General features: G+C 43.0%; 116 protein-coding genes and 1 tRNA gene (1 of these 117 running past the window's edge). 74 read left to right on the forward strand and 43 right to left on the reverse strand.

Translation table 11 applies throughout. The features are described from left to right. Positions 1–167 precede the first annotated feature (167 nt). The 7 genes from O9X84_RS09175 to proB all read right to left on the reverse strand — a co-directional run bounded on the left by O9X84_RS09175 (position 168) and on the right by proB (position 11,157). Entirely contained in the window at positions 168–2,924 is a 2,757-nt protein-coding gene (locus O9X84_RS09175) for a M16 family metallopeptidase (protein ID WP_269519422.1), read from the reverse strand. 424 nt (positions 2,925–3,348) lie between these two features. Next, entirely contained in the window at positions 3,349–4,695 is a 1,347-nt protein-coding gene (locus tag O9X84_RS09180) for an MATE family efflux transporter (protein WP_269519423.1), read from the reverse strand. 226 nt (positions 4,696–4,921) lie between these two features. Continuing rightward, positions 4,922–5,215: a DUF1244 domain-containing protein gene (locus O9X84_RS09185; RefSeq protein ID WP_269519424.1), complete on the reverse strand. Its 294-nt coding sequence runs from the start codon at positions 5,213–5,215 to the stop codon at positions 4,922–4,924. Positions 5,216–5,332: 117 nt separating this feature from the next. After that, positions 5,333–7,444, reverse strand: coding sequence for a polyribonucleotide nucleotidyltransferase (gene pnp / locus O9X84_RS09190; RefSeq protein WP_269519425.1), 2,112 nt, complete (start codon positions 7,442–7,444; stop codon positions 5,333–5,335). A 239-nt stretch (positions 7,445–7,683) separates the two neighbouring features. Continuing rightward, the gene (locus O9X84_RS09195; RefSeq protein ID WP_269519426.1) at positions 7,684–8,628 is read right to left on the reverse strand and encodes a mechanosensitive ion channel family protein; all 945 of its coding nucleotides are present in this window, start codon (positions 8,626–8,628) and stop codon (positions 7,684–7,686) included. A gap of 175 nt (positions 8,629–8,803) precedes the next feature. After that, positions 8,804–10,051: a glutamate-5-semialdehyde dehydrogenase gene (locus O9X84_RS09200; protein WP_269519427.1), complete on the reverse strand. Its 1,248-nt coding sequence runs from the start codon at positions 10,049–10,051 to the stop codon at positions 8,804–8,806. Beyond that, the gene (proB, locus tag O9X84_RS09205; RefSeq protein WP_269519428.1) at positions 10,048–11,157 is read right to left on the reverse strand and encodes a glutamate 5-kinase; all 1,110 of its coding nucleotides are present in this window, start codon (positions 11,155–11,157) and stop codon (positions 10,048–10,050) included. Before proB ends, O9X84_RS09200 begins: the two co-directional genes overlap by 4 nt. 288 nt (positions 11,158–11,445) lie before the next feature. Between proB and O9X84_RS09210 the strand changes: the two genes are divergently transcribed. The 3 genes from O9X84_RS09210 to O9X84_RS09220 all read left to right on the forward strand — a co-directional run bounded on the left by O9X84_RS09210 (position 11,446) and on the right by O9X84_RS09220 (position 14,316). Next, complete coding sequence (locus O9X84_RS09210) at positions 11,446–11,757, forward strand: hypothetical protein (protein WP_269519429.1); 312 nt, start codon at positions 11,446–11,448, stop codon at positions 11,755–11,757. 1,046 nt (positions 11,758–12,803) lie between these two features. Beyond that, a complete protein-coding gene (locus O9X84_RS09215) occupies positions 12,804–13,385 on the forward strand; it encodes a hypothetical protein (RefSeq protein WP_269519430.1) in 582 nt (193 codons plus the stop codon). A gap of 100 nt (positions 13,386–13,485) precedes the next feature. Continuing rightward, entirely contained in the window at positions 13,486–14,316 is an 831-nt protein-coding gene (locus O9X84_RS09220; RefSeq protein ID WP_269519431.1) for an HAD family hydrolase, read from the forward strand. Between the two features lie 127 nt (positions 14,317–14,443). Here O9X84_RS09220 and O9X84_RS09225 read toward each other — a convergent pair whose 3' ends face one another. Further along, positions 14,444–15,148, reverse strand: coding sequence for an SDR family NAD(P)-dependent oxidoreductase (locus tag O9X84_RS09225; protein WP_269519432.1), 705 nt, complete (start codon positions 15,146–15,148; stop codon positions 14,444–14,446). Between the two features lie 51 nt (positions 15,149–15,199). Next, positions 15,200–15,730, reverse strand: a complete 531-nt coding sequence (locus O9X84_RS09230; RefSeq protein ID WP_269519433.1) for a DUF2878 domain-containing protein — start codon at positions 15,728–15,730, stop codon at positions 15,200–15,202. A gap of 188 nt (positions 15,731–15,918) precedes the next feature. On the opposite strand from O9X84_RS09230, the gene O9X84_RS09235 reads away from it, so the two are divergent. The 3 genes from O9X84_RS09235 to O9X84_RS09245 all read left to right on the forward strand — a co-directional run bounded on the left by O9X84_RS09235 (position 15,919) and on the right by O9X84_RS09245 (position 19,548). Further along, the gene (locus O9X84_RS09235; protein WP_269519434.1) at positions 15,919–17,547 is read left to right on the forward strand and encodes a diacylglycerol kinase family protein; all 1,629 of its coding nucleotides are present in this window, start codon (positions 15,919–15,921) and stop codon (positions 17,545–17,547) included. Between the two features lie 8 nt (positions 17,548–17,555). After that, the gene (gdhA, locus tag O9X84_RS09240; RefSeq protein ID WP_269519435.1) at positions 17,556–18,908 is read left to right on the forward strand and encodes an NADP-specific glutamate dehydrogenase; all 1,353 of its coding nucleotides are present in this window, start codon (positions 17,556–17,558) and stop codon (positions 18,906–18,908) included. A 196-nt stretch (positions 18,909–19,104) separates the two neighbouring features. Further along, positions 19,105–19,548, forward strand: coding sequence for a hemerythrin domain-containing protein (locus tag O9X84_RS09245; RefSeq protein WP_269519436.1), 444 nt, complete (start codon positions 19,105–19,107; stop codon positions 19,546–19,548). A gap of 137 nt (positions 19,549–19,685) precedes the next feature. On the opposite strand, the gene O9X84_RS09250 is transcribed toward O9X84_RS09245, so the two are convergent. Together O9X84_RS09250 and O9X84_RS09255 are read right to left on the reverse strand one after the other, a co-directional pair. Continuing rightward, positions 19,686–19,844: a YqaE/Pmp3 family membrane protein gene (locus tag O9X84_RS09250; RefSeq protein WP_032096492.1), complete on the reverse strand. Its 159-nt coding sequence runs from the start codon at positions 19,842–19,844 to the stop codon at positions 19,686–19,688. Between the two features lie 255 nt (positions 19,845–20,099). Then, on the reverse strand, positions 20,100–22,394 hold the full coding sequence (locus O9X84_RS09255) for a putative bifunctional diguanylate cyclase/phosphodiesterase (RefSeq protein WP_269519437.1): 2,295 nt from the start codon (positions 22,392–22,394) through the stop codon (positions 20,100–20,102). 978 nt (positions 22,395–23,372) lie between these two features. Here O9X84_RS09255 and O9X84_RS09260 point away from each other — a divergent pair. The 7 genes from O9X84_RS09260 to O9X84_RS09290 are packed head-to-tail and all read left to right on the forward strand — an operon-like array spanning position 23,373 to position 29,513. After that, a complete protein-coding gene (locus tag O9X84_RS09260; protein WP_269519438.1) occupies positions 23,373–23,741 on the forward strand; it encodes a hypothetical protein in 369 nt (122 codons plus the stop codon). Between the two features lie 58 nt (positions 23,742–23,799). After that, positions 23,800–24,786 carry a hypothetical protein gene (locus tag O9X84_RS09265; protein ID WP_269519439.1) on the forward strand — a complete coding sequence of 329 codons (987 nt, stop codon included), beginning with the start codon at positions 23,800–23,802 and terminating at the stop codon, positions 24,784–24,786. A 5-nt stretch (positions 24,787–24,791) separates the two neighbouring features. Beyond that, positions 24,792–26,960 carry a hypothetical protein gene (locus O9X84_RS09270; RefSeq protein WP_269519440.1) on the forward strand — a complete coding sequence of 723 codons (2,169 nt, stop codon included), beginning with the start codon at positions 24,792–24,794 and terminating at the stop codon, positions 26,958–26,960. A 60-nt stretch (positions 26,961–27,020) separates the two neighbouring features. Continuing rightward, entirely contained in the window at positions 27,021–27,746 is a 726-nt protein-coding gene (locus tag O9X84_RS09275) for an AAA family ATPase (protein ID WP_269519441.1), read from the forward strand. A gap of 17 nt (positions 27,747–27,763) precedes the next feature. Then, complete coding sequence (locus O9X84_RS09280; RefSeq protein WP_269519442.1) at positions 27,764–28,513, forward strand: hypothetical protein; 750 nt, start codon at positions 27,764–27,766, stop codon at positions 28,511–28,513. Between the two features lie 41 nt (positions 28,514–28,554). Beyond that, a complete protein-coding gene (locus tag O9X84_RS09285; protein WP_269519443.1) occupies positions 28,555–29,073 on the forward strand; it encodes a hypothetical protein in 519 nt (172 codons plus the stop codon). Further along, on the forward strand, positions 29,073–29,513 hold the full coding sequence (locus tag O9X84_RS09290) for a hypothetical protein (RefSeq protein ID WP_269519444.1): 441 nt from the start codon (positions 29,073–29,075) through the stop codon (positions 29,511–29,513). The genes O9X84_RS09285 and O9X84_RS09290 overlap by 1 nt, the downstream gene beginning before the upstream one ends. A gap of 236 nt (positions 29,514–29,749) precedes the next feature. On the opposite strand, the gene O9X84_RS09295 is transcribed toward O9X84_RS09290, so the two are convergent. The 15 genes from O9X84_RS09295 to O9X84_RS09365 form a co-directional block, all read right to left on the reverse strand. Further along, positions 29,750–40,513 (reverse strand): hypothetical protein, encoded by a 10,764-nt coding sequence (locus O9X84_RS09295; RefSeq protein ID WP_269519445.1) that lies wholly within the window; start codon positions 40,511–40,513, stop codon positions 29,750–29,752. A 78-nt stretch (positions 40,514–40,591) separates the two neighbouring features. Next, entirely contained in the window at positions 40,592–41,947 is a 1,356-nt protein-coding gene (locus O9X84_RS09300; RefSeq protein WP_269519446.1) for a hypothetical protein, read from the reverse strand. Then, positions 41,947–42,465: a hypothetical protein gene (locus O9X84_RS09305; protein WP_269519447.1), complete on the reverse strand. Its 519-nt coding sequence runs from the start codon at positions 42,463–42,465 to the stop codon at positions 41,947–41,949. The genes O9X84_RS09300 and O9X84_RS09305 overlap by 1 nt, the downstream gene beginning before the upstream one ends. Before the next feature lie 8 nt (positions 42,466–42,473). Beyond that, a complete protein-coding gene (locus tag O9X84_RS09310; protein ID WP_269519449.1) occupies positions 42,474–44,792 on the reverse strand; it encodes a hypothetical protein in 2,319 nt (772 codons plus the stop codon). A gap of 106 nt (positions 44,793–44,898) precedes the next feature. Next, a complete protein-coding gene (locus O9X84_RS09315; protein WP_269519450.1) occupies positions 44,899–46,062 on the reverse strand; it encodes a hypothetical protein in 1,164 nt (387 codons plus the stop codon). 4 nt (positions 46,063–46,066) lie between these two features. Further along, positions 46,067–46,582, reverse strand: a complete 516-nt coding sequence (locus tag O9X84_RS09320; RefSeq protein WP_269519451.1) for a hypothetical protein — start codon at positions 46,580–46,582, stop codon at positions 46,067–46,069. A gap of 60 nt (positions 46,583–46,642) precedes the next feature. Continuing rightward, positions 46,643–47,818 carry a N4-gp56 family major capsid protein gene (locus O9X84_RS09325; RefSeq protein WP_269519452.1) on the reverse strand — a complete coding sequence of 392 codons (1,176 nt, stop codon included), beginning with the start codon at positions 47,816–47,818 and terminating at the stop codon, positions 46,643–46,645. 13 nt (positions 47,819–47,831) lie between these two features. Then, positions 47,832–48,923, reverse strand: a complete 1,092-nt coding sequence (locus O9X84_RS09330) for a hypothetical protein (RefSeq protein ID WP_269519453.1) — start codon at positions 48,921–48,923, stop codon at positions 47,832–47,834. Positions 48,924–48,926: 3 nt separating this feature from the next. Beyond that, positions 48,927–49,274, reverse strand: coding sequence for a hypothetical protein (locus tag O9X84_RS09335; RefSeq protein WP_269519454.1), 348 nt, complete (start codon positions 49,272–49,274; stop codon positions 48,927–48,929). Positions 49,275–49,357: 83 nt separating this feature from the next. After that, complete coding sequence (locus O9X84_RS09340; RefSeq protein WP_269519455.1) at positions 49,358–51,466, reverse strand: portal protein; 2,109 nt, start codon at positions 51,464–51,466, stop codon at positions 49,358–49,360. 226 nt (positions 51,467–51,692) lie between these two features. Then, positions 51,693–51,890: a hypothetical protein gene (locus tag O9X84_RS09345; protein ID WP_269519456.1), complete on the reverse strand. Its 198-nt coding sequence runs from the start codon at positions 51,888–51,890 to the stop codon at positions 51,693–51,695. A 1-nt stretch (position 51,891) separates the two neighbouring features. Further along, complete coding sequence (locus tag O9X84_RS09350) at positions 51,892–52,299, reverse strand: hypothetical protein (protein ID WP_269519457.1); 408 nt, start codon at positions 52,297–52,299, stop codon at positions 51,892–51,894. A 118-nt stretch (positions 52,300–52,417) separates the two neighbouring features. Then, a complete protein-coding gene (locus tag O9X84_RS09355) occupies positions 52,418–53,629 on the reverse strand; it encodes a hypothetical protein (RefSeq protein WP_269519458.1) in 1,212 nt (403 codons plus the stop codon). Then, positions 53,616–59,945 carry a tail fiber domain-containing protein gene (locus O9X84_RS09360; RefSeq protein WP_269519459.1) on the reverse strand — a complete coding sequence of 2,110 codons (6,330 nt, stop codon included), beginning with the start codon at positions 59,943–59,945 and terminating at the stop codon, positions 53,616–53,618. The genes O9X84_RS09355 and O9X84_RS09360 overlap by 14 nt, the downstream gene beginning before the upstream one ends. Further along, on the reverse strand, positions 59,945–60,292 hold the full coding sequence (locus O9X84_RS09365) for a hypothetical protein (protein ID WP_269519461.1): 348 nt from the start codon (positions 60,290–60,292) through the stop codon (positions 59,945–59,947). The genes O9X84_RS09360 and O9X84_RS09365 overlap by 1 nt, the downstream gene beginning before the upstream one ends. Positions 60,293–60,439: 147 nt before the next feature. On the opposite strand from O9X84_RS09365, the gene O9X84_RS09370 reads away from it, so the two are divergent. The 4 genes from O9X84_RS09370 to O9X84_RS09385 all read left to right on the forward strand — a co-directional run bounded on the left by O9X84_RS09370 (position 60,440) and on the right by O9X84_RS09385 (position 61,873). Further along, on the forward strand, positions 60,440–60,679 hold the full coding sequence (locus O9X84_RS09370; RefSeq protein ID WP_269519463.1) for a glutaredoxin family protein: 240 nt from the start codon (positions 60,440–60,442) through the stop codon (positions 60,677–60,679). After that, positions 60,676–61,032, forward strand: a complete 357-nt coding sequence (locus O9X84_RS09375; protein ID WP_269519465.1) for a D-Ala-D-Ala carboxypeptidase family metallohydrolase — start codon at positions 60,676–60,678, stop codon at positions 61,030–61,032. The genes O9X84_RS09370 and O9X84_RS09375 overlap by 4 nt, the downstream gene beginning before the upstream one ends. Beyond that, entirely contained in the window at positions 61,032–61,535 is a 504-nt protein-coding gene (locus O9X84_RS09380; RefSeq protein ID WP_269519466.1) for a hypothetical protein, read from the forward strand. The genes O9X84_RS09375 and O9X84_RS09380 overlap by 1 nt, the downstream gene beginning before the upstream one ends. Positions 61,536–61,651: 116 nt before the next feature. After that, a complete protein-coding gene (locus tag O9X84_RS09385) occupies positions 61,652–61,873 on the forward strand; it encodes a hypothetical protein (protein ID WP_269519467.1) in 222 nt (73 codons plus the stop codon). On the opposite strand, the gene O9X84_RS09390 is transcribed toward O9X84_RS09385, so the two are convergent. The 7 genes from O9X84_RS09390 to O9X84_RS09420 form a co-directional block, all read right to left on the reverse strand. Further along, the gene (locus O9X84_RS09390; RefSeq protein WP_269519469.1) at positions 61,860–62,168 is read right to left on the reverse strand and encodes a phage holin, lambda family; all 309 of its coding nucleotides are present in this window, start codon (positions 62,166–62,168) and stop codon (positions 61,860–61,862) included. The genes O9X84_RS09385 and O9X84_RS09390 overlap by 14 nt on opposite strands. 189 nt (positions 62,169–62,357) lie before the next feature. Continuing rightward, the gene (locus tag O9X84_RS09395) at positions 62,358–62,582 is read right to left on the reverse strand and encodes a hypothetical protein (protein ID WP_269519470.1); all 225 of its coding nucleotides are present in this window, start codon (positions 62,580–62,582) and stop codon (positions 62,358–62,360) included. A gap of 87 nt (positions 62,583–62,669) precedes the next feature. Then, complete coding sequence (locus tag O9X84_RS09400) at positions 62,670–62,969, reverse strand: hypothetical protein (protein WP_269519471.1); 300 nt, start codon at positions 62,967–62,969, stop codon at positions 62,670–62,672. Next, entirely contained in the window at positions 62,962–64,683 is a 1,722-nt protein-coding gene (locus O9X84_RS09405) for a hypothetical protein (RefSeq protein ID WP_269519473.1), read from the reverse strand. The genes O9X84_RS09400 and O9X84_RS09405 overlap by 8 nt, the downstream gene beginning before the upstream one ends. Further along, the gene (locus O9X84_RS09410) at positions 64,683–65,390 is read right to left on the reverse strand and encodes a hypothetical protein (protein ID WP_269519474.1); all 708 of its coding nucleotides are present in this window, start codon (positions 65,388–65,390) and stop codon (positions 64,683–64,685) included. The genes O9X84_RS09405 and O9X84_RS09410 overlap by 1 nt, the downstream gene beginning before the upstream one ends. A gap of 14 nt (positions 65,391–65,404) precedes the next feature. Continuing rightward, positions 65,405–67,024, reverse strand: coding sequence for a phage terminase large subunit family protein (locus O9X84_RS09415; RefSeq protein WP_269519475.1), 1,620 nt, complete (start codon positions 67,022–67,024; stop codon positions 65,405–65,407). Further along, a complete protein-coding gene (locus O9X84_RS09420; protein ID WP_269519476.1) occupies positions 67,017–67,709 on the reverse strand; it encodes a hypothetical protein in 693 nt (230 codons plus the stop codon). Before O9X84_RS09420 ends, O9X84_RS09415 begins: the two co-directional genes overlap by 8 nt. Before the next feature lie 280 nt (positions 67,710–67,989). On the opposite strand from O9X84_RS09420, the gene O9X84_RS09425 reads away from it, so the two are divergent. From O9X84_RS09425 to O9X84_RS09640, 45 genes are all read left to right on the forward strand, one after another. Further along, on the forward strand, positions 67,990–68,208 hold the full coding sequence (locus tag O9X84_RS09425) for a hypothetical protein (protein ID WP_269519477.1): 219 nt from the start codon (positions 67,990–67,992) through the stop codon (positions 68,206–68,208). Positions 68,209–68,527: 319 nt separating this feature from the next. Continuing rightward, the gene (locus O9X84_RS09430; protein WP_269519478.1) at positions 68,528–68,866 is read left to right on the forward strand and encodes a hypothetical protein; all 339 of its coding nucleotides are present in this window, start codon (positions 68,528–68,530) and stop codon (positions 68,864–68,866) included. 99 nt (positions 68,867–68,965) lie between these two features. Continuing rightward, positions 68,966–69,220 carry a hypothetical protein gene (locus O9X84_RS09435; protein WP_269519479.1) on the forward strand — a complete coding sequence of 85 codons (255 nt, stop codon included), beginning with the start codon at positions 68,966–68,968 and terminating at the stop codon, positions 69,218–69,220. A gap of 66 nt (positions 69,221–69,286) precedes the next feature. Beyond that, positions 69,287–69,508 (forward strand): hypothetical protein, encoded by a 222-nt coding sequence (locus tag O9X84_RS09440; protein WP_269519480.1) that lies wholly within the window; start codon positions 69,287–69,289, stop codon positions 69,506–69,508. Between the two features lie 15 nt (positions 69,509–69,523). Beyond that, a complete protein-coding gene (locus O9X84_RS09445) occupies positions 69,524–69,682 on the forward strand; it encodes a hypothetical protein (RefSeq protein WP_269519482.1) in 159 nt (52 codons plus the stop codon). Between the two features lie 532 nt (positions 69,683–70,214). Then, on the forward strand, positions 70,215–70,610 hold the full coding sequence (locus tag O9X84_RS09450) for a hypothetical protein (protein WP_269519483.1): 396 nt from the start codon (positions 70,215–70,217) through the stop codon (positions 70,608–70,610). 245 nt (positions 70,611–70,855) lie between these two features. Continuing rightward, positions 70,856–71,002: a hypothetical protein gene (locus tag O9X84_RS09455; RefSeq protein ID WP_269519484.1), complete on the forward strand. Its 147-nt coding sequence runs from the start codon at positions 70,856–70,858 to the stop codon at positions 71,000–71,002. Between the two features lie 99 nt (positions 71,003–71,101). Next, on the forward strand, positions 71,102–72,007 hold the full coding sequence (locus O9X84_RS09460; RefSeq protein ID WP_269519485.1) for a hypothetical protein: 906 nt from the start codon (positions 71,102–71,104) through the stop codon (positions 72,005–72,007). After that, the gene (locus O9X84_RS09465) at positions 72,004–72,252 is read left to right on the forward strand and encodes a hypothetical protein (RefSeq protein WP_269519486.1); all 249 of its coding nucleotides are present in this window, start codon (positions 72,004–72,006) and stop codon (positions 72,250–72,252) included. Before O9X84_RS09460 ends, O9X84_RS09465 begins: the two co-directional genes overlap by 4 nt. Next, entirely contained in the window at positions 72,245–72,529 is a 285-nt protein-coding gene (locus O9X84_RS09470) for a hypothetical protein (RefSeq protein ID WP_269519488.1), read from the forward strand. Before O9X84_RS09465 ends, O9X84_RS09470 begins: the two co-directional genes overlap by 8 nt. 9 nt (positions 72,530–72,538) lie before the next feature. Further along, positions 72,539–72,925, forward strand: coding sequence for a hypothetical protein (locus tag O9X84_RS09475; protein WP_269519489.1), 387 nt, complete (start codon positions 72,539–72,541; stop codon positions 72,923–72,925). Positions 72,926–72,981: 56 nt separating this feature from the next. Next, complete coding sequence (locus tag O9X84_RS09480) at positions 72,982–74,172, forward strand: DNA-directed RNA polymerase (RefSeq protein WP_269519490.1); 1,191 nt, start codon at positions 72,982–72,984, stop codon at positions 74,170–74,172. A 134-nt stretch (positions 74,173–74,306) separates the two neighbouring features. Then, positions 74,307–74,516, forward strand: coding sequence for a hypothetical protein (locus O9X84_RS09485; protein WP_269519491.1), 210 nt, complete (start codon positions 74,307–74,309; stop codon positions 74,514–74,516). Between the two features lies 1 nt (position 74,517). Continuing rightward, positions 74,518–75,324 carry an AAA family ATPase gene (locus O9X84_RS09490; RefSeq protein WP_269519492.1) on the forward strand — a complete coding sequence of 269 codons (807 nt, stop codon included), beginning with the start codon at positions 74,518–74,520 and terminating at the stop codon, positions 75,322–75,324. Continuing rightward, positions 75,302–75,673 carry a hypothetical protein gene (locus O9X84_RS09495; RefSeq protein WP_269519493.1) on the forward strand — a complete coding sequence of 124 codons (372 nt, stop codon included), beginning with the start codon at positions 75,302–75,304 and terminating at the stop codon, positions 75,671–75,673. The genes O9X84_RS09490 and O9X84_RS09495 overlap by 23 nt, the downstream gene beginning before the upstream one ends. Further along, on the forward strand, positions 75,648–75,917 hold the full coding sequence (locus O9X84_RS09500) for a hypothetical protein (RefSeq protein WP_269519494.1): 270 nt from the start codon (positions 75,648–75,650) through the stop codon (positions 75,915–75,917). Before O9X84_RS09495 ends, O9X84_RS09500 begins: the two co-directional genes overlap by 26 nt. A gap of 6 nt (positions 75,918–75,923) precedes the next feature. Beyond that, a complete protein-coding gene (dut, locus tag O9X84_RS09505; RefSeq protein WP_269519495.1) occupies positions 75,924–76,457 on the forward strand; it encodes a dUTP diphosphatase in 534 nt (177 codons plus the stop codon). Between the two features lie 914 nt (positions 76,458–77,371). Then, positions 77,372–77,632 (forward strand): hypothetical protein, encoded by a 261-nt coding sequence (locus O9X84_RS09510; RefSeq protein ID WP_269519496.1) that lies wholly within the window; start codon positions 77,372–77,374, stop codon positions 77,630–77,632. 10 nt (positions 77,633–77,642) lie between these two features. Beyond that, a complete protein-coding gene (locus O9X84_RS09515; RefSeq protein WP_269519497.1) occupies positions 77,643–77,927 on the forward strand; it encodes a hypothetical protein in 285 nt (94 codons plus the stop codon). Next, positions 77,920–78,210, forward strand: coding sequence for a hypothetical protein (locus O9X84_RS09520; RefSeq protein WP_269519498.1), 291 nt, complete (start codon positions 77,920–77,922; stop codon positions 78,208–78,210). Before O9X84_RS09515 ends, O9X84_RS09520 begins: the two co-directional genes overlap by 8 nt. After that, entirely contained in the window at positions 78,207–78,401 is a 195-nt protein-coding gene (locus O9X84_RS09525) for a hypothetical protein (protein WP_269519499.1), read from the forward strand. The genes O9X84_RS09520 and O9X84_RS09525 overlap by 4 nt, the downstream gene beginning before the upstream one ends. A 442-nt stretch (positions 78,402–78,843) precedes the next feature. Further along, positions 78,844–79,266 carry a hypothetical protein gene (locus O9X84_RS09530; RefSeq protein ID WP_269519500.1) on the forward strand — a complete coding sequence of 141 codons (423 nt, stop codon included), beginning with the start codon at positions 78,844–78,846 and terminating at the stop codon, positions 79,264–79,266. Continuing rightward, positions 79,263–79,439: a hypothetical protein gene (locus tag O9X84_RS09535; RefSeq protein WP_269519501.1), complete on the forward strand. Its 177-nt coding sequence runs from the start codon at positions 79,263–79,265 to the stop codon at positions 79,437–79,439. Before O9X84_RS09530 ends, O9X84_RS09535 begins: the two co-directional genes overlap by 4 nt. After that, complete coding sequence (locus O9X84_RS09540; protein WP_269519502.1) at positions 79,436–79,567, forward strand: hypothetical protein; 132 nt, start codon at positions 79,436–79,438, stop codon at positions 79,565–79,567. The genes O9X84_RS09535 and O9X84_RS09540 overlap by 4 nt, the downstream gene beginning before the upstream one ends. 8 nt (positions 79,568–79,575) lie before the next feature. Beyond that, positions 79,576–80,160, forward strand: a complete 585-nt coding sequence (locus tag O9X84_RS09545) for a Gp49 family protein (protein ID WP_269519503.1) — start codon at positions 79,576–79,578, stop codon at positions 80,158–80,160. Beyond that, positions 80,153–80,482, forward strand: a complete 330-nt coding sequence (locus O9X84_RS19640) for a DUF2110 family protein (protein WP_442864524.1) — start codon at positions 80,153–80,155, stop codon at positions 80,480–80,482. The genes O9X84_RS09545 and O9X84_RS19640 overlap by 8 nt, the downstream gene beginning before the upstream one ends. Before the next feature lie 27 nt (positions 80,483–80,509). After that, on the forward strand, positions 80,510–81,004 hold the full coding sequence (locus O9X84_RS09550; protein ID WP_269519505.1) for a hypothetical protein: 495 nt from the start codon (positions 80,510–80,512) through the stop codon (positions 81,002–81,004). 9 nt (positions 81,005–81,013) lie between these two features. Further along, entirely contained in the window at positions 81,014–81,277 is a 264-nt protein-coding gene (locus O9X84_RS09555; RefSeq protein WP_269519506.1) for a hypothetical protein, read from the forward strand. Continuing rightward, on the forward strand, positions 81,274–81,894 hold the full coding sequence (locus O9X84_RS09560; protein WP_269519507.1) for a deoxynucleotide monophosphate kinase family protein: 621 nt from the start codon (positions 81,274–81,276) through the stop codon (positions 81,892–81,894). The genes O9X84_RS09555 and O9X84_RS09560 overlap by 4 nt, the downstream gene beginning before the upstream one ends. Further along, on the forward strand, positions 81,863–82,042 hold the full coding sequence (locus tag O9X84_RS09565) for a hypothetical protein (protein WP_269519509.1): 180 nt from the start codon (positions 81,863–81,865) through the stop codon (positions 82,040–82,042). The genes O9X84_RS09560 and O9X84_RS09565 overlap by 32 nt, the downstream gene beginning before the upstream one ends. 50 nt (positions 82,043–82,092) lie before the next feature. Beyond that, on the forward strand, positions 82,093–83,109 hold the full coding sequence (locus O9X84_RS09570; RefSeq protein ID WP_269519510.1) for an ATP-binding protein: 1,017 nt from the start codon (positions 82,093–82,095) through the stop codon (positions 83,107–83,109). A gap of 9 nt (positions 83,110–83,118) precedes the next feature. Continuing rightward, positions 83,119–84,324, forward strand: coding sequence for a vWA domain-containing protein (locus tag O9X84_RS09575; RefSeq protein WP_269519512.1), 1,206 nt, complete (start codon positions 83,119–83,121; stop codon positions 84,322–84,324). Next, positions 84,314–84,496, forward strand: coding sequence for a hypothetical protein (locus tag O9X84_RS09580; RefSeq protein WP_269519514.1), 183 nt, complete (start codon positions 84,314–84,316; stop codon positions 84,494–84,496). The genes O9X84_RS09575 and O9X84_RS09580 overlap by 11 nt, the downstream gene beginning before the upstream one ends. Positions 84,497–84,576: 80 nt before the next feature. Next, positions 84,577–85,905, forward strand: a complete 1,329-nt coding sequence (locus tag O9X84_RS09585) for an ATP-dependent DNA helicase (protein ID WP_269519515.1) — start codon at positions 84,577–84,579, stop codon at positions 85,903–85,905. Beyond that, positions 85,850–86,374 (forward strand): hypothetical protein, encoded by a 525-nt coding sequence (locus O9X84_RS09590; RefSeq protein ID WP_269519517.1) that lies wholly within the window; start codon positions 85,850–85,852, stop codon positions 86,372–86,374. Before O9X84_RS09585 ends, O9X84_RS09590 begins: the two co-directional genes overlap by 56 nt. A gap of 1 nt (position 86,375) precedes the next feature. Then, entirely contained in the window at positions 86,376–88,952 is a 2,577-nt protein-coding gene (locus tag O9X84_RS09595; RefSeq protein ID WP_269519518.1) for a DNA polymerase, read from the forward strand. Between the two features lie 62 nt (positions 88,953–89,014). Further along, on the forward strand, positions 89,015–89,494 hold the full coding sequence (locus tag O9X84_RS09600; protein ID WP_269519519.1) for a hypothetical protein: 480 nt from the start codon (positions 89,015–89,017) through the stop codon (positions 89,492–89,494). Between the two features lie 5 nt (positions 89,495–89,499). Continuing rightward, entirely contained in the window at positions 89,500–89,715 is a 216-nt protein-coding gene (locus tag O9X84_RS09605) for a hypothetical protein (protein ID WP_269519520.1), read from the forward strand. A gap of 66 nt (positions 89,716–89,781) precedes the next feature. After that, complete coding sequence (locus tag O9X84_RS09610) at positions 89,782–90,282, forward strand: helix-turn-helix domain-containing protein (RefSeq protein WP_269519521.1); 501 nt, start codon at positions 89,782–89,784, stop codon at positions 90,280–90,282. Beyond that, entirely contained in the window at positions 90,260–90,553 is a 294-nt protein-coding gene (locus O9X84_RS09615) for a hypothetical protein (protein WP_269519522.1), read from the forward strand. The genes O9X84_RS09610 and O9X84_RS09615 overlap by 23 nt, the downstream gene beginning before the upstream one ends. Next, positions 90,550–91,503, forward strand: a complete 954-nt coding sequence (locus O9X84_RS09620; protein WP_269519523.1) for an FAD-dependent thymidylate synthase — start codon at positions 90,550–90,552, stop codon at positions 91,501–91,503. Before O9X84_RS09615 ends, O9X84_RS09620 begins: the two co-directional genes overlap by 4 nt. Before the next feature lie 133 nt (positions 91,504–91,636). Beyond that, positions 91,637–91,855: a hypothetical protein gene (locus tag O9X84_RS09625; protein WP_269519525.1), complete on the forward strand. Its 219-nt coding sequence runs from the start codon at positions 91,637–91,639 to the stop codon at positions 91,853–91,855. Positions 91,856–91,918: 63 nt separating this feature from the next. Then, positions 91,919–92,266: a hypothetical protein gene (locus O9X84_RS09630; RefSeq protein ID WP_269519526.1), complete on the forward strand. Its 348-nt coding sequence runs from the start codon at positions 91,919–91,921 to the stop codon at positions 92,264–92,266. After that, positions 92,266–93,396: an ATP-dependent DNA ligase gene (locus tag O9X84_RS09635; protein WP_269519527.1), complete on the forward strand. Its 1,131-nt coding sequence runs from the start codon at positions 92,266–92,268 to the stop codon at positions 93,394–93,396. Before O9X84_RS09630 ends, O9X84_RS09635 begins: the two co-directional genes overlap by 1 nt. Further along, positions 93,393–93,602 carry a hypothetical protein gene (locus O9X84_RS09640; protein ID WP_269519528.1) on the forward strand — a complete coding sequence of 70 codons (210 nt, stop codon included), beginning with the start codon at positions 93,393–93,395 and terminating at the stop codon, positions 93,600–93,602. Before O9X84_RS09635 ends, O9X84_RS09640 begins: the two co-directional genes overlap by 4 nt. Positions 93,603–93,633: 31 nt before the next feature. Here O9X84_RS09640 and O9X84_RS09645 read toward each other — a convergent pair whose 3' ends face one another. Then, positions 93,634–93,879, reverse strand: coding sequence for a hypothetical protein (locus tag O9X84_RS09645; RefSeq protein ID WP_269519529.1), 246 nt, complete (start codon positions 93,877–93,879; stop codon positions 93,634–93,636). Positions 93,880–93,913: 34 nt separating this feature from the next. Here O9X84_RS09645 and xisR point away from each other — a divergent pair, with 34 nt between their 5' ends. Then, positions 93,914–94,120 (forward strand): excisionase family protein, encoded by a 207-nt coding sequence (gene xisR / locus O9X84_RS09650; protein ID WP_269519530.1) that lies wholly within the window; start codon positions 93,914–93,916, stop codon positions 94,118–94,120. After that, positions 94,104–95,357, forward strand: coding sequence for a tyrosine-type recombinase/integrase (locus O9X84_RS09655; RefSeq protein ID WP_269519531.1), 1,254 nt, complete (start codon positions 94,104–94,106; stop codon positions 95,355–95,357). The genes xisR and O9X84_RS09655 overlap by 17 nt, the downstream gene beginning before the upstream one ends. A gap of 24 nt (positions 95,358–95,381) precedes the next feature. On the opposite strand, the gene O9X84_RS09660 is transcribed toward O9X84_RS09655, so the two are convergent. The 7 genes from O9X84_RS09660 to rlmE form a co-directional block, all read right to left on the reverse strand. After that, a tRNA-Leu gene (locus O9X84_RS09660) sits at positions 95,382–95,467 on the reverse strand. Between the two features lie 10 nt (positions 95,468–95,477). Next, positions 95,478–95,882: a preprotein translocase subunit SecG gene (secG, locus tag O9X84_RS09665; RefSeq protein WP_269519532.1), complete on the reverse strand. Its 405-nt coding sequence runs from the start codon at positions 95,880–95,882 to the stop codon at positions 95,478–95,480. Positions 95,883–95,892: 10 nt separating this feature from the next. After that, on the reverse strand, positions 95,893–96,636 hold the full coding sequence (gene tpiA / locus O9X84_RS09670; protein ID WP_269519533.1) for a triose-phosphate isomerase: 744 nt from the start codon (positions 96,634–96,636) through the stop codon (positions 95,893–95,895). Between the two features lie 95 nt (positions 96,637–96,731). Beyond that, positions 96,732–98,075 (reverse strand): phosphoglucosamine mutase, encoded by a 1,344-nt coding sequence (gene glmM / locus O9X84_RS09675; protein ID WP_269519534.1) that lies wholly within the window; start codon positions 98,073–98,075, stop codon positions 96,732–96,734. A 12-nt stretch (positions 98,076–98,087) separates the two neighbouring features. Further along, positions 98,088–98,909, reverse strand: a complete 822-nt coding sequence (folP, locus tag O9X84_RS09680; RefSeq protein WP_269519535.1) for a dihydropteroate synthase — start codon at positions 98,907–98,909, stop codon at positions 98,088–98,090. A gap of 98 nt (positions 98,910–99,007) precedes the next feature. Further along, a complete protein-coding gene (gene ftsH / locus O9X84_RS09685) occupies positions 99,008–100,954 on the reverse strand; it encodes an ATP-dependent zinc metalloprotease FtsH (RefSeq protein ID WP_269519536.1) in 1,947 nt (648 codons plus the stop codon). Positions 100,955–101,055: 101 nt separating this feature from the next. Then, positions 101,056–101,685: a 23S rRNA (uridine(2552)-2'-O)-methyltransferase RlmE gene (gene rlmE / locus O9X84_RS09690; RefSeq protein ID WP_032096499.1), complete on the reverse strand. Its 630-nt coding sequence runs from the start codon at positions 101,683–101,685 to the stop codon at positions 101,056–101,058. Between the two features lie 95 nt (positions 101,686–101,780). On the opposite strand from rlmE, the gene yhbY reads away from it, so the two are divergent. Together yhbY and O9X84_RS09700 are read left to right on the forward strand one after the other, a co-directional pair. Further along, positions 101,781–102,074, forward strand: a complete 294-nt coding sequence (gene yhbY, locus O9X84_RS09695; RefSeq protein ID WP_269519537.1) for a ribosome assembly RNA-binding protein YhbY — start codon at positions 101,781–101,783, stop codon at positions 102,072–102,074. Between the two features lie 95 nt (positions 102,075–102,169). Continuing rightward, positions 102,170–102,946: an SDR family NAD(P)-dependent oxidoreductase gene (locus O9X84_RS09700; protein ID WP_269519538.1), complete on the forward strand. Its 777-nt coding sequence runs from the start codon at positions 102,170–102,172 to the stop codon at positions 102,944–102,946. A 105-nt stretch (positions 102,947–103,051) separates the two neighbouring features. Here O9X84_RS09700 and O9X84_RS09705 read toward each other — a convergent pair whose 3' ends face one another. Both O9X84_RS09705 and O9X84_RS09710 read right to left on the reverse strand, forming a co-directional pair. Further along, complete coding sequence (locus O9X84_RS09705; RefSeq protein WP_269519539.1) at positions 103,052–104,353, reverse strand: ABC transporter substrate-binding protein; 1,302 nt, start codon at positions 104,351–104,353, stop codon at positions 103,052–103,054. Positions 104,354–104,461: 108 nt separating this feature from the next. After that, positions 104,462–106,858 (reverse strand): Lon protease family protein, encoded by a 2,397-nt coding sequence (locus O9X84_RS09710; RefSeq protein WP_269519540.1) that lies wholly within the window; start codon positions 106,856–106,858, stop codon positions 104,462–104,464. A 357-nt stretch (positions 106,859–107,215) separates the two neighbouring features. Here O9X84_RS09710 and leuS point away from each other — a divergent pair, with 357 nt between their 5' ends. The 8 genes from leuS to rodA all read left to right on the forward strand — a co-directional run. Beyond that, entirely contained in the window at positions 107,216–109,819 is a 2,604-nt protein-coding gene (gene leuS / locus O9X84_RS09715) for a leucine--tRNA ligase (RefSeq protein WP_269519541.1), read from the forward strand. Between the two features lie 13 nt (positions 109,820–109,832). Next, the gene (locus O9X84_RS09720) at positions 109,833–110,357 is read left to right on the forward strand and encodes an LPS-assembly lipoprotein LptE (RefSeq protein WP_269519543.1); all 525 of its coding nucleotides are present in this window, start codon (positions 109,833–109,835) and stop codon (positions 110,355–110,357) included. A 16-nt stretch (positions 110,358–110,373) separates the two neighbouring features. Continuing rightward, complete coding sequence (gene holA / locus O9X84_RS09725) at positions 110,374–111,402, forward strand: DNA polymerase III subunit delta (protein WP_269519544.1); 1,029 nt, start codon at positions 110,374–110,376, stop codon at positions 111,400–111,402. Positions 111,403–111,404: 2 nt separating this feature from the next. Continuing rightward, a complete protein-coding gene (gene nadD / locus O9X84_RS09730) occupies positions 111,405–112,070 on the forward strand; it encodes a nicotinate (nicotinamide) nucleotide adenylyltransferase (RefSeq protein ID WP_269519546.1) in 666 nt (221 codons plus the stop codon). 11 nt (positions 112,071–112,081) lie between these two features. Further along, complete coding sequence (rsfS, locus tag O9X84_RS09735; RefSeq protein WP_032096508.1) at positions 112,082–112,399, forward strand: ribosome silencing factor; 318 nt, start codon at positions 112,082–112,084, stop codon at positions 112,397–112,399. Between the two features lie 93 nt (positions 112,400–112,492). Then, positions 112,493–112,963: a 23S rRNA (pseudouridine(1915)-N(3))-methyltransferase RlmH gene (gene rlmH / locus O9X84_RS09740; RefSeq protein ID WP_269519547.1), complete on the forward strand. Its 471-nt coding sequence runs from the start codon at positions 112,493–112,495 to the stop codon at positions 112,961–112,963. A gap of 27 nt (positions 112,964–112,990) precedes the next feature. Beyond that, on the forward strand, positions 112,991–114,886 hold the full coding sequence (gene mrdA, locus O9X84_RS09745; RefSeq protein WP_269519548.1) for a penicillin-binding protein 2: 1,896 nt from the start codon (positions 112,991–112,993) through the stop codon (positions 114,884–114,886). Continuing rightward, positions 114,886–115,343, forward strand: partial view of a rod shape-determining protein RodA gene (rodA, locus tag O9X84_RS09750; protein WP_269519549.1) — the 5' end (the start) only. The gene runs 658 nt beyond the window's last position; 458 of the gene's 1,116 nt are visible here — the first part of the coding sequence; the start codon lies at positions 114,886–114,888; the stop codon falls past the right edge of the window. Before mrdA ends, rodA begins: the two co-directional genes overlap by 1 nt.

Consider the following 115,343-nt stretch of genomic DNA (forward strand, 5'->3'; position numbering starts at 1 on the left):
TTCCTTCGGACCCTGTCGTTGGCCAACAACGCCCTTGCCATTCAGATTATCTTCCCCTCAGTCAGGGTGATTCAGGTTTCTTCCAACCTGACGGGTTTGCCAGCTTCGCTGGGCAAACAAAAAAAGCCGAAGCAATATTTGCTTCGGCTTCTATTATGAGAGTTTATTTAAAGGCTGCTCATATCCTGAACCGTGACAGGCCCAATATCAGCGGCTTCTACTTCCGCCTTAATTTTTTCAGCATCACCAATAATTAACCACGTAAGCTTATCGGGTTGTACAACTTGTTTAGCGGCGCTATTTAAGTCATCAAGTGTTAAGCCATTGTATTTTTCTACCAAGCTTTCTGGATAGTTAAATTCGCGATTAAACCGACTGCTTGACAATAGGCTACCTAGTACAGCACCTGCTGTTTCGTATTGTCCGGGTAACGAACGTACCTGATCGAGTCGGGCTCTGTTCAACTCCATTTCAGTCGGCGGGTTGTCACCAAGATAACCGTTAAGCTCTTTCTTTAGCTCTTCTAGCGACGCGCCAGTCTTATCGGTTTGTACTGGTGCATAAACCATATAAGGCCGTTGTCCACGAGCTTCCTGCAAGAATGTGTAAGCACCGTATGCCCACCCTTTATCTTCGCGAAGATTCATGTTTACTCGTGCAGTGAATGCGCCGCCTAGCGTTTCGTTCATTGCGTTAATCGCGATGTTATTTTCAACACCCGTTGGCGGTGCAAGGTGAGCGGCAAGAATGAGTGACTGCTGTGAGCCAGGGCGATCAATAATAATGGCTCGACCTTTTTGAGGCAGCTGTGCTTCTGCAATCTGCTTAGTCCCTTTTTCACCCGACACTTTCCATTTACCAAACTCTTTTTCTAACGTGGGTTTAATATCGTCAAGAGTGGTATCGCCAACAACAAAAATGGTCGCGTTGTCTGGGCGTAACCACTTGTTTTTAAAGTCGATTAAATCGCTGCGCGTAATTGAAGCCACATCAGGCGCCGTACCTAAACCTGTGAAAGGTATGCCATAGGCATGCTCATCACCGTAAATGAGTGGTGGCAGCAGCGTAAGCGCAATGCTTATCGGGCGTGTCATCTGTTGTGCAATATTGCTTAATATCAATGTGCGCTGACGCTCAATTTCTTCTTTATCAAACGTTGGGTCTTTTAGAATATCGCCGAACAAAGCGAGCGACTCTTCCATATTCTCTTTAAGCATAGACATACGCACTGTTGTCGTATCTAAATTTGAGCCGCTATTTAGGCTGGTGCCTAGTTGCTCAAGCTCAGCAGCTAATTCAAGGGCGTCGTAGCGACCTGCGCCTTCATCGAGCATACCCGTTGCAAAGCTAGCTAAACCCAGCTTGCCGCCCGCATCAGCGGCATAACCTGCGTCAAACTGAACAGCAACGTTAACTAGCGGTACGGTAGAACGCTTAGCGAATACCACATTTATGCCATTTGATAATGTGGTCTTGGTCACTTCTGGAAAGGTAAGCTGTGTTTCAGCAGCAATATCAGGAAGCCCTAAAGTGCGGTCAACGCCATCGCCACTAGCAGCATGCTCTTCAAATGGCACAAAGGTAATCTGGTGCCAGCCATCACCTAACCATTCATTAGCCGCCGTTTTAACCTTCTTAGGTGTTGCGTTAGCCAGTTCTTTTAGCTCTGTTTTGAAATAGGTAGGATCACCTGCAATAAACTCACCCGTTGCTAACCTATCCGCTTTACCACCAAAGCCGCCAACTTCTTCGAGTCCACGAATGATTGAGGCGCGACGCTTTGTAGATACCAGTTTAACTTCATCTTTTGTTGGTCCTTTGCGCAAGAATTCCTGGATAATTTTATCCATTTCGCGCTCTACCTTTTCTACATCTTCACCTGCAGCCACATCAACACTTAAACCAAAAATGGATGCAATTTGCAGTTCGTAGTTAAATACTGACGCGTTAGTCGCAATCTGTTGATCGTAAACCAACTCTTTGTACATACGAGAGTTTTTACCATCGCCCAACACACTTGCTGCAATTAACAAGTCTGTGGCTTTTGCACTTTTGTTTTCAGGAGACACCCATAGACGATAAATGCGGGTTTGCGGTACTTTATCTTGGACAATTTCACGAGTATTAGCATTTCGACGAGGAACCCAAGACTGCCACTTTGACAAAGATGGGCCCGGTTCGATATCTCCAAAATACTTATTAACCAAAGACTTTGCTTCACTAGCGTTTATGTCACCGCTCAGCACTACAATAGCATTGTTAGGTCCATAGTATTGGTTAAACCATAATTTAACATCATCTAAGGATGCGGAATTCAAATCATCCATAGAGCCAATAACTGTATGGGAATAAGGATGTTCATTGGGGAATAATGCTTTTGTAGCATGTTCTAACAGCCCCCCATAAGGCTGATCTTCACTTTGACGCTTTTCGTTTTGCACCACACCGCGTTGCTCATCAAGCTTCTCTTGAGTAACTGCACCTAAAAGGTGACCCATGCGATCCGATTCCATCCATAAAATACGGTCTAACGCTGGCGTTGGAACGGTTTGAAAATAGTTAGTACGGTCAAAATTTGTTGTACCATTTAGCCCGGTAGCGCCAGCTTCTTGAAGAGGTCCAAACCACTCGTCATCGTAGTTTTCAGTACCGTTGAACATAAGGTGCTCAAAAAGATGAGCAAAGCCAGATTTACCCTCGGGCTCGTCCTTCGAGCCCACTTTATACCAAACCGCCACTGCCACCACGGGGGCTTTGCGATCTTCGTGAACAATAACGGTAAGACCGTTATCAATCGTGAATTTTTCATAGCTTATATCAATATCGTCGTTTGCTACCGCGGGTGATATTCCTACTAGGGTAATAGCAACAATACTCAGACATTTTTTAGAAAACTGCCTGGTAATATGTTTAAACACACTCATAAAATATTATCCTTATTTTTATGTTTGCAAAACGTTTATGACTTTATTCGTAATTTATTCGTAGGTTAGTTCGTAGGTCAACACGCCAGGTTCTGACGTTAGTTTTTGTCGTAAATTCGTGTTATGAATTTGAAGTGTTAAACCTTTCTTGGGCGGCAAAAATACAGTAAAAATACAGATAGCGCCCACCATTTGAAATAAGGTAGCCTTTCAACAGCGGTAACGCAAAGGACTAATAAAGAATAATCGTTACAAAACGTTAAAGCATTATGCAACGTCAAGCAGTAGCCGCTCGCGCGGCTCGAAACCAATTGGTACACCCCTTCCCTTTATTATTCTCAACTTAGTAGGTTTGAGGCGTGATGTTCTTTGCTGTAGGCGCTCTTTTTAGACGCTTTTTCTAGGAGCTCTTTTAGGAGCCTTTCTAGGCGTTGTTGCCCTTAACTCGATTAATCTCTCTGGTGGTATAGAAAAAAGCAATAATGGCGCTTAAGATAACCACAGTCACTATGGTGTAGAACATGGATACCATGGGATAGTCCCACATCACAATGAGCACATAATTTATGGAGGCAGGCACAACAAGCTGTCGAGCAATCCCAAGATACATTGGAAACATTGGCTTTTGCATAGCCTGTAAAATAGCCACACTCTGAAACAGAACAACATACGCATAAAACGCTAATGTATCGATTCGAAGGTAAGTTACGCCTGTGTTTTTAATGGCACTGTCGTCACTAAAAAGACCCATTGCCATTGGTGATAAAAAATACATCACCGGAATAGACACAACGGCCATAAAAAAGCCGATTAATAGTCCTTTGCGGTAAGTCTGGCCAACTCGGTCGTAATAACCCACGCCCATGTTCTGTCCCGCAATGGCCATTACTGCGCTGTTTAACCCTAATGCTGGCAGTAAAAGTACTTGCTCAAGACGAAGCCCAACGGTGTAACCTGCCACGTGTTCGCTGCCGAATTGACCAATAAGCGCGACGGTAATAAACCCACCTAAAATAATAGTCAGCATATTAAAGCTGGCAGGTAAAATTTGTTTCAGAAGATCGAGCCAACGTTTTTTATCAAAGGTGGGCATGACCGATATATTTAAGCGCTTCATAAGTACACGAAGCAGGTAAAAGGCAGTAGCAAATTTTATCACTACGGTAGCCAGTGCTATGCCGCTTACCCCTAAATCAAGACCGAAGGTAAATAGCGGATTAAGGCCAAAATTAGCAACAAAACCAATCATGAGGGCGTTGCGATTGGATTTTGTATCTCCCAGTGCCATCAACGCACCAGCAGCGCCGAACGACAAGGTGAAGCCTATGGTGCCTGCTAGCGTTACCCATAGATACTCCATCGCCAGTGGCTCAATATGAGGCTCAGCACCAAGCAACACCACCAAGGGTCGCGCCGCAAAGTAACCTAAAATACATGAAAGTGCACTGAAGGCGATGGCAATGCCGCTTACATTGTCTAGCCATCCTTTAACTTCGTGAGTCTCTCCTCGTCCTGCCCCGGGCGCAATCATTGCAGACGCACCGGTTTGGATACCAATACCGATAGATAAGAGTAAAAAGAAAACACTAGAGGCAATTGATAGGCCGGCAAGCGCATTATCTGACAAATAGCCGGCAAACCAGGTATCCGTGAGGTTATACAAGGTGTTGAAAATCATGCCCGTTGAGGCAGGGACCGCCAAGCGTACCATGTGAGAGAATATGGAGCCTTCCGTCAGCGATGGCTCAGATTTCTTTAAGGCTTCTTGCATTAAGCTTCTCCAGCTATGTCGATAAGACGCAGTGACATACGATTTTTAAGCTCATTGGAAGCATCGTCTCTTAGAAGCACTGTCCCATATCAACGACAAAAATCTGTACAGCAAATTTGGTTATACCAGAGTTACGTAATCCAGAGGTTTAAGTTTAGTTTAATAGGCAACGGGCTGTTCGCACTGCTGCCTTAATAGAAGAAAGGTGATTGAGTAAGAGTAATGCTTATTTGTTTTGTCTTGCCGCTAACTTTTCTAGTTGTTCATCAGAGGCTGGCAACTGGTGATTTTCTTTCCACTGTGAATAAGGCATTTTGTAGACCACCTCTCGGGCAGCGTCATAATCGACATCAATGCCATTTTCAGCGGCAGCAGCTGAATACCATTTGGCTAAGCAATTGCGGCAAAAGTCAGCCAGAATCATTAGATCGATATTTTGCACATCTTTGTTGGCATCAAGATGCTCTACTAAACGACGAAAGACTGCGGCCTCTATTTCAGTTTGCGTTTGTTTATCCATTTTTAATCCTTAGCGGTAACACTCAATTTCAAAAAACAAAAAAGGGAGCCAGGCTCCCTTTTTCAATACTTTTCAACTTCAATATTTAAATACGGCAGTTACCGCATTTAAACATACTTACTCTGCGTCGTCAGACTTTGGAGCAGGTCTTTCTAGAAGTTCTTTAATGCTTAAACGTACACGGTTTTGGCGATCAATTTCCATAACCTTTACGTCAACCATTTCACCTTCTTTAAGGTAATCAGTTACTTTGTTCACTCGCTCATGAGCGATTTGTGAAATGTGAACAAGACCTTCTTTACCTGGAAGTACTTCTACGAAAGCACCGAAGTCAACGATGCGGGTAATTTTACCGTTATAGGTTTTACCCACTTCAATTTCAGCAGTCACTTGCTCAATCTTAGCAATAGCGATTTCTGCTTTCGCACGCTCTGTTGCAAAGATTTTGATGGTGCCGTCATCTTCAATTTCGATGTTGGTATCAGATTCTTCAGTAATTTGACGAATCATTGCTCCGCCTTTACCAATTACGTCACGAATCTTGTCTTGGTCAACTTTCATGGTGTAAATGCGCGGTGCAAATTCACTAAGCTCTTCACGGTGACCGCCAATCGCTTCGTCCATCACTTTAAGAATATGCAAACGAGCTTCTTTAGCTTGCTTAAGCGCAATCTGCATGATTTCTTTAGTAATACCTTCAATCTTTATGTCCATTTGAAGTGCAGTAATACCGTCGGTAGTACCCGCAACTTTAAAGTCCATGTCGCCTAGGTGATCTTCGTCGCCAAGGATGTCTGAAAGTACAACAAAGTTTTCGTCGCTCTTCACTAGACCCATTGCAATACCTGCAACTGATGCCTTAATAGGAACACCAGCATCCATAAGCGCAAGTGACGTACCGCACACTGATGCCATAGATGATGAACCGTTAGACTCAGTGATTTCAGATACCACACGTACTACGTACGGGAATTCTTCTTCACTTGGCATAACCGCTTGGATACCACGTTTCGCTAGACGGCCGTGGCCAATCTCACGACGCTTAGGAGACCCAACAAAACCAGTCTCGCCTACACAGTATGGAGGGAAGTTGTAGTGAAGCATGAAACGACTGTCGCGCTTGCCTTGAAGTTCGTCAATCATCTGTGCGTCACGTTCTGTACCTAGTGTTGCAGCTACAATTGCCTGCGTCTCACCACGTGTGAACAACGAAGAACCGTGAGTACGTGGAAGAATACCAGTTGCTACGTCAATAGCACGAATCATCTTAGGATCACGACCGTCAATACGAGGTGCACCTGAAAGAATGCGAGAGCGCACTACGTCAGATTCAAGGTCGTGAAGAAGCTCAAGCACTTCTTTCTGATCTTGTTCTTCGTCTTCGGCAACAATTGCCGCTAGCGCTTTCTCTGTTGCAGCAACTACAGCGTTTTTGCGCTCTAGCTTGTCAGAAATTTGGTAAGCCGCTGTCATTTCAGCTTCAGCAAGTGCTTTCACTTTATCTTTAAGCGACGTATTTTCTTCTTCCGGCTTCCAGTCCCACTTTTCAGTGCCAACTTCAGCCGCGAATTCGTTTACCGCATTCACAACTGTTTGCATTTGCTCGTGACCGTACATAACAGCGCCAAGCATAGTGTCTTCAGAAAGCACATTAGCTTCAGATTCAACCATTAATACTGCCGCTTCAGTACCAGCAACAACTAAATCAAGCTCGCTTGATTCTTGTTCTTCTGCGCGGGTGTTAAGAATGTACTCACCGTTACTGTAACCTACACGTGCTGCACCAACTGGACCGTTGAAAGGCATACCAGAAATCGCTAATGCTGCTGATGTACCAATAAGAGAGATGATATCAGTTGGAATATCTGGGTTAGCAGACATTACCGTAATGATGATTTGAACTTCGTTTTTGAAGCCTTCAGGGAAAAGTGGACGAATTGGACGGTCAATAAGACGTGCAATTAACGTTTCACCTTCAGATGGACGGCCTTCACGTTTGAAGAATCCACCAGGAATTTTACCCGCAGCATACGCTTTTTCTTGGTAATTAACTGTTAGAGGAAAGAAGTCTTGATTCGCATTTGCTTCTTTCTTACCAACTACCGATACCAATACAGACGTATCGTCCATACTCGCAAGAACCGCTGCTGTTGCCTGACGAGCGATTACGCCCGTTTCTAGAGTTACAGTATGCTGACCATACTGAAATGATTTAGTAATAGGAGTCACTATTTGTCCTTTAATTTCAATCTTTATTTATCGCTTTTAATTGCGGCGCTTAGTATAGCCATGAACGCTTAGTTTTGCCATCGTCAAATGCTGGCTAACACTGAATTTATTATCAATTTTCCAGCCCTATTCTCCGCTTTAACGGTATGGCTGTATTAAACGTGAGAACATGGCTGCTTTTTCATCACAATACAATGAACCGATGTCATCGAATCGAGTATGCGAACAACACAACGCAGTTAGAAACCACCTCCGGCAGATGACTGTGTTGTGGCACCGAGGTGTTGAGGCGCAGTAATACCTGCTTGTTCTGGCGCACTGCTTAGTAGGCTGTCCTCTTTCATTGCTCGAAACCACAGGCTTAACCAGTCTGAGCACATTTTATGCTCCAATTCGTTTGCCTCTGCTGTTGGGCAAAATAGACTCACCTTAACCACTACCTTGGCAAGTTCATTTGTTTTTATCTCAACTTCAGGGTCTATACGAATGAATTCTTGTTCTAAGTGTCGCTCGATTAACCCTTTGTACCTCTCTGCCACATCGCGAAAGTATTCGCAGTGAGCTTGTGCTCTTGCATGAAATGCAGGCAATAGGCTGTAGGCGTTAACGGTGGGTTCGTTTACAATTTCAAAAGAGTGTAGTCTGTAGCGGCGCATAAAATTAAGATTGCGCACTGTCTGAGTCACTAATTGGCTATTGGGCACATAAACGTGCTTGCCGGTAAAGTTGAAGGTTTCAGGATCAACTTCTAACAATGCCGTTTTCGCCCAGTCCATTTCTACCACTTCACCAATTACATTGTTCATTTGGATCCAATCACCTACACGAAACGGCCTAGCGCCAAGGTAATAGATAAACCCCATAAAACACTGAATAAACTCTCTGGTAGCCAGTACAATGGCAACCATAAATGCCGCTATGGAAATGGCCAAGGTTTGTATTTCTGATGACCACACTACCATCAGCAGAATTATGATGAGCGCATTGCCTAGCTGCTCAAGAATGTTGATTTGGTTTCGTCGGTCCTCCCCGTGGCGGGAGCTTCTGTGTTTAATAAGGAGTAATAACCCCTTTTTCACATAGTGAAGCAATACGAGTAATAAAATAGAAGCCACTAATTTGTATTCGTTCGCATAAGCAATAAGTTGCTGCCATAGCTGTTCTGGCTCTATCATTATCTGCACGCATCTACTCCAAGACGTAATCTGAAAATTTAGTAAAAAAAAGCGCCGACGAGTGTCAGCGCTTTGCATTATGAAGCACGTAAGTAGCCGGTACAATGCCGACCAGTCCGAATACCATAGGAATATCAAAAGAACGTCATAAAAAACACCTTATGAATGTCTATGAGTATGGAATTTACGCGCGAATTTGACCTTCACCATTAACCAGATACTTTTCCGACGTTAACGATTCAAGACCCATTGGTCCATAAGCGTGCAGTTTCGTTGTTGCAATACCAATTTCGGCACCTAAGCCTAGCTGACTTCCGTCCGAAAAACGCGATGATGCATTTACCATGACCACACTGGCATCAACGGCACGTTGGAACAGCTTAGCTTTTGCTTTGTCTTTCGTGCAGATTACTTCAGTATGATTACTACCAAATTGTGCAATATGGTCGATTGCACCGTCAAAATCATCAACCACGCGAATGGCTATTTCAAGGCCCAGATACTCTTCACCGTAGCCACTTTCGTCGATAACATCTGCACCTTCAAAGTAAGACGCACCTTTACTGTCCACGTGCACTTTTACGTTGTGCTCTTTAAATGCTTGAGCAACACGAGGTAAAAAGTCACCCGCTATTGCTTGATGAACAATTAAACCTTCCAATGCATTACACACGCCCGTTCGCTGGGTTTTACCATTAAGTAAGATTTCAAGCGCATTGTCTAGGTCGGCATCACTGTCTACGTAAAGGTGGCATACACCTTTAAAATGCTGGATAACCGGCACTTTTGAGTTCTCAGTTACATAGTTAATAAGCCCTTCACCACCGCGAGGGATTATCACATCAATGTAGTCTCTCTGTTCCATAAGCTCTTGCATCAGCGCGCGGTCCGGATTTGGTACCACAGTAACAAGCGCTTTTGGCAAGTTGTGCTCTTCAAGAGTCTCTTGCATTAGCTCTGCAATGGCAAGGCTGGTATCTAGCGCTTCTTTACCACCACGCAGTATTACTGCGTTTCCTGATTTAAAGCAAAGTGCACCAGCGTCTGCTGTTACATTTGGACGAGCTTCGTAAATCATGCACACTACACCAAGAGGTATGCGCATCTTCTTAATTTCAATGCCATTTGGGCGTGTGCCGAACACACGTTCTTTGCCCACTGGATCGTCTAGTTCAACAATAACTTCGATACCTTCAGCCATTGATTCAATGCGCTCGTCGTCAAGGATCAAGCGATCAATCATTGCAGCATCTAAATTATTCTCTCTAGCTCGTGCAACTTCTTTCTCATTCACAGCAATAATTTTGTCTTTATTTGCTCGAATCGCTGCAGCCATGTCAGTTAACACCGCGTTTTTCTGGCTCTCATCTAAAATTGCCAGTGTACGTGCAGCTTGTTTTGCTTGTTGTGCTAACTCAGTAATAATACTCATTCTTTCTCCAGGTTTGCTACGTGCTGATCAGAAATAATTGGCCCTGTCTTCTCTTCGAATTCATGAGCAAACTCATCACTTTCCTGATTAGCAATAAAATTCAATAAACAGCTACTATAATTCGATTTGGCTTTAACAAGTTTTGTTCCGTCTTCTTTGCGGACCAATATGGTATCGCCCACTGAAAACTCGCCTTTTACACCGATAATTTCGCTGCTTGTAAGTTGGTCGCTGTCCGTTATCAAGGTGCCATCGAAGTTGCCTTCAATAATAACTTCACCTTGAGCGTTTGATGTGTGGCGCATCCAATGTTCATTTTCTTTCATTGGTTTTTTGAACGGTATAAAGTGCGTGCCAGGGTTTTCACCGGCCAACAGCATATTAAACGACAATTCTGTAAAACCATTAATTATGTAGGTGTCTATACCATGTGACACTGCTTTCTCCGCGGCCTCTATTTTGGTACGCATACCGCCGGTACCAACGCCGCCTTTCACCGCGCCGCCAGCCATGGCATAAATACTTTCATCAATAGTATCGACTGATTTTAGCATTTTAGCATCATCGTGTTCATGCGGATTCTTGTCATATAAGCCGTCAATATCTGAACATATAATAAGTGCGTCAGCGTCAGCTGCTGCTGCGACCATCGCAGACAGGTTGTCGTTGTCTCCAACCTTAAGCTTGTCTGTTGTTACCGTATCGTTTTCATTGACAATCGGTAGTATGTTGTTATCGAGAAGGCTAAAAATGGTTTCTCGGATGCTTACATAACGCTCTCGATCGCGCAGGTCGGCGTGTGTTAGCAACATTTGAGCAGACGGAAAATCGAACAATCTATCCCACGTCGCAATCATTTCCGTTTGGCCTGCGGCCGCCATGGCTTTTTTGATTGCAATGTTAGATTTGTCTTGATCCGCAAACATGTGTGAACCTGCCGCCACTGACCCCGACGACACTAGAACAACTTGGGTACCGTTAGCTCTGCAGCGCACAATGAATTGCGCAATGCTAAGTAAATAGTGACTACTACACCCCTGTTGATTAGGTGCAATAAGTGCGCTTCCTACTTTAATAACTACGCGATTCCAATTTGGATGACTCATAATAAATATCTAACCTTTAGATTGTTGATTCGCAAATTCACGGCCGGCGCTTTAACTATTAACGTTCTTAAGAAACGCTTAATTGCGCTACTCCTACAAACACCAATTATCAAATAGTAAACGCGATTGACGTTTTCCAGCCTTGAAGCAACTGCAAAATTGCATGCTCCATAATAATTTTTAACTTAATTTTATTAATTTTAGACCATTTTTTTAATCGCTTTCAGCCACGCCGTTCCAGTAAACGAAGCGCAGCGGACGTTGTTGATAAAAATAATGAGTTGGTCTTTGAGAAAATCTTTCACAGCATCAGGGGCGAAGGTTGCTCCCTTTAGCGCAATGTTTTTATGCACCGACGATAGACCTGATGCCATTCGCGAACGCATACCTCGTGAGAATGTTTCTCGTGAAAGCGAAGTTGGTGAGCAAGTCGTGCATATTGTAGTGCTTGAGGGCAAAAAATGTGGCAGAGAAGAATTATCTGCTCCGCTTAAAAGCCGTCCGTTTACTGAAGCATTCGCTACGTTACTTTTTATCGGGCGATGTGCAAACACGCCTTTACCTAGCAATGTTGTAAAAAACGCTGCCAGCGATATGTAACTTTCAGATGTCATATAGTAAACAAAGTCCTCTTCAGCTTCGGGAGTCTAATCATTATGTTTAAGCTCGAGCCACGTGCATATTTTCCTGCTAGGTGCTATTTGCATCGAGCAATAATCATTAGAGTTCAAACAATATATAGATTTCTGAGAATATTTCAAGCGCAAATTATGCTCAACTTGCAATCAACACTAGTAGCACGATGTTTTACCCTTAACGTGTTTCACGAACAAAAAAGATTAAAAATATATATTTTTTTGTTGTTTTTCATCTAGTTAAAAAACAACCATTTACTATGAAACAATATTATCAGCTAGAATAATAAACAAAATACAACCAGTTACATAGATGACAAAACATTTGCGTCACAAATGAAACAAACCACCCACCAAGAACAAATAACATTCTAAAGAAGCTATCCTTTGGCTTTTAAAATCATTCTAAAATAGTTTTATGACATAAAATAAATCGCCGATTTTTTACTAAAAAATAGAACTCACTCACACTGATCACGGTTTTTTACCTTCGAGTGAAGTAAAAATACTCGGGTCTGGAGACCAAATCATCTAATCGCTAATTTATCGTGTGATTTTTGCAAATGCTGTGAAAAACCGACACACCTTCATTTTATATTAAGCCTGTAATTAAATTGAATATGATGCGTCTGTTAACTTTGAGTGCTGCTCTTTTAAAGATGAACACAGTTTAATTCTTATATTTATTTATTTAATTTCAACAAGATACAGTGCTAAACCTGCATATTTATTATCGCTGAGGCTGAATGTGAGCAAATCATCACTACTTTGATGCGATGAAGTTTATGAACGGAATACATCTTGTATACGTTCATTCATAAGTTAATTTTTATGAATGAATCGATATTGCACTTTCAACTGCATAGCATTCATACCGAACGTGCTATTGAGTTAACCATTTTTTGGCCGACATTGTTACCGACCAAAGACAAAAACAGAATGGTAAATTTTGTCAAACAATGTTCGGGTTTGCATTAATGCAGCTATATATTTTTAAATGTGGGAGTTCCAATGAAAAGCGACAACCAAAACATAACTACATCACAAGAGAGTAGTAACACCAATATACGAGCAGCGCTTGTTTCAAGTGACAAGCTTCAAATTGCTGCCATATTTGATACCCTCTCAGAGGCAAAAGCTGCATTGAGACGCGTTGAAGATGAGACAAGCGTTGCCTCGAATCAAAGCAAGTTAATAGAGCCATCCGACCCGAAGTTGAGCGAAAAACTAGAACAAAAATCTTCATCCATAGCAAACTCCCTTTGGACGTCGCATCTAGCGCTTTCTGGCATTGGCTTTGTCATAGGTATGATTGCAGCGTTTCTATTAACGCAATACGGACCAGCGCTTACGCAACAAAATCCTTTGTTTACCTACATCGCACTAATAAGCCCTGGAATATTTATCGGCATGTTCGTGGCGGGCTTAATTGCACTGCGACCAGATCGCAACGAGATCGTTTTAAATGTGAGTGATGCCGCTCGTAACGGCAAGTCAGCACTAGTTATTAATTTACGAAAATCACAAAGCGCAAAAACGATTTCAGGTTTGTTACAGCAACAAAGCAACAATGTAGTGCAATCGATTAAATAAATTACATAGACCTTCCGTTCTATTAAACTATTACGTAAAGATCCCGTATCATGGGGTCTTTATTACACAGCCTCCCCCCAACATTGACCGGACAGTATCTATGGATTTAATTTTTTTCGATTTAGACGGAACGTTACTGAATAAGTCATCCGAAATATCGGATTACACCAGAGAGACACTTGCGCTTCTCAGTGAACGCGATATTGCATACACCGTGGCAACTGGGAGGACAATGCACTCTGCACAGCATGTGATTGGGCAGCAGCCATTTGTACTGCCACACATATACAATAATGGCGTGGCCATTTGGGACCCTACTGGCAATGCCCTAACGCTAGAAAACCTGCTTAACGACAACGAAGCCACCACGATTATTGAATGTGCTACTCGTAATGGAATTACGCCTTTTATCAATACTGTGGATGTAAACACGCAACATCACGACCACATCATATTTCATCACGTACCGCAGCATGAGATTGAGAGAAATCTCATCAATAAATATTTTTCAAAAACAAAAGCAGCCTTATTACCCGTTGACCACATGCCAGCGCAGGCACATATTACCAACATTAGCATGATAGGTGATGGTGAAGTTATTCGGAGAATGTGGAACGAACTTAATGCCAATGACGGCCTAATTGCTTACTCAGGCCTTGCAATCGAAGGCGATGAATATCGATGGATGGATGTTCACCATAAACTCGCCAGCAAGGGTAGCGCCGTTGAAATACTAAAGCAGCAATTAGGGGCGACAAATGTAATCTGTTTCGGCGACAGCGATAACGATATGAGTATGTTTGCCATAGCAGATGAAGCTTATGCGCCTAGTAATGCTAAAGCGCCCATAAAAGAGGCTGCCTCCTCTATTATTGGCCATCACCATGAAGATGGCGTTGCTCGCTTCTTAAGAGAGCGATTTTCGTTGTAATCGCTACTTGCGCCATAATGCCGTTAAGGCAAAGCTTTGCCAGATTATAGCGTTAGCTGATTGTTGCGATTCGCAGAAGGCAGCCCTAAGCACCGGCCGCCTTCCTGATTACATTGACGACTTACACTTACCAAGCAATTTCTTTTCGATCTTTAAAGAACTTCCCGTTAGGTTCACCATCTTCCAACATGGCTAGCCAAATGGCAGTATCTGCGCCTTCTTCGGGTGTTTTAGGTGCGTCCTTCCCCCCCATTCTCGTGTGCACCCAACCCGGTGTCATACTGTTCACTGCAACGTTAATATCTTTATTCTTCTTCGCATCGTCTATTACCGCAGCCATCTTCACAGTGATTGCGTTGACGGCAGCCTTTGAAATGGCATAAGAAAATGGACCTGCTAGGGATTCATGAAAACTACCGTAGCTAGAACTGACGTTGATAACACGGCCAAACCCACGCTCTATCATTTTCGGGAGGGTCTGCTGAATTAATGTTAAGGGTGCAAAAACATTGACTTGCATAGACGATGCGAATGACTCGGAGGTCACGTCTGTCCACTGAGTATCGTCTAACACGCCAGCATTATTAATCAAAATATCAATAGGCCCATATACCGCCTCTGCTCTCGTAAACGCATCTATTATGGAAGATTCATTGTCTAAAGGCATTTCGATAACGTGGAGATCTCCGCCAACGATATCTTTCTTCGCTTCTAGTCCGGCATCTTCGTCTCTACAGCCCATTAACACTTTATAGCCTTCAGCAATCATGCCTTTGACAATCTCTAGGCCAATGCCCCTGTTGCCTCCGGTAACCAAAACATTTTTTGTCATAATCAATACACTCCTTGAGTTGATGGAAGTAAAGCCGCGCTTTACCGACGACTATGTCTGGGTGTCTGACGATACAAACACGGTTGATAGATAAAAGCAAAATGGAAACGCAATGCTCCATACTATCCCGATAATTACAAACGTTGTTGGGATAGAGAAACCCAGCTCAACAGCGTCAAAATTTGCCCCTGCAATGTAACTAAGGGGTGCAAATATAGCCCCTCCTACAGCGGCTAGTAGCGGCCGTCCCTTAAACATTGTGAGGCTGTGATAAACCGTGCCCGCAAAGCCTGCCCACAACAAACTCAGCCATATCGGAATAGGCAGTAGCGGAATGTTGGTTTGTTCCTCTGTGAAAGTGAACACTCCAGATACAGTGAGTGCGGTATCAATAAAAGTACCGATAATAAACATAGACACCATTAGCTTAAGGTCATCTTGGCGCTTACTTGAAAACCATAGCCATATGATCAGCAATCCGACTACTGCCAGTAATGCTTGGTTTTGAAATAAAATAACAAGCCACCAGATGGATTGAAACCACACAAAATTAGCAACTTTAACAACAACATCGTCTTTCATTCTGCTTACTCATTTATCTTATAACGTCAATTACGACGCTGACACTTACAAAGTTCATTATCTAGGGCATGTCGACCTAAACAGAATGCTCATTTAAATAAACATCCTAAATACATTGTCAAAGTAAACGAAATTTAATCTAGCGCTGTATAGATAACTAATTGCAATAACAAAGGATATGTTTCGTCGTGAAGATGGTTAAATATTATATCGCCGGTGCACTGATAGCATTTGCTCTTCTACTAATGACTCCTTCTTTTATCTTACAAATTTTACTCGGATGGACATCTTTTTCCTTAGCCGCAGTGAGTAGCGCTTATATATTCAACTATCCCTCACTGTTTAGAAAACGAGATGATGGTTCAATTCCTTTTTACATACGATGGATTTTCGTTCCTTTTCTATTTGGCTCGTGGCTTTACAATGAATACGCACGAAGAACCGATAAAGTCCCTCCGTTGCAAAAAGTCAAAGACAACCTTTACCTAGCCTGCCGAATGTCTAGTCAGCATGTTGATTTATTAAATAAAAATGATATTTCCGCCATACTTGATGTCACTGCCGAATTCGATGGTCTTGATTACACTGCGTTGCGCGAAGATTACCAATATCTCAATATTCCTGTACTCGACCACACTAGCCCCACTTCAGAACAGCTTATTCATGCTATCAACTGGATTGATCAACAAATAGCAGCCGACAGAAATGTTGTGGTGCATTGTGCACTAGGCAGAGGACGCTCTGTGCTTGTGGTTGCAGCATATCTACTGGCGAAGGACTCCTCGTTAACCGTTGAACAAGCCATGCAAAGTATTAATACAATACGGGAGACTGCGCGACTAAATAAGAAGCAAATGTCTGCTTTGGAGAAAGTGAAAAAAGGTGGGCTACTATCACTACAAAAAAATCTAGTGCTTATCGCAAACCCCGTAGCGGGCGGGGGCAAATGGTCGCAAAATAAAAGCCAAATTCTGGCGCGATTGAACGAAAAATTCAATGTAACCGTGGAAGAAACTACCCCTGAAAAAGATGGAAAAGTATTAGCGAAAAAAGCTAAAGATGAAGGAGCCGATATTGTCGTGGCCTGCGGTGGAGACGGCACTCTGGCAGAGGTAGCCTCCGTTCTTGTTGATACACCACTGACGATGGGGTTTATTCCCCTTGGAACGGCAAATGCGCTGAGCCAAGTACTTCATGGCTACATGAGCAAAGTGATGCCTATTGATATCGCCTGCGACATTATCATTGAAGGAAGAACCCTATCTATCGACACCGCGCGCTGCAACGACAACATCATGCTGTTAGTTGCTGCGGTTGGTTTTGAGGAGCAAATGATTTCTTCAGCGGATAGAGATGAAAAAAATGAAGGCGGTCAATTTGCCTATATCAAAGGCCTTTGGAGCGCCATTAGTAACAATGAAAATATGAGTTTTCGAATACAAACTGACGATAATGATGAAGAGACCCTCACAACGCCTAGTTTCGTGGTGGCAAATGCTGCTCCCATGTCAACGGCGCTCGCGCAGGGTGACGAGCCGCCCGACATTACTGATGGCAAGCTCGATCTGACATGGCTACTCCCCCAAACCACGGCTGACAAGCAGCTATTATCTTTAGCCGAATTGATATTGAGTCCGAGCGATCACAAACGTCACTCTGAAAACATTCGTCATGCACAAGCAAAAACGGTCACACTTACTTTTGATAGCACAATGTCATATGCAGTCGATGGTGAAATTTATCAGGCTGATTCTTTGTCGATAACCACCGTCCCGAAAAGTCTAACTGTGTTAACCAATATCGAAAAAGAGGAATAAACACCTTTATGCCAAACCTCAGTAACTTTGATGAAATATACGGATTTTTAAATACTAAATTTGAAAATGAAAAAGAATATCTTCAAGCAGTCCACGAAGTGCTTGAAGATATCGTTCCCATTTACAATGCGAGTAACGCTTATAAACAGGCTGATGTTGTACGTAGACTCTGCTTACCTGAGCGTGTCATATACTTCACGATATCTTGGGTAAACTCTGAAGGGGGAGTTGAAGTTAATCAGGGCTGGCGTGTTCAGCATAATGGCGCTATGGGTCCTTACAAGGGGGGCTTGAGGTTTCATCCCACCGTGAACCTTTCAGTTTTGAAGTTTTTAGCATTCGAGCAGAGTTTTAAAAATGCATTAACAGGCCTGCCAATGGGAGGGGGTAAAGGAGGCTCAGACTTTAACCCTAAAGGAAGAAGCGACCGCGATATTATGCTTTTTTGTCAGGCTTTTATGCGTGAACTTCAACGTCATATTGGCGCCAATACTGACATTCCCGCAGGCGACATTAATGTTGGTGCGAGAGAGATTGGCTATATGTACGGTGAGTACCGTCGTTTAAATAATAAATTTGAGGGAGTGCTCACAGGGAAAGGCCTTGAGTTTGGTGGTAGCTACGTCAGAACCGAGGCAACGGGTTATGGCCTCATTTATTTTACAGAGTCGGTTTGCAAGGCCAATGACACAGAACTCAACGGCAAGCGCGTTATTGTTTCTGGTGCCGGAAATGTTGCGCTCCATGCTGCGCAAAAAGCCATCCAAAAAGGCGCCGCTGCGGTGACACTATCGAATAGTCGCGGCTTATTATGGTGTGAAGAAGGCTTTAGCGAAGCCGATATCACTTGGGCGATTAAACACCATACAGCCTCAGATAACATTTTAGTAGAGCTCGAAAAAAGAGGCGCTGGCGTTTGGTACAGTGAAAAAACGCCTTGGCATATCAAATGTGACATCGCCCTTCCCTGTGCAACGCAAAATGAGCTTCACGAATCCAACGCTAGAGAACTACTGAAAAATGGATGCGCTATGGTATTAGAAGGCGCAAATATGCCCTGCAGCATGGAAGCTCAAGAAGTGTTTATCAGCAAAAAAATTACCTACGTTCCAGGTAAAGCATCAAATGCTGGGGGCGTGGCCTTGTCTGGCTTAGAAATGTCTCAAAATGCGATGTTTAGTCAACGCAGTGCTCACGTACTTGATGAAGAGCTTCAATCTATAATGCAAGGTATTCACCAGCGCTGTATTGAAGAAGCTAAACTACTATCGAGTAAAGACGGTTATATTAACTACATGAAAGGGGCAAATATCGCCGCATTTAGAAGGCTCGCTGATGCCATGATTGCACAGGGTGTGTGAACCAATTCTCAACAGCACACGTGAAAAAATAGGCGTACAAAGTGTAAAAACTGCTCGGCTTTGTACGCTCACATCAAACGCCCGACCCAAAACCAAATAAAAAACTTTAAAATTCAATATGATATAGCATAAAACATTATGGAACGGTTATCGCATTATATAAGAAGTTGAATATTTAATTACTAAGGAACGATCAGTGAAAATCTTTGAAGCATTACGTCAAGACCACGAGAAGCAACGCTTGCTACTTAAAATTCTTGCAGAGACGAGCGGTAACACACCCGCCCGTCAAGAATATTTCGAAGAACTAAAGCAGCAGCTCGAAAGCCATGCTGTGGCGGAGGAACGTCACTTTTATGCACACCTGATAGAAAAAGACGCGACAGTAGATTTAACTCGGCACGGAATTGCTGAACATCATGAAATTGATGAATTGATTGCCAAACTTGACGATACCGATATGAGCTCACCAGCTTGGTTACATCACTTGAAAGTACTACAAGAAAAAGTAGAGCATCATTTAGCTGATGAAGAACAAGAGTTTTTCAATGTTGCAGGAAGAGTGCTCAATGAGCGTCAAAAAACTGAACTGGCCTCTGACTACAACAAAGAAATGAAAAAAGAGTTAACCACCTCGTAAGTAATCTCAAAAAGAGGCCCGCAAGTTATACCTGCGGGCCTTTTTTTGTATTACCGCTAAGATGAATTAACACTAAAAAAGCCACAAACTGATGAAGTCAGTTAGTGGCTTTTTTACATTTAGGCCATAAGCCCTTACTATTTCTTAGCAATGATATATACGGCGTGGATCACACCAGGGAAGTAACCAAGAATAGTTAGTAAAATATTAATCCAGAAGTGAGCGCCGATCCCAACTTGCAGAAACACACCCAACGGAGGGAGTAAAATTGATAATAGTACGCGTATGATGTCCATAATAAATTCCTTGTCTTATCTTTAATTTTAGTTGCTGTCAGATAATAAGCATTGAAACCAAGTCATGCTCACATTGCTTCCAATTACCAGTATTCACATACTGGATCGTAAAAGCATAATCAGTATTAATTAAAGCACAATGCGTTCCAGCTTTACCACAAACTTATAATTTGATTAGAAGGAGTGGATTAAGTGGTTGCACGCAGTTTTGTAGTAGAGGTTGTTTACACGTTACAAAGCAAATTTCTTCGCAAACTACTTACCAAATGGTGAACTACGCAGCCACTTTTCTAAATCATCTCGAGTCAGAGGCCTACTGATAAAGTACCCTTGGGCTTCATCACACCCCCATTCCTTTAATATACGCAAGGACTCTGCATCTTCTACTCCTTCAGCAACCACTTTTAAATCGAATATACTGGCTAAACTCAAAATAGTGTGGACAATTTGCTGATCGTTATCTTGTGTTGCGAGAGATAAAATGAAACTTTTATCAATTTTGATAGTTTCAACCGGTAAATTTTTCAAATAGGCCAATGAAGAGTAACCAGTACCGAAATCATCGATAGCAAAACGAAATCCTAATGCTCTCAGGGATGAAAGGTTTTCCACTGCAAGCGTGGCATCAGCGACTAAATCGCTTTCTGTTATTTCAAGTTGAAGCGAGGCAGGTGAAAGCCCCTTCTCTGTTAGTAAGGCAACCAGTTCATTAAGCAAAACTTTGTTTTGTATGTCTTGTGTTGACAGATTCATCGCAACGGTGAAGTCGTAATACTTACGTCTGAAATAAGCTAGGTCGGAGATCGTCTGTCGCATTACCCACTTAGTCACTTGTTCAATAAGGCCTGCCTGCTCCGCGATAGCAATAAACTCGTCCGGTGCGACATGGCCTAACTTACTGCTATTCCAACGAATCAATGCCTCCATACTGCAGATCTTCATAGCTCGCAAGTCTATTTTAGGTTGGTACACCATAGACAACTCATCTTGTTGAGTAGCGAGAGCACGTTTTAATTCTGTTGTGATTGAAAGACGTCTATTGTAACTTTCCTCTAGCTCGTCACTGTAGCGAGCCGACCATGCCCCCGTTCGAATAGCTTTATCTGAAACAATGTTTAGCTTTCTGAACAACTCTTCAGTAGTTTGTGCATCCTCAGGGCACGATAATACTGCCATAGCTACTTTCACAGGAATCGTTATGAGGTTGCTTTCAACGGGTTGTTCAAGAATATGTTTTAACGTTACAAGTTGATTATCATTTAACGGCTCATCAGTGACGTATATTACTTCACCGCCAGCTAAACGAGCCGATATACCCGGCCATCTCAATAATCTTTTTGCTAGTGTTTTTAGTGTATTGTCCCCATTAGAGTATCCATACAAATCGTTGATAGTTCTAAAACCAATAACAGTAATACCAATAACCTGGATCCATTTTGGCTCCCGCATTTGCTCTATAAAATACTGCTCAAGATAATTGCGGTTGAACAAGCCTGTTAAATTATCGTGCTGAGCTTGATATCTGATGCTGTCCTCACGCTTCGATATGCTCTGTTGCATTCCTTCTACCGCATCTTCCAACGCTATCACTTCTTGAAAATTACCTGTCTTCTCGAACGTATTTTCATAACGCCCAAACGCTATATTATTTATTGCCTTAATCACAGAATTTATCGGTTTTGTGACCCTTCGAATCCAAAGCAAGGCAAATAAAGTGATTGAGAAAAGGCCTAAAATATAGAGAGAAAACAAAGTCAGTTGTACTGAACGAAAGCTTTCGACCTGTGCCGCAATATCTACAAAAAAGTTGATCTTCACGGGCGCAATAGATAAAGATTCTAATGAGAAAGCGTGCTCTACGTACTTAGCTGTATCTAAAAATGTCATATCGTGCCATCTGAGTTCAGAGGCTATTGATTGGTGGGTACCTTTTGTATGTTGAGGTAGCGTAGACGCCAGAACTGTACCAGTGTTACTGTCAATAATGTTGACATACGCGTTTGAATATAGTCCTACGCTTTGAATAATCTCGTCTTGAATATGACTAGCGATGAGTAAATAGAAGCGGATGCCGTTTGCTTGTATTGTTTTAAATCTAAGGTAAGTCAGTTCCCCGTTAACTACGGCGACCGTGTGCGTTAGCCCCATGGCTGCCATTGCAACACTCTGCTTAGCTTGTTTTCCTGCTAAAAACATTGGAGAACTAGAAGCGATAACAATGTGATCTAGATTTATAATCGCTAGATGCACAATATTCGACGAGTCTTTTTCGCGGTTAAAAGAGTGAATGAACGAAGAAGCCTTTGAGAGTGTTGTAACTGCGCTGAGTTCTTCAGTATTTATCAGGGTATCAAGCGTGGAGCTGAGTAAACCGTAGTGTTCAGCAAATACTTTTTCTAACGCGCTTTCAGCATTAGTGACTTCTTTGTCCAAGTGACTTTGTATCAAGGTACTAAACGACGACCAAAGCGCGATGAACACAAACAGTGTCGCTGTGGTGGCACCTATTGCGATAAGCCTGGTCAATGATTGGCGAAGTCCTCTGTACACTAATACGCCTCAAGTGAATGATAATGTCGAACACTGGTACGGTTTATATTGGCGACAATTAACGTAATGACTAAATGTGAACCAGTAAACTTAAACCGAAAACCCTGAACCTTAAAAAGCTAAGAAAATAATAGCTGACTTATGTCAGTCAAGACAGGGTAATCACGCTGTTATTCCACATAATTTTTTAGCGTAGTAGATTATTCAGGTACAAACCGTATTAAAAGAAGGGTGTCGTGTAGAAACTATTGATAAAAACCTGTTCCCATAAACGACAAAGGGCCAGCAAATATGCTGACCCTTTAAATTGGTGCGGAAAGCGGGACTTGAACCCTTTAAGTTATTGATTTACATAAACAAAGACCAATGTAGGCCATATTCTATCGTTTAGTGTACGGCCTAGATTTGTCTCGATCCGCCTACGTTGTGACACAAATTTGTCACAGGATTTTCCTACTGCCTTGTTAGATTAAATCGTCTATAAGGTTATTGACATATTCCAAATTAAGTCGGTTTGATTACAGATTGAACGGCCATTCAAGAAAACCACTGAAAGTGGTAGTTTTTTGAGATCGGTTTGTTATCATCCGACCACTTCTACGAAAGTAGTAGATTCTTAGGTAATGGGTCACTTAAGAATCATGAGTACACACAAAAACAATAATAGTACTCAGTTGAATGAACTCACGCGATACTGCCAGTCAGTGAATTACGCATGGATCACATTCAGATGGAATTGTAGGTATTTTAATTAGTAGTATTCTGTACGTCCGTACAGTCTTTTGATTAAATAAAATCACATAGTTTATCTATATTTATATATAGGGATAACTAAGTGTTTATTATCAAGTAGTTATACGAACACTTTTCTACCTTTGTGAGTGGATTTTTAATTTACTTTAAAAAGCCTCATGGAGAGATAAATTGTCTTTTGAAGACCACAATCAGAGAGTTAGCAACACCCCAGTACCATTCGCAATGGTGAGTCCTCTATCCACAGATAAGAATACCTGTGCACCAGACATATTGGACGTACTGGTAGGTTTACCGCCAAGTGCTCAAGTTCTGTTTATCCAAATAAAGATGAAGCATAACTACATTAACAATGTGTGTTCTTATGAATTGTCTGAATCAGTGCAAGATAAAACCTCAACGGCCTATAAGCTATATAGTCGATATTCAAGTAAATTAGTGAAAGCTGGTTTATTAGTGAGACTTAAAGCCGATCATAGAAGACAACTAGGTTTACCTAAAAAGGACAATATCACTTATTTCCTAATCAACCCTTACTTGGTTAGATGTAAAGAGTATGCTCTAGCAGACTCGATATGGAAGCAATATAGTTAAGTAGTTTGTGCGGCTCCCCGCACTCTGGTGATTAATCATCAGATAAAGGCGAGCCAATATGACACAAGTTACAAACAACTCTAACCTGCCGCTATCAATAGCAGTATGGTTAGCACACGACGATTACGACCACGATAGCCGAGAAAATCACATCTCGGCTACTTCTCTTTTAAAACCCCTTAAGCAATTAATTCTCAGTAATAGAGTACCCGACACAGCGCGTGACGATATTGTTGGACTCATCCCATCTGCGATGGGGTCGTCCATACATAATGGTATTGAATCCGCATGGGTAGGTAACTATGAAAAGAACCTTGCGAAGCTTGGTTACCCTAAAAGAGTTATCGAACGTATTCGTATCAACCCAACATCTAAAGACCTCGAAGACGACCCTGACATTATCCCTATTTACTTAGAAGTTCGTTCTGAACGTGAAGTCGATGGGATGATCATAAGCGGTAAATTCGATTTCATCGGTGACGGTAGAATAGAAGATTTCAAAACCACTTCTGTTTACTCGTTCACTAAGGGCAACAAAGACGAAGACTACATTCAACAAGGTAGTATCTATCGTTGGCTTAACCCTGAGAAAGTAACCCGTGACGATATGGCCATACAGTTTATATTTACTGATTGGCAATCAGCTCGTACACGAGAGCCCAACTACCCCAACATGCGAACCCAAGAGAAGAAGTTTCTTCTCAACTCAATCGAATCCACTGATGCGTTTATTCGTGAACGTGTCGCAACTATCAAAAAGTACTGGGATAAGCCTGAGTCTGAATTGCCTGAGTGCACAGATGAAGACCTATGGCGTAAACCAACTGTCTACAAAGTTTACAAAGACGCTGATGCCAAACGAGCAATGAGCGGTGGCGTATTCGAACAAGACAAACGCGGTGCTGAATTATTTGCACGTGAAAAAGGCGCCATAGTTAAAACCTTCCCAGGTGAAATTGTAGCGTGTCGTTACTGCAAAGCTTTCGATATTTGCGAACAGAAACAGAAGTATCTCAACAGTGGAGAACTTACCTTAAGAGGATAAAAACAATGCCACAGTTTCAAGTCTTCGACCCCGAAGAGATCAAGTACCACCCCGTAGCTGAAAAGCTCACCAATCACATCACAACGTATTGTGAGAATGATACACCGGCCTTCTTCAGAATTATCGTATCTTACTTTATTGGTAAGACTGCTTCTCAAATGCGAGCCAAGATTAAGCTCTATAACCAGAAGCCGCTGCCAATTAACATCTATGCGATTAACCTTGCGCCTAGTGGCGCAGGTAAAACGAAGTCAATGAACTTCCTTGAAGAAGAAGTGTTTGGTCTGTTCAACGAACGCTTTGAATCTGAGTTATTGCCTTACACCACTGAAAAGAACTTAGCAGCTATTGCTAATACTCGTTCAGCAAACAACAACACTGACCCTGACGAAGAGTTCCAAGAGCTCATTGCTGAGTTCAAGGACATCGGTGCATGGGTTAAGTCGTTTGACTCTGCAACGCCAGCAGCACTGAAGCAATTCAGACATAAACTGTTACTGGCGAATGCAGGGGCGCTCAACTTTGAGATTGATGAAATCGGTGACAACCTCACTGGTAACCAAGATGCCTTTAGTAAGTTCCTTGAGCTTTACGACAAAGGCAAAATCAAAGAGTCCCTAACCAAGAACACAAAGGAAAATAAACGCCTTAGTGCTATTGATGGTCAAACGCCTTGTAACCTTCTTATGTTCGGTACACAGAGTTCCCTACTGGATGGCGGTAAAAAAGAAGAAGAGTTTATCGCTATGCAAGAGAAGGGCTACGCTAGACGTTGCTTATTCGGCTGCGAGAAATCGGTTAACCGTAGACTCGACTTAACTGCTGAAGAGATCTTCGAGCGTAACTCTAACGATGAATCCAATGAGTTTATTGAGGAACTAGCTGAACACTTAATTGAGTTGGCTAACCCAGTAAACTTTAACAAGCTTCTATTGTTAGATAAGCAAGAAGAAATTCTGCGTATTGAATACGATATGTGGAACAAGCAACGCTCACTTAAGCTTAGTGAACACGACAAAATCCAACGAATTGAGTTGGAAAACCGAGCGTTTAAAGCACTTAAGTTAGCTGGCGCATACGCCTTCTTCGAAGGCTCTGCGAAGATTACATCAGAACATCTGTACTATGCGATTGCTATTGTTGAAGACTCTGGCACTGCACTGGCGGAAGTACTGCGCCGTGACCGTCCATACGTCAAACTAGCTAAGTATCTTGGCTCAGTGAAGCGTCAGGTCACACAAGTCGAGCTTGTTGAAGACTTACCGTTCTATAAGGGTAACAATTCACAGAAGCAAGATATGCTGAACATGGCGATAGCTTGGGGCCACCAACATAACATTGTGGTTAAGAAGCACTTTGTTGATGGTATCGAGTTCCTCAGTGGCGAGTCATTAGAAGAGACTTCGCTTGATAAACTGATTGCCAGTTATTCTGACCATGTAGCTTATCGTTACTATAACGATGAACTAAATTGGGATAACATAGGCAAGCTAACCCAGATGAAAGACATTCACTGGATTACCCACCATGTATCTGATGGTCACCGATGCGAAGACAATACAAGAGCAGGTTTCAACCTACTTGTTATTGATGTAGATGGTGAATCACCGTTAGATGTTTCAAGAGAGCTTCTTTCTCAATACAAATCTATCTTCTACACAACCAAACGTCACCAGACGGAAGGCGAAGACAGATACCGTATTATTCTACCAATGAAGTACACGCTTAAGATGGATGCCAAGGACTTTAGAGAGTTCATGGAAGCCGTGTATGCATGGCTACCGTTCCAAGTGGACGAACAGACATCACAGCGTAGCCGTAAGTGGCAAAGCCACGAAGGCAATCTCATTGAGAACGACGGAGAGTTATTCGACCCGGTTCCGTTCATACCTAAAACCAAGAAGAATGAAGAACGTAAGCAGCGACTTATTGACCAGCAATCGTTAACCAACATCGAGAGATGGTTTGTTAATAACACTGGCTCAGGCAATCGCTCTAACCAATTGGTTAAGTTCGCACTCATGCTTGTTGACTCAGGTAAGACTATCAACCAAGTCGAATCAGCCGTGCTTGATCTCAACGACAAGCTGGCCGACAAACTCCCCGAAGAAGAAGTCATGACAACCATCATGGTGTCAGCGCGTAAAGCCTACGCAAAACAAGCAGCCGCTTAAATAAGTAGTCGGGGCATCTCCATGCCCTGCTGCGCTTTTCCTTTCAATAAGAGAATCACTATGCCAGAAATAAATGACAATCTTGTCCTTATATGCGGTAAATCAGCATCAGGCAAGTCAGCATCATTGATGCAGCTTAAAAACCCTCAAGGCGTTATCTACCTTAACTGTGAAGCAGGTAAGAAGTTACCGTTCCGCAGCAAGTTCAAAGAGCTTGTAGTCACAGACCCATTCCAAGTCGAAGATGCATTTATGCAAGTCGAGGAAATGGATGACGTACACACTATCGTGATTGACTCGCTTAATTACTTGATGGATATGTACGAAACGCAGCATGTACTAACATCAGCCAACACCATGCAAGCATGGGGCGAGTACACGCAGTTCTTTAAGCGACTCATGCAGAAGTATGTGGCGTCATCAACCAAGAACGTCATTTTCCTAGCCCACGTTGTAGACCAACTCAACGAAGGCGAAATGATCACTGAAACGAAAGTGCCAGCCAAAGGCGCTATCAAGAACCAAGGTGTCGAGTCTTACTTCTCTACCATCCTGTATGCGAAGAAGCGCAAAATTAAAGACCTCAAGGACTTTAATAATGACTTGCTAACCATCTCACCTGAAGACGAAGCACTCGGCTTCAAGTACGTCTATCAGACTAAGTTAACCAAAGACACAGTTAACGAGCGAATCCGCAACCCAATGGGTATGTGGGACACCAAAGAAACTTTCATAGACAACAATGCGCAAAGCGTTATTGACCGTCTAATCGAATACTACGGCTAATGTAAGGAGAAAATACAATGGGCCTAATGAACAACCTTAAAACCAAGAAAGATGTAGCAACTGATGAAGACCGCATTGGTGGCGGATTTCAGCTTTTAGACACCAACCTTTACGCAGGTACAATCAAGTACGCATACGTTAGCGTATCAGACAGCGGTGCTATGGCACTTAACCTGCAAGTTGATGTTGATGGTCAGACGCATTCACAAACAGAGTACATGACCTCTGGTGAAGCCAAAGGCTGTAGCAACACTTACAAAGACCAGCAAGGTAACGAGAAGTACTTGCCTGGATTCATCTTTGCAAACTCACTGTGCTTACTAGCAGTAGGCGAAGAGATTGCTGACCTTGAACCGGAAGAAAAGGTTATCAACCTTTACAACCGTCAGGAAAGTAAAGAGATGCCAACCAAAGTACAGATGCTTATGGAATTGGTAGGCGTTGACATCAAATTCTTACTGGAAAGACAAGAAGTGGATAAGCAAGTGAAAAACGATGCGGGTAGCTACGTGAACTCTGGTGAGACACGTGAAATCAACAAAATCGTTAAGTTCGTGCGCCCACGTGACAACATGACTGTCACTGAAATCCAAGCCGAAGCTGAAGAAGCGATCCACGTTGAAAAGTGGGTTGAGAAATTCGCAGGTGAAGTGATTAACCGTGCTAAGGGCGCAAGCTCAGGTAGTGGTGCTAAGTCAGGCTCTCCAGCCAAAGGCGGGAAGACAGAGCAGACAACAACGCAATCAGTTAAGTCATTATTTAAGTAATGGTCTTAGCTGGCATCGACCCAAGCTTACGGAACTTTGGGATGGTCAAGGGAGCCTGCGATTTATCGTCAGGTGACTTTGACCTTACTCACATTAGCCTTATTGAAACAGCATCAGATAATAACAATAAAAAAACTGTTCGTAAGAACAGCGATGACTTAAGGCGCTCAAGGCAAATCTTTGATGGTATGTCTGAGTTTCTTAAAGATGCTGACATGGCTTTCGTTGAGATACCCGTAGGCTCGCAAACAGCACGTGCAATGACCTCTTATGGGATATGCATTGGCTTATTAGCAAGCCTACAAGTTCCACTCATTCAAGTCACCCCCAACGAAGTAAAGCTTGCTGGCGCAGGAACCAAAACTGCATCCAAGAAACAGATGGTTGACTGGGCCACAGGAGAGTACCCCAACGCTCCGTGGTTCTCTCATAGGCGTGGAGGGCAACAAGTCTTCACGGGTAAAAACGAACACGTTGCAGACGCACTAGCGGCCATTTACGCAGGGGTCAAGACTGACACATTTAAACAGCTAATCGCATTTCAAAGGAAATTAGCGTAATGAAAATTGTATTCGAAGAAAAAGACATTAACGAGATCCTAACGGCTCACGTTAAAGGCAATAACCTACTTGGTTTAGCCGACAAAGACTTCAGCGTTGAGTTAGAAATCAACGGTGACCAAGTATCAGCAAACCTTGATACTGACGTTGATTCACTGGTAGGCGGCACAACCGCATCTGAACCAAAGCCTGTTAAGCGTAGACGTAAAGCTGCGAAGAAAGCAGAGCCTGAACCAGAGAAATCTGAATCGGCCGACGAACCAGCAGCAGAAGAAAAGACGGTCACACCGCTTTCTAAAAAAGTAACTGCTGAAGAGCCGGCAGACGAAGAACCTGCTGAAGAAGCTCCAGAAGAGAAAGACGATAAGCCGCCTTTCAAAACTGAAGAAGAAGAAGAATCGAAAGTAGATACTAAACCGCGTAAATCGCTGTTTCAGTAATGTTTCGTAAACTCTTTTTTGCGATCAAGGTCATAGCGATTTCAGTAGGTCTGGCATTGCTTGCTGGTATCGTTATTGGCCTATCGTACTTTCTGAGCATCTTGTTTAGCGTTGCTTGCGTAATTGCCGTACTGGTATTTATAGTCGCAGCAATATGCTCAAAACCTAAAAAAGAGAAACAAGAATAATAATAAATTCTCCTTACAAAAAAGCCCTCTTAATGAGGGCTTTCTTTTTTACAGTACAGAACGTATCGCTTGTAGCGGTATCGGTTCATCCCATGCATCTAGTCCACTAGATATTGGGTTAGTTATTTTATCAAATACTGAAGTACCCAGTATTGTCTCTACTGGTGATGTTAACGAGTTACCCGTCGTCATCATTAGAGACAGTATTGTGCTTGCTGGTTTATCCATGAATGTGGATAGCACCGGACGCAAAATACGTAGATAGTATTTACTGAACATCAATAAGCCATGATCATTCAACCACTGCAATGCAGGGCTAGTTGGTATGTCATAGTTGACGAAATGTTCACTAACCGTTTCCAGTGCAGAGTTGGCATCCATTTTTTCAGGAGCTATTTCTGTCAAATACTCATACATTGCAAAACGTGCAGCAAAGTCAGATAACTGAATCGGTTGGTTCATCATCTTATAAAGCTGTGTGTCTTGCGTCACATACAAGTAACGGCCTAACTTATTCAATGGGCCAATGCGCCTTTCACTAGTCCACTCATCAATTTTCTTACTGGTTTTGTTCTTAAAGCTAAACGGGTCAACACTGTTATCAATGTCTTCCACGATAGTTTGGAACAAGCCAGCATCCATGAGTTTGTGTACAGGACTGCTCGACATCATTGTTTGTAGTTTATTGGCTTCATTCAATAGTTTGTCGTGTTTATCAGTGCCTGGGTTTAGTAAGGCCATTTCCTTTTCTACTTCAAAACTACGTTCACGCAGCTTGTTGTACTTGGCCGCTTCACGGTAACCGCGAATCGAGCCACCAAACGCTTGCCTAGAAGGTATGTCATTACCCAATAAGTGTACGAAGTTACTCACGATATTAAATACCGTAGTCCAACCAATTTTAACAACCACGTTGTCTTTGATAATTGAAGTAGCAGCTTGGAAGAAATCTTCACCTCGCTTGAGTCCACGTATTAGCTTAGAGATCTGCTCAGTATTCAGTGTGCTTTCAAGTCCCTTTCTAACAAGGCTGGTAACGTAACCCTGAGTTTCTGGGTTATCGCGTAGTACGTCGGTAATGCTCTTCTTACGGAAGCCCATTGTAACGTGCAACAGCTCACGCTTAATCGGTAACTTTCTACCACCACTCTTCTCAGCAATGTACTCTTGCGTGTCGTAAGGCAACAGATTCCAATACTCTTTCAATTTATCAGAAGCAGCATCAGCTTTAATAAACACGTAATCGCTTTCAGCTTTGTTCACATCGTTCTCGTATTGCTCAAGTAACGTGTCAACTACATCGCGGTTACGGTCTTTTGTGTTGCGCTTATCAACAACATTACCTTCCATAGTGCCGAGGGCTTCAAAGGCGTGATAACGCTTCTCTAAGCTTTTCTCTCTCAAGGCTTCCGACATTTCATAACGGAACGTTTTGATTGAACCATCATTGTGGAATGTGGGAATCATCATGGCGCCTGCGTCACTTGCTACTTTGGCAGGGTCAAAGTCAGGATTAGACAAACGAGCCAATGCATTTTTACGTGCAGTTTGCTCCATGTTCCTTAGCATCTTCACTCTGTCCTTGTATTTGATAGGTTGTTCTGCATTTTCCATGGAGTCCATGAAATCAGTACCAGACATAACACCCGTAGCAAAGTTCATGCTGCCGGTTACCCTTCTGGCCATACCGCCATCTTCAATACTGAACAGTACAAGACCAGGAGAAGAGTCCAAACGTCTATCACGACCTACTGAAGCAACTTGGCGATAGCCCTGCTTAAGTAAGCGTTCTGCTTTCTCACTGTTAGGTAATGCATACTCATGACTGATGTGAGGGTTAACCGTTTCGGGCGTGTACCCTTTCGTCATTTGAATCACGTCCCCATCAAAGTTAGCGTCTAAAGCTAATTGCTTAACTTCATTGGCTTGGCGAAGCATAAACTCAATACCGTTTTCATCTTTCTGGTTCTCAGTACGGATCAGCTCAGATGATCTGTCTTTATCATGCTTAGAGCTGCGCTGTATTGCGTATAGAGAAGTTAGGGTATCAATCAAAGCTTCTGCTTCATCTTTACGATCGTCACTGACTTTCATGTTTAAGCCAAATAGATTAACTATTTGTTTTGCGTTCTTGCCTAGAATGTCAGAGGTCGCATTACCCGTAACCATGTAATAAGCCAATGCCTTAGCTTGGTTCTTATATAATGTGGAGTGGCTGAACCCTGATAGGCGAGATTCAATGTCCCTGACTTCGCTTGCTAACGCAGACTCGTCAGACAGAAAGGTGTCAATGTCGTTGATGTTGTAGCCACTTTCTAACAGGTAAGCTGCATCAGTGTTAAGTAACGCTTTGTGTAGCTTTTTGCCGTCTTCGTCTTTAAGACGTTCTTTGTCTCCACCAAATTTACTGTTAAGTAGGGCAATCATGCCTTGCTTACCAAACTGTCGTTGCTGCTCAACATCACGGTTAGCCTTACGTGTTAGGCCGATGATGCTGTCCATTGCCTTATGTCCACGACCCATTACCTCAGTAACTAAATCATTAATGGCGCTTGGCGTGTCGTCCTTCTTTTTCTTGAAGATGCGACGAGTTAACTCAGCAAGTTGGTTTGCACTGTTGGTTCCAGCCAGTACAGCAATATTGGCAGAAGCTGCAATAAACACATTGTCCGACTCAGTTCGGGCCTTAGCGAACTCACCGCTTAACGCGCTCTTTATGCTGGCACTAAGAACACTGTTAGTTTTGGTTTTCAAATCCAAACTCATTTGCTCAAGCCTATTAAGCTTGCGTCTATTCTTGTGATTAGTTTGAGCCATACGAGACAACACTTTGTCTTGCTTCTCTTTGATGTTCAAACCAAGTCTAAGGTTACCGTTAACCAGCTCTTCCATTTTACCCAGTAGTGACAACACAGCTGCGTTTAAGCGAGATAAAAAGCTACCGTCATTCTCAGGCGCCACTTCATCTATGTTGTTCAGTACTTCACGAACTTCACTAGACACGGCTGACGCAGCAGCGAAGCGCATGAGGAAGTCGGATGCCCGGTTATCAACTTCTTTACCTGCGAACTCGTCGAAGTACTTGCTACCTTTATTCAGGTTACTGGTGTTAAACAAGTAGTCGTACTTAGCTTTGGCCTTAGCAACTTCAGCTTCACTGTCCTTAGCCAGTTGGCTTGGTAAGAAGCTTTCCCACGTTAATGACTTACGTGCAGATTCCCATAGCTTAATCATGCGGTTCTTTGCGAAACCAGCATTAAGAATGTTGCTATCCAAGACCGCTTCCAGTTGCTCCGCAACGTAAGCTTCTTGAGGTGTAAGAGAGAATACGCCTTGTATTTTGCTCACGAATGGACGAGTACCGTTAGACAAGTGCGTTAAGTACTGGTCAATTTCGTCTCCCTGCCCTTCTTCCTCAAGTTTCAGATCTGCACCCATTGGGCCAGCAAACGTATTAACGATGCTTTCCTGTACCGTAGACAAATGTTCTTTGTGTTCAGCACTCACTTCACCGTGATTAGCCAGACCATCAAGAAGTTCTTTAGGACTCATTTCCTGTATGCGTTGGGCATTAAGGTCTACTTCAGGCGTATGGCTTCTAGGTTGTAACTTAGCGTCTTCTTCAAAAACTGCGGCAGACAATTCAATAAGCTGCTTCATAGCGTTGTCGTTACGTAGCTCAGTACCGCCACCAAAGAAACCTTTAAGCGCACTAGAGAAAGAGGTGAATGCGTCAACCAACTTACCGTTGATTCTGCCTTTCACACTTGTTTTCTTAAGCTTGGCTATAAACTCTTTATTAGTTAAGCCCCAAGCCAGTAGCTCTTTACTATTTTCCAGTGCAGGTAAGAAACGTTCGTCAGTTATCTTAGAGCGCAGTTCCTGTAATAAGCTCTCAAGCTTCTCTACTGCCTTACGTCCGTTCTCACTTACGTTCTCGTCGTTGTTGTTCACAGCGTCAATAGTGTTAGCTGATACAGCGTGCAGTAACTCATGAGCCACAGTCTCAAGGTTCATACTGTTGTGCTTAAAATCATTACCTTTAAGTAGTAAACGGCCAGTACCAACAACGTGTGCACCACGCATACCGTTCATATCGCGCACGATCTTCGGGTCGCTATCAGAGTTGATGACTTGCACTTCAAAGTCATCAGGCAAATAACCAATTAGTTTATTAACTAACGATATATGGTAGCCCTTCATTCCTTTAGTGGCTTTAGCAAATGCTGTTTTAAATGAATCTCCAGACAATAGAGATTTCTCAAGAAGTGAGCCAAATGTATCTGGTTCTGGTTTAGCTTGAGTTGTTGGGCTTTCCCCTTCAACTAGGTTCTTCTGCTCCATCTCCTTTGCGCGTTGCGCAGTCGATGTCGTCTTAACCGTATTAGTTTTAGATAGTTGGGTTGGCTTGCTGGCCTTGGTTTTTGCCGTGCCTTCATCTACCTGTTTACCCAAATCAGTAACGAAACCAGTCCCGGGCAAATAGTATTGACCAACGTATTGAACAGTGTCACGAAGTTCAGTTAAACGGTCAGAAGTTTCTCTCGACTTTTTAACCAAGTATTCGTAGTCATTACCGCCATCGCGTTTAGGGTTGTCACCCATGAAAGTCACATTCTTAGTAAGCGTTGTGATCATTCTTTGACCAACATCTCGAGTAATTTCACCGCGTTCGACACGTTCATTAACTTCATCAACAGTACGGTCAATCAAGTCTTTCGCGTAGCTGAAAGGGTTTGAGTTGAATACGTTGTTAAAGAACGCTTCGTTAGCAGTAATACCCGTAGAAGCAAAGTCACGTAGGCCAACTGGAATACCATCGTGCACGTTAAATACATCATGCTCTTTAACCACTGACTGAATAACTCCAGCATCGTGGCCATGAATGTTTTGAACACCTACACCTGGGCCTAAGTAACTAGAGAACGATGTGACAGTTGCAGGACTAGAAAGACCTTTCATCTGTCCTTGGCGATAACTACCATCATTGTTCTTCACTCTTACATTTAACGGCTTACCTAAAGTGATGTTAGCTTTGAAGTCATTACCCTTAGCTGTCTTAGCTGCGGTTTGCTCAAGCTTAATAGCTTGTAGGTCAGTCTCATAAGTCCCATCACCATTTGGGTTCTCAACCGAAGGCATGATGTGATGCAGCTCGTCGGTAATCGCTTTACGGTAAGTTTCAGGTAGTTCGTCATCTGTAGCGATAACACCCTCTTCAACTAGCTCCGCATGTTTCTTCTTAACACTTGCAGTATAAAGCTGAACGAATACATCAGACTGGTTCTGCATGTTGTCTATGTAGACTGAGCGGTTGAACTTAAACGCTTGGAAGTGTTTTTCGATAGCATCAAGCATAGGTTCAGCAAAGTCATTTTTAACATTTTTCTGAAGAACACTAAGACCTTTCAAGCTGTAGTCAGCTTCACGTATCTGTTCAATAGTCTTGAACTGATCAACGTCTTTAAACAGCTGGAACTGTTTGCCTTTGAAAGTAAGCAGCGGCTCAATGTCTTTAAGCATCTTGTTGACTCGTGCAACTTTCTGCTTATCAGATGGATTTGGGGCCCCTTCTTTCTTTGGGGTGTAATTAATAGACTTGTCTATCCAAGTATCGAAGTTGTCGATAATTGCGTCAGCTAAGTCATTAGAAAGTGACTTCTTACCAGCACCGTATACGTTCTGCATAAGTGGGCTCTTGGCCATCTTACGGCTGATCTCCACCGCACTGCCTGAGAACACATCTAAGCCAGTAAAGAATAGGATGGAAGCTTGTAGCCTTTTAGAAGAAATACTGTTTGGCTTCTTCTTAGCAGCAACAACCTCGTTGAATAAGTACTCTTCCCATATCTTTGCCTGACGCTCATAGAAGTCTTTGTTAACTCTCTTCTGCTTGGTTTTACCATCTGCAGGGTCAACATAGCTTTCCTTGGTATTAATGTGCTCACCGTAGTCACGCTTCTCGTTGAAGAATATGCCGCCGGCTTCTAATTCTTCTTTAAGGTTATCAGCACTGCCGTTACCAAATATGATTGAACCGATAACAACACCGTTGGTGATACCATCAATCTCTAACCAAATATCAGCTTCAAAGTACTCTTGGCCTTTGGATTCTGCATCTAAGTATCGAGCCAAATTGGTTAATGCATGTAACGAGTGCGTGTTGTGCTTACCTTCTTTAACAGCATCAATAAGATTCTCACGTGCAGCCGCACCTTCAGGTGTAGTTGACCAAGCATCATCATTAGCCAACAGGTCATTGATTGCCTGTGCGCCTTTAAAGAACACATTGGTTTCGTCACTTACCATTGGAGCCATAGCTTCAAGTGACTCTTCTTTAGTCTGCTTATCAATATCGATATTAAGACCTTGAGCCACACCCATTAGGAATGCGTTCATCTTAGGGCCGTCATTAACACTGACAGCCTCGTTCCAACTCTTCATTTTAAGAAGTGCACGTTGAACCTTAGAAGTCTGAGGGTTAATTGCACCTTGGTAATTGAAGCGACCAAAACGAATCACTTTCATGCCTAAGTAGAAAGGTGTTTTTAGTCCTCTCTCCATTAAGCTAAGTTTATCTCTCCAGTCAGTGAACTTGTTCCACTCATTGATTAGACCGTTACCTTTAGCTCTTGCGCTGTCGCGCATACGCTTAGGCATAGAGTTAAGGCGATTCTCAGATTCAATACCAAGTACCTGTTCAATTTCAGAACCATTGTCTTTGTCTTCAGAGCTGTCTAGTAAGCTCATTAGTCGGTTTGTATCTTCCGCTATGACTAATTCTTTTTTCTCTTGCTCGGCAGTCATATCACGAGTACCGCTTGGAACAGTCTTGATAGAACGCTGCATTAAGGCGCCCTCTTCAATTCCATCTCCAGGTTTAAGCATTGGCTCTCTAACTTGTGATTGCGTACCGAATAACTCTTCAACAATGTAGCCTGTATCTTCGTTAGCACTGATTAAGTCTTGAAGCTCAGGCGTAAGACCTTCGTTATCGAAAGGGCCCATCTCAGCGTCATGAGGAACCACAACAGTGGTATAAGCTAACTTAGATACCTTTGCTTCAATCTCGTCTGGAGACATATTATCAAGTGCTTGCTCAGTGAGTCCGGCTTGACGGTATACGTTGTCACGTACTTCTGTATTACCGGCTGCAATAACGCCAGACATAGAACGCTGACGGACTTCAACCATGCCCATATCACTTAGCGCGGCTAAGGCCAGTTCACCAAGTTGCAGTTCAAGAACGCTTTGTTCACGGGTAGAAGCAGTGTCTTCGTTAAGCTGAATGCCTAGTGCTGATGCAATGTTGCCACCAATGTTACGGTAGAACATGTTGATAGGTAGGCCGTCTTGAGATAGCTCCCCGACTAAACTACCGGGAACTTTATCGCTGTCTTTAATACCAAAACGTTTTGATAATACTTGTGCATCTGAGTATCGACTACCTTTTGCATCAGTGGCCAACCATGTATATGCGCCAACAGAGATTGCATTTTTAAGTGCTTCTAATGAGTTGCCTTGAGTCAGTGCATGGTACATCTGAAACTTAGGGTTAGCTTCAGGCATGATAGCGTCGATGTGATCGTGAAACTTCTCTGCGAAATCAGTGAAGTGCTGAACAGCTTTCTTCTGTTTAGGCTCAAGCTTTGCAATACCCTTTGTATAAGCCAGTACTGTAGATGGTGCACGTTTCAGTTGCTTAAGTAAGTTCGGGATTGCACGAATCAACGACTTATTGCCGTTAGGTATGAAGTTCTTTGCGAACGTTTCATCTTCAAACGCTTCAGCCGTACCATCATAGTCTTTAACTCGACCTTCAAGGGCTTTCACTTCTTCTTTAGCAATTCGACGGTCTTCACGAGTGTTTTCTAACTGAGTTAGTATCTCACCTTGACGTTCACGAATGCCTTGATTGACTTGAGCTCGTTCTTCGATGCTCATATCTTTCTTATCAGCTAAACCAAGTGAAGCAACAACTTCGTTAGTTATGGCTTCTTTGTTTGCTAACTCGGCTTGAAGATCTTTAACTTCGCGCTCTTTAACCGTTACTTCATTACGAGCCAGTGTTAATACTTCATCAAGGTTAGTATCAGTTTCTACTTCCTCGTCTGTTGTCGCTTCGCTGACAGACTCGTTATCAGTTGGGGTTTCGGTTACCGTCTCCGTCTGCGTGTCTGCTTCTGTTTGCGTCTCTGGCTGCGTTGTCTCTGTAGCTGGCTCAATGGTGTCATCGGTTTCTTCCGTATCTGTTACAACGCCCTCTGGAGGTCTAGTGGTGTTTTCTACATCTCGTGTTGTATCAGTCGGAGGTGGCGTAGGCGTTGCGTCAGCATTAGCCGTAGCGGTTTCGCTTTCAGTTGGTGTACTTGTTGGAGTTTCAGTAGAAGTCTCGGCTGTGTCTTGTACAGGCGCTGTGTCACGCTTCGCTTGTATCAAACCATCAACTTCAACTAGAACGCTTTCTAGTGCTTCTGCTTCACGTTCTATGCTTGGGGCCAATCTCTTAGCACCACCACGCATTTCGAACTTGTGTTCTTCGGCAAGGTAATCAACTGCGCTTTGTTCAGCTTCGTTGTACTGCAGTTTGAAGTTTCCGTCTTTACCTACACGGTCAAAAGCATTCAGGGCTAACTTAATAGCGTCAGCTTTCTTTCTATGTTTACTGGCAAATGCTGCAAGGTAATCACGTGACTTCTGAGCGGCTTCCATATTACCTGAGTGAAGAGCTTGGCCTACTCGTTGACGGTAAGACTTAACACCAAACGCACCTTTATCGTTTTTACCGTAAGTGCCTTTATCACGGCCACTGAAGATGTCTTTACTGGTCAGTTCCGCATTAGGAGAAGACTTATGTACATCATCACTGTTTGTAATGACTTCCATTGCTTTCTTTGAAGCAAAGCTGTTCTCTAGGCGAGTACGCTCTTCTGGCGTCCATTTATCTGACTTAAGAAGTGATTCCATCTGATCTACCGTAATGCTATCTGGTGATACAGAATCAGTCTCAAAGATACGTTGAGCATTTAGCTCAAAGTCTTCAGAACGCTCAGTTGCGTTAGTGACATTCTTAACCGCTTCTTGGGTGTTGTTCTCTTTAGCTACAGTAGCCGACATTTTATCTCTGTGGCTTTTAATAACATCGAGCGCATCACCTAGCTTAGAGGACTCTTCCTGTAAGGCCGGCTTGTCTTTGGCACTAGCTTTATCTTCTTGCTCCATAACAGTTTCAAGTCGTGAAATGGTTTCATTCCAAAGACCGTCTATCTGTTCCATAGGGCTAGTAGATTCTTCGCTATCTGTAGACTCGTCTTTCGACTGTTCTGCAAATTGGCGCGAGATAGTACTAGCCACTTTTTCGATGTCTAATTGCTCTGATTTATCTACCGCTGCGGTAGAACTTCTAACAATATCAGAGTAATCATTAGTCTCTGCGGCAACCTTAACGGCTTGCTCAGTTGACTTGATTTCTTTAGTTGCAGCTTCAGCGTTCTCTTGGTTACGTGTCTTAGCAGCTTTACCTGCTTCAATTACAGCTTCATTAGTACTTTTGGTAACATCAACTGCAGTTTTAGCCGCTTGACCTGAACCTGTGATAGCAGCAGATGCACCAAAACCAGCAACAGCTGATTCAAATACATTCTTACCATCTTCTTTTAAGTCAAAGTCTTCACCGAAAGCGTCTTCTTCAATAGAGGACTGAACACCTTCAGTACCTGCTTCGATAGTTGAACCACCTAATACTTTAGCTGGGCGCTTAACTGACTCAGTGACTGCGGTACGTGATTTAGATTTCTTCTTAGGGGTGTCAGTGGCTTTTTTACCTTTGATGCCTTTAATCAAACCAGCGGCACGAGCAGTAACTACATCACCGGCTACGTCCATAGCGCCAGCAATAGCACCTTCTTGGTTAGCTTCTTCAATGTCAGCTTTAGTTAGAGTAACTTCCTCGTCGCGCAGCTTGTCATCAATAGTGTTGCTTCTGACGTCGTTTGCGTAGTTAACACTGTTTATAGCGGCCATGCCTGGGACTATAGTGGACGCAGCACCTGCAGCACTCTCAGCCGCGTATTCACCTGCAGCAGCAGGGTTACTAAGTAATGAGCCGGCCCCACCAAATGCTAAACTAAATCCAGCTTTAGCTTTCTCAGTGAATGTTTCAGCTTCTTCAATACCAGACTCATCCCAGACTTTATCAATGTCTTTTGATAACTCTTCTCGGTTAAGTGGGTTAAAGCCTTTTGCAACTGCAGTGTCTTGAGTCAGAGCTTTATCGATACTTTTAGCTTGGTCTAAGTTTCTAATGGCTTCGTTAAATATGTTTCTGTAAGAGTCAGAAGATTCTTGAGCATGAATACTTGTACCAAACTTAGGTAAGTGAAATTGAGAGGTGTCAACAGTAGTATCAAGGTACTGGTTATCTTCAGGTGATAACTGTTTACCTGCAATTTGCTTTTGCATTAATGCTAAGGCTCTATCGTCAAGCTTACCTAGTAACCTATTTGCTTCGTTATTGTTAGCTGATGCCACAAGTTCAGATAGTTGTTGTAAACCACCTTGAGCCAATCTGTTAGCTAACTGCTTACCTTGTCCAGAAACGCTACCTAAGTCTGCATTTCGAGTCCACGAGTTACGACTTATTGCTGCTTTACGTAATTCTTCTTCTGCTCTGGCTTGCTGCCTTAGCCTTCCGGCTTCGGCATCAGTGTCTACTTTTTGGGAGAAAGCTTCAAAACCAGTGATCTGGTCTACACGCTGTTGAATGCGTGACATTTTGAGCTGAGTTTTATCAGCACCTAATTTATTAGACATAGAACTGTCTCTTTATTGATGGCAGGAATGGTGAAATAAAAGGGGTAACTGATGTACCCCTTGAATGGTGTTACGGTATTAGTTTCTTCGTTCTTGCTTGAAACGTTCGATCATTCTATTAACACTTGCGTCAGCGCCAGATTGAATTGTCTTTTGTTTCTTAATGAGGTCTTTTAACTTTTTGGTGTGAGCGTTGATAGTATCATTGCGAGTACTAAATAAGGTAATACCTTTTTCAATTTCCTTTTGAAATGCTTCTGGAGTCCAACCACCCCCTTCACTATTAGAAACAGCGTCCATTGCATACTTAACTGCTGCACCTTTGATACGTTCAGCATCAGGCCCAGTTAAGAGAGAAGCCATACCATCATCTGCTTCAAGGTTTTCCACGGCTGTTTGTAAGGCTTTGTCGGCCATTTCTACAGCATTTCCGCCCCAACGTGAGTCATTGTATTGTGTCGCTATATCCCACAACTCATAACCACCAACTTCCTTATCTGATTGTTCGCCAACATACTTCATAGCATTAGCTACTGTATTATTGGTATCAAGGAAGTGCCCTAATTCATCTGAGTAAGTAGGCGTATCTGAACTCATGATGTCAATGTCACGGGCTGCGTTATCTATTGCAGAAGAATAGTTCTTTTGTAAGCGACTTACTTCGTACTGTTGGTCTTTAGTTAGTCCGTTTCTGGCTTCGTAGTCAGCCTGCAAACCGTTAACCGTATTTGCAATTATGCCTGAATCGGTGACACCAGCTTCACGCAAACGTCCCTGAACAAAGTCTTCAATTTTCGTAGGATCATCGAGACTTTCCAGTGCTTCGTTTCTAATACCCAAAGCAGTGTCTTTTTGACCTCTTAAGTCAAGGGTACGATTACGTTCATCTATTTTAAATTTCTCTTCTCTATCAGCATCTGAAGAAGTCTCAATAGAACTAAGTAATGTACCTTTATCTTTAATGGTTTGACTCGAATCGATAAGAGCACGGGCGCCTTCATAATCTTTGGCAGCTATAAGAGCGTTAACTTTATTGATTTCTGGTTCCGCAGCTAACCGTTGTTGGCGTGCGTCAAACTCTTGAGTCTGTGTTAAATCAGTACGTAACTCATTGTCTCTGCCTTGAAGAGCACTCTGAACTTGAGACACATCAACCTGCCCAGCACCTAGTTGGCCTAGCTCTGTACTTATACGCTGGTTAAACTTGTCATAACTACCTAAGTCATTAAAGCCCTGTACTTGATTTAAGAACTGGTTCGTATTGAAGTCCTTAGTTTGGTTTTCCACTGACAAACGATTATCGGTAACTTGTTTTGCAGCGTTAGATAGCTGAGTTATACCTTGGTTAATCTGGTTGCCAGCCTGTACGCCTAACTGATTAGCTGAAGAGAAATCGGGCGCACCGATATTTCTCCATGTAATTGGGCTCGCCATTATCCTCTACCTTCTAAACTGTTCTTAGCCACATAGCTCTCTTTCTCCGCATCAGACAAGTAACCTCGGCTATTAGCTCTGTCTTGAATGCTTGTGTTGTACTGAGAAACTTGTTGATTGTACTGGTCGTTAAAGGCGCCTTTTTGGAAATTGAATTGGTCCTTCTGTAAGCCAAAGTTCCTAAAACCGTTAAAGGCTGACATTAAACCCCCAGCAGCAGACAGTGCAGGCATTAAATTGCCCGGGGTGTTGATCCCAGTTTGCTGGTTTGTATTGCCAAATGCCCAGTCCATAAAGCCACCCCCATTTTGATTAGGGCCAGCTGCATTAACATTGGCGGGCATACCACCAAACTGATTGAAGTCATTGGTATTAAAACCTCCGCCTGTCAAAGCACTGAAGTCTGTGTTCATGTACTCAGGGGTTGTTGGTGTAATGTTACCGGTTAACTGTTTGGCAAAGTCCAGTCCCCAGTCATTTTGTGGTTGGGCGCCAAAGTTTAAATTGAAGTTGCTCATAGATGTTCCTAGTTGAACGTAGGTTTGGGGAGGGTCAAATTAATGTCTACAAAATTCTCAATGGATGCGTAACTGAGATCTGCGACGTTAGTTTGCATGTTGCGGAAGTAGTAGCTAGAGGGTGTTTCGTTGAAGTCATTGTAAGGGGTGTTATCGACAAAGTGGAAAGGGTCTATGATTTTACTTGAAGAAAGTAATTCTTTCTTAGATTCCAGTTCGTCCATTAAGTCTTCAGCTTCTTCTTGAAAGGCTGTGACTTTAGATTGAAATTCTAGCATGTCCTTTTGAATGTTAGTAGATATGGCATTGGTAACTGCACTACTTAACTGCATTAGCTGAACTGCGTTCATATTGGCTAAGTTAACGTTATTAAGACCACCGTAACCACTTGCAACAAAAGCAGCAATAGCCACAATAAATGCCACTTCTACACCAACAAGCTCAACTGCGTATTCTAAACCAAGTGCTATCAAATACTTGGACAGTACAATCTTGGCCACAGCAATAAGACCTGCTGTAGCTGTTGTAGCGGCAGCGAAAACAGAGTAAATCTCAACACCCGTGGATATAAGTACTGCAATAGAAACCACGATCATAAAGAATTTAAAACCACTTGTTTCGTACCACTCAAGCTTACGCTTTTCGTATGCATGACAAACAAGCATAGTAGTTTCATAGTAAAGCTCTTGTAAGTCAAAGCTACCCATTTTTAATGTAGCACTACGCTTTAGTGGGATGATGAAGTTCTTATTCTCTTCATCTTCTACAACGTCTTTGAGCGATGTGGTCACAACACCATCTGAGTAAATGTAGTTCTTATGTTTAGGGTTAACTACATAAATCTCCACGTACTCATTTTTGTTTATTTGTTCTCGTAAATGCCATTTGTCATTTTTACCATCGATGGTTATAACGTTTTCTGTTGTACCAACTTTACCAATTCTTCCGGTTATCGTTTTACGGCTAATGCCTTCAAACTCAACCTTAATGTCGATGTTACCTTCTTCAATGTGAATGAAGTGTTTACCGATTTCATCAGGCGTTGTTGAGAAGCCAGATGTTTCTTCCGTGACGATAAGATCTAATACTTCTTCAAAGTAGCGGATTAGGTATTTGATGCCAGCCTGTTTTTGCGTTGTAGCAGCTACCGCGGTAAGTAACATAGCTTCGTCAATATCATCTATGTCCTCATTAGTCTCGATAGCTTCAACTAAATGGTCTGCATCCAAATCCAACTTGGTTAGTATTTCCCTTGTGCTCTCAGCTTGGAAAGTGTCCGAGTAAATACCTGTTAAAACGTTTCTGTTACGTTTACGTAACGGGACAATAGGATAGTAGTCAGATTCAGGACTGGTTTTAACTATTTCCTGTATTGGGGCGCCTTGTTCAATACCCGGGTCAAATGCAAAGTCATCCAGGGTAAATAAGTACTTAGGTATCTTAGGGCCGTTGTTTGGCTGTATGTAGTATTCGATGATGTAGTAAAGCACGTCTGGCTTTTCATCAGGTATGAATTTCTCGCTCTGCTCAAATGTGCGAGTGTTTTCAGTCGGGCCCGTATCGTGCGTTAACTCAACCCTTGGGAATAACTCAGTAGTTTTAGGGCTTTCTGAACCATCACCATAACGAGTGAACCTTATTACTTTTTCTTGGTAGTTTACTTTACCTATTCCCCTGTACTTTGAACGGGAGGTAGTCAGGTAATTAAGGGTGTACTCGACCGGTGCACCAACAGGACTATCACGAACATGATCTTCAAAGGTATGCTTCGTTTTCTCGCTGAAAGTGTCTGAGTAGTTAATCGTGTGTGCAACCGTGAATGTCTCGCACAGCGTTGCTGGCTCGCCATCGACTGATACTGCGGTTTCTCTGTATCTGTCTACTGGAACACCGTTTAAGAGTGCTTCCGTGTTAGTGACAAGTTCAGCTTTACTCTCATTAACGAACGTATCATGTGCACTGTTGATTTCACTGGCAAAGTCGTCAGGAGGTACAACGGTGAGTAAATACCGATGATAGTTACGTATGTTATAGAGGTACTTGGTAACGTAGTACGCGTCCGAAGGAGGAACGCTTTTAATACTCTCTATAGTGTAGTTACCACTACCTTCTAAACGATCAAGAGAAATCTCTACGAACTCAGAATATAATATCTGGCTTGTTGTCTTGTCCGTAGGTAAACCATAAACATAATGGTCACGGCCATAGTAATAGAAGCTAGACATTCTCCAGTTAATGCCGTTAATCGACTTGTCGATAAGCCCTTGCTTAATACTCTTACCATCCAATGCAGCACTTATTATTGCTTCTTGTTTTGGGTCAGGCACATGGTCGTATAGCTTAGTAGTACTGGAAGACGCACTTATTTGGTATGCCATAAATAAAAAAAGAGGGCATACGCCCCCTTACTCCTTAATATGCTCCGGCTAGGTGCTACGCACCAATGCCGGCCTTTGCTTTTTCAACGATAGATGTGAAGTTGGTAGTACTGAAACCGTAAGGGTCTGGCTCATAGCCATTATCCGTAGTTCTCAATACACTCCATACATCAGAGAAACTCTTAAGAAGTTTCTGTTCTGCATCACGTTTATAACCTTCAATCTGCTGGCCATATAATTCACGCTGCTTACCAAGAATGCCGCTCACTGGTGTCCCATCAACTGAGTCCAAGATCTGCGCTTGCTCAGTGAGCTTACGTTGCTGAAGTACTTCAACTTCTTTATTGGCTTTAAGAATACCAGCTTCATTAACAGTAACATCGCTATCAATCTTAAGCTTCTGTGCGTTAGTAACTGCAATTTGCGCATCTGCCGTGTCCCTACCCTTCTGTGCAGTGAGAACTTGTTCATCAAGTACACTTGCTTGCTTATCAAGGATAACTCCTTGCTTGGGTATGTTGAGGGCTTCTGCTGCTAGGTTAGTTACTCTACGTTCAGTAAACGTAATCTCTGAATCCAAAGCTGTTGATTGCTTGGTGACGAGAGAGATGTCACTGGTTAGCTTATCTACCTGCTTACCAAGGATAGTATTTTGCGTACCCAAGTTAGCATTTTCAGACTGTAGATTGATAAGTTGCTGATCAGAAATACTAGCGTTCTTTTGCTGTAGTACTGTCTGCGCTTCAGTATTGTTTTTCTGTGCAGTGATTAACGTACCCTGCAATGGGATATTCAAACCATCAGCAGCTAGGTTATCTGTTTGCTGTTCTATTTGGTTTGTCTGCGCTTTGATTCGCAGCAGCTCTTCGTCTGACGCTAATACTTGCTTATCAAGAAGCGTACCTTGCTTCGTGATGTTCTGGCCTTCTTTAACTACATTACTGCGTTGAGTTTCAATCAACTGGGTCTGTACTTCTGTCTGGCTTTTCTGAGCGTTAACAAGTTCTACTTGAGCCTTACTAGCTGGCTCAGAGAGAAGGTATTGCAGTGATTGCTGAAGTACAGTTGTGGTTAGCTGTGTGTATACTTTGGCGTACTCTTCACCGCTTAATCTATTCTTACTGTATTCAACTTCAAGGTGTGCACGAACTGACTGCATCAGTTTGTCAAAAACACCTGAGCCTTCAACACTGCATGTAGTTAGTTCGTTTACACTCATCTACTTAACCTCGTGCAGCTTGTGACTTTTTAAGTTCGTCTAGTTCTTCTTGCGTCAACGGGTCAAGAACATCAATTACAAACTCGTTAGTTAAACGTGCTGCACGCTGTGTAATGCCGTTGTTCGTTTTCTTGTTGTAGAAAACGTTGAACTTACGCGCCTTAAGTTGCTTATAGATGATGTTCGGAATGTGATAACCGTCTTCGCTACTAAAGTGGACAAACTTACGGAACGTACCAACAACCGAATTACCTGCGGTGATGATCTCACCATCCCAGTCTTTCTTAACTGGATTCATGCACTGAATGTTTACGCGAATAAGCTTGGACGCTTCAGCAAGGAGTTCTTTACGTGATGGTTTAGCTTTAGTCGCTTCGGGCTCTGCGTCTAGTTTAGTGCCTGCAGCTTGTGCTTTAAGAAACTCGTCGATTTTCTTCTCTAGGCCAGCTTCGCCAATCTGTGCACCGTACTTGATACCGTATGAGTCGGCTTGTTGCTTAAGTTGTTCTAAATTGGACATATTGATACTCAAATGTGTGAGGGAAAGGTTAAGCCCCTTATTGACAAGGGGCTTGGGAAATTACGCTTTACCAGCAGTCATGAAACGTGCGATACGCTCAGGACGTAGTGGAAGGAAGCCGTAGAACCATTTGATGGCCATGAAGCCAGTTTCCCCATACGGGTCGTGACGGTCTGCGCGTTCTTCACCAGGCGGCTTATGGATGATCTTGAACTTCACAGTTTTACCATCAGTTTGGAAACCGATAGTTGCGAAAGATTCATCACCAACAACAAGCATTGGGAATACGTCAACGTTACCGTTAGTCTCGTAAGAAGTGTTATCACCTACTGCGCCTTCGCCTTCGTAGCGCTGCATTTCAAGTGGAGTGATAATACGGAAACCAGCGATTGAACCAACTTCACCACGAAGGGTTTGGCCAGATGATGCGTAGTGCTTAACTTCTACAAACGCTTTCTCGCCGTGGTAATCCTTCATCGCCATAAGCGTAGGGATTAGTTCAGACGGTACGTACATAGGGCGACCACCGCTAACAACTTTAGTGTCGATGATACGAGTACCAGTGATCACTTTAGATTGCTTAGGTGTACGGTTGTTATCTAAGTCGATACCTAGTTTGATTAGGTCGTCGTAAGTTACCAAGTCGTCTGGGCCAACTTCACTGTTCATTGACGCAGCGCCAGCGTACTTCACAGTACCAGCAGAGTTTAGAATGTCAGACTGAAGAACAGCTTCTGTAAGTTGGTCTGCACCGACAACCATTTCGCGGTTTACGTGCATACGTAGTTCAGAGTCAGTATCAAAATCCAGTGAGTCTTGAGTGTACTCGTCGAAGAAGCCCATCTTTTCAATAGAGCCTTCAATTGGAATACGCTTGAAGCCAACACGGTTAACACGACCACCGGTTTCAGAAAGTAGTGGGATCTTAGAAGTGATGGTTCCAACATCTTTACTCGAACCGTACAGGTTACCGTCTGTGATAACTGCACCAGACGCATCGATACCCTGGTCGTTAATGTTGCGGTCATCAAGTAATGGCAAGTAATGATAAAGCTTCATGGTTTTACCCATGTGCTTAGGCATGTTTTTAGAGCTTGCTAACTGGCCAAAGTATTCTTCTTTGACGGCTTCGACTAACGCTTTCTTGTGGTAATAGTCCGTGCGGTGTTGCACACCAGCACTAGAGGGAGTACCGCCAACTGGGTCGTTATATTGCTTCGCATTTTCAAATGGCATAGGAGATTACCTATTAGATGTAGCTGTCCGAGAATTGCTTTTCAAATTCTTCATCAGACATAGCTAGAGGATTAAAGGAGGGAGTCTTTGAAGCAGCGGCTGAACGTGGACTAGCTGCAGCGCGTTTGCGCTTTGCTGTTTGTTTAGCGCGGGGGCTTGTTTTGGGCGTAGGATCGGGGCTTTCTTTAGTTGGCGGGTTTTCTTGATTGAAATTGCCCTGTTCGAATAGTCGATTCCCTACTTGTCGGTATGCTTCGACGTCAGATAGACCTGACAACCGACCAAGCATTCTTTCTTTCTCAATCTCAGCAGTAACTTTGTCATAGACGCCATTACCAATCTGTTCATTGAGAACTGCTAGTGCTTCGGGGTTACTAGCAATAGTGCGTTTACTCGCTTCATCCCATACTTCGTTTACGACATTGAGAGTTTTCGCGTAGGTTGGTGTGGATTTGATTTCTTCAAGTACATCGTCCAACGCTAACTCTGTATCATCAACTGCATAAGAGTTTGGCTTGTAATTTACTTCTTCGTTGTCATCGAGTTCATAAGCGTCAACACCTGACTCTTTGACAAACTTTTTAACTGCATCTGGATTTTTCTTCTCCAGATCTATTAAGTACGATAACTTAGCTTCATCAAGTAAACCATTGTTATCCAACATCTTCATTAGTTTCAGGTTGGGTTTTAATGAAGACATCTTCTTATTGTAGTTTGCACCCATCTGCATAAGCCGTACAGCGTCGTCTACGCTCTCAACTTTCATATCCCGACCATTGGCCTTGAATGGTGCAGTAAGCTTCTCATGGAACGCTTTGTAGTCTACTTCTGAATCGTCAGTTTCTGGTTCTGCTTCATCGCTTTCATCTGAGCCAGTATCATCTTCTTCATCAGAGTCCTCAGCTTCTTCCTGATACTCTGGTTCTTCTTCTGGCTCGGCTTCATGTTCAGTCTCTTCAAACTGTTCTTCTGGTTCTGGTTGGTCACCTGCATCGCTGTCGCTTGCAGGCTCCAAGTTTTCTGGTTCTGGTTCTGTAATGTCAGACGGTTCGCCCATTTCCATGAACGCTTCATCTGACATATTTAACAAGTCTTGATCATCCATTGATTACGCCTCGTCTTCTTCAGCGCGGATTTCTTCAAGGGCTTTGTCCATATCATCAAGCGCACCTTCAGCTTGGCTACCAACAAAAGTAACTGTTTTAATAAAGTCACGGAAATGGGCAATAGCACGTAGGCGAGAATGGATGTCAGCTTGAGACGCTTCATCTTGAAACTCAGGGTCAGTTAACAACATGGTTAATCGAGCCGGTTCCGTCTTAAAGTAGTTCTCGTGAACAATACGATTGAAATGGCGATTCTTTTTAAGCGACTCGGCAGACTTTGCTTCGTCTACTAGTCTTTGTGCTTCTTTTTGGCCTAGTTCGATTTGTTTGATTTCTTGTTCAGCGTTCATTTTAGATCCTTATTGTCCTGTCTCTTTGAGAGCAGATTTAGGTGGGGGTAAATAAGGTGTCCGAGAATCGGACACCGAGGGGTTTAATTAGATGGTTTACCTTTGTTGAAAGCGGCTTTGACTTTTTCTAACTGGGCGTTAGCTCTAGCCTGTTCACCTTGCTTTTGAAGTTCACGTTCTTGTTTAACGCCGCCTTCTTGTTCAACAAAGTCGAGAGCCATTTGATCAGCTTTAGCTTCTTCTGTACCAGCCTTAGCGTAATCAAGTGTGGCTGATGCTTGGTTCTTACCAACCTTGCTTTGTAGCTCAGATAATTCAATTTTAAGCTTCTCTATTTCAAGACGTTGTATCTCTTGTTGTAGAGGGTCAGGTTGTGGCTGATATTCTTCAATACGTTTAGCCAAGTCAGGCATCTTACGTAATCGAGCTATCTCAGCGCGTATCATTCTTACTTCGCCTGGGTCACTGTTAGGGCCAGTTGTTTGAAGCATAAATGCAAGCTCTTGTGCTTTAGCGTTATCTTCTTCTGCTGTAGAGATAGACAACTTAAGGTCAATCTTGCCAGCTAGTTCATCACGCTTAATAGCTACAAATTTTTCATTAGTAACTCGTATGATTTCTTCATCAGAAAGAAACTCTGCGTTCATTGCTACGAACTTACGAGCGACTTTTACAATACCGTCAGCCAGACGACGAAGAATACCAAGCTCTCGTTTAGACGCTGCATCAAGAGCATTTCTCACACCGGTTGCTGTATCACCAAGGGCGTTACCTGATATACCGCCTTGGAAGGCTTTAACGCCTGTGAGTGACTCTGCTTCATTGCCCTGTTGTTGAACCATGAATTGAGCAGATGCCGGAATCTCAGCAAAGGTTTCTGTGTGAAATATGTTTCTAGCGTCTTGGTTACCATTGAACTCAAAGTACTGACCAGCTTCGTACTTACGCCTGTTCACTACGTCCAATGCACCTTTACGAGTACCGCGTTGACCGTTGGCATTAGAAGCCAGTATGTCAATCATAGCGCGGGTTGTTGCACCAATGATGTCTTGGTTGTCCTTGATAAGCTCACCGTCTGGCTCACCGTAGAAAGAGTTTTTGCGGGGTAAATAAGGGATGATAACAAATGGAAGTTCACCATCAGGGAATGGACTTTCTTCTAGCCTGATAAGTGTGTTACCTACCCATGTTGCTACTATTGCTTCAACTTTGCCGTCACCGTCTATATCCCAGTAACCCCAATACTCATGTGCGATGAATTGCTTACGTGGTTCATCTTTGAAATTGAAATTACCGTTGTCTGGTGAATAGTCATCAGGGTCGGCAAGTGGCGTGCTGTTTGTATGTTGAATCCTATCTAGGTTTTCATATAAACCAGCGGATTCTAATTCAGATAACGAGGTAGTAAACTTGGTTACTACAAACTTCGCTTTCTTCATGTTCCCTTTAGCGGAGGGATCTACGACTACATCATTATAGTCGCAGACTTCTGCGGTGGGATGATTACGCTTAACGACAGTTTCTGTAACAATCTGCGTACCTGTTTGGAAAACCTGAATAGGTTGTTGAGTTTCCATTGAACGTAAAGCAGAACGCTTTAGTTCTTCAGGTAGCTGCTCAAACTCTTGCTCATTAGTTTGGCGCATTTGACTCAGCTGTTGCAGCTGGGCCAAGAACTGAGGGTCATTGGAGATACGTTCTGAGAAAGTAGGCTTTTCAACTTCTACTTCTTCTTCTTCGTATTCCCATCCAGTACGAACGATGATAGTGCCTTCATCAACGCCAGTTCTCACGTATGTGTCAATGAAATTTACTTTGTCTACTGCGTGGTTGAACTGGTAGTTAAGAAGTAACTCGTTTTGTTGTGCTGCTTCTCTGTCCTCAAATGTTACAGGTTCTGCCTTAAACAAATCACTTGTAGAAAGGAAGGGTTCTGACAGGGATGAATAGCGCCACTCTGCTTGCTTACGAATAAGCTTAGGCTGAACAGTGGAACGGTTCTTCTTCTTTGGAAGCTTTGCACTTCCGGTGATGTGTAAATTATCAAGCCATTGGTCTATCTTAATGACTTGGTTATCAGTTTCGATTTTACCATCTGAGAAGTCGAGTTTGAGTTGGGACAATGTAGGCTCATTGTCCCAATCAGTCAGCTTGGTAGGTGTGTCTAGCGGAGGTAATTCTGCGGTATTCATCTGGTGGGGGCAACTTATTCGTTAGTTAAGTTGATTCCTGAGTTATGTGAATCAGGAACGAGGCAGATTTAACTATATGCGGGATCTACTGGCAAGCGTATTTGTGAAATTAATTTAAAAATCAACTGCTTATGGTGGAAAAACGTAGAATTAGTTAAATCGTGGAAGTGTTGTTTTTGTACTTAGATAATGCGTCCTATGCTACGCACGGACGCAATTTTGTAGTTTATTCAGCAGAAACTGACAATTTTGTGTTAACTAGTTCAGGTAGGTCTTCGAGTTTAGTGCCTTCTTGGGCGCCAACTAGACCACCAATTTTTTGAATTACTTCCATCATTTTAGCGTTGCTTTCAGCAGCACTGTTAAGTTGTGATTGAAGGTTCATTGCGATGTCGTAAGAAAGGGCTTTTGCTTGTTCGTTCATTTTATTCACCTGGGGTCAGTGTAGGAAGGATTACGTCTGTGAAGTAAAGTTCGCACTTTGCTTCAAGGTCGAGAGAGGAATATTTGTCTTTACCAAGTTCTTGCTTATTCAAGTAAAGCTCTGACTGATAAATACCATCTACTTTGAAAGTGAGGTTGTACGGTTGATTGCCGGCTAGGTAAGCTGCTTCGCTGGGCCAATAGACAAAACTTGCGTTAAGGTCAATGTTTTCGTTATTGAATGTGTCGCTGGTTTTAGTAGGCTCTTCAGACAATTTGTTTAAGTCGAAGTTAACTGTGTCAGTGTGACGATCATTAACTTGTCTATTCAAATTGGCTTTGTGCACTCTTACAACTGCGTCAGTAAAAGTTTGGCCTTGTGCATCTGTGAAAGATAGGTTTTCAAGCATGGAGGGTACTCTTGTTTGTCAGGAAGACTGTGTAAGTAACAGGACGTTACTCAGAAAGGAACCAAGATTATGAAGTGAAGAAGGGCTTGAGTAAAGCCCTGCGTATTTATTAATAATTTTAAGACCCGTAGAAGTACATCATCCAGTCAACAGTTTTACTAATCACTAAGGAAGTATCAATTGCGTTGCGACAATACATTGTAATTGTGCCGTGATAGAAACGTTCTGAGTTTTGAGGTGCAGAGACATATAACCTAACTGATCCGTTATTCTGTGCCCATGTCCCAGGTGAATTTGTAGGGCTGCCTATTGAAACGTCACTAGCGGAACCGCCAGAGAACAGTTGATCAGACTCGGAAGTAAACGTGTAACGGTACTCTAAATAACGAGCCAGTTCACCATAGCCTACGTTGTAATCTCTAACAATGTTCCATGAAAGCTCTAATGATTTACCTCCATTTAATGTATTGGCTCCAATATCTTTATTTGGAGGTTTGTATATAAAATATAATGCACTTGATGTGTCGTATAAATCACTAATCTCTATAGGCGGGGTCTTAGGTACGTGGGCATTTTGCTCTATTGATGGTACTAAGCCACCTCCCCTTAAATAGTCAGTCAAATAAACATCAAAACCACCACCGAAAAAATTAGCTATGTGCTTCTTCAAATAGAGGTCACTTGGTGGACTAATGTTTAAATTAATTACCTGTTCGGGAAGCGGCCACTGCCTAGTGACCACGTTAAAGGTTTCTGTCCGAGTACCTACTGTCATTGTGACTGTGCGAGATAGTTGCTCATAGTCATGACGGGCTTCAACAACAATAGTGATGTTATCTCCGCTATTTACAACATAGTTATTATATCTACGTATTGGGCTGTTATTTACTAAGAAGTAACAGTCTCCGGTACTGGTTGCTGATACCGAAGCAGGTACACCTTTGTTAATACCTAGCACTCTAAAACCCTGTCCTACTCTTGCTTTAGGGTCTATGTTGGTCATGTTATTTAAACCAAAAGCATTAGGTGTGCTGTCTACTACTCCTGTCTTGCACACCATATTGTCAGAGCCACTGCCAGAACTAGCAGTGATGCTATCAGTCGTACCGCTAGATAGCCCAGACCTAACTATCTTGTAACCGTTTCCTGAGATGTTTGATGAGTTAGTCCAGAATGAGGAACTGAAGCCACTGAAAGTGGCTGTTCCTCCTGCACTGTTAAAGTTAACTCTGTCACCAGCTTGAAGAAAATCCAAGTTATCTGGGTCTAAAGTTACTTGGGTAAAGTTGAACTCAGCAACTACATTGGCAGTAACGTTATAGGTTGCCATGCTTAAGCTCCTTAACTTCTTGGCTTAGTTCTTTCACTGCGTTGACTAGCAAACCAATAACAGACATAGGACTAACACTAAGCATACCTTCAGAATCCTCTCCTACGCCCTCTGGGAGAACTTCTCGAAGATCCTGAGCAATGATTGAAGCCATGCGTTTATTGAGGTTGATTTCGTCGTATGTGTAGCCGCTTAGAGCGTTTACACGCTCCAGCGCGTTATCGATAGGCTTAAGGTTACGCTTAACACGAATATCAGAACGTGCCCTAGTATCAGCACTTGATACTTCACCACTAACGTACACATCAGAATTGAAGACTTTTTTATTACCGTTGTAGTCTGAAAGTACATTAACACCTGAAACTTCTGACTCATGCAATACTTTCATTGAGTTAGTTCCGCGATACTTATTGTACCCTTGGAACCACGCTTCTGAGATACTATACCTAGCTCCATCAATTCTAAGAGCCGCCCAAGTAGTACCTTGGTACACGCAGTAAACAATCTGAAAATCCATGTTGTACTGCTGACTTGAGGTGTAATCTAGGTAATAGTTTGGTGCCATACCACCTGAAGAGTTTGCTGAAAAACCAAAGTTTACTACGTTTAAGTGTCGGTTTGCGGAAGTTCTTTGCGTTATCAACTGACCTATAACATTGTTGTCACCGCCTGACGCATAGGGACACAATAGTATTACTGCTTTACCTTGTGGAGAAGACGCACTATCAACTTTATCTGCAATACCGTTAATAGGTATCATGTAATCTTCGTGAGTATGGTAATGCTGCTTCAACGCAAACCTGTTAGTACGTTCAACCCAATCAACAAAACCTGTCTGATTAACAAAACGCATATAGTTGTCATTACCGTTGTCGTTCCTAAAACAAACATCAGCACCGTCAGGAAGAGAGCCTTGATTGTTGTAAGAACTTCTGAACAAACGTGCGTAAACATCATTTGAACCGTTACGCACTACTACTGTGTCTCTTGCTTCACTTACGGAGGGCAAATAACCATGTATTCTATCAGCGTCCAGTCCAGACCCTGAACCATCATTTGCGCTGTGCCATATAGAGTTGCCATTAACTGTAGGGGTCTTAGTGAAAACAACCTCACTGTTGTTGTAGCGGTAACTAAATACGGCAGTTCTAGTGCCATTATCTAAACGATAGAACGTAACAGTATCTGCAATTTCCCCATTGGCCCATACTGGCGTTCCATCCCCATTGTAAGACATGCCACCACCGTAAGTGGTGCTTTGCCCTACTTCTACTGCCCCTGTACCTTGTGAGTCACCGTATGCTCTTATCAATGAACGTCCAGAATCATTCGACTTAACATTCAGAGTCGTGTCCGTGCCAGCATCAATAGTGAGGTTACCAGTCATCGTATCTGACGTATCTGAACGTAAGAACGATGTTGAGTTAAGACCATCTAGTTTTGTTGCGTTGACCTCTGATAGTCCAGCACCGTTACCATAAAAACCTACTGTGGTGATGTAGTTACTAGAACCATAAACCCTTATTTGCCCATCAACCTGCACACTACTGTCAAAGTAATATTGCTCCCTGTCCGTGTAGAAGTGCATGTAACCTTCATTGTTAGCACCAATACGGACATAACCTGAGTCATTCTGTATTTGTAAAATATCGTTAGAAGATACATTAAGTCTTACTCTCCCTTTTAGTCTTATATCTGTAGCAGGGTTTAAGTTAAGAAAACCAGAAAATGTACCTATGATTCCATTCGCTGTGTTGTACATCTCGTTATTATCTATTGCCCATCCGGAACTACTGCTACCGATATTGAGCCAAGCACCGCTCCAACTAGAACCTCCTATAGTCCCTCCACCAGTTATTGTTATTTTTGACGAGTCAAGAGTACCCTTAAAATTAGCATGAAGTTCCCTAAGAGTAAGGCTGTTACCGCTTGTAACATGCAACCCATCTTTGTTTGCACGTAATTGATAGTAAAAACGACTACCTTGATGAAATAATATTGAAACTTCCCCAGACGCAGAACCCTCTGGCGCATATAACTCTAAGTGATTTTTATACTCACCAAATGTGTGGGCATTTTTTATAAACTTTTTAGGGTCTTGTTGAAAAGGTAAATAAGCATCACCAATTGTACCTAATTCATTATAAGTGGGCTTGTGTCCTTCGTGGTAAATCTTCTTGGCTGACCCAGCAACATCAAAATACATAACACCGCTTTGATTGCGTAAAACAATGCTAGTGCCCGTTGTGTCGTTCATAGTGAGGGTAGGCTGCGCATTGGATATTGTCAGGTTACCTGTCGTTGACTCATCGGTGTTCTTACGCATGTACCCTGATAAGTCCATAGCGTTACGTAGGTCGTCAGGAGTGTAAACATAACTTTCTGTGCTACTACCTTGTGATCCCCAAATGTGCGAAATAGTGCCAGTACCCCACTGCCAATTTAGTCCAACGTTGTTAACATTACTTAAACCAACCTCAGACTTAGTAGGCCAGCGGGTTGCTGTTTCCGGCTTACCAGTAACACTGCCCCAACTAAAACTTGCACCTCCGTCACCATCTTCCGATACACTGAATGACGCTTCACTTCCAGATGGGAAGTTTGATGACATGCTTGAAAAGTTAACCCAGTAAGTGACTTCAGAGTCATCAGGCGCACCTGTGTCGTCGAAAGCAATATTGAAGTTAAGTGTACGAACGTACTGGTTAAATCCCTGTTCTGAGAAGTCTTCTACTGTACCTTGAAAGTCATACTCTTTGATTACAGTACCGTCACGAACAATCTTAGCTATTACACGCGGAGCCGCTGGATAGTTTGGGCCAGATACTGTGTCATTTGCTGAACCAGATAAGCTAACTCTTACTGGCTTAGTGCCATGAGGGATAGAGCCAAGGACGTAGTTAGTTTGTGTTATTGGGTTAATCTCGTAGGAGCGTATACCTCCAGTCGCAGCTGCTAAGTTACCCACTTGACCAATAATGAAATCAATAACTTCTTGGCTCAAACTATTTTTGAATATAGACGCTGGAGTTAACCATCGACCATTAACTACACCATCACCAGTAGAAGTAACGTTAAAAAGCGTTTTACCACCAACCGTTGCATTAAGTAAGTTTTCAGTGCCACTCATTACAACTTGGTTATTGCCACTTATGGCTTTAACGCTGCCTGTAACTGTGATGTTTTCAGCAAATAAATCTTCTACATCAATTTTATCAGCAGACACTGCTTTAGCTGCCAAAGAGTCAGTAGTTACTGTGCCTTTGGTAAGTATGTCTCCATTAACTACTAGTGATGGTTCTGTCCAACCACTACCGTTAAAACGCTTAACAGTGCTGTTAGTGTTACCGTTATTTTTGTAAGTTAAATGATCATTTTCTTTTGGTGCAAAACCAAAGGTGTTAGTGAAGTTAGTTGTTGCAGTTGAGTCCGTTGGGAAGTTTCCTGAACTGTTTACAATAGTGTAAAAGCCTGGGCCTATAGAACCATCTCTGCCATCATTACCATCTGAACCATCAGCCCCATCTGTGCCTTTATCACCTTCAAACTTTTTCCACTCATATTTACTAGGGTCTGAGCTATCGGTCTGATTAAAGTCAACGTAAGTACCAATGTACTTACCAGAGTTTTGATTGAAATTGCTAGTACCAGTGGCGTTGTCAGCGTAAGCAATGTGCAGGTAACTTGTTTTTCCATCTACGCCATCAACTCCAGGAATACCATCTGTACCGTCTTGGCCTTGAGCACCTTCCCAAAGTTTCCACGTATATTTTGCAGGGTCGCTACTATCAGAAGGGTTACCGTCTACATAAGTGCCGACATATTTACCAGAACTTTGATTGAATCCAGACGTACCTGTTGAGTTATTGGCGTAAGCGATATGGAAATAATTAGACTCCCCATCTGCACCGGCAGGGCCAGGAGTACCGTCATTACCTCTTGGGCCTTGTGGCCCAGTTGCCCCCTTTTCACCTTTTATCTTTGATGCGGAACTCCATGAACCTCCAGTCCCGTTTGTGACTGTGCGCTCTCTACGGTAAACATCACCGTCAACCATCGGGGTATGCCAAGCACTTGAGCCATTAACGCTGTACTGGTATTCAACGTAAACGGTATCTCCATCTGATCCGTCATTGCCATCGTAGGCACGAATATCAGATTCACTGCTGATGTTAGTACCATCATCGAGTATCAACTGACCTCGAATAACTCCACGCTTATTAACGGTGTCAAAACTAATAAACGGCTCGTTAGTTTCATCGTTAAGAATGTTTACCTTGCTGCCAAGTAAGTCTAAGTTACTTTGCGATTGATCGCCTGAAGCGTCTGTAGCAACAATACCAGTAATGCGCCCATCTAAGTCAGTACCTAAGAATGCACGGGTAGCTATATTCCCAACATCATCAGTCAATGCTTGAAAGAATGTACCTGCGTTACCTGATACCACTGTACCGTCAGGTTTAGTAATTGAAACACTGACTTTATCCATTGCTTCAGATAAAGGTAATTGAGCCCATGTTCCGCCATTGGCTTCACATGTTTCTTTGGTCGTATCTTCACTTATTGCATCGTCAATTGTGCAGTAACCTACTACAGACAAAGTGTAATTTTTGGCACTGGCTAATGAAGTACCGATGTCAGAAACCATCTCAACTTTTAGTTCTTCCACCAACTGAGCAGACGCTTGATCTCCTTCAACACGTGCTGTGGATTCGCTGGTAATTTTAGAACTTAAAGACGAATCTTCAGTATCTACTTTAGCTTCAAGGGTGTTTATCTTTTGGGATAGGGCTTCATCTTCAGAAGCACGAGTAGTCACTTCTTCATCGAAAACAGCTTGTGCTATACCGCCAGACCCGCCTTCTAGGTTCTCAAAAGACGACTCTAGATTTGTCGTTCTTGTTGCAATGGCTTCTAACGCATTTGCCCGGGTAGTAGACTCTTCGTTTATCAGTGCGTTTGTTGCACTCAGTGTTTCACCTAAACCATTAAAACTAGATTCAAGTGTTAGCGTTCTACCGGCCACTGATTCCAGTTCAGTTGTAAACGAAGTCAGTTCTTCTTGTACTGTTGACTCTACCGCTGCAATGTCAGAAGTAACTTTAGTGTCTAACGCTGTGACCTCACTTGCTAAGGCTTCCGTAGCAGAGGTTTGGCTTATCATTTCATTAGTGATACGAGAATTAAGTGTACTCTCCGCTGTATCAAAGCCAGTCCTAATATCGGTAATTTGTGATGCAGTTGCAGACTCGTTAGTAGCGCGGCTTGTGCGTTCCACATCAATAGCTGCGTTTATCTCAGCCACATCATTCACAATCTTGGCATTCAAGCTATCAACAGAGGAAGCCAATACTTCTTGAGCATTAACCCTAGCAGTACGTTCGTTAAGAATGTTGGCTTCTCTTAAGCTTTTCTCATTTGCAATGCTGGCCGTTAACTCGTCTTTTGTCTGCGCAAGTGCTGCGTCAGCAGAAACTTGTGCTAACTCAATTCGACTGATCTCAGCTAATCGAGTTTCTTTCTCCGTACTGACTTCAGCCGTTAACGTGTTAACTCTTTCAATTAACGCATTACTGCCATCAACCATCAGAGTCAGTTGCTCGTTTAACAAAGCAATTGCGTTTTCACTTTGAAGACCGAGACGACTCTCTATTTGCACCATGTTACTTGTGACTGTAGCTACCGACTCGTTGATTAACGTGAGAGCTTCTGAGAGGTTCTCTGCTGCGAGTTTTTCTAAGTTAAGGTAAGCGCCAAGGTATGAGTTATTAAGTCGGCTCTCAAGGGTACTGAGGCTGTCAATTAGACCATTAAGGCCCAGTATGTTGAGAAGGTTGCTTCCTTCTTCTGTTGGAAGTACCTCTACTACTTCTGATTCTGGAGTGATCTCACCTGCGTAAGTCTCACCGACAAGCCAATAGAAATAAGTAACACCTGGGTAAGCATTATCAGTGAATGTTTGCGCTTGGCTATCGCCCACGCAAACGGCAGTTTGGAAGTCATTAGAGTCAGACCGATAAACTTTTGTCACCTTATGGTGATTCGGTACGTTTGTTTCGATCCATGATAAGAAGATACGCACAAAAGAACGCTCACTAACAAACCCACCAAAGCGAGTTGTGTTAGCTGATTTGTCACTCATGTAACCGTCACCGCTGCCGCCAAGATTAAAGAACGACAGTAGACCACTTTGTGTAACTTCAATTACATGTTCGTTTTCACCAACAATGTTTTCATTGCCAGCAGTGATAGTCAGTGAGTCTTTAGGTTCCAGCGTACTGACAACAGAAACGTCTTCTACATCTATCTCACTCATTAATCATCTCCCGCAGGTACGATATTCTCAACAACTTCAACACTCGTTTGAAGGAGGGTTAGTACATGACCATCTGTGTTGGTGAGCGTAGCGCCAATAAGGAACTTAGATGAGAAGTCTTCTCCGAGAATACCTACGGTGTCAGTAGGCTCAATGACAAAAGAGATTTTGCCGTTAGGCCCGTCAATCGTCGCTGTCTTGGTTACAACTGAATTTGAACTTAGTGACGGACGCAGTACTAACTTTGATGTGTAGCCTGTAATGTCTATTGGATTACCGTCTTTGTCTTTGTAAATCAAAGTAAGAGGGTAATGACTATTTGTGTATAGCTTTGAGAGGGGTTGCATGTTGTACCTCGTTGCGAGATTGGGGGTAAGAAGGTGTTTACTTTGGGGGAGTGTTTAAGGTAAGTTTCAGGTGCTGGAGCAATTCCAGTCCTCTCCATCATGCATTGCGCATGATAATTCCCCCATACCCTCCACATAGGTTCTACTATGCTTCGTATCTACGGATATAAGGGGTGTCACTACTGCGACATGGCTCAAGAGCTATTGAAAGCTAAAGGCATACCTTACAATTATTATGACATCAAATCTCCCGAACAAAAAGACAAACTCTCCGAGCTAAAAGAGCAAGGTCTAACTACCGTACCGCAAGTCTACAAAGATGATAAGCACGTTGGTGGTTACAACGAGCTTTACTCAGCAGTCATGTTGGGGGCAATTAGCAAATGAACAGCATAGCAAAACATTTCTTACGCAGTGAATTTGCGTGCAAATGCGGTTGTGGTTTTGACACCGTTGACGTTGAACTACTGGACATACTGAAGTGGTTAAGAGATTACTTTGGTGAGCCAATCACAATTACATCAGGTTGTCGTTGTGTTGCACATAACGCAGCAGAAGGTGGTGCTGATCAGTCATTCCATTTATTTGGTAAAGCTGCAGACATCAAAGTTCGTAACGTAAGTGCTCGTGAAGTATACGAAGCTCTAGTCGAAAACTACACCTACCAATTTGGCTTCATCGAGTACTCTTCTTGGGTACACGTGGATTCTCGCGCATTTGCTTACCATGAGGAACTATAATGGACTTTAACTGGAAAGATATTAAGTCAATGGTAGGCAAGTACGCTCCGCTACTTGCCACTGTAATTGGTGGGCCTAAAGCCTTTGCAGCACAAGCCTTAATAGGTAAAGCACTCGGTGTTGATTCAACTCCACAGGCAGTAGGTAAAGCCCTCTCTGACCCATACAGTGATAATCACGCTAAGATACTTAAGCTTGAGCAAGAAAACGAACGTGAACTTGCAAAGCTGGCCTTAGAGTCAGAACGTGTTGAGTTAGAAGACAGAGATAAAGCACGACAAGCCAATGAAGAAAGTGATATGCCCGCGATTATCGTCATGGCGCTTACTTTCATGGCCGGTGCTTATGGCTACTCACTTATGTTCTTTGATATTAGCGAACAGAACCGCGCACTGGTTACCGTGTTTGCGACACAGCTCATGACTTTATGGGGAGGTGCAGTAGCGTATTGGGTAGGAACTTCTAAGAAAAAAATGAAAGAAGTAAAATCGCCTGAAAAGTGACTTATCTACCTAAAATTTAGCAATTACAGACAAAAAACCCACAATTAAGTGGGTTTTTTACTTTACTTCGGGTTCTAGCTCATTATATTGTGCGCACATATCCAGGGGGAAATGTAATGTTAAATTTAAGCGGCCTAAAAAAGCTTCGTGTCGAGAACTTTCCAAGACGTTACGCATTAATTGAGGTGCGTGGTCAACGTAAACTAGCCTGTTACTTAAATGAAGAGTGGGTAATTGACTCAACGTGTAAAGGCATTAACGATATGCTTGCTGAAGGCGTAGTTGGTGAAGAAGCGGTTCAAGGTTGGATAGACCTGCAACCTGCTACTTCCCATTAGCTTTGCGGCTTATAAAGATATTGGCATAGGAGCGTATGCTTTGTGAACCAACAAAGCCTATGACTCCGCCAATGAATACCGTCCAGTTCTGATCAAGCCCCATTGCTTCAACGCCACTAGCTGCTGCTACAGCTAGAGCACCACATAAGATTGCTTCCAAACCTATACGAATAGCTGAAGTTTCTTCTTTGTCGTAAATCACGCGCAACAACGCAATGACTACGGCTAGTAGCACACTGAGCAAAGCTGGAGGGATTTCTTTGAATTGTTCAAGCATTTTGGTAGGTCTTTTCATGGAGGGATAGTACTTCAGTAGGTAATATACAGTGAATTTATAACGCTTTCGTTAGTTTTTTAATCCTAACAAAACATCACGTTAACTACCTCGCATACTACCTAACATCGTTGGATTACCGTTATAGACTTTCGTAGTTATTTAGTGGACTAATAAAAAACAAAGGGGCTAACGCCCCTTTTTTATGTTTTAAGTAGATACGGCTACTTTCGCATCCCCTGTTATCTCTGCTTTCCATTGTCCGTTGGGAAGTTCTACAGCGACCATCTCGTCTTTTTCAAAGTCTTTTAAAAGGGTATACACGTCCATGCCTTGAATTTTGGCGAAAAGCTTAACTGTGCCTGAGCCAAGTACGGTCTGGAAAAGGTATGTTCTCTCGCTAGAAGAGTGTACTTTGTTATGTTCTACTTTCATTTTTTAATTCTCTGGATGATTGAATAAGCAAGGAATGCTTATTGCGGGGTGACTCGGCAAAACCGAGCCAGTAATTTACCATGTTAACTAAACAGTTTCAGTTTCAGGTTGGTAGTAGTTATCTATAAGATAGTTACCTTGCTCTTGGCTCAAGTAGACCCATCTTCCCTGGTGGTGTTTTTCATTTAATAATTTTTGATACTCTGAATCAAACTCTTGAATATCTTCAATAGTCTGCATATCAATAACAGGCTGAACCGGTTTAGTGTGCGGTTGGGCAAATAGGTAAAAGTCACCATACTCTGCAGGAGTTGGGTAGACCAATAGCATGTCTTTCAAGTCTTGGGTTTCAACCAGTTTAGTGTGTACAGCGTAAGTTTTATTCACTTATATTCTCCAAGTCATCATTTGAGTCGTTTACCCACATATTGCCAACAAGATCGTATTTGAAAGAGTCATCAGGAGTGACATTCTCAATAGTTGCATTAGCCCCTGTCCCTTTATTTAGAATAGTGTTACGAAAAGAGGTATAACGTTCGTTTATATCTATGTCTGTTATTAATTCGCCGTTGACGATTATTTTTGCGCTCGCCATTACACCCCTGAAATTAGGAACCCCAGTAGTGCCAGCAAACTTAATACCCAGCGAGTTTATTACAGGGTCTTCATTGCCTTTACTTGTGTAGTGTATAAGTTCACCGTCAATGGACACAGCTACGTTATTATCAGTATTAAAAATTCGGACTTTTCTTAGTTTGTTTTTGTCATGGTAACTTTTTGCGTCTCCCCCTATAAAATCAGAAACACTTGTTGGCAAGAAAACCCTACCATCTTGGATATCAAGTATACCTGCCCTATCTTTACCCTCTGTAGAGTGTTTGTTGGCCATGAAGTAAGCACCCTGGGTAGGTATTACACAGATTATCTCAACTTCCCATGAACCATACCGAGGTAAAGTAATTAATTGATTGAGGTCAACATGCATACCGGTCGCTATGTCAAAGTGAGTAAAGTACCTAGAAACATTTGATACGTATTGAGGAACCATTAACTCTTTAATCGAAATGTCGTTAATTATGAATTTGTGACCTACTATTCCCCCTTTCATAATAATATCTAGCCTTTCTGTATTGCTGATAGTAACCTTATTTTTGCCTACACTTAGTCCACTAGCACTAACAGCCCCATAATCATTTATGTCTACTGAGCGGTCGAGCCTCTCAACGTCCAAGCTAACTAAGTAAGTACGGTCACGTTCAAACCCTCTTATAGTTGTACCGACCCAGTTACTTTCAGTTAACCTCTCCAAAGTTATAGAGTTATCATTTACAATTAAATTTGAAGATTCCTGTGGCCCTACCTTAAATGATTCATTTCCTGACCACTCTTCTTTCTCGCTTACAAGATCACCACCAACAAAATTGAAGCCAGTAGAAGAGTTGTCATCTATGTTAATAAACGTGCCATTATTGTTGCTGATTAATTCTCTGACTGTATTTTTTGATGGGGAGTAATATTCATCAATTGGCATATCAAAAACTGTTATATCGTCTGACATGATTTTTATGTTCGACAATAAACCTCTGAAATACCCATAAGAGTTACCATTTGCAGTTGTATCAAATCGAGCACCAACGGTAACACGGTAAGAATCTGCAATAGCTGAAACCTTGTCATGTATTCCCCCGTATTCATACACACCATCTACAAAAACAGAAAACTCACCTGAAACCCTGTTAAGAAGTAATTTAATTACGTGAAGCTTGCCATCTCTTAAACTTGAAGCTCCCGAAGATAAAGTATAACCCGCAGAAAAAAACTTAGGGTTATTACCACTATCCAGGCGCAATCCAAAAAGATCGTCTTCATACTCAGTTGACAAACTAACTAGGTAATTATCAGATGACCCCTCGCTCTTAAAAACAGCTTCAATAGTTATTAGCTTGCCTGTCAGAGTAATGTCCTCATGGGTAGTAATATAGGTATTACTAATAGGATCAAATTTTGTAAAAAACCTACCTGAAAAGATGCTAACTAAACCAAGAATGGATTTAATTACGGGCTTTTTTACTCCCCTTATTACAGATTTAACAATATTCATTACACCCACCCACTATCTCTATGGCGCTGCGCAGTAGGCGTAGGCTCAGGAACCATGCCGCTCTCTTCAATTTGAGCTACCAGCTTTTCAAATATCTGCATCTTTACTTGCCCTTCTTGGATTGATTCAATATTGCCACCGGAACCAAGCACCTTACCTGCACAGAACTGCAGCAGTATTTCTACAAGGTACTCAGGTATATCTAAGTCAATGGTTTCAGGGTCTATGCGTTTTGACATAGGTATTCTTGGGTGATTGGCTTGGTAAGTAATTGAGTAAATGCCCGGCACGGGGTCATCAAATTTAATGCGTGACGCATCAACGAGTACCGTGTCTTCTGCAAACTCGTTATTAAATACAATGGGTGTACCGTCTTCATCATTGATACCAATGACAGCAAGAACGTTGTCTTCAAACACTACGCCCTCGTCTAATAGATAGAAGTCTTTTACATCGTCTGTCGGAAGCATACTGGTGCGTGCCACTGAGCTTGATAGTAAATACTCTTTCCTGTCACTGGTGACTTCTAAGTTAAGCCGCTTAACAACAAGAGGAAGTCTTACATGCAGTCGCGTTAAGCCAAGATTAATAATCGACACCATGCGTGGATAGTCTTTAACTGCTATCTTGCCCGAGTCGTCAGTACCAATGCTGTACTGTGCTAATTCACCAAAAGATAGGTGATCAAAAAATTCTGATAGTTTCATGGAAGTCCGTGGGGTTATACGATGTAGGAATCTATGGTGTTTTCTTCGTAGTCATCGTCATCGTCTAAATCCCAAATGTCAGTTTGTTCATTAGCACGCATGTTCGAATCTTCAGAAGGGCGCCAAGTGTTAAGCAGCGAAAGCATTGAAATGGTATCGATGAAGTCGTCGTTCTTAGACTTAAAGCCACCTTTTGAAGCAAGACTCAGTTCGTCTACTGCTTCTCTCAACTCTTTGCCAGTTTTGCGTTCGTGTGGGAAGTACATCTTACCCATCTTGAACAGAGGTAGGACGGTATTGAAACGAACCAACTTTTGAGTGTTGGGCCTAATACCTGGGTTTCCGTTGTTGTTCTCTGAAGCCAGTGTGAAGTAAATACTTCGAATCAACATTTGCTCTTGTACCCATTGTACAAAACCACCCTGCTGACCACTTACTTCTATACCTACTTCTTGTGGTCGGTATATCTGAGCCAATCTGAACAAGTCGTCTATGTTCTTGTCCATGAGCTGCCGCTCTACAATACCATCAACCCAGAACCAATCGCCATTACTGTTTAAGGCCCAAACGCTTATTACCGAGTAGTCAGCACTGGTTCTTTCAGATGTGGCGAAGTCGGTTGTAATGTAGAAGTTAAACTTGTTTCGGTTTGTCATAACGTTCTGCAGACTGTACCAACGAATATCGTTATCACTTACAAGTCTGTCTTCGTCTGACATGATGCGAAGCATGAGCTCTTGGTTGAATGTATCAACCTTGCCGAGCTTCATAGCCGTGTTGTATTGCTCTAAAACGTAATCATAGGTGAATCGGTCAGGCCATGATCCTTTGAACTCGTGACGCTCACATGGGAACTTCTCACACACAGGAAACACGTTAACTTGCCAAGCACCTGACTCAACGGCCTTGTACAAAGGATCCTTCGCGTTAAATGGCGTACCCGACCAGATAATCATGTTTCTGCTTGGATGCAGTGCGTAGGTAACCGCTTTGTATATCGTGGCTTCTACGTTCTCTATGATAGTCGGTGACTTAGCATCTTCATCTGAAAACAAATCATCCAGTACAGCTAGCTGTGGGCGTTTACCCATCTCTTTAGCACCACGAACACCTGTCTTGGCACCGTAGCCCTTAATTACTAGCTTCTTACCATCAGCGTTTACAAACTCCCACCGTGTGTCTGTGAACCTTACATTGGGAACAACCTCTTTTAAGAACTCAGAGTTGTCATACCTAAACTCCAGGTTCTTACGCATATTCTTAACACCGTTATCGATGCTATCAGAAACATACAAAGCCAAGTCCACTGAACCAAACCCAGTAAGCTCACCATACACAGCAAGGTACAAGAACAGGTATTCACCCATTACGGTGGTCTTTGCGATACCACGGTGACATAGGTTAACAATTCGAGTACCACCTTCTGTAATGGTATCGAGCATGTAATAGTGAACCAGTGGAGTTAAGTTCTCTTCCCCATCAGCCCCGTTAACCATCTTAATAAAGTTAACAAAGTTAAGGGCGAAGTCCGAAGGAACGTAGCCCTTGGGTGTTGAGTAGTTAGCAGTATTTAGGTGATCTTCTACCGATAAAATAACTTCTTCTACACCTTGGTTTATTCGGCTCTTAATCATCAGACACCTCGTAATCGGCATCTATAATTTTACTGTGTGCTACCTCTTGTGCATTGGCCCCGCCCGATTCAATAAGCGTTCGCTGCTGCGCAGCCAACTCTGCAGACTGGCGTTTCAACTGACCAATAATACTGTCTTCTTTAACAGAAACTTCTAATTCAACTTGTTGCTTCTCAGGCATTTTAAGCTGAGTAAGAATACTATTAGCCGCATCACTACGAACCTTCTCACTCTTGGCGTACATCATCAGTTCAGCCTGAGTATTAAGCGCCTTCTGATATAAGTCCTGGTTCAGTATGTAAGACGGTATTAACGTCTGTTCGAGGATTAAGTTAACTAACTTAGATTTGTTATAAGCAGTGACATAACTGGCTATGTCTTTGGCAGGAACACCTTGTGAATTAAACCTATCAATCTTGTCAGGGAACGTTAGTGAATAAGACTTGATATTGGTACAACCCATCAACTTGTAACTAACGTAACGAACAGCATCAAGATAACTACTTACCTTAAACTTACCGTTCTTAAGAACATGCGTATAACTCATTAAGTTATCGCGGTAGTTCTCATACATTTCAGGGTCAACAATTGTGGCATTAATACCATCAATCAATTCTTGGTTTATGCTCTTTTTAAACTGGTCTGGGAGCGCAGACTTTATTTCATCTACGGTAAGTTCATTCATGTGAGGTCTTATAGGAGGGAGGGAAGGAATGTAACTGGACTGTGCTGAAGACAGTCTCGAAGGAGTTGTCACTTTACCACTGAAACACATACTCGCAAAGTCTCGAGAGTATTGTTCAAATTTTATACGTCAACTTTTTCAAAATTATAATAATTAGGTACGAGTTCATTACTACCGTATTTCGTTCAGGAACGAAAGACTACCCCCCCCCCCCACCTAAAGCACACAACGCTATCGCGTAGTTATGGCAATCAAGCCTTCAACATCAAGGAACTTCATCATGTTATCAGCAGTAGCTCAATTCTTTCACGTAATCACTCTTCTATTCACATCAGCAGAAGACGCAGCAATATCCCTCAACAAAGCAACAGGTGTTATGCGTAGCAACGTAGAACATTGGGAACAAACAGAGAAGCTCAAGCTTCAAGATAAACTAGCTCAAGCTAAGGCTGAATCAGCAGCTAACGTTAAACTTATCAACAAGGAGAAAGAAGCTTAGGCTTCTTTCTTTTTCCTAAGAGCACACAACTAAAGCACACAACACACTAAGACAGTTCTTATTCACCTTCTTATTAACTACATTAGATAGTTCTACTCAGACGCGCTGTATCACATCATGTGAAGAGCATAGTTAACCTAGTGTACTTGCTTACCTTATCTATAGTTATGAGCGTAGTGTGTGACTGAGTGGCTATAAACAGTATTAACCTTTCATCCGATACTCTATCTACTCATTACATCATACCGATACAAAGACTATGTGCTAACGCACAGTGATGGCAATGTTGCCTTGGTCATCAACTTATGAGGATTTGATTATGACTACTTCTATTAAACTACAGTTAGGTTCTACTGTTATCTACAAGAACGAGACTTGGTTAGCTGTTGCTTATGATGGTGTTAGTAAACTCACTATCATGCAACCTAACAAGGGTAATGTTAAACGTACCATTAACCCTAAGTCTTTAACTGCTGTTACCAATGTTATTGGTGCTCAACTCTATGAAGTTGAGAACTTAACTAATACTCAATTGGGCTTGCGTTACTTAGTAACTAGTAAAGGTTACATCATCAGTAAGAAGACTCTTAAGCTAATTAACTGCGTTAAGCTTAAGTGCCAAATCATGAGTAGTGTTGGTACAACGCTAGTCTCTTAATCTATTTGCAGACGAAGGCTTCGCCTTCGCTGCACTTAATTCTTTTGCAGCAGAGCTGCAGTAATGGAATTTTTAGTTCAACTATGAGGATTATTGAACATGACAAATGAAACTGTTGCTTACATCGAGTTAGTTGGCCACAAGTATGTCCACGTATTGACATTAGTTGACGGTAATCACCGTTACTCTGATGAACAACGTAAAGTAGGGCAACTCAGCTTGTTATTAGATGGTGAGTGGGTTGTACCTGCTAAATGGAACTTCGTTCCTGACCACTTGGAAGATGGTGCTTACCTTCCTGATAAGTTCATTCTACATGCTAACGAAATGCATGAAGAAATAGACTTCGATTAACCTATTTGCCGTCATGCTGCTAACGCAGTGTGATGGCTGTTTAAATTTAACTATGAGGAAATATTTATGTCTTTAATCGCTAAACATGTACCGGCTACTGTATTGAACAAACTAAGCAGAGTTTATCAACGTGAAATTACTGCTGATAAACATGAGCAGAACTTCAAACAGTGGATGGATGAATTTGGTATCACTGACCATCTTTACCACGATAGTGGTGACATCGATGAAGAACTACTTCTTGATATGTTTTACGACTATGTTGCTTCTGATGTTAGTTACATTTAACTGTAGAGGTTAGTCATGCAAACTGAACAAGATATTAAACGTCAATTGATATTGTATGCATCTCAACTAGCTGACTCTGTATTGCTTAGTGAGAATACCAGTGGAGGTCAGAAAGACCTCGCTGAACATATCAATAAGAAGCTCAAGCAGCTTCGTGAAATCAAAAACAAATAGGACTTATATGACTAAGCAATATGGTCAAACTCTAGTTGACGTAGACTTCCGTGAACTAGAGATTAAAACAGCTAATAGGTTAGCTGGTCGTAATAGCACTGATAAAGTAATTGCTATGTATCTGCTTTACGGTGCATCAATTAAGCGAGTAACTCGCCAATACGGTTGGCGTAGGACTCGTGTTGTTATGAAGCGATTAGGCATCTCATTTAGAGTGAATAAGAGATTCAGTAAGATAACTATAAGTAATACTCTTTAATACTAACTATATATAAATATAAAGGGTACATAGGGCGAAGCCCAATGTACCCATTTAATATAATAGATATATATACTTAATTAATAAAAAGCACACAAACACAACACAACACAAACACTACACTGGGCTGCGACAAGCGCAGCGTATTTTCTTCGACTTTTACTGTCAAGCAAGTCTTTCTTTTATCTACTTATTTAGGTTGATTTTGTGCTATCGCACAGTAGTGGAGTTAACTGTAACTTCACTAATTCAATCTATGAGGATAGACAGACAATGGCTAAAATTACTAATCGTGCAGCAAGCAACGCAATCCCTTCAATCGCTAATAACAACCGTGGTTCACGCAATCAAAAAGCTGATGCGTTTGCCAACTTAGTGTTTGAATTACCTAATGGTGAAGTTGTTCCAGCATCTCGTGTTGGTCTTTCTTTGACATTCGTTGATGAGCCTTCTTCTCAAATGCAAGCTGTTCACAATTACATGATTGAGAACCCTGAAGAAGCTGCTAAGAATCTTAAGTTGTCTATACGTGATATTCACGTTGTTCAGCAACCTAAAGAAGAAGAGCTCGACATCGCTTCTATGTTCAAACCTAAAGCAACTAAAGAAGAATCATCGACTGATGAAACTACTCAAAAGTTGAAGTCTTTAATGACTAAAACAGCTTAATTCAAGCTCTCTAAATGAGGACACTTCGGTGTCCTTTTTTATTGCCTAAAGGAAAGTGAAATGCCTACTGATTACGTTATGCGTAACCCTTCTCAGCCCAGTAAATTAAAGAACTGGCACTTGACTGTTGCCTTTGCTGTCGGTTCAGCATTGGCGCTCTTATTTATCTTTTCGGCCTAACGGCCAGTTATGGGTGTGTGCTGTTACACACTCGCTCTTCGACTTCCACTATGAGGATTATGGAAATGAATTTATTTGATACTGAATTAAACGAAACAATCGAACGTCTTGAGAATGAACTTGAGATGGAAGCAATGTTTAAGCAAGAGCTAGCAAGCCTTGAAGATGAATTAGCAAGTGACTCACTGCTACCAGAATTAGATTTTCATTAATCAAATTATGGGGCCTTCGGCCCCTTAAATTTTTAGTTGATAGCTGCGCTCCGCGCAGTCTTTCGGCTGAAGCCGAACTTAGATGAAAGAGCAGATGATATGAGCCAATTGAACAAAATAGACTACCAACGTTACGTTGAGATAACCCATTCAAAGAAGCAAGTGAACAAAGTCATATTGAATGACCTCACTGCTGAACAGGAAATGATTGATCTGATTGCGTCCACCGCTGACGCTCTGACGCAATGGCTAGAGGGAGACTACTATCACTCTAAGAATGAAAGGCTAATCCAGTTAGAAGACAGAGATATGCAGCAAATCGTGCTTGATATTCTTTGTGAAACAGCCGTGCTAACTGACCCAGTTGAGTTCACAAGTATTGTAGGTCAGTGTGCTGGCGTACTACGTATGTCCGATAAATATGAGGGCATTGTGACTACAGCTGAAATTATGTCAGTCATTGCAGAGTATGACCTATTCGACATATTCAAAATGGAGACTGACGAGGGTGCAACATTGCACCTAATGAATAACATCGAGCTTAGTGAACAAGTGCATAAGCATCTTCGTGCTACTAAGTATCTACCACCAATGATAGTGCAGCCTAACGAGGTTACACGTAACTATGATAGTGACCTCTTAACCGAGAGTAGTTCTATGATCTTAGGCAAGGGTACTCACCATGATGAGGACATCTGCTTAGACTCAATTAATACATTCAACAGAATCCCACTCTGTTTGAATGAAAGAATACTCACTCAGTTAAGCGAGGTGCCGAAGAAAGCTGATATGCCTGCCGATACTAAGCGCCAATGGTTAACGTTCGTTACAGAGTCATACAGAACGTATCGTGACCTAATCCAAACTGGTAATAAGTTCTATGAACGCCATAAGGTTGATAAACGTGGACGTACCTATGCTCAGGGCTATCACGTGTCCACTCAAGGCAATCAGTTCCGTAAAGCTATCGTAGAGTTCGCAGACAAAGAGGTAATCGAGGGATGAGTAAATACGTTGAAGTACAAAACCGTTTAAGTTCAGTTAAAGGCTACTTGAGAAGAATCAAGGGCAAACCGAGTACGTGGCTAATTGATGCTGCGTACTCAACGTCAGACCGTGATATGGAATACCACGAAAAACTACGTTTGGAACATGAACTTTATATCGAAGCTGTTACTGAAATTCTTGAAGACCAACGTAAAGCAGACCAAGCCAAGATTGATGCTATCGAGGAACTTTTAAGTGATTGAAGTCTATGGAGATATGGACTTCTCAATCGATGATGCTAACGGAGATGACGACATCGTTTACTGGTTCGAAGACATAGCTTGCCTATGTACTCGTAACAGTGACGGTTCGTTCTTCGTGCTCAACGGTTGTTGGGAGTTCAAAATTATAGATGGCAACTGCGTTATTAACGAACCAATGCTAATAGGTAAAGGTGACCACATATTGCGTAAAATCAATAAGCCTAAAGCTATGAAACGTAAGCAGTTTGACAAAATGATGCCTAACTTTGGGTATTAAGGAGAAACAATGAATAAACAACTTAACCAAGCTGAAGCTCTAAGAGCTTTGGCTAATGGACAAGAAATTCAGTACCTAGATACCAATGGTATTTACAGAGATATGGACAAAGAGAACTTTAACCCTATCCGTAGACCATCACTCACATGGCGAATCAAGTTAGAACCTGCCCAAGAAGCATTCTACAACTGGTGTGATAATAACGGCCCAGACGTAGGCGAAGAAGAGGGTTTCCATGCTGGATGGAAAGCCGCTATGGAGTACGCTGAATCAAAAAAAGCCCTAACGGGCAGTGATGATGTTACTCCCGAACGTTACAGGGCTGATTTAAGCCCTCACAACAAAGATGACCCTCTTAACTGGAATATAAGAGCTCCAGTAAGAAATAATAAATAAACCACGCAGCCTGTGCTACGCACGGCTGCTGCATCCAACTATATGAGGATTTAGTTATGGAATTATTTACTGGTAAGCAATACGTTAAAATCGCACTGGCCAACGCATTTGGTCTTGATAAAGAATTGTTCCAAACTCGCCTTGATTGGGTTGAAACCAAGTCAATGGACGAGCTCCATGCGTTAGTACATGACGCTGATGAACCGGCTATCTACTTAGGTGCATTGCTTGCACTCGAAGACGCTGAAGCAGGTAGACCATCAGGCTTCATGGTTGGCCTAGACGCTTGTTCGTCTGGTGTTCAAATCATGGGTGCAATGATGAATTGTGAAGTCACTTGTAAGTCTACCGGGCTTATTGATACAGGCCGTAGAGCTGACATCTACAGTGATGTAACTAACGTGATGAACCAATCACCTAACATCTCAGTGAATATACCTCGTAAGGAAGTTAAGCCAGCCTTAATGACTCACTTCTATGGTTCAACTGAGCAACCTAAGATCATATTTGGTGAAGATACTCCTGAGCTAGAAGCCTTCTATGCGTCACTGAACTCTGTTGCACATGGCGCCACAATCGCTATGGAACATCTACTAGGTGCATGGCAGCCATACGCAGACGAACATAGATGGTCATTACCTGATGGATTCGTTGCTGTATGTCCTGTCACTGAAAAGGTTGATAAGCGTATTGAAGTAGATGAGTTAGACCACTCTACCTTCACTCACCGCTTTGAAATAGTTAACGGCCAAGAGAAAGGCTTGTCTATCGCTGCTAACGTAGTGCATAGCATCGACGGCATGTTAGTCCGTGAGATGAATAGACGTTGTAACTATGACCCAAACATGCTTAAAGCTACCAAGTATGACATAGAGAACTACTGGGCTAAGAACGGTAAGCACCCTAAGCCTAGTAACGAGTTTGTATCATTACGCCTAGCTGAGAAGTTCATGTTCATGGAACTGCTTATGTCTGACTTCGAAGAAGAGCTTGAAGAACTACATAGGCTGATTGTGCAGTCGTTGGCTCACAAATCATTCCCTGTTAAGTGTGTGCACGACGAGTTCAAGTGTCACCCTAACAACATGAACCACTTGCGTAAGCACTATGTTGAGATGTTCCAGCAGTTAGCTAAGTCTGACCTGCTATCGGATATTCTCACTGAAATACACGGCTCACCCTACTCTATTGCTAAGGTTGGTAATGTCGTCAATGACATTGGTAACGCCAACTACGCACTATCCTAAACAAAAGCCCTTCGGGGCTTTTTCTTTTTTAAAATACACTAGTTGAAAGAGCTGTGTGCTCCGCACACTGGTGTGACTATCAACCGATATACTAAGTTCTCTGAAACGAGGTATTCTGACTATGTAACCACTATATGACAAACCTAACCCAAAACCCCCAAACCGCTGTCTTAGACAGTCTCAAATTAAACGTCACTGCCCAAGCTGATAGCTTAGAAGAAGCAAAACAACTCGCATTCAGTTCGGTACTAGAGAATCCAACCAGACATTCAGTATCACAGGCATTAGACATCTACCACAACACGCTAATTGAAGCCGTAAAAGTAAACATTAAGGGCATATAACATGCTAAAGCACCGCGAAGAGTTAGACCGTATTTTCAGTATTTTCGTATCGAGCAAAGCAGAGATACGTCCTCATTTTATCTTTACTGGCCCATCTGGTTCAGGCAAGACATTCACCATTGCACAGTTAGCCGAGAAGCACGGTGTTAACTTCCTTGAGATTAACGCTGCACAGCTAACCAAAGAAGGTACAAGCGGAAACAGTTTGTCCAAGGCACTCGTGCCATTGGCCAACATGCAGCTAGGCCAGACAGTCATCTTTGTAGATGAGTTCGATAAGCTGTTTATCAGTGGTAATTCAAATTCAGAACTTGCGCATGAAACCACTAACGGTGTTCAAAACGAGTTCCTTAAAATCTTAGAATCAGACACGACTTCAGTGTTTGGTGACTATGGTAAGTACATCAACATTCCATGTAAGAACGTTCTGTTCATCTTTGCCGGTGCATTCAACGGTGAAGAAAACATCGACTTAGACAGACTGCGTGAAATTGGCCTTAAGACAGAGTTCTTAGGTCGAGTCGGTCTGGCCTACAACACAGACAAGATAGCATTGGAAGACCTCATTCAAGCCATGAAGGACTCTGAGCTGCTTGCCATGTACTTGGAACTCTTCCCTAAGATTAAGCGAAAGGACGTTGAGAGATCAGTCACTGACTCCTTAACGGAAGGCTATGAGAACAATACACTTGGCTATCGAGCCATTACTACACTGCTTCACCAGTATTTCATCAACGGTGGCCCGACTACTAAGCAGAAACAAAAAGCCATGTTCAGCAAAACACTTGAGTTCAGAAGTGCGAGCTGAGTTTAAAAAAGGCGACAAGGTGACTTATAAACCTTATGAAGTTCACCGAACCATGTACGTGGTAGCCATTGAAGATAATCCAAGACACTTAGATGGCTCACCTGACGACAGAATCCATTATCGCTTGGCTAATAAAATAGGACTACCTCCGGTAGTTCGTTCGACTGGCTTATGCATAATGGAATCTCAACTATTTGAGTCGAGTGCTTGGAAGGTAGTAATACCAGATCAAGAACAAGACCCAAACTACCAAAGTTTGACCTACCAAGATGCAGCCCAAATTCAAAACCTCTACGCAGAGAAAGGCCAGATGGTCATACTCCATGAGATGCATACTGCGCTCAATTAAAAACGTTGTACCCATCCTTGTGCTGTTCTTTGCGTGGTCTTACACCATAGAGGTAGACAGTATGCACTATCCCGAAAACATGGGTAACACATCAAGCAACCCAAGTAGTCCTGACTACGCACCCGAATACGGGTTGTGCTTTGCGTGTGACCATGAACTTATCCCTGATGGTGACAGATACGAGCCTGACTTAATCTGTCCCAATTCAGATTGTGACCAATCTCCTTACTATGTAGAGGAATAAAAACAAATGACTGATGACGTTAAATCAGATGACCTAAATCTAACTGGTGAGAACCTAGTAGTAAATACTGCTGACTTGAAAACAGTATTTTACCAGCCCCAACAAGACCACATCAAAGTGGTTAAGCATCATCCTGACGCTGCCTTGCCTTCAATGGCACACCCAGACGATGCCGGGTTAGACTTACAAACAATGGAGTCTGTAACACTACCTCCAGGTAAATCATGTGTACTGCCATCAGGTATTGCTATGGAACTACCTAAAGGCTATTACGGACGCATCTCCAACCGCTCAAAGATAGCCAGTAAGCTTAATGTTGCGGTAATGGCGCGTATCATTGATAAACCGTTTACAGGTGAACTCAAAATCAACCTAATCAACTTAGGCCAAGATACTGTTGAGTTCCGTAAAGGGGACAAAGTAGCTCAAATCGTTATTGAGCGTACCTACAGCGATATGCCTATCGAAGAAGTAGACAGTCTTCAAGAAACATCACGTGGAGCATCAGGCATCGACGATGCCGAGATGCGTATACGTTAGGTGATGGACGAAAAAGAGTTTCGCCAACTCGACCATCTATTCCAAAGACAAAAAGACTATGTGAATAGTCTCATATCAACTAGAAGGTTTTTTAAAAACCATGCGAGAGAACTCCTTCGTAATAATAGAGATCTAAAAAATCACATTAAAGAATTAGAGAACGCACTATACGGTCAATCCTCAACTGAATAATCATGCTCGGAAGGCTGGTTTGAAAGTGACCTAAGTGGTGTGTTCTCTTACCTTGTTACATACCATTGGTGGCTCAACTGAGTACTCTTACTCGACACGAGTGGTATGTAAAAGGCGTATACAGGTGCATGGTGCACTATCGGGTTCGATACCCGACTTACAACACATGATTTGTTTGCGGGCCTGCGGGCACTTCATGTGGTGTAAGCCTGATGGCAGGGATAAGAGTTAAAATTGTTGGTTCGAGTCCAACCGCCTGTATGCGCAACCCAATTCAATAATTCGTATAGTCGCAATTACTGCCGCGACTGTACTGAATAGTGTCGTAAAGCCAAATCTGTGAGTTTTTCTGCACTCATGACACAACAGACCATTCACCCTGACCTAACGTTAGCGCAGGTATGGGGTGCTTTGGAGATGTATCTGCATTCTAACTAACCAATAGTTATTATACTGTCTGTCCACAACCGCAGATACATCTACCAAAACATCCCTTTTCAACGCCAAGTAAACTCACTCAAATCAGCCTAGCTATGGTGGCTAAAAGCTCCGCCCTGCATAGTTTATGAGGTGGAACATTGAGTGTGTCTAAGAGTATCTCTGGACACTTGGCACCATTTTCAACGGTCACCTAGACAACGTTCCCATTAACGCGGGGCTAGACGTAGGAGTGTCATAGGGTTCAATTCCCAAGGTGACCCCAAATTCAAGAGAGACAATCCATGAAAATATTCGGCTACGAATTTAGAAAGTTTGAAGAGCAAACCACAACAATTGAAACCGTGGAAACATGGGTAGTTGAGTGGGAAGTAATGGTTCCTAAGTATCGTGATTGGTATGAGCCTACTCCAAAGTTCAAAACTTTTGTTTCAAAAGACCAAGCAGAAATGTTCAAAAAAGAACTTCAAAGCTGCATAGACCTTTTAGGCGATCAACGCATTAAGCCAAAGGTTTACAAGCAAGAACACTCAACCAACGCTTAAAGGTTTCAACGTGACTACATCTCAACAAATACTGTCTGCACCTAAAGGCGCCATCTATGTATGGCCGAGACAAAACACAGCATTTTACTTGCGTGATTTGCTTAGGCATTTAGGAAGAACCGACTTAAAAATTAAGTACCTCAGTATTTTCTTTAGTTCACAAAATAACTGGCAAGGTTCAACAACACCCGTGGTCATAGACCACTACTGTTGGGACATCGCAACAAGGCAAGAAATGGACTCCATTTACGAATACAAACAATGGATTGACTCAAAAGGTTTGAACCATGATTAACAACATTGAAGGTCAGAACAAAGCTGAGTTAATTAAGATCATCGAAGAGCAGCAAGCACATGATGTGGAGCGTGAAGCACGTGTTAAGCAACTAGAGTGGTCTTTGAAAACCCTTGATGATTACCTCTCTAACAAAAAACAATTCGCCATAGAGCAGCAGATTAAAGGCGTTACTCGTTTTGTAGAGAATTTCAATAACGAATATGGCGGAGGTTTTGGGGATGCATTAGATGAGTATTCTGATGTTTTTTGCGAACAACTACGCAAAGGCGGTGATGTATGAAAGTTGATTTAAGCTTCTGGCGCTTTGTAATATTTTTCAACATAGCTAAGACAGGGTTATGGCGAAAAGGTAGTGATGTTTTTATTTTACACTTAGGCTCGTTTTCTAATGAGTCAAACACTGCAATTCGAATTGTAGTTTTTCCCTTTAGCTTAATTATTGGGTTTATCACAAAGGGCAGTGATGTATGAGTTTTAAAGAACTGTACTTCCCAAAAAAACCCGCCTTTCAATTTGTTAAGAGTACCTACCCATGTAATGCGTAGTGAGCCTGGAGCCATTATTGATTACATAAAGCGTTCGAGGTTCTATACATGAATGATGTAAATATTATACTTACTGCCCTTCTCGCTTGCTCATTAGTTTTCCTATGCCTTATGGCCTTAGCTACCATAGAGTTTTGGATGCCAAAGCTATTTAAAAAATTCCTGATGTTACTTCCCTTACAACCCGCCAAGAACACTGTTACAGGCGATACGCCTGAACAGCGTGCAAGAGAATGGATATGCCGATTCGAAGGCTGCATAACGGTTGCCCGTTACTATGCAGGTATGCCACAAGCTACATGTAGACGATGTGGACACAGGAACAGGTGTGCACAATCAGGAGTCAAAGAATGGAGAGAACCTGACTTATGAAAACCATAAGCACAAAAGTAGAGCTTATTGAGTGGCTCAAAGAGCAACACATCTACAGTGACATTTGGTGCGACGAAGACATTCCTGATGTTAAACCAGCTCGCAACAGCAAGTGGAAGGATTCTGAGTTTGACCCTGAGTGGTTATCAGATGGTGCAGTAGTTAAGGTTCCTCGTGGTCACATGAAAGATGAAATTGGCGGTTACGTTAAAGTCATCATAGACCTGACTGAACAGAACGACACCGTTCGCGTTAAGTTTGTCCGTGGCTTCGTAGGCAAGAACTTTTACACCGCAATCACTAGGTTCGGTACGATCGACTTTCCTAAAGCTGAAGTCTACAAGTGCCAGTCACACGAAGAACTTATTGATTTAATCAATCCCAAGTTTAGATACAAGCTCTTATTGGAGAAAGAGTGAATAAGCGAACCAGTAAATACAAAGTATTCGGTTTGAAGGACTACACGCCAGAAGATATTGAATCCCTAAAAAAGAAACACCCACTAGGGTATCACGCAACACATCGAGAAGATGGTACTCCGTTACCGTTTAATGGTGTGTTTTATTCCATCAAACCCAAGAGATTCAAATGAGTCAACGACCTAATATGCCGGGCTTCCCTACTACCGTAGGTGGCCCTAAACTCAAACCCCTACAAACACATGAAGTGTTTCGCTTCAATCGTGTGTTTGTGGGTATTTCCCTAGCCCTTTACTATTAAGGAATTTAATGAAGTTTAAAGAGTACCAAGGCAAAGCGATTATTCGCAAAGCTTTTGAGATTACCTCACGGGAACAGTTCATAGTTGAACACCAAATCATAGACGACACTTATCGTTTCGGTCTTAAACTCGACGGTAAAGTTATTGAGTTCGTAGCACACGAGCCAGTAAACGTAGGTGACTTTGTTGTCTATCTAAATGAAAGTGACATCTATCACTGTAGTCGTAAAGTGTTCTTAGAACGCAATGACTACCCTGCCATTGAAGATAAGAAACACAAAGTAGAAGCACCAAAACGTTCTGTAGTCATACAAGATATGATGAAGAAACTAGGTTGCGATGGCGCCTTTATTTCATCTCAAAGCATTATTGACCGTATTGAAGACGTAGACTTCCAAACAATCGAACTTGCTGGTCAGAAGATGATGTACTGCGGTATTCGCATGAAAGGTGGCTTTGTTGTAACAGGCAAACCATCAGTGTGTATCAGCCCTGAAAACTGGCGTGATGAGATTGGTCAGAAGATCTCATTCGAAAACGCTTTCCAAGAAATCTACAAGCTTGAAGCATACCGCTTCATGACAAGTGAGTAGTCTCGCAATACCCCTTCCTGACAATCTTTACGTTGGCTTAAAACTTGTACCCCTACACCCAGGTCATATAGGCAACGCTGTAATCACTGAAATAACTGAAGACAGATTCATTATCGTTACTGACTTTGGCAAGGAAGTACGCTTTACAAATGAGGAACTCCGTTCCTTGTTTTCGGCTACAACAATGCAAGTTGAAAATGAGTACTTCATGGACTTGATACATGAGCCAGTAGATTACGACAAAGAACTCAGGAAGCGCTTTGAAACACAACGAGAGTTGATACAACAACAACTCGATAAACTTAAACAGCCCACTTCATAGTGGGCTTTTTTATTTGGGACAGCAAATATGAACACGCAAGAAATTAAAACTACACCAATCTCAGCATTGGTAGGCAAGACAGTACAAATTCAAGAACTAGCGAATGAAACCATTTCGTTAGTATTAGCCGTCGATACTAAGACCGGCCACGCAGACATAATCAGCGTGCAGCAGCCTGAGAACAAACCAGAACCAGAACCAGAACAACTAAAAGAACAAAAGGAACTGTTTGTACTTCAGCGCAAAGGCAAAAGCGAGTTACAGGACTCAACAGTAGAACGATACGACCGCGTTGAAAGCGACATCATTAACTACCCTGCTCTACTTAAAAGCGTTATCAAATTACGCAACGAAAAAGTAAGCACCCGTGAAATTGCAAAACGCAAAAGCATTGCGTACTCAACTCTTGGTTTGATGATCACCGTAGCCCGCAAACGCGGTTACGTGAATATCGAAGGCGATAGCTATGTATTCACCGAGAAGTTTAGAGATCTCGCTATCATCAACGCAAAAACAGCATAAGGAAAAACCATGCTAGAAATTAATGCAGATTGCCTAACTGTAGGTGAACTAAAAGAAAAACTAGATTTCTTTGAAGACCACATGCTAGTTGTTTCAAACGTCAGCTTTGGTGACCGACTACAAACACAACAAGCTATTTATGTTGATGAAGTGGACATTGCTGCCTTAACACCAAGCTCCTATTCAGAAAGCGGTTGTAAGGTCATCGACACAATGAACGCAGACCCAGAAGACATAAAGGTTGTATCACTAAATTGGGGAGCAATTGAATGACCAACCCTATTGTAATTGGTTTAGCTGGACGCAAAGGAGCTGGCAAAGACTACGGTGCAACGGTAATCACCAAAGCAGCTAGAGATGCTGGCTTTACATGTTCTCAGTTAGCTTTTGCTGACCCGATCAAGAACATGCTTAAGATTGGTCTTGGCTTAACTGACACCCACTTTATAAGCCAAGAAGCTAAGGAAACTATTATCCCACACTTAGGCGTAACACCACGCTACTTAATGCAGACGTTAGGTACAGCATGGGGCCGTGGCATGGTTAATGACAATGTTTGGATTAATCGATGCAAGCAGTTAATTGACCAAAAAGAAACTGACATTGTGATAGTGACAGACGTTAGATTCGACAACGAAGCACACATGGTACGTCAGTATCAAAATGGTCACATTGCTGAAATCATTCCTACAGTAGCTATTGATAACCCTGACAATCACGTGTCAGAGCAGCCTATCAACACGCTACCCAATGACTTCATTGTACCCAACCCAAGAACACCAGTATTTGATAGAAACCTAATGTCAGTGCTCTGGCAAGTTCTCAACAAAGAATCCCAAAACCCGCAAAGGCAAACCAATGACAGAGTACCTCTGCAAAGCGGTATTTGAAGAACACTCCTTCCAGTTCGAAACAATGGGCGCAGTCACAATACTGCAAGCCTATGAGCAATTCAGCGAATACCTATTTGAACAAACCGAAGATAGCCGTGTACTAGCTGTCGCTAGACACGTTGAATTTGAACGCATCGAAATGTAACGGGGGTGCGTTCCACGCACTCTTGCGATTAACAACAAGGAAATATCCACATGAACGCAGTAAAACCAAGTGTAGCTGTAGAAAGTATCGCTACTGTCATTCGTGCAGGTCTAGTTCCCATGATTCATGGTTCGCCAGGAACAGGGAAGTCAGACATTGTGCGCAAAGTAGCGAAAGAATTTAACCTAGAAGTCATTGATGAACGTCTAGCTAACTGTGACCCAACAGACTTAAAGGGCTTCCCTAAAGTCAATGGTGACGTAGCGACATTCATTCCATTTGACACGTTCCCAACTACAGATTCTCTGATCCCTGAAGGTAAAGACGGTTGGCTTCTATTCTTAGACGAGCTACCTCACGCACCTGAATCAGTGCAGAAAGCAGCATACAAGATTCTACTAGACCGTATGGTCGGTGGTCGTAAGCTGCACCCACAAGTCGCTATCGTAGCAGCCGGCAACCTAGAGTCAGATGGTGCATTCACCTCTCGCTCAAGCACTGCTATGCAGTCACGACTCGTTCATATCGAGTTGATGGTAAACACTGCAGATTGGATTGCACACGCACAAGAACAAGACTACGACCCTCGTGTTGTATCTTACATTCAGTATCGTCCAAGCAACTTACAGATGTTTGATCCAGACCACACTGATTACACCTTTGCGTGCCCACGTACTTGGGAATTTGCCAGTAAGTTACTTGGCAAGATGAAAGACGTTGGCCCATCAGCACTACCGCTATTAGCCGGTACGCTTGGTGAAGGCGCAGCACGTGAGTTCATTCAGTTCTTAAACGTGTTCGAACAACTGCCGTCAATCCAGTCCATCGAGTCAGGCCCAGAGACAGTCAACATGCCCTACAACGATGGCGGAACGCTATTCGCACTGTCAGGGATGCTTGCAGACAACGTGACTAAGAGCAACGTTAACTCGCTTATGCGTTACGTGAATCGTATGCCGCGTGAGTTCCAAGTGATCACAATTCGTGACATGAGCAGACGTTATCCACTGCTTACACAAAACGAGCTTTTCATGAATAAAGCTATGGAATTGTCTGCGCTAATCTAAGGAAGCATTATGCAAACTGAAGAACTAACGAACGCTTTAGATGCAGCGAAGATACAACTTATCTCTCGACCCAATAGTGTATTTCTAACCACGATACTATTCAGTTTGCGCTTCAACTGGAGCGAGAGAACGCATACGTCACAAACGAACGGGGTTTACCTACTGGTGAACCCGAATTACTTTATGACTTTACGCCCTACTCAGCGTATTGCGTTCTTAGCCAAAGCTGCTTATAGGGTTGCTTTACAGCACCCTATTCGCGGTAAAGGTAAAGACTACTACACGTGGAAGTCAGCGACTGAATACATCGTCACAGACCTTCTGATTAAGCAAGGCTTTGATGTTCCTGACACATGGAACTATCACGAAGACTTTGAGAATAAGACCTCAGAAGAGGCTTATGACATCGTTGTAGAGAAAGCAAAGCAAGCAGCTAAAGAGTCTTGGGAAGATGACGATGACTGGTTTGATGAAGAGACAGGCGAAATACTCGACTTCTCTTACATAAACAGCACTGTTGACGAAGCCGAAGACGACTTCGACACACCACAAGACGATGACGGTATTGAATGGGCAGAGATTGAATCTGAAACCATAGACACGATACAACGTGCATCGATACTTGCTGAACAAGCAGATGGTTGGGGTGATGTTCCAGGGGAAGTTAAGATCTTCTTGGACAACTTACTGTCACCTAAAATGCCGTGGCACAAAATACTGTCTAAGCACATGACGGACTTGGCCAAAGTAGATTACTCCTTTGAACGCCCTAATCGTCGTTACTTACCTGACACGTATTTGCCTACTCAGAACTCAGAATCACTGACTGAAATTACCGTTGCAGTTGATGTATCTGGTTCAGTCGGCCCCGGCCAAATAGACCAATTCATCTCTGAAATACACGCAATCCATACGCAATTGAAACCGACTAAGACAACTGTACTTGGTTTCAACACTGATATTACGACCACCACAACCATCGAAGAAGCTGCAGATGTATTGAACATCGAGCTTAAAGGTGATGGCGGAACCAATATCACACCTGTCATGGAGTACGCAGTTGAAAACAAACCAAAAGCATTAGTGGTATTCACTGATGGTCACTTTGGCTTTGATGAAAACGAAGTACCAAGAGATGTTCCAGTTTATTGGATTATCGAAGGCAACTCAGACTTCTCGACTAAACGAGGTAAGGTAATTCACTTTGAAGTATGAGCAATTTAAGGCTGCGGCCATACAGTCATCTAAAGGGTTCACTAGACCACAACTAGAAGAGAACTTTGCTGCTGCCATGACCAGCCGAACTTACTACAAGCGCCAAGTCAATATTTGGCAAATAATCTGCGCCATTAACTTTGCTGCTTGGATGATTACCCTACTCAATTAACCCTTTTGCCGCACTAGAGTTGTCTCGACCCAGACACTTCATACCGCTCTAGTGTGGCCTTTTTATAATAAGGATCGCCAATGGCATTCACTCTCAACGATTGCCAGTCAAAGGCAGTCATCGAAATAACCAAATTCTTACTAGACCCTGAAGCTGATGAAATGGTTTTAGAGGGCTACGCTGGAACAGGTAAGACAACACTCATTGCGCACTACTTAGAGAACTTCGACAAGTACAAGCAAGCCCATGAAGTGTTAGGCGCCCAGTTCCGTGATTTCGACGAAATCGCTATTACAGCAACAACCAGAAAAGCAGCTCGCGTATTGTCAGAGACAATGGAAATCGAGCCCATGACGATTCACGCTTACTTAAAGCTGATCATGAAAAACAACTGGAGTAACGGTACAACTAGCTTAATCAAAAGCAAGGCTGCCGAAGTACTGGAAAACAAATTAATAATTATTGATGAAGCCAGCTTCATTGATAGTTCACTGAAAGGTTTCATTAACCTGTTAACCATGAACTGCAAGATCATCTACATGGGTGACCCTGCACAGCTTATTAGCGTTAACGAAAGCAAATCACCTATCTTTGATGCCGGTATTAAAACAGTACGCCTTAACACCATCATGCGTAACAAAGGCACTATCTCAAAGATAGCCAAAGCATACCGAGAGACAGTACACACAGGACAGTTCAAACCATTAATACATGATGGTTTATCCGTGAAACACGTGGAACCAGATGAATTTGAAGAACAGATTCGTCATGTATTTACGCACCCTGGCTTTCAGCCAGAGCGCACCGCTAAGGTGTTGGCGTGGACTAACAATAGAGTATCAGCTTATAACTCGTTTATTCGCTACTGTCGTAATGTCCCAGACCATATCAACGAAGGTGAAACCCTTATCACCAACAAACCCATCATGGAGAGCACTTCTGACTACATCTCTTACAGCACTGACGTTCCCGTCACTGTTAAGAACGTAGAACAAGTGAACATTGATGGCATTGAGGGCTTCCTAGTAGACCTTGAGAAGCGCAAAGAGTTATTCGTACCAACTGAGCGTTGGAAAGTGAAAGCACTGCTTAGAAAGTTTGCTGATGCAAAGCAATGGAAACAGTACTTCCACGTGAAAGACCAATGGGGCGATTTACGTCCTGTCTACTCATCTACCGTTCACAAGTCACAAGGTTCTACCTACGACAAAGTGTTCATTGACTTGAGTGACATTGGTTCCTGTAAAAATCCAGACGATGTAGCTCGCTTACTTTACGTTGCCGTGTCACGTGCATCGACTGAAGTGATCATGTGTGGACAACTTCCCCCTGAATACTTAGGAGAAACAAACAATGACAGCGCAGCAGCAAAACTCAAAGGACTCAAAGAGACGCTACTGGAAAGCTGAAGTTCAATCGTCTATCAGAGATTTCATCTTAGACACATTCGAAGAATCCAAACAGAAAGTTATCGACGACTTTTCAATAAGACAACGAGACAAACTCAATTCTGTTGCTGGATTTCGATTCAGAGGTGAACCCTTCGTTCACCGGCTAAACAATCTGCAGCCTTATCAACTTAGAAGACTACACAAATATTTCGTTGAAGACTTCCAAGCTCACGCAGATGAGTGGGAACGTCACGCATTAAGACAGCATGAGGTGAATGGTTTCATAAACCAAGCACTGAACAAGGCCAAGAATAACTCTGACCTTTACCTGCTGTTGCCTAGCTGCGTACACACTGCACTTCCTGAGCGCGGTGAAGAAGAATATCCCTCACTCATGACTGAGCAAGTTATGCAGTTCCAAAGCGATAATGAAGAAGGTGTGAAGTTGTTAAAGATGCAGTTAATTCTTAACACACTAAAGGCATAACATGCAGCACATCATTTTTAGAGAGAACACTGAGTACAAAGTAGCGATACTCATTAAGAGTAACTCGCTGCGAAAGACTCAAATGGAGACCTCCTACATTCAGCCGTTACGTCAACTTGGTGTTAAGCCAAAAGACATAATTGCGTTTGATTTGGTGTACGGCCCGAAGAATAAGAAACCACCTGTGAAAATCATGCGTGCTTATTTGCAAGACCTTATGCCGATACTTAAGGAACAAGGCGTTGAGTACCTTTATGTACCTGACGCCGAGTACTTTAAGGTGTTAACAGGTGAGAAGAAAGCAGACCCACACCACGGCTACGCCCTGCCGTGTATTGTGGACGGTTATTCGCACATGAAGGTTGTGTTGGGAATAAACCATTCTGCCCTATTCTACAATCCAGACCTGCAAACAAAACTGGATATGGGGTTACAAACGCTAGCTGATACGGTGAAAGGTAACTACAAAGAAATTGGTACTGACATCGTTAAATCAGCTAAGTACATACGTCACCCTAATCAGGTTTACTCTGTCCTGCAGGATCTTAAGGAATACGATGCGTTAACGGTTGATACCGAAACGTTGAGCTTAAGCTTCTGGAAAACAGGTGTTGTGACTATTGGTTTTGCATGGGATCAACACAACGGGGTTGTTATCTGGTGTGATGATTACCACAAGCCAAACAGTAAAGTGAGACAGCTCCTTAAAGAGTTCTTCTTTACTTATCGCGGCAAGTGCATTTATCACAACGCGAATTACGATATGAAGATATTAATAAACACACTGTTTATGAACGGTCTTCTGGACGAGAAAGGTAAACAAGAAGGTATCGAGGTAATGACTCGTAACTTCGACGACACCAAACTGCTTACCTACTTGGCTACTAATTCGTGTGCCGGTAATAACCTATCTCTTAAAGAGCAGTCGCACGAGTTCACCGGGAACTTTGCAGAAGATGTGCAAGATATTACGAAGCTCACTAAAGAAGATCTTGAGGTGTACCAACTGAAAGATTGTCTAGCTACGTGGTATGTACATAACAAGCATTACCCTACTGTGGTGAAAGATCAGCAGCTTGATGTTTACGAGAACATCATGAAGCCATCAGTAAAAGTTGTGCTGCAAATGGAATTGACAGGTATGCCTGTCGATATGAAGCAAGTCAAACATGCCCGTAAAGTGCTTGAACATGAAATTGAAGAATGTCACCGAATACTGAACAGTTTCGAAGGCATCAAAGATTTCATATACATGGAACGTGAAAACGCCATGCATAAGCGCAATGCAGAATTGAAAACAAAGGTTAAGCCAATTGAAGACTTTGACTACATTGTCTTTAACCCTAACTCTAACCCAATGATGCAACGGTTCCTGTACGACTTCCTTGATTTCCCTATCGTAGACAAAACACCCACTGGCGCTGGCGCTGTGGGTGGTGAAACGCTGATGAAGCTGTATGCAATGACTGATAACGACAAGATTAAAGAAGTACTGAAGAAGTGCGTCGATTTCTTTGACGCAGATAAAATTCTAGGTACGTTTATCAAAGCATTTGAAAAGGCAGTTCTTAAGTCTGACGGCCATTACTATGTGCATGGTAACTTTAACATTGGCGGTACAGTATCAGGGCGCCTAAGTTCATCTGGCCCTAACATGCAGAATATACCGTCTACTGGTGCTACCTATGCGAAGCTAGTTAAGTCTTGCTTTGTTGCGCCACCTGGATGGGTATTCATGGGAGCAGATTTCGCGTCCTTAGAAGACCGTATATCAGCACTGACTACACGTGATCCAGAGAAGCTAAAGGTTTACACCGATGGCTACGATGGTCACTGTCTACGTGCGTACAGCTACTTTAAGCACCAGATGCCTGACATTGACCCTAACTCTGTTAAGTCAATTAATAGCATCAAAAAGAAATACCCTGAACTCAGACAAAAATCAAAGTCGCCAACGTTCCTACTAACCTATGGTGGTACGTATCACGGCTTGATGGGATTGGGGCTAACCAAAGAAGAAGCTATCGGTATTGAAACCAACTATCACAACCTCTATCAGTGGTCAGATGATTGGGTTCAAGACAAGATTAGCCGAGCAGCAATCGACGGTTACGTAACAGTAGCTTTCGGTCTAAGAGTAAGAACGCCTGTGATTAAGCAATCGTTAATGGGGAACTCACGAACTCCTTACGAAGCTAAAGCAGAGGGACGTACCGCAGGTAACGCACTTGGCCAGTCTTACGGTCTTCTTAACAACAGAGCAGGTATTGACCTGCAAGAGCGCACCTTCGACTCAGACTTCCGTTATGACATTCTACCTGTGGCTCATATACATGATGCCCAGTACTTCATGGTACGCGACGACCTAGAAGCCGTGGAGTGGTTAAACCATAACTTAGTAGAGTGTATGGAATGGCAAGAACTACCTGAGATTCAACATGACAGTGTTGGCTTAGGTGGTGAGCTATCTCTGTTCTACCCTACATGGAAGGATGAAGTTGAGTTGCCAAATGGGGCTACACAAGATCAGATAAAAGAAGTCATTCAAGATTTCTTAACTGAAGCTGAAGCCGCATAAAACGAACGCCCTACATTTGTAGGGCTGTTCTCCTTGATTTTATAAATTAAACAGGTACTGTTATGTCCAAGCGGAAGAAGTACAACCCGCTTAAACACGCTGAAGCTCGTTCCAGAGCACAGCTAAAAAACACAGCTATCGGTTGTGTTCCAGCACAAGGCCCGTGTCAGTTCCTATCATTAACTAATTCCCAGTTAATACCCATGACACAGGACACATTCCAACTCATTTCGAATATTCGTCACAAATGGACTGTATTTATTGCTGTCGTTGGTATTGACGATTTTGGTTCCTACTACATGAAATCTGACGAGATTGAGGTTAACGACCCTCAGTTTCAGAAGGACATGGTGGAAACCTTAAACAAACACCACAAAGCCTTAATTGATACATTCAATCAAAAACATCTACTCAGCGTAGGCTGGCTTGCTACCCCATACAAATACTCGTGGGACGTAGACCAAGCTTACAAATTACTTGTTGAGTTAGGTGTCACTGACTTTGTAAAAGACGAAGAAAACGAAGTTTACAAAACTGCATGAGGTACATGATGTTTGCAGATCCAGTAGATAAAGCTTCAGCTATTGAAGAAGAAGCCCGTCAACGCGCTATTGCTAAAGCACGCGCTAATAGTAAACCCACAATTCTTCCTAAAGGCAGTTGTTATAACTGCGAAGAACCACTCAACAATAAAAAGCTATTCTGTGACGCTGACTGCGCTACAGATCATGATAAGGCCGAACGTGCCGAACGCATGAGATAAACCCATTTCCTACTTAGGTGGAATGGGAGAAGTACCTGTTCCGCTCCCCGCAAGAGTTACCTACCAATGAACAGTACATTCCCTCCCATTCTACGTAAGCCCCCTTTCGATTCAGACAGACCCCAAATTGAGAACCTTATTAACGACGGTTACTCAGACAGCGTAATCGCTGAAAGATTTAATGTAACCAAAGACACTATATGGAGCAGACGGAAACGCTGGAAACTACCAAGCGGTTCTGAGATGCGAGATAAGCAACTGGTAGACAGTATGCGTGTCCTTTGGAAAGAGTGTTACAGCGTCCCTGAGATGGCTGAAACCCTGAATATCAGTGAGCAGATGGTTTATATGAAACTGTCTCAGCACAAAATAAGAGAAACACCACGCTTGGGTATCACTACCCCTGTAATCCCGTTTGCCACACTTAAGCAAGGCATCACGCCAGAAGATGAAGACGAGACTCTTATCATCACGCACAAGCGTAAACCCAAGTGGGCTCTAGTTCCAATTGACCAATACCAGGACTTAGTAAATGGGGTGTTCAATGAGCTTAGAGAAGACGCATAAATTTGAGGTTCAAGACGTACATCAGATATGGCGAACCAAAGAATGTACGTTCAACGTTAGCTTCCCTACTAAGCAACTGGTTTGCGTATTCGCAATGCGTGGACAGTTCACACGACTGGATTACAAAGCACTAAATAACCTTTTCCTTGATGCCGGTTATAAGCAAGTCATATTCGAACGCGAAGTTGATGGACAGCTTGAGCAGAAAGTAAAAACAATTCATAAGCGCCACGAAGACATAGTGGCCACGACTTTTAAGAGACTAAAATGAAGGCTGAATTAGTTAATCACAACAATGACGACTTGCTCTGCGTAAACGCAGCTCGCGTCTCAATGGACAAAGAATCAAGTGTATTCACGTTCCGTAAAGATAAACCAAAAGGTTCAGATGAAGGCTTAGTACATTACCTTGCCGGTCACCGGCACTGGACTCCGTTCAGTCATGCGCGTTTCACATTGGTAGCTAATGACGTATTCGTTAAACTAGCTAACGTAAATCCTGAAGACATTGCTTCAGCAGTATGGCGTACAAACAAGAGCACCTTTAAGTTCCGTACATCATTGTTTGGTTGGGTTAACTTACTTAAGCAAGACATGATTGAACCGACTTACAAAGATGCCATTATTAACTTCTTGTTTGAGAAAGTACCTAATTGTGCCAAGGCACTACTGTCAGATGTCACTTCTTACAGTCAAACAATGAATGACGTATGGGAACCAGAAGTTGAAACTGACCCTGCATTCATTGACGTAACGATGCGTGAAACTATTCCTATCTTCATTGCACGCCAACGCTTTAAGCACATGGTAGGTACTACATACAATGAAGTGTCTCGTCGATACGTTGACGACACACCTGAGTTTTACCACATTGATGAATGGCGTAGTCGTCCCGACGGTTCGATTAAGCAAGGTAGTGGTGATATTCACCCAGACAGTGCAGCGATGTCCTTGTTTGCTAGAGGCCGTGTCACACTGATGGCCCAAGATTACGAAGAAAACATTGAAGAAGGTTATGCACCGGAACAAGCAAGAAGTCTCTTGCCACAAAACATGATAACCAGTTATTATGTCACTGCTTCCTTAAACGCATGGAATCGCGCATACGAGCAACGTATTGACCTCCATGCACAGAAAGAAATCCAAATGTTAGCTGAACAGTGGAACACCCACTTGAGCAACAGCCCTCACGGTGACATTTGGAAAGCCATATCCTCATAGTTGGTATGCCCTCGTAGGCTGACAGCTAGGCGATGACACTAGCCATAGACCAGCAAATTGTTAAGCAGGTTTTAGAGATCCCATCAGATCGTGTCACCCATTCCCCCTAATCCTTCCTTATTGAGTAATAAAAATGTTCAACACATCAGTAACTTCATTATTAAACAAAGCTGTAGCCTTATGCGAAGCAGCAGTAGCTAAAGCACAAGAACAGCAAAAGACCGCTGAACTAAAGCGTAAAGAGTTGCAGGCCAAACTTAAGCAAGAACAAGAAAAGGCTAACAAAGCCATGATTGACGAAGCTAACGCTGCAAACACGAAGACTAAGTTGAAAGAATTTATTGTTTCTTAGTAAGTAAACCAATTAAACAAACAGCCACCGTTAAGGTGGCTTTTTTGTGTCTGGAGAATATGTATGCCTATGTATGACGCCTTGGGCCGTAAAAAGAAACACAACGCAATGAATGATACTTGGGGCCATTTATATCCTGACCCCGGCACAAAGTACCCTGCAGTATTTCATGTAGCTACAAGCGAATATGGGGACACTGTTCTTTTAAGTGCTGACTACGAAAAAGTAGGAAACCCTTTAGACACGTTTATTTTTTCGCAGATTACAAATCTAGTAGACCCAACAGACGAACCAACTCTCTACAGAATTGATTGCCATCTATGGTTTTTTAAAAACTGTCACGACGCCTACCTCGGTGAAGAAGTAGGTAAACCAATTAAAGTAAAAATAAAAAAGGTTTGGAGCAACTAATGAACCCATTGTTTGAAAAACTACTCTACAAGGTACACTCTAACGGTAAGATAGGCACATGGAGTGTCCGTGTTACTGATGAAGGCACACACGCCCTAATGACTGTAGCGTCAGCGAAAGTCATAGGCGGCAAAGCAGTCGAAACACCAACTAAGTACACAGTAGGTAAGAATATTGGCCGTGCCAATGAAACCACACCACTGGAACAGGCAGTGCTTGAAGCCAAGAGTAAAGTAGCTAAGAAGCTAGACGGTGGTTACCTTTCTGATATACCAGTAGAGGGCGACACTGCTAAGAATGGACTTGGTTTCATTAAGCCGATGCTTGCGCAGCCTATCGATAAGGTTAAGCAGTGGGATTACCCAGTGTATGTGCAGCCTAAGTTTGACGGTCACCGTATGCTGGCCACAATCCAAGATCATAAAGTTGTGCTGTACTCACGCCAAGGCAAAGTACTTGATGTAGAGCACATCAGAGCAACACTTCAAGCAGCCTATGACGCAGACATTTGGACAGGCCGAGTACTGGACGGTGAAGTCTACGCTCACGGTGAGACACTGCAGACTATAAGCTCATGGGTCAAGAAACCTAAACCTGAGTCTCTTAGACTGGTTTATAACCTGTATGACGTTGATTGGGCATACCCTTATGGAGATAGAGTTAAGCTCCTAAACCAGTTACTAGATAACATTGAAACTACGCACCTTGATGGTACAGAAACCAGACTAGTGTATAGCGAGGAAGAACTAAACGACTTGCACGCTAAGTACATTGGGCTTGGTTACGAAGGCACTATTGTTCGTCAAGGCAATGCAGGTTATGAACAAGGCAAGCGCAGCAAGTCACTCATGAAAAAGAAGGACTTCCAAGATGCTGAGTTTCGAATCATTGACTCTCTACGGGGTAAACGCAATGAACGTAACAACACCGAAGTCGGAATCTATAAGTGTGTCACAGATGCCGGTGTCGAGTTTTCTGTCACAGCCCCAGGCAACGCACAAGAAAAGCATACTCACGCTATCAACGGTGGGCAAAACATTGGCCTTTATCTTACAGTCAAATACTTTAACCTTACACCAGATGGATGCCCATTCCATCCCGTTGCATTACGCATTCGAGAGGACGTATGAGCAGTACTGAACCTGAAGTAGAAGTAGAAGACGCTGAGGTATCAGTGACACATCGATGGGCTGAAATAGATGGTTGCTTAGTCCAACGAACTGGGTGGGTCAACTACGAAGGTGTAACCATTAGCCTTACTGGTAAAGACGTACCAACACCAGTGACCTTTGAACTCACTCACGAACAAGCAGCCATGCTTAAAGCTGTACTGTAGATACAACGAAGCCCCTTAATCGGGGCTTCTTTTATTCTGCAGGCTTAAAACCATCTGCAATGTAACAGCCCATTTTATAAATGAGTTGCGGCAAGAAGTAACCGATAACCGCACTTACCAAACTAAACGGTAAAAGAAAGTAAGCTTCATCGCTGCCTTGTTTGAAACCATCAATCTCAAACAGGTAAATAAACAAGCAAGAGAGAATGGCATAAGCTGAGAAAAGTATACTTATAACATTAGCTATTCTTTTATAGCCTACCCTTTTATTATTCATAAATTTCCTTACAACAAAATAGGACTACTATTGTATGAAAAATCAATACATTAAGCTAGGTTGGGTTTACCCAAAAGTCATGCTTGAACTGAAAGGTTTAACCTATGACAGTCTCACAAAACGTCGAACCCGTGGACACCTTGAAGAAGGTAAACATTGGAAGAAAGTTCAAGGTGTAATAATGTACCACTACGAACGCATCGACGAATTGTTTGAGGAACAGCATGACCAAGTTGCTTAGTGATTTCGCTAAGGAGTATAAAGGTGTACACCTACGGGGTGACTCTATATCTATCGATTTCCAATTTAAGGGAGTCAGGTGTAGAGAAACCCTGATTAATGTACGAGCGACAAAAGACAATATTAAGTTTGCTGCCAACAAGCGCACAACGATATTGCATGAAATCGTTATGCAAACTTTCTCCTATCGAAAACACTTCCCCAATTCAAAGAGAGCCAGTCAGTTTGAACCGGCACTCGTAGTACCTACCGTCGAAGAGTCATTACTACTTTGGCTTGAAGGCAAGAAGAGTGAAGTGTCTAAAAAGACACACGACTTAATGGAGAAGCGAGTACACAAGCACATCATACCCAAGTTTGGGCCACGCAAGATTGACACACTGCTACAGTCTGAGATCAAGCGTTGGAGAATGGTGGACTTGGGTGAGCTGGCTAACAAAACCATTAACGACATAATGACTCCGCTTCGTGGCATCTTTGCAGATGCACTCGCAGACAGAGTGATTGAGTTCAACCCGTGCGCTCATGTACCTAATTTAGATAAGGACTCAGAAGACAATGCTGACCCTTTCACAATGAAGGAACTTGAAGCCATAGAGAACACTGACACTCACATGTTGTCAGAACGTAACGCATTTATGTTCGCTGCGTGGACTGGTATGCGAATATCAGAGTGGATGGCTTTAGCCTGGGAAGATGTGGACTTCACACAACGCACCGTTAAGGTACAGCGTTCTGTTGTGTCACATGACTTAAAAGTGCCTAAGACCAAATCCAGTATTCGTACTATTCATTTGCTCGGGCAAGCTTACGACATATTAGTCGCACAGAAAGCCCTTACCTTTATGCTGTCGCCTATCCGATCGGAAGTAGGTCAATCAGATAAACGTCGAACCAAGAGTCAAAGACTGTCCTATGTATTTAGGCAGACTGGTTCAAACGAACCTTATGCATTAAGTGCAAAGTACAACTATGACTTTTTCACGAACCATTTGAAGAAAGCACAAGTGAGAGACAGAGGTGCCAATCAAGCTCGCCATACGTTCGCCAGTCAACTTTTAACGAAGGGTGTTAATGAACGTTGGATAATGAGAGAGATGGGTCATACGTCGATCACAATGTTCGAGAAACACTATGGTCGTTGGATCGATGAAGAGATGCCTGATATGGCAGATCAAGTCACAAAAATGTTCCAAAATGTCACAATCGCGTCACAGAGAAACACAGGGAACACTTAAGTACTTGATTTAAAACATAAAAATTGGTGCGGAAAGCGGGACTTGAACCCGCACGAGCTATGCTCACCACCCCCTCAAGATGGCGTGTCTACCAATTCCACCACTTCCGCAATAAACTTTTTACTCTGGCGTGTCGATACCATCAGTTGCCGGCACGTCGTCTTGTGTTTCATCAGTAACTGGGATATCAGATTGTGCAGGTACATCTTCTACCACTGGCACATCTGCATCACCTGGTACTTCGACTGCCGCAGGTACATCCAAATTGTTCCACTCGTCTTCGGCACTTTCGCGATTTGCCGTCATAGCACCGAGTGACAAGCTTATGAAAAAGAATAAGCCGGCCAAAATTGACGTTGTGCGAGTCATAAAATTGCCAGAGCCGCCTGAACCAAACACGGTGTTTGAACCACCCGAGCCAAAAGAAGCGCCCATGTCCGCCCCTTTACCTTGTTGGATTAACACGAACCCAATCAATAAGAGTGCAACAACTAGGTATGCTACTAAAAGCACTTCATAAATCATAAATACCTCGTCAGTTTGCCGCTTGGCAAATTGAAATAAAATCTTCAGCTTTTAAACTAGCCCCACCAATTAAACCGCCATCTACGTCTTTTTGTGAAAACAACGTTTGCGCATTATCAGGTTTCACGCTTCCACCGTATAAAATAGGAAGCTTGAGGGCCAAATCTGCGTCTACTTTATCAAAGTAACCGCGTATAAACTCGTGAACTTCTTGTGCCTGTTCAGGCGTAGCTGTTTTTCCTGTCCCTATGGCCCAAATTGGCTCATAAGCAATAACAGACTTTGACAACTCTTCAATTGAAAGCGTGGAAGTTAGTGCATCTAACTGCTCGCCAACAAAACGTTCTACGTCACCCGCTTCGCGGATTTCTAAAGACTCACCAACACAAATGATTGGTGTAACACCCGCCTCGACGCATTTCTTCGCTTTAAGCGCTACAAGTTCGTTAGACTCTTGTTGATCTTCCCTTCTTTCAGAGTGGCCAACAATGGCATAACGACAACCGGCATCCTTAATCATCTCTAATGACAACTCACCTGTGTGAGCTCCATTATCAAGGTGACTTACATTCTGAGCGCCTATAAAGAATGAATCGCCAGCAAAATGATGAAACAAAGTGGACGGTGAACAAATCACTACGTTCGTTTCACATTGCACTGCATTAAACTTCTCATTGAAGTCGGCAACAAGTGCTGTGTCTCCGTTCATCTTCCAGTTTCCAGCAACCAGAGACTGTCTTATTTTATTACTCACTTTGTCGACCTTAGCCCTGTCTTTTAGCGGGCGTGATATTAACTATTTACAACGTAAGATACAAGTATAAAAAGCGAAATTTCCTGCTACACCAACTAATTGGCGAGATTACGAACAGTTTCTGCAATATGTTCTGCCCATTTCTCAGACTTTTGCTCTTCGTTAGATTCAACCATAACTCTTATTAATGGCTCCGTACCACTTTTCCGCAGTAATACTCTGCCAGTTTTGCCTAAGGCAGCCTCAGCTTCCAGTTTTGCATTTTGTACATCGTGATGAGCTAGATAGTCTGTATCTTGTTTTGTGTATCGAACGTTTACTAATGTTTGAGGATACATTTCAAAACCGCTGGCTAAATCATGTAAGTCCAAATGAGATCGTAGCATGGCAGCAAGCACCTGTAGACCAGCCACAATACCATCTCCTGTCGAGCACATAGAAAGATTAAGAATGTGCCCTGAGCTCTCTCCGCCAATAGACCAGCCTTTTTGCTGAAGAAGCTCCATAACGTAACGATCGCCCACTTTACTTCTTGCAAATGGAACACCCAACTTACTCAGGGCATTTTCCAACCCTAAGTTGCTCATAAGTGTTCCAACCACCCCCCCCTGCATCTGACCATTTTTAAGAGCATCGCGCGCAATGATATAAACAATCTGATCGCCATCAAGTACATTACCCAGATGATCAACCATCATGAGTCTGTCGCCATCTCCGTCTAGTGCAAATCCAAGGTCTGCGCCCGTTTCTTTCACCTTGGCAACGATACCGTCCATAGCCGTAGCACCGACTTGATCATTGATATTTAGACCATTTGGCGCGGTACCAATTTCAATGACGTTAGCACCAAGTTCTCTCAGTACGTTCGGCGCGATATGATAGGTAGCACCGTGGGCGCAATCGACCACAATCTTTAAACCGGTAAGGGATAGTTCAGAGGGGAATGTACCTTTACAAAATTCGATGTAGCGGCCAGCTGCGTCATCTATACGCGTAGCCTTGCCTAATTTGTCAGAAGCAACGCATGTCATTGGCCGCTCAAGCATTTCTTCTATAGCCAGTTCAATGTCATCGTCAAGCTTAAAACCTTGAGCGGAAAAAAACTTAATGCCATTATCGTAATAAGGATTGTGCGACGCACTGATAACAATGCCGGCTTCAGAACGGAATGTTTTGGTAAGGTATGCTATTGCAGGCGTCGGCATTGGACCAAGAAGTCCGATGTTGATACCCGCCGCTGAAAGCCCTGCTTCTAATGAAGACTCAAGCATGTACCCAGAAATACGTGTATCTTTACCAATAAGCACCTTATTAGTACCTCGGCCTGCGAGTACTTTACCCGCAGCCCAGCCTAATTTGATGCAAAACTCAGGATTAATGCTACTTTCGCCGACCTTGCCACGGATACCGTCGGTACCAAAATATTTACGCTGACTCATTATTATTCCTTATTACATTTTATTCAGCATTTTCACGATATTCACGGCATCCGCCGTTTCTTGCACATCGTGTACACGTATAATGTGTGCGCCCATTTGAGCAACAATTGTAGCGAGTGCTATGCTTCCAGCCAAGCGTTCGTCCACATTTCTATCTAATAACTTTCCAATCATAGATTTTCGAGACATGCCCACTAAAACAGGAAGACCTAGTGCCATGATATCAGGAAGATATTTCACCAAAGCATAATTGTGTTCAAGGGATTTCCCAAAGCCATAACCAGGGTCTAACAATATAGATGACTTGTCTATTCCTACACTTTTACAGGCTTCAATCCGCTCAAGCAAAAACTGGCTAACATCTGCTACTACATCATTATACTTAGGATGAGATTGCATGGTCCGTGGCTGACCCAGCATGTGCATTAGACAAACAGGAACTTTTGCCTTTGATGCCGCTACTAGCGCGCCTGGTTCACGAAGCGCTCTTACGTCGTTGATTAAACCGGCACCAGCGTTAACGGCCTCTGTCATCACCTGCGCTTTGCTTGTGTCTATTGAAATGACACAGTCGCTATTTGCCGAAATGGCTTCAATAACTGGAATGGTTCTGTCCAATTCTTCTTGAAGCGCCACTTCTTTTGCGCCTGGACGAGTAGACTCTCCACCAATATCAATAAACGTAGCGCCCTGCTCAACCATCTTAAGTGCATGCTGAACTGCATGTTGAGTGGACGTGTGTTGTCCACCATCAGAAAAAGAATCGGGGGTGACATTTAAAATACCCATAATTCGAGGTTCAGAAAGATTGATAGAGTGATTGGCAAACTGCATTAAAAAACTCGTTAATATTTGTAGATTACAGTGTCTATAATAAAAAACGCCAGATTAACTGGCGTTTTTTTGATTACAAAAAATAGTGTAAAGAGGTGCTAGCTAGGAATATCGCCTGGCTTTCCGACTGAAGATTTGTCTACACCATCGTTTTTGATCTCACCTTCTTTAACAGGCGAACCGCCGCTTGGCTTATCACCACCCGAAGGCTTACTGTCGTCCCAGTCTGCGGGAGGACGCACTTCCGTTCGGTTCATCAAATCATCAATCTGCCTAGCATCGATAGTTTCATACTTCATCAGCGCGTCTTTCATCGTGTGAAGAACATCTTTATTGTCTTCTAAAATCTGCTGCGCTCTTTCATAATTGCGGTCTATAAGTGACTTGATTTCAGCATCGATAGCACGAGCCGTATCATCAGACATACTCGACGCTCTCGACATTGAATTACCAAGGAATACTTCGCCCTCTTCTTCTGCGTAAAGCATAGGTCCCATCTTTGTAGATAGTCCCCATTGAGTTACCATTTTACGAGCAATATCAGTAGCACGCTCAATATCGTTTGATGCACCAGTAGTCACTTTGTCATCGCCGTAAATTATCTGCTCTGCAATTCGACCACCAAACAGGCTGGAAATCATACTTTCTAGATGCTGTTTAGAATGACTTACGCGGTCTTTCTCAGGCAAGTACATGGTTACACCAAGTGCTCTACCACGAGGGATGATTGACACTTTGTAAACAGGGTCGTGCTCTGGCACTATCCGACCTACAATTGCGTGACCTGCTTCGTGATAAGCCGTCATTTCTTTTTCAGACTCGGACATCACCATTGACTTGCGCTCAGAGCCCATCATGATTTTGTCTTTCGCTTTCTCGAACTCTTCCATGGCAACAACTCGCTTGCTGCCGCGGGCGGCGAATAAAGCAGCCTCGTTCACCAGGTTTGCTAGGTCAGCACCAGAAAAACCCGGTGTTCCTCTCGCAATCAACGATGCTTCAACGTTGTCTGCGATAGGGACTTTGCGCATGTGAACTTTAAGAATTTGCTCACGACCGCGAATATCAGGAAGACCAACAATAACCTGACGGTCAAAACGACCTGGACGAAGTAATGCAGGGTCAAGTACGTCTGGGCGGTTAGTTGCCGCAATAACGATGATCCCTTCGTGACCTTCAAAGCCATCCATTTCAACTAGCATCTGGTTAAGCGTTTGCTCACGCTCATCATGACCGCCGCCTAGGCCTGCGCCACGCTTACGACCAACCGCGTCAATCTCGTCAATAAAGATAATGCAGGGTGCTGCTTTTTTCGCTTGCTCGAACATATCACGCACGCGTGATGCACCTACGCCCACAAACATTTCAACAAAGTCAGAACCCGAGATGCTAAAGAATGGTACTTTTGCTTCACCGGCGATGGCTTTTGCTAGTAGCGTTTTACCCGTTCCCGGAGGACCGACCATTAACACGCCTTTGGGAATTTTACCGCCAAGCTTTTGGAATTTCGATGGATCGCGTAAAAAGTCGACTAATTCAGACACGTCTTCTTTTGCCTCGTCGCAACCTGCAACGTCTGCAAACGTAGTCTTTATCTGGTCTTCACCTAACAAGCGCGCTTTGCTCTTGCCAAACGACATGGCACCTTTGCCGCCGCCGCCCTGCATCTGGCGCATAAAGAATATCCATACTCCAATTAACAGTAACATTGGGAACCAAGATATAAATATCGACGCGAGAAGTGATTGCTCCTCCGGCGGTTCACCATAAACTCTTACATCATTTTTTACCAAGTCTGAAACCAGCTTGTCATCGAAATAAGGTACGAAAGTTTGAAAAGATTCACCTGAGCGCTTAGTTCCACGAATTTCGCCATCATTATTAATGCGAACTTCACGAATATTGCCCTGCTCTGCTTCTCTTAGAAATGTTGTGTAGTCAGTTTGTGAACGAGCTGATTCACTCGGTGAAAAGCTCTGGAAAACCGACATCAATACAACGGCGATAACCAACCATAAGATTAAATTTTTTGCCATGTCGCTCAATGCTACTAACCTCTATAAATCCGAACTGGTGCAGTATTAACCAAGTTGTTGGTTCAATATACAAAACAGTTCGCAACAAAAATCGCTTAATTCAAAGCGTACTACACTTTATACCCACAAGCCACCAAATACACCTCACGAGAACGGGATCTCGACGACGCAGGCTTACGCGTTTTTATGGTGGTGAAGGATTGTTTGAGCGAATTCATAAATTCAACAAAACCTTCACCTTGAAACACTTTAATGACGAATGAGCCACCCGGCTTCAACACTTGATGACACATATCTAACGCCAGCTCGCACAAGTACATAGAACGAGACTGATCCACCGCCGAATTACCAGCTAAGTTAGGTGCCATGTCAGACAACACTATATCTACGGTGTTCCCACCAATTCTGTTCAATAATGCATTTAAAACTTCTTCTTCGCGAAAATCACCCTGAAGAAAGTCTACACCTACAATTGAATCCATAGGTAAAATGTCACAAGCGATAACCTGACCTTTGTCGCCGACTAACTTTGCAGAGAGCTGTGACCAACCACCGGGAGCAGCTCCTAAATCGACTAGTGTCATTCCAGGCTTTATTAATTTATCTTTATTCTGAATTTCTTCCAGTTTATAGATAGCGCGAGACCGCCAACCCTCTTTCTGCGCTTTTTGCACATAATGGTCGTCGAAATGTTCTTTGAGCCAACGTTTACTGCTGGCGGATTGGTTCTTTTTTGTCATTCAATTACAATGTTATTAGGATTGTAGGGAAGATGGCGTTAGAATACGTTATTTCAAGCATAAACTAACAGAATAATTGTAAGAATATTTATTAAATGAAACTTTCAAATAAACAGAAACAATTTCTTAAAGGCCTAGCACACCCAATGAAACCAATCGTACAGCTCGGTTCAAACGGCCTCACTGAGGGCGTAGTAGCGGAAATTGATAGCGCCTTAAATCATCATGAACTGATCAAAGTAAAAGTGCCCTCTGACGATCGCGAAGAAAAATCGTTGATAATGGATGCCATCATTCGCGAAACTAACGCACACAAACTTCAGGTCATAGGTCACACGCTAATTATTTACCGTCCTAGCGAAGACTGTAAAATTCAGTTGCCAAAATAAGGAAGCTTTTGGTGCTGGCATAGGCTAGCGCCATAGTTTTTCCTACCAATTCCCGTTAACATCTTGTTAAAACAACGAGAACAAACGGGAAATCAATGCTGTTAACTAATCTTACTGCAATAGTCACTGGCGGCTGCTCTGGTCTAGGCCATGCAACTGCGGTTGCACTTAGAGGCGCCGGCGTTAAAGTTAGTCTTTTCGATTTAAATGACGAACAAGGCGCACAGCGCGTATCTGAACTAGGTGAAGAAGGCACGCTTTTTTCTCACGTAGACGTCCGCGACGAAGATCAGGTTCAACGAGGAATCGACGCTACCACTGCAAAATTTGGCGCCATAAGTATGGTAGTTAACTGCGCCGGTATCGCGCCAGCAAAACGCTTACTCGACAGAGAAGGCAACCCTGCCCCACTCGGCGACTTTCAAAAAACTATTGATATAAACCTCGTGGGCAGCTTTAACGTTGCGCGGCTTGTTGCTGCAACAATGGCAAAGCAGTCTCCTATCAATGATGAGGGTGAACGCGGCCTTATCATTAATACGGCATCGGTAGCTGGCTATGAGGGCCAAATAGGTCAAACTGCTTACGCAGCAAGTAAAGGCGGCATCATTGGTCTTACCCTACCTATGGCTCGAGACCTAGCGCCGTTAGGCATTCGCGTAAATACTATCGCGCCTGGCGTGATGGGCACGCCAATGCTGCTTGCCATGCCAGAAAAAGTGCAAGAAGCGCTATCAGCAAACGTACAGTTTCCAAAGCGTTTAGGTTTGCCTGAAGAGTTTGCAAAACTGGTCATGCAGATAGCTGACAACACCTATATCAACGGCGAAACCATTCGCTTGGACGGTGGCCTGCGAATGCCTCCTAAATAAACTGGGTAGCTAGAATAATATAGCAACTGTCGATATGCGCTCACATGGTGAGTGGTAAAAAAACTGCAGCGCCGAAGTCACATAATTGACAATGCCGCGCTTTTTTTATTTTACCGTATTCTCCTCAACAACGTCGTGTTGTTGAGTGAGGTAGGCAGCCTGTCTTGCCTTCTCAAGCTCAAGGACGGTAAATTCGACATTTGGCTTCACCATAAACGTATCTAAAATCGGCATAATCTTTTTGGCAAATAACTCACTTGCATCCCGATCGAAAAACTGAGAAACACCCGCAGCATTAGAAAGCGCGTAATAGGCCTCTTTGGTTAACGGCGACGAATCTTGTCGAGCAAATTTATTTGGCGACAACACACCTAAACTTTTATTTAATGTAGACTGAACGTCATGTCGAGCGGCAAATGCCAAGAATTGCTTGGCTAACGAAATATTATTGGCCTTATTGGGAATAATAAGAACATCGATAGGCGCCTCTTCATAAGTCGCAACACGCTCATCTAGTTGTGGAAATGGGAAATATCCAAGCCTAGGTACCGCTGTCTCCTGAATATCCTGAATAACGTAATTGCCAATCATGGACATACCTACCAAATCACGAAATAAAAACGGCAGCCCTTCACGCCAAGTAAGCTCATCGTGATCAGAAATGAAATACCCTTTTTCTATTGGCTCTAACCATGCATTAAGCACTGAAATCACACGTTCGTCAGTGAAGGGAATATGCCCGGAGGTTAATTGTTGATGAAAGTCGAGCCCATTAATTCTAAGGTTTAAATAGTCGAACCATGCTGCGGCTGGCCAGTTACTTTTCGTACCGATAAATATGGGTGGATAACCAGCTTGCTTGATTAATTCACAGGCGGCCATAAAATCTTGCCAAGAAGACGGCTCTGAAAGTGAAAGTTGATTGAATATACTCTTTGAGTAGTAAAATCCAATTTGATAATACGAAATTGGCACACCATAAAATTGATTATCTCGAATTAGCGTTTTTTTAACGCTTTGCTCAAAGGCTGCTCCCAAACCCTGTTGCTGCCAGACATCGTCAACAGATAGCACGAGTCCGTCATCAACATACTCAAATAGACGCTGTCCGGAGTGCCAATATAGAACATCGAAACGGCTATCTGAGGAGACCATTGTAGGAAATGAACGTTTATATTCTTCGCTACTTAACGTGGTGTAACGAACCGTTACGTCTAGATTTTGCTTTTCGAACTCTCGCGCCAATATGTAAAACGTCTCACGCTGGGCACTGGTTGAAATTGAAACACCGACATTAAGTTCCTCGGCAATACCAGTGCCTGGTGAAGCACTGTAAATAAAAAGTATTGTCAGAAGGTATGAAGCTGCCTTGGACACATAGCTGGAAACCCAATTCACATCACCCATAAAACCTTCCTTCTTTATCCACTTCTTATCAATATCTATGGTAACTGGTTTAATGAGTTTGCCTATTGAACTTTGGTAGCTAAAACCTCTGAAACAATTCTCACCATACTATTCACCATCCCCACCACTAACGATTAACGCAATATTGTATAACCTGTTTACGGCATGGTAATTAATTGAATTTTTCGGGTATCTTCCCTTACTGCTTAGTTTGCCCGCCTCTTGCTGCATTAATATAGTTAGCGCGTCGTCTACGGTCTCCACTGTGTATACGTGAAACAGCCCTTTTTTCACCGCATCAATGACGGTCGCATCTAGCACTAAATTAATAGCATTGGATTTAGGTATAATAACGCCTTGAGTACCCGTAAGTCCGCGGTATTGACAGAGTTCAAAGAAACCCTCAATTTTTTCATTCACTCCCCCCACTGCCTGCACTTCACCGTATTGGTTTATTGAACCGGTAATGGCCAATGTTTGCAGGCAAGGGATTTCCGTTAAGGCAGAAATAAGTGCAACTAGCTCACCTAACGATGCACTGTCACCATCGATGTGACCATATGACTGCTCAAGGGCAATATTGGCCGATAAGGTTAACGGAAAATGCTGGGCATATTTGTTACCTAAGTAACCATTAAGCAGCATAACCCCCTTAGAGTGTATAGGCTGCCCTAATTCTACTTCTCGCTCAATATCAACAACGCCGCTTGCGCCAGCGAATACCGTTGCAGTAATACGGGCAGGTGTACCGAATGCCGTATCTCCAACATCTAATACCGTTAGCCCGTTTACCTTCCCCACTGCTTTATTTTCGGTGTCGATAAGAACGTGGCCTTCCTTTATATCATTGAGAAGACTTTGACTGACTCGACCGGTTCGACGTTTTTTTGAGTCAAGAGCGGTAACTAAATGTCCAAGTTCAATTTCGCTCGCACCGGCCATAGCACAAAAGTAATGCGCTTCATTAACTAGCTCTATTACCTCTGCAAAGTGTGCCGATAGTTTTTCTTTATGCTCAGCATTTCGCAATGAAAACTGAACCAAGCGGCACATGGCATTTGCGGTAATTCCACTTAGCCCTAATGACACTAAATGGGCGCGAATTTTTCCAACAAAGTCGAATAAGGTTTGACGAGTGACTGGAATCTCTAAATCGAAATCGACCAGTACGCGGAATAGCTCATCAAATTCGTCATCGTAGTCTTGCAAGGTGTAATACAAGTCTCGAGAACCAAGCAGAACAACTTTTACTGTCAAATCTATGGGCTGTGGATTTAGCGTGATGTTATTTACCATACCAACGTCTTGCTGGGGTAAATCCATTCTTAATCGCCCCGACTTAATAGCAAGCTTTAAGGTATCCCATACAAAGGGTTGATCGATAAGCCGATCAACATCCAGCAGTAAATAACCGCCATTAGCACGGTGTAAGGCACCTGGCTGAATCATTCTGTAGTTGGTAAACACACTGCCGTGAATGTTGGTATATTCAATTTTTCCAAATAGATTTTGGTAAGTAGGGTTTGGCTCATAAATAACGGGGGCAGCATCGTCGCGCTTATTGGCTACTAATACATTAGGTAAAAGCTGCTCTTCCAAAAATATCTTTCTGTCAAAGTCGTCACTTTTCTCTTCTTTCTGTTCTTCTTGGTGAATAACGAGAATGGCATTGACCAGAGCGGTTTTTAGCTGCTTGAGATACTTCATGACGCCGAGATTAGCGGCGTATTGGTGTTCAAGGTCTTTTATTAGGGCTTTAATTCCTTGCTCTGCAGTCACCCTATCAAGTTCTCGAAGACGCTCGGAGTTTTCTCGCTTCCACGCCGGGAGACTTAACAAGCCTTCGCTTAATCTATTCTCTAATTCATCCACCAGTGCATAAAAATGTTGGCGTTGCTGCTCACTGAGCGTAGCAACGTGACTATCGTTGGCGGGTTTTCCGTCGACAATAGGAACAAATGTGATAGCGCCACTTTCCTCAAACATGGCAATTTCATTGGCGTTAGCATAGCGCTCTACCGCGTCGATGGCCTCGTCGTACTTTTGTTCAAAATCGCGAGAAATAGAGGCCCGTTTGCGCTGATATCCAGGGTTGTCGAAAGCCACAGGAAATGTGTCTAACACGTCGTCGATAAGTTGGGCGATATCTTTTTGAAAAACCTTACCACCGCCAGGAGGAAAACGAAGGGCCACAGGCTCACGCTCTTCGTCGAAGTTATTGATGTAGCACCAATCATCAGGCGAGCTCAACCGCGCAACTTGTCGCTCTATGTAGTCTTTTACTAACGTAAATCGACCAGTAGCAGGCTCACCCATCACATATAAGTTATACCCAATGGCATCAATCCCTAAACCAAAGGTCAAGGCTTCTCTCGCCCTTTCTTGTCCAATAAAGGTGGCGTTAAGCGCCTGCTCATCTTTAAGCGCGCTGTTTATTACTCGTCTGTTTATTGTGGGCGTTAAGGCATCGGTTGCTAACGCAAAGGCTTTACTGTCGACTGACATATGATTCTTTTTATAGTGCTTTTAAGTAAGTGAAACTCTATTTAACTGGGGTGTCAAACCCTTATCGCTTCTAGGCATGTTTTCGTAGTGTAAATGACTAAGAATCAGACAAACACAAACCACCACTTGCTTATTTTTACAGCAAGTGGCAATAAAAATTGCGCTCATGTACGTTAAGCTATTGAGGCATGACTCTCCCGTGGGGTATTCTATGCGGCTACATATGTATTCAACTTGCTATGTTTTCGTTGTTGTTACCTTTTGGTGCCATTTTTTGGCGACATTTCTGGGCCAATAATAACGACCATTTAGCAAAGTAAGAACGTTTCAATTTAATAAAGCGGAAGCCTAAGTTTCATGGCCGATAATCAGTACAACCCAAAAGATATAGAAAAACGCGTTCAGCAATATTGGGAAGATAATCAATCTTTCAAAGCCATTGACGACGTAGATAAAGAAAAATTTTACTGCCTATCAATGTTCCCTTACCCAAGCGGTCGTCTGCATATGGGTCATGTGCGCAATTATACCATTGGTGATGTTATCAGCCGATACCAGCGCATGCAGGGAAAAAATGTCATGCAGCCAATGGGTTGGGATGCGTTCGGTCTGCCTGCTGAGAATGCAGCAATCAACAACAATACGGCGCCCGCTAAGTGGACCTACTCTAATATAGATTACATGAAAACCCAGCTTCGCTCGCTTGGATTTGGCTATGATTGGGACCGAGAGGTTACAACGTGTAAACCTGATTATTATCGCTGGGAACAATGGTTCTTCACTCGTCTTTATGAAAAAGGGCTGGTTTACAAGAAAAACTCAACGGTGAACTGGGATCCCGTTGACCAGACGGTGTTGGCTAACGAACAAGTTATTGATGGCCGCGGCTGGCGCTCTGGTGCGTTAGTTGAGCAAAAAGAAATCCCTCAATGGTTTATCAAAATAACCGATTATGCTGAAGAATTATTAAGCGATTTGGAACAGCTTGAAGAATGGCCTGACCAAGTGCGCGCCATGCAGGCGAACTGGATTGGTCGTTCTGAAGGGATAGACATTACTTTTAATTTGGCATCACCTGTCAATGACATTGCCGACCTTACTGTTTACACCACCCGCCCTGATACTTTTTATGGCGTCACTTATGTTGCTGTTGCTGCCCAACACCCATTGGCAGAATTTGCAGCACAGTCGAACCCAGACATTGCCCGTTTCATCGACGAATGCAAAAATACTAAAGTTGCTGAAGCAGAAATGGCCACTATGGATAAAAAGGGCTGCGCGACTGGATTAGAGGTTGTTCATCCGCTTACCGGCGAAAAGCTACCCATTTGGATTGCTAACTTCGTACTGATGGAATACGGCTCTGGCGCTGTAATGGCAGTCCCTGGGCACGACCAGAGAGATTGGGAGTTTGCAACAAAGTACAATCTCCCCATTCAGCAAGTTATTGCCGCGAAAGAGGGTGATGAAGATAAATGCGACCTTTCAGCGTCTGCCTACACGGAAAAAGGCACATTAATTAACTCTGAAAAGTTTGATGGTCTTGATTTCGATGCGGCATTTAACGGCATCGCAGACGAGCTGGAAAATAAAGAATGCGGAAAACGCAAAGTGAATTATCGCCTGCGAGATTGGGGCGTAAGTCGTCAGCGCTATTGGGGTACCCCTATCCCAATGTTAAGGCTAGAAAATGGCGAGTCTGCACCTGTGCCGTCGGATCAACTTCCTGTTGAGCTACCGGAAGACGTAGAGATGGACGGCGTCATTTCGCCTATCAAAGCGGATCCTGAATGGGCGAAGACCACCTATAATGGTGAACCTGCCCTGCGCGAAACGGATACATTTGATACTTTTATGGAATCATCGTGGTACTACGCTCGCTATGCTAGTGCAACCAACTCCGATGCCATGCTAGACCCGAAGTCAGCTAATTATTGGCTGCCTGTTGACCAATATGTCGGTGGAATAGAGCATGCAATATTGCACCTACTCTACTCTCGCTTTTTTCACAAATTATTGCGCGATGAGGGCTTAGTAGACTCAGACGAGCCATTTAAGCGCTTACTATGCCAAGGCATGGTGCTAGCAGATTCTTACTATCGAGAAGACGATAAAGGTAAGAAAACCTGGTATTCGCCTACTGAAGTAACCACTGAAAAAGACGACAAAGGCCGTATTGTAAAAGCATGGCTTACCGCTGATAACACCCCTGTCACTCACGGGGGCATGACAAAAATGTCGAAGTCAAAGAACAATGGTATCGACCCGCAAGAAGTTATTGACCAGTACGGTGCGGACACGGTGCGCTTGTTTACTATGTTTGCTGCTCCACCTGAACAGACTCTTGAATGGGTAGATTCTGGTGTAGAAGGCGCTAACCGCTTCCTTCGTCGTATTTGGAAGCTAGTGACTGAGCATGTTGAAAAAGGGACTCCTGAAGCGCTTGACGTGAAGGCGCTTAATAAGTCGCAGCAAGCCCTTCGTCGTGAACTGCACAAAACCATTCAAAAGGTAAGCGACGACCTTGGCCGTCGACAAACCTTCAATACAGCTGTTGCTGCCATTATGGAGCTACTGAATCATCTTCAAAAAGCGCCGCAAGACGATGCGCAAGACATTGCCATTATGCGCGAAGCGACCGAGTCAGTGCTTTTGTTGCTTAACCCAATTACACCGCATATTGCCCATGAGTTGTGGAAGGTGCTTGGACATAACGAAGATATCGATGTTGCGCCGTGGCCAAAAGTGGACAAAGACGCACTCATTGAAGACGAAAAACTGATCATTGTTCAGGTAAATGGCAAGGTACGCGCCAAAATGACAATTTCCGCTGATGCGAGCAAAGACGACATTGAAGCAAGCGCCCTCGCCCAGTCGAATGTCCAACAATTTATCGATGGGAAAACGATTCGAAAAGTGATTGTTGTGCCCGGCAAGCTTGTAAATATTGTAGCTAACTAGGCGACTATTGATAATGAATGCACTTTTAAAATTAGTCGGTATTGCAGCGATAGTGAGCACCCTTAGTAGCTGTGGTTTTCACCTCCGTGGCGCTCCCAGCCTTCCTGACAATATCAACACTGTTGTAATTGAAAGTGCCAGAGCGCACGCGCCCTTAGCGCGTGCGCTCGACAATAGATTGAACATTTACGGATTAAAGTCACAAGAACGGGGCAGCGACAGCGCCCCGAGCGAGAACATCAGCATCTACCTTTTACCGGAAAAGTTGGACCGCCAACTTTTATCCGTGTATCCATCGGGTCAGGTGGCGGAGTACGACCTCATTTATGTGGTGCGTTATCGCGTGTCCTTTCCTAACAAAGAGCCAATGATGGTGCAGTTTGAGGTAGTACGGGATTATCAAGACGACCCCGATCAGGTATTAGCAAAATCGAGAGAGCTTGATTTAATGCTCGACGAAATGCGCGCCGAGGCAGCGGATATGATCATTAGACGCTTATCCGGTCAAGCGATTGCTGCATTGGACATTGAAAAATGATGACTGACGACTAGGCATGCAAATTTACCCAAACCAGTTTCGTCAAGATATCAAAAAAGGTCTGAGGCCTTGTTATTTGGTGTTTGGAGACGAGCCTCAGCAGAAGTTCGACGTTATCGAGCAAATCCGAGCACAAGCAAAATTAAAGGGATTTGACGAGAGAACTACCCTGGTTGCTGACACAGGTTTTTCATGGAACCAGCTGCTTGAAGCAACGCAGAGTATGTCGTTGTTTTCAAGCCAGCAATTTATTGAGCTAGAACTTCCCACCGGCAAACCAGGCACTGAGGGCAGTAAAATGCTGCAAGAGGTCGCCGCTAAACTCAACCCAGATATGCTGTTACTCATTCACGGGCCAAAGATTGGTAAAGACGTACAGCGTGGAAAATGGTTTAAAGTTCTCGACGAAATAGGCGCATCCACACTATGTTACCCCCTTGAAGGACGCCAATTAAGCACTTGGATAAACCAGCAACTCACCTCGCATCAGCTTTCTGTATCACCCAATGGCGCAAAAATGATTTCCGACTTTTGTGAGGGTAACCTTCTAGCCGCAAAACAAGAGATAGATAAACTCGCGCTGCTTTATCCGCATCAGTCTGTAACCGATGAGCAAATTGAACGAGCCATGGTCGATCAATCCCGCTACAGCGTGTTTCAGCTTGTTGATGTGATGCTTAATGGAGAAAGCACCCGCTGTATTAAAATGCTCTACCGACTAGAAAGTGAGGGTTTAGAGCCAAATATAATCATTTGGGCATTAGTGAGAGAGTGGGAGCAGCTGTGGAATTTAAAAACGGCTGAACAACAAGGCCAGCCTATTCAATGGCAAAAATTTGGTATTTGGCGTAATAAACAAGCGATATATCAAAATGCAATGCAGCGGCTTTCTTTACAACAGCTAGAAGGTATTCAACACGCGTTGAGTCAAGCGGACCTTGCTTTTAAGCAACAAGTAATTTCTCGCCCCTATGTAAAACTTTGCCACCTGTGCATGATGTTTATGGGTATCAACTTAGTAAACATCCCCTTTTTGGATAAATAGCGGTGGCCTTAAAAGCGATATTGGGCGGTACGTTTAATCCACCCCATTATGGTCATATTTCTCCAGCTCTACATGTCACAAAACTTTTAGGTGTTGATGGTGTCCATTTGATGCCCTGTAAGTTAGCACCTCATAAGTCGGTTTCTGTTTCTGAAAAGCACAGAGTAAATATGATAAATCTGTGTTGCGAGGAAAATCCCAAGCTTCATGCAGAGCTGATCGAGCTCTCTCTTCCCTCGCCATCTTATACGGTAAAAACACTGCGAGAATTAAATTCTCGAACCGACGAGACAATCTGTTTTCTCATTGGTGCCGATTCACTGTATAATCTAGATAAGTGGTACGAGTGGGAATGCTTATTAACGTATTGCCACCTTGTTGTAATGCGAAGAGATGACGATAATTTCGCCCCGCCACCGGCTGTAGCAGATTGGCTCAAATCTGTTGTTACTCGAGATGCGGCGCAGTTACATCAACGTAAAAATGGATATGTATTGTTAGTTGATACTCCCCTTAAAGTAATTTCGTCAACGCAGTTGCGCAATACCATAACCCAAAAAAACGCAGGGGCTTTAGATAAAGCCGTTCAAGATTTTATTGAAAACTGGATACCAAACAGCGTCATTGAATATATTGATGCCAACCAGTTATATATTGAAGAAAGATAAGAGGAAAACACTTGGAGAGTCTACAACTTAAGCAGTTTGTTAAAGACAAAATAGATGACATGAAAGGCCGTGATATCATTGAGCTTGATGTTAGAGGTAAGTCGACCATTACAGATACCATGATCATTTGTTCTGGTAATTCAAAACGTCACGTATCCTCAATTGCAGAGAATGTATTGGTTGAAGCGAAAAATGCCGGGCATGCGCCTGGGCACGTTGACGGTAAAGATACCGGAGAATGGGTACTGGTTGATTTCGGCGATGTCATTTTGCACGTTATGCAAGATGAAACCCGAGACTTTTATCAGCTAGAAAAGCTCTGGTCATAGGATAGGGCTCTCGCTAAAAGAGTCATTGGTAAGCATGCTTCATATTCACCCACAACAGCTACTAAGGCTAGGATTGTCATTCATGGTGCAGTGTTGAAGATTCAAATTGTTGCTGTGGGAACAAAAATGCCGTCATGGATATCCGCGGGTGTCGACGAGTTTATCCGTCGATTCCCAAGTGATATGCCGGTAACCATTACTGAAATACCAGCTGGCAAACGAGGTAAGAACGCTGACATTAAACGGATCCTGGAGAAGGAAGGCGAACAAATGTTAGCGGCTATTCCCAAAGGCAACCGCGTAGTGACACTTGAGGTAACCGGAAAGCCATGGGATACACCAATGCTGGCAAAACAGCTAGATAATTGGAAGATGGACGGTAGAGATGTCAGCTTGCTCATTGGTGGTCCTGAAGGACTAGCGCCCTCTTGCACTGCTGCATCTGAACAAAAGTGGTCATTATCAGCGTTAACCCTTCCTCACCCTCTAGTCAGAATTATACTCGTTGAGAGTGTGTATCGCGCATGGTCGGTAACACAAAATCACCCTTATCATAGAGAATAGAAGCAGTTATTAATGCAAAGGAACTCAATGCACCGTAAACGCCAAGCTATTCGTGACCATTCCGCGGAAGCCAACCTGTTTGCCCGTCGTGCAACTATTGCCTTTATCATTGTTACCGCCATGTTGGGCATTGTGCTTAACAATCTTTACTCTTTGCAGGTTACTCAGCACGATGACTATCAAACACGTTCAAATGGGAACCGCATTAAAGTACTGCCTGTTGCGCCAAATCGAGGGCTAATATACGACCGAAATGGGATATTGCTCGCCGAAAATAGACCGGTTTTTAGTTTAGAGATCATCCCCGAAAAAGTGGACGACATCGACGATACCCTTAAACGAATTACCACGCTCATGGATATTACCGATGACGAAATTAAACGTTTTCAGAAAAACTTAAAGGGCACTCGCCGCTTTAAGCCTGTTGTCCTGCGCACAGAATTATCCGAAGAAGAAGTGGCGACCTTCTCAGCCAGCAAACACAAATTTAAAGGGATGCAAATTGAAGCGCGTCTTGCACGCCACTATCCCTATGCAGAGACACTCACTCATGTTCTTGGATACGTAGCACGCATCAATAAACGAGATTTGCAGAAAATCGTCGAAGCCGGCCAAGAAGATAACTACGCCGCCACCTATGATATTGGTAAGCTTGGCATAGAGAAATACCACGAGGAACTTCTTCACGGCGAGGTAGGCTACCAACAGGTTGAAGTGAATAATCAAGGACGAATAATTCGTGTACTAAACGTAGAGCCGCCAACTCCTGGCAAGGATATTGTGCTTAATATTGACTTATCTCTTCAGCAAGAAGCTCAGCGTATACTTGAGGGCACTCGTGGTGCGGTGGTAATTTCAGAAGTGAAAACTGGCGGAGTGCTGGCGCTCTATTCTAATCCCGGATACGACCCCAATTTATTTGTTCACGGTATTAGCAGTAAGAATTACTCAGCGCTGCTTAATTCGCCAAACCGCCCGTTGATTAATCGTGCCACTCAAGGGCAGTATTCGCCGGCATCAACTATAAAGCCGCATCTGGCTTTACTGGGTTTAGAAGACGGTGCGGTCACTGAAGACTACACTATTAAAGATAACGGCCGCTATCGGCTGCCAAATGTAAACCACGTTTGGCGTGACTGGAAACGATGGGGGCACGGTGACGTCGATATTGCAAAGGCTATTGAGGTTTCATGCGATACCTACTACTACGATTTAGCCTATAACTTGGGTATCGATAAAATCAGTGAGGCCATGCGAAATTTCGGCTTTGGTGATTACACGGGTATCGATTTGTACGAAGAATCCGACGCGAATATGCCAAGCAGAGGGTGGAAACGCGCCCGCTTTAATCAGCCTTGGTATATTGGTGATACTATCCCTGTTGGCATCGGACAAAGCTTTTGGACCGCCACGCCTATTCAGCTTACCCATTCAATTAACACCTTAGTTAATCGAGGCGAGCGTTACATACCTCAGCTCATTCGCGGTTACAGAAAACTGGATGGCACAGACGATCTTATTGCTCTGAAAACCTTGCCACCTATTAAAATAAGCGATCAAAAAAATCTCGATATTGTATTGAATGCGATGCACGATGTGGTTCATGGCGAAGAAGGAACCGCTCGCTTTGCCTTTGCCGATACCCCCTATGAATCAGCGGGTAAAACGGGTACGGCTCAGTTATTCACCGTCGGGCAAAACGAAAAATACAACGCAGACGAGGTCGATGAAAGGCTTCGCGACAACGCCCTCTACGTTGGATTTGCGCCTTTCGACAACCCAGAAATTTCTATTACGGTAGTACTTGAAAATGCCGGTGGCGGAAGTTCTAATGCGGCGCCAGTAGCAAGGAAATTAATGGATTTTTATTTTCGAGACAGACGTTTTGAAACCGCAAGTATCGACAGCGAGCTCAACGAATAATGAAAAGAACGGCAATCACGCCAGATAAAATAAGCTTTTTACAGCGCATTCATGTTGACGGCTGGTTGCTGCTCGGCCTGTTGGTCTTAAGTGGCGTTGGACTAGTCACACTCTATTCTGCGTCAGGTCAAGATATGGCGCAGATGGAACGACAGTTTACTCGCTTAGGATTGAGCTTTGTCGTTATGGCAATACTGGCTCAATTGCCGCCTGGTTTCTATCGACGCCTCTCACCTTTTGCCTTTGCAGTGGGGTTACTTATGTTAGTTGCCGTTTTGCTTTTTGGTGATATGGGAAAAGGCGCGCAGCGCTGGCTAGACTTCGGCTTTATTCGCTTTCAACCATCAGAGTTAATGAAGCTTGCCGTGCCCATGATGATAGCATGGTATATCAGTAAACATACTCTCCCCCCGAGAACGCACCACGTTGCGCTAGGCTTTACCATGGTGGTAGTGCC

This window comes from Alteromonas sp. BMJM2, assembly GCF_027257845.1.
GTDB lineage: Bacteria > Pseudomonadota > Gammaproteobacteria > Enterobacterales > Alteromonadaceae > Alteromonas.

Bases quoted from the DNA above. Each gene is read 5' to 3' on its own strand.
- O9X84_RS09375 (WP_269519465.1), top strand. From the start codon at position 60,676: ATGAACAGCATAGCAAAACATTTCTTACGCAGTGAATTTGCGTGCAAA.
- O9X84_RS09365 (WP_269519461.1), bottom strand. From the start codon at position 60,292: ATGCAACCCCTCTCAAAGCTATACACAAATAGTCATTACCCTCTTACT.
- xisR (WP_269519530.1), top strand. From the start codon at position 93,914: ATGAAAAATCAATACATTAAGCTAGGTTGGGTTTACCCAAAAGTCATG.
- O9X84_RS09720 (WP_269519543.1), top strand. From the start codon at position 109,833: ATGAATGCACTTTTAAAATTAGTCGGTATTGCAGCGATAGTGAGCACC.
- O9X84_RS09420 (WP_269519476.1), bottom strand. From the start codon at position 67,709: ATGAATGAACTTACCGTAGATGAAATAAAGTCTGCGCTCCCAGACCAG.
- O9X84_RS09285 (WP_269519443.1), top strand. From the start codon at position 28,555: ATGGTCAAGGGAGCCTGCGATTTATCGTCAGGTGACTTTGACCTTACT.
- O9X84_RS09225 (WP_269519432.1), bottom strand. From the start codon at position 15,148: ATGACAAAAAATGTTTTGGTTACCGGAGGCAACAGGGGCATTGGCCTA.
- O9X84_RS09175 (WP_269519422.1), bottom strand. From the start codon at position 2,924: ATGAGTGTGTTTAAACATATTACCAGGCAGTTTTCTAAAAAATGTCTG.
- O9X84_RS09550 (WP_269519505.1), top strand. From the start codon at position 80,510: ATGAACACGCAAGAAATTAAAACTACACCAATCTCAGCATTGGTAGGC.
- O9X84_RS09280 (WP_269519442.1), top strand. From the start codon at position 27,764: ATGGGCCTAATGAACAACCTTAAAACCAAGAAAGATGTAGCAACTGAT.
- O9X84_RS09640 (WP_269519528.1), top strand. From the start codon at position 93,393: ATGAGCAGTACTGAACCTGAAGTAGAAGTAGAAGACGCTGAGGTATCA.
- O9X84_RS09620 (WP_269519523.1), top strand. From the start codon at position 90,550: ATGAAGGCTGAATTAGTTAATCACAACAATGACGACTTGCTCTGCGTA.
- O9X84_RS09700 (WP_269519538.1), top strand. From the start codon at position 102,170: ATGCTGTTAACTAATCTTACTGCAATAGTCACTGGCGGCTGCTCTGGT.
- O9X84_RS09600 (WP_269519519.1), top strand. From the start codon at position 89,015: ATGTCCAAGCGGAAGAAGTACAACCCGCTTAAACACGCTGAAGCTCGT.
- O9X84_RS09250 (WP_032096492.1), bottom strand. From the start codon at position 19,844: ATGGACATCATACGCGTACTATTATCAATTTTACTCCCTCCGTTGGGT.
- O9X84_RS09490 (WP_269519492.1), top strand. From the start codon at position 74,518: ATGCTAAAGCACCGCGAAGAGTTAGACCGTATTTTCAGTATTTTCGTA.
- O9X84_RS09215 (WP_269519430.1), top strand. From the start codon at position 12,804: ATGAAAAGCGACAACCAAAACATAACTACATCACAAGAGAGTAGTAAC.
- gdhA (WP_269519435.1), top strand. From the start codon at position 17,556: ATGCCAAACCTCAGTAACTTTGATGAAATATACGGATTTTTAAATACT.
- O9X84_RS09300 (WP_269519446.1), bottom strand. From the start codon at position 41,947: ATGGCGAGCCCAATTACATGGAGAAATATCGGTGCGCCCGATTTCTCT.
- O9X84_RS09635 (WP_269519527.1), top strand. From the start codon at position 92,266: ATGAACCCATTGTTTGAAAAACTACTCTACAAGGTACACTCTAACGGT.
- O9X84_RS09355 (WP_269519458.1), bottom strand. From the start codon at position 53,629: ATGGCAACCTATAACGTTACTGCCAATGTAGTTGCTGAGTTCAACTTT.
- O9X84_RS09460 (WP_269519485.1), top strand. From the start codon at position 71,102: ATGAGCCAATTGAACAAAATAGACTACCAACGTTACGTTGAGATAACC.
- O9X84_RS09645 (WP_269519529.1), bottom strand. From the start codon at position 93,879: ATGAATAATAAAAGGGTAGGCTATAAAAGAATAGCTAATGTTATAAGT.
- O9X84_RS09295 (WP_269519445.1), bottom strand. From the start codon at position 40,513: ATGTCTAATAAATTAGGTGCTGATAAAACTCAGCTCAAAATGTCACGC.
- O9X84_RS09590 (WP_269519517.1), top strand. From the start codon at position 85,850: ATGACAGCGCAGCAGCAAAACTCAAAGGACTCAAAGAGACGCTACTGG.
- rlmE (WP_032096499.1), bottom strand. From the start codon at position 101,685: ATGACAAAAAAGAACCAATCCGCCAGCAGTAAACGTTGGCTCAAAGAA.
- O9X84_RS09510 (WP_269519496.1), top strand. From the start codon at position 77,372: ATGAAAATATTCGGCTACGAATTTAGAAAGTTTGAAGAGCAAACCACA.
- O9X84_RS09630 (WP_269519526.1), top strand. From the start codon at position 91,919: ATGCCTATGTATGACGCCTTGGGCCGTAAAAAGAAACACAACGCAATG.
- O9X84_RS09340 (WP_269519455.1), bottom strand. From the start codon at position 51,466: ATGAATACCGCAGAATTACCTCCGCTAGACACACCTACCAAGCTGACT.
- O9X84_RS09260 (WP_269519438.1), top strand. From the start codon at position 23,373: ATGGTGAGTCCTCTATCCACAGATAAGAATACCTGTGCACCAGACATA.
- O9X84_RS09525 (WP_269519499.1), top strand. From the start codon at position 78,207: ATGAAAGTTGATTTAAGCTTCTGGCGCTTTGTAATATTTTTCAACATA.
- O9X84_RS09395 (WP_269519470.1), bottom strand. From the start codon at position 62,582: ATGAAAGTAGAACATAACAAAGTACACTCTTCTAGCGAGAGAACATAC.
- O9X84_RS09275 (WP_269519441.1), top strand. From the start codon at position 27,021: ATGCCAGAAATAAATGACAATCTTGTCCTTATATGCGGTAAATCAGCA.
- O9X84_RS09555 (WP_269519506.1), top strand. From the start codon at position 81,014: ATGCTAGAAATTAATGCAGATTGCCTAACTGTAGGTGAACTAAAAGAA.
- O9X84_RS09450 (WP_269519483.1), top strand. From the start codon at position 70,215: ATGGCTAAAATTACTAATCGTGCAGCAAGCAACGCAATCCCTTCAATC.
- O9X84_RS09265 (WP_269519439.1), top strand. From the start codon at position 23,800: ATGACACAAGTTACAAACAACTCTAACCTGCCGCTATCAATAGCAGTA.
- O9X84_RS09405 (WP_269519473.1), bottom strand. From the start codon at position 64,683: ATGAATATTGTTAAATCTGTAATAAGGGGAGTAAAAAAGCCCGTAATT.
- O9X84_RS09595 (WP_269519518.1), top strand. From the start codon at position 86,376: ATGCAGCACATCATTTTTAGAGAGAACACTGAGTACAAAGTAGCGATA.
- O9X84_RS09625 (WP_269519525.1), top strand. From the start codon at position 91,637: ATGTTCAACACATCAGTAACTTCATTATTAAACAAAGCTGTAGCCTTA.
- O9X84_RS09570 (WP_269519510.1), top strand. From the start codon at position 82,093: ATGAACGCAGTAAAACCAAGTGTAGCTGTAGAAAGTATCGCTACTGTC.
- holA (WP_269519544.1), top strand. From the start codon at position 110,374: ATGCAAATTTACCCAAACCAGTTTCGTCAAGATATCAAAAAAGGTCTG.
- O9X84_RS09415 (WP_269519475.1), bottom strand. From the start codon at position 67,024: ATGATTAAGAGCCGAATAAACCAAGGTGTAGAAGAAGTTATTTTATCG.
- O9X84_RS09485 (WP_269519491.1), top strand. From the start codon at position 74,307: ATGACAAACCTAACCCAAAACCCCCAAACCGCTGTCTTAGACAGTCTC.
- O9X84_RS09370 (WP_269519463.1), top strand. From the start codon at position 60,440: ATGCTTCGTATCTACGGATATAAGGGGTGTCACTACTGCGACATGGCT.
- O9X84_RS09385 (WP_269519467.1), top strand. From the start codon at position 61,652: ATGTTAAATTTAAGCGGCCTAAAAAAGCTTCGTGTCGAGAACTTTCCA.
- O9X84_RS09200 (WP_269519427.1), bottom strand. From the start codon at position 10,051: ATGAGTATTATTACTGAGTTAGCACAACAAGCAAAACAAGCTGCACGT.
- O9X84_RS09425 (WP_269519477.1), top strand. From the start codon at position 67,990: ATGTTATCAGCAGTAGCTCAATTCTTTCACGTAATCACTCTTCTATTC.
- O9X84_RS09480 (WP_269519490.1), top strand. From the start codon at position 72,982: ATGGAATTATTTACTGGTAAGCAATACGTTAAAATCGCACTGGCCAAC.
- O9X84_RS09330 (WP_269519453.1), bottom strand. From the start codon at position 48,923: ATGGATGATCAAGACTTGTTAAATATGTCAGATGAAGCGTTCATGGAA.
- O9X84_RS09185 (WP_269519424.1), bottom strand. From the start codon at position 5,215: ATGGATAAACAAACGCAAACTGAAATAGAGGCCGCAGTCTTTCGTCGT.
- O9X84_RS09445 (WP_269519482.1), top strand. From the start codon at position 69,524: ATGCAAACTGAACAAGATATTAAACGTCAATTGATATTGTATGCATCT.
- O9X84_RS09705 (WP_269519539.1), bottom strand. From the start codon at position 104,353: ATGGGTGATGTGAATTGGGTTTCCAGCTATGTGTCCAAGGCAGCTTCA.
- O9X84_RS09325 (WP_269519452.1), bottom strand. From the start codon at position 47,818: ATGCCATTTGAAAATGCGAAGCAATATAACGACCCAGTTGGCGGTACT.
- O9X84_RS09360 (WP_269519459.1), bottom strand. From the start codon at position 59,945: ATGAGTGAGATAGATGTAGAAGACGTTTCTGTTGTCAGTACGCTGGAA.
- O9X84_RS09545 (WP_269519503.1), top strand. From the start codon at position 79,576: ATGAAGTTTAAAGAGTACCAAGGCAAAGCGATTATTCGCAAAGCTTTT.
- O9X84_RS09335 (WP_269519454.1), bottom strand. From the start codon at position 49,274: ATGAACGCTGAACAAGAAATCAAACAAATCGAACTAGGCCAAAAAGAA.
- O9X84_RS09345 (WP_269519456.1), bottom strand. From the start codon at position 51,890: ATGAACGAACAAGCAAAAGCCCTTTCTTACGACATCGCAATGAACCTT.
- O9X84_RS09610 (WP_269519521.1), top strand. From the start codon at position 89,782: ATGAACAGTACATTCCCTCCCATTCTACGTAAGCCCCCTTTCGATTCA.
- O9X84_RS09455 (WP_269519484.1), top strand. From the start codon at position 70,856: ATGAATTTATTTGATACTGAATTAAACGAAACAATCGAACGTCTTGAG.
- O9X84_RS09220 (WP_269519431.1), top strand. From the start codon at position 13,486: ATGGATTTAATTTTTTTCGATTTAGACGGAACGTTACTGAATAAGTCA.
- O9X84_RS09270 (WP_269519440.1), top strand. From the start codon at position 24,792: ATGCCACAGTTTCAAGTCTTCGACCCCGAAGAGATCAAGTACCACCCC.
- O9X84_RS09435 (WP_269519479.1), top strand. From the start codon at position 68,966: ATGACAAATGAAACTGTTGCTTACATCGAGTTAGTTGGCCACAAGTAT.
- O9X84_RS09710 (WP_269519540.1), bottom strand. From the start codon at position 106,858: ATGTCAGTCGACAGTAAAGCCTTTGCGTTAGCAACCGATGCCTTAACG.
- leuS (WP_269519541.1), top strand. From the start codon at position 107,216: ATGGCCGATAATCAGTACAACCCAAAAGATATAGAAAAACGCGTTCAG.
- O9X84_RS09520 (WP_269519498.1), top strand. From the start codon at position 77,920: ATGATTAACAACATTGAAGGTCAGAACAAAGCTGAGTTAATTAAGATC.
- O9X84_RS09605 (WP_269519520.1), top strand. From the start codon at position 89,500: ATGATGTTTGCAGATCCAGTAGATAAAGCTTCAGCTATTGAAGAAGAA.
- O9X84_RS09430 (WP_269519478.1), top strand. From the start codon at position 68,528: ATGACTACTTCTATTAAACTACAGTTAGGTTCTACTGTTATCTACAAG.
- O9X84_RS09320 (WP_269519451.1), bottom strand. From the start codon at position 46,582: ATGTCCAATTTAGAACAACTTAAGCAACAAGCCGACTCATACGGTATC.
- O9X84_RS09540 (WP_269519502.1), top strand. From the start codon at position 79,436: ATGAGTCAACGACCTAATATGCCGGGCTTCCCTACTACCGTAGGTGGC.
- O9X84_RS09315 (WP_269519450.1), bottom strand. From the start codon at position 46,062: ATGAGTGTAAACGAACTAACTACATGCAGTGTTGAAGGCTCAGGTGTT.
- O9X84_RS09530 (WP_269519500.1), top strand. From the start codon at position 78,844: ATGAAAACCATAAGCACAAAAGTAGAGCTTATTGAGTGGCTCAAAGAG.
- yhbY (WP_269519537.1), top strand. From the start codon at position 101,781: ATGAAACTTTCAAATAAACAGAAACAATTTCTTAAAGGCCTAGCACAC.
- secG (WP_269519532.1), bottom strand. From the start codon at position 95,882: ATGATTTATGAAGTGCTTTTAGTAGCATACCTAGTTGTTGCACTCTTA.
- proB (WP_269519428.1), bottom strand. From the start codon at position 11,157: ATGAGTCATCCAAATTGGAATCGCGTAGTTATTAAAGTAGGAAGCGCA.
- O9X84_RS09380 (WP_269519466.1), top strand. From the start codon at position 61,032: ATGGACTTTAACTGGAAAGATATTAAGTCAATGGTAGGCAAGTACGCT.
- O9X84_RS09410 (WP_269519474.1), bottom strand. From the start codon at position 65,390: ATGAAACTATCAGAATTTTTTGATCACCTATCTTTTGGTGAATTAGCA.
- O9X84_RS09575 (WP_269519512.1), top strand. From the start codon at position 83,119: ATGCAAACTGAAGAACTAACGAACGCTTTAGATGCAGCGAAGATACAA.
- O9X84_RS09440 (WP_269519480.1), top strand. From the start codon at position 69,287: ATGTCTTTAATCGCTAAACATGTACCGGCTACTGTATTGAACAAACTA.
- O9X84_RS09615 (WP_269519522.1), top strand. From the start codon at position 90,260: ATGAGCTTAGAGAAGACGCATAAATTTGAGGTTCAAGACGTACATCAG.
- mrdA (WP_269519548.1), top strand. From the start codon at position 112,991: ATGCACCGTAAACGCCAAGCTATTCGTGACCATTCCGCGGAAGCCAAC.
- dut (WP_269519495.1), top strand. From the start codon at position 75,924: ATGACTGATGACGTTAAATCAGATGACCTAAATCTAACTGGTGAGAAC.
- O9X84_RS09230 (WP_269519433.1), bottom strand. From the start codon at position 15,730: ATGAAAGACGATGTTGTTGTTAAAGTTGCTAATTTTGTGTGGTTTCAA.
- O9X84_RS09290 (WP_269519444.1), top strand. From the start codon at position 29,073: ATGAAAATTGTATTCGAAGAAAAAGACATTAACGAGATCCTAACGGCT.
- O9X84_RS09390 (WP_269519469.1), bottom strand. From the start codon at position 62,168: ATGAAAAGACCTACCAAAATGCTTGAACAATTCAAAGAAATCCCTCCA.
- O9X84_RS09565 (WP_269519509.1), top strand. From the start codon at position 81,863: ATGACAGAGTACCTCTGCAAAGCGGTATTTGAAGAACACTCCTTCCAG.
- glmM (WP_269519534.1), bottom strand. From the start codon at position 98,075: ATGAGTCAGCGTAAATATTTTGGTACCGACGGTATCCGTGGCAAGGTC.
- O9X84_RS09305 (WP_269519447.1), bottom strand. From the start codon at position 42,465: ATGAGCAACTTCAATTTAAACTTTGGCGCCCAACCACAAAATGACTGG.
- O9X84_RS09465 (WP_269519486.1), top strand. From the start codon at position 72,004: ATGAGTAAATACGTTGAAGTACAAAACCGTTTAAGTTCAGTTAAAGGC.
- O9X84_RS09180 (WP_269519423.1), bottom strand. From the start codon at position 4,695: ATGCAAGAAGCCTTAAAGAAATCTGAGCCATCGCTGACGGAAGGCTCC.
- O9X84_RS09560 (WP_269519507.1), top strand. From the start codon at position 81,274: ATGACCAACCCTATTGTAATTGGTTTAGCTGGACGCAAAGGAGCTGGC.
- O9X84_RS09500 (WP_269519494.1), top strand. From the start codon at position 75,648: ATGAGATGCATACTGCGCTCAATTAAAAACGTTGTACCCATCCTTGTG.
- O9X84_RS09585 (WP_269519515.1), top strand. From the start codon at position 84,577: ATGGCATTCACTCTCAACGATTGCCAGTCAAAGGCAGTCATCGAAATA.
- O9X84_RS09655 (WP_269519531.1), top strand. From the start codon at position 94,104: ATGACCAAGTTGCTTAGTGATTTCGCTAAGGAGTATAAAGGTGTACAC.
- O9X84_RS09350 (WP_269519457.1), bottom strand. From the start codon at position 52,299: ATGCTTGAAAACCTATCTTTCACAGATGCACAAGGCCAAACTTTTACT.
- folP (WP_269519535.1), bottom strand. From the start codon at position 98,909: ATGCAGTTTGCCAATCACTCTATCAATCTTTCTGAACCTCGAATTATG.
- O9X84_RS09475 (WP_269519489.1), top strand. From the start codon at position 72,539: ATGAATAAACAACTTAACCAAGCTGAAGCTCTAAGAGCTTTGGCTAAT.